The organism is Chitinophaga ginsengisegetis (genome assembly GCF_900168065.1).
Lineage (GTDB): Bacteria > Bacteroidota > Bacteroidia > Chitinophagales > Chitinophagaceae > Chitinophaga > Chitinophaga ginsengisegetis.
Genome location: NZ_FUZZ01000001.1, coordinates 2450651 through 2565993, shown reverse-complemented (window position 1 = coordinate 2565993; position 115343 = coordinate 2450651). Strand labels below are relative to the sequence as shown.

Genomic DNA, 115343 nt, shown 5'->3' with positions numbered 1-115343 from the left:
CAGCTGGAAATTTGATTATCATATTTTTGATGAATACATAGAGATGTGTATGGCGTTGGGTATTGATAAAGCAATCACCCTGTATACCGCTATCCCGTGGGCCAACCGGTTCCGCTATATGGACGAGGCCACCGGTAATTACCAGTATGCTTACTGGGCGCCGGAATCGGCAGCATATAAAACGCACTGGCATATTTTTCTCAACGATCTGCAAACGCATCTGCAACAAAAAGGATGGTTTGATAAAACATACCTGGGCATCAACGAGAATGAAATGAAGCAGACATTGGCGGCCATTAAGGTGATTAAAGAACATCCGGCGAAATGGCGTATCACCTATGCGGGAAACTGGCACAAGGAGCTGGATACGCTGCTGGATGATTATTCTTTCCTGTATGGCAATGAACCTGCTGCTGCTGAATTGAAGCAACGCGCCGCAAGAGGCGCTTCCTCTACCTTTTATGTTTGCTGCAATCCTGCCAAGCCCAATAATTTTGTTTTCTCGCCTCCTTCAGAAGGACGATGGATCAGCTGGTATTCTGCCGCTGTTGGATACGACGGTTTTTTACGATGGGCATACGACGCATGGGCGGAAGATCCGGTAAGGGATGCACGTTTCGGTTCGTGGCCTGCCGGCGATTGTTTTCTCGTGTACCCGGGAGGTAACAGCTCTGTACGTTTCGAAAAATTAAGGGAAGGCATCGCCGATTTTGAGAAGATCCGCATTTTAAAAACACAGGCGCTGGCATCAAAAGATAAAGCGGTAAAAGCCCTGTGGCAAACATTTGAGCAACATCTGCAACGCTTTGCTGCGGAAAAGGATTTTAATGAAGATAAGATCATCGAAGATATTGATAAAGGAAGAAGCCTGGTAGATGCATTAAGCGATAGGCTGGGCAGGTAAAATGTTATCTGAAAAAAACGGAATAATGAATATCAGGATATTGTTATTGCTGCTTGCAGGTAATATTGTTGGCAAATGTATAGGTCAGCCTGCCACTGGTAAAGTGGCCTGTTCTGAACACAGCGACTACCTGCTTACCCATGTGCTTACGCCCGCCGGCCCGGTTCCCCCGGTGTTTGATCCAAACGGGGTATATCCGTACACCAGTTATGCTGAAACATCCAACAGACCGGTGTTGAAGAAATATCGCTTTGTGACGTTGGAAAATGACCTGCTGAAAGTAACGGTATGTCCGGATCTGGGAGGTAAAGTAGTTTCTATGGTTCATAAGCAATCAGGAAAAGAAGTGTTGTATGTGCCGGATGTAATCCGGCAAACGAGGATCCTGCCCCGGTTTTATTTTGTGGCCGGTGGCATTGAAGTGAGTTTCCCAATTTCACATTCGCCTTCACAGAATGAATCTGTACTTTACAGGATCGACAGTGCGCCGGGCAGGACCTATGTTACCTGTGGCGAAAGGGAGCTGCGTTTTGGTATGCAATGGTCTGTTGAATATTCCCTGGGACCTGCGGATAATTTTTTAACCGAGCGGGTTAAATTTTATAACCCCGGCGCCAACGCCTATCCCTGGATGAGCTGGTCCAATGCAGCACTGCCTTCCGCTGCCGACACGAAATATAATTTCCCTGAAGGCCGGGTATTGTTGCATGCTTCGCATATTGATACCATTGACTGGGCCAGCCAGGGACCGCGGGTGGAAGCCGATATCCGGGAAATGACCGGCTATTTCTGGAAAACAAAAAATGCGAATGCCTTCGGCGCCTATACTCCTTCACTTGGCACAGGGTTATATCATATTGCCGATAATGCGGTTGCGCCGGGCATTAAGCTGTGGAGCTATGGTGATGGAGCCGACAGCACATGGGCAATGTTGAGCACCGCACGGCGCGCGCCATATATTGAATTGCAGGGTGGCCCCATAGCAGATCAATCCATCAAGCTGGAACTGCAGCCGAAAGAAATGCGCTGCCATGTGGAATACTGGATACCTGCGAACCGGGAACTGGATATTCATTCCCTGCAAACGCCCGCTATTAAGCTAAGGCCGGTAAAGGACATCCCTTTATTTGACTGGGCCAGGAACTCGGACGTGCAGGTTTGGAATGAGCTGGCGAAAGCCTGTGCTGCTAAAACAGCATTGCCTTTGCCTCCGCCTGTTGACCAATATACATGGGCGCCTTCAGGTATGGAAAACATGGACACTCCGTTTGAATACGCCATCAGTAAAACAAATGGAGAAGACAAGGAGATGTGGGAATTTTATTATGCTGCCTGGGAGGCGGGCAGGGGAAGAAGCAAAGAGGCGATACAAATGCTTGCTGCCAACAGGATGGGGCTTGCAAAAGTGCTGCTGGCGAGGCTATTGAAATTAGATGGGAATCTTAAAGGCGCCTGGAAAGCAATGGAAGCGATCAGTGAAAAATGGGTACAGTTGCATCCGCAGGTGGTGGTGGAAAGAGATAAGCTGCTGCGCGCTATGGGACCACAAACGATAGCTGAGCGGGAGCACTGGTTATCGGCAGTTGATGCATTGGCCGATGAATGGGTTATTGAAAGAAGGGTGCAACTGCTGATCGACAAAAAACAGGTGCAGCAGGCGAAAGACTTACTGCTCTCCACACATTTTCAGAAAGTACATCAAACCTATACCCGTACCGGTTTATGGATGCAGATATGTGAACAGCAGGGGATTCCTGCAATTCCGGTACCAGCGCAGCTGGGAGAGGACCAACTGGCAAGATTCGGCGCTTATAGGGAATATGAATAGTGCCAGGTTGTTCATCATTAGCACTATTCATGGTTTTTTTCTAAATTTGGCCAAACGCGAAAGGTTGGGCAATCAGCATGATCATATCAATATAGCCAGTGATAGGAAAATCCCGGAAGAAGATGTAAGGCAATTCTCCATTTTCTATGATAAATATAGCGCTGCAGTATATAATACCGCTATGGTGTTTACCAAAGGGGATCAGTCGTTATGTGAAGATATTGTGCAGCTTGTTTTTATGCGTATGTGGGAGAACCGTACCCAACCGGGAACGCTTGAAAAACCGGAACATTATCTGTATATACTTGCGCGGAATATTATTTTCGACACCTTTAAAGCGCGTGCGCGTCAGCTGCATCACCAGCTGCAATTGGGCGAATTGCTTCACGACGGCCCGGATTCGCCTATTAAGATTTTAGCAGCCAAAGAATATTCGGGGATTTTGAAGCAAGCGGTTGAAACCCTTACCCCGCAACAGCGTATTATATTTCAACTGGCAAAAGAATCGGGCATTCCCCATGCCGATATCGCAGAGCAAATGGGGATTAGTATCCAGACTGTTCGCACCCACCTGAAACTGGCTACCCGTGCGGTTCGTCACTATGTAATGGCCCATATAGAAGACCCCGAGATAATAATGATTTTGTTGGTGTTACTGATGCAATAATCGTCAACCCAGAATTTTTTTCAAATTCGGCTACCCACTTTTTGTGTGGCTGTCGTCTTTATACTGTACCGCTTTAAAAGCTGTTTATGGATGAGATTTATTTCCAATCCTTACTGGATAAATACCGGAAGAATGAAATTTCCGCCGGCGAGTTGTCTGAACTTACAGCAGCTGTAAATACGGGTGTTTACGATGAAACCGTGAAAGCCTCTGTGCAGGCTTCGCTTGAATCAGGGGAGCAGCAGTGGGATAAAACCCGGCAACAGGTTGTGTTCGGGGAAATACTCCGGCAAATTGAAGCAGAGGCTCCTGTAAGAAGAATCATGCCTGAAAAGCGGAGATGGCTGGCTGCTGCCGCCGCCGTGCTTGTTATACTGACTATTGGCTGGTATACCGTTAACAGGTTGAAAACGGGGCAGGTCCGGGATAACCAGGTAGCTGTACAGGACGTTGCAGCGGGACGGCCTGGTGCGGTGCTTATGCTGGCAAACGGCAGTAAAATAGTGCTGGATACTGCAGGTAACGGAACAGTGGCCTCCCAGGCAGGAGTTGACATCGTATTGAATAACGGGGCGCTGGCCTATGAACATGGTGCACTTGATGAAGCAGGTGCAGAAGCGCTGAATACGGTGCTTACGCCAAGAGGAAGACAGTTCTCCATTGTTTTACCGGACGGTTCAAAGGTTTGGATTAACGCGGAGTCCTCACTTCGTTTTCCCGTTCAATTTTCGGGAAAGGAGCGCCAGGTGCAGCTAACAGGGGAGGCTTATTTTGAGGTGGCGGAGAATGCATCCCAACCTTTTAAGGTATTGGTTAATAATAAAACCGAAGTGTTGGTGCTGGGTACTTCTTTTAATATAAACGCATATGCCGGTCAGCCACGGGCAAAAGCCACGCTTATAACAGGTAAGGTAAATATCCGCAGCGGGAAGGCAGCTGCTGTCCTGGTACCCGGGCAGGAAGCCAGTATAGCCGGCGATATTACCGTTGTTGATAATGCAGATATCAATAAGGCTATTGCCTGGAAAAACGGCGCCTTTGATTTCAATAATACTACCATAGAGGAATTGGCTGCACAGCTGGAGCGCTGGTATGATATAGAGGTAACTTATGATCAGCATATTTCGCAGATCCCATTTGGCGGCAAAATAAGCCGGAAGGTCAGCCTGAAAACACTGGTCAGGCTAATGGATGGTACGGGACTTGATTTCCGCCTGGCAGAAGGCCGTAAACTAATAATAACAGAAAGAAAATAACACTTCAGGAAGAAGTATATGTAAGAAAAAACAAGTGCCAACCAAAAGAAAAAACCGGAAGTGATTGGAGCCACTTCCGGTATAAGGTTTAGTCATTAAAGAGCGTGCGGCTCAATTTATCAACCAAACACCTGCAAATTATGCAAAAAACTGCTTATCAGCTAAGCATTTCCGGCGCGTGCCATATGGCGGCGGTCCGGAAAAAAAAGATTATCAACCAAACGTTGCTGGTAATGAAATTAACCATCCTCCTTTTAACAGGAGCTCTTCTACAGGTATCTGCATCCGGGCTGGCCCAATCGGTTACTTTTTCCGCAAAAAAAGCACCGTTGATAAAGGCTTTAAATGCACTGGAACAACAGACGGGCTATTACACTTTTTTTAAAAGCCGCGAAATTCAGCGGCTGATGGAATCCCGTAGTATCACCATTGCGGCGAAGAATATGCCTCTTAAGCAATTCCTGGACGAGTTGCTTAAAGAAACTCCTTTCACCTATGAGCTGGATGATAATACGATTGCATTACAGATGAAAGCTCAGGCGCCATTACCGGAAAAGAAGGAGGTGAGCGCCCCCGCAGCTTCACTTTCCGGACAGGTAACAGATCTTGACGGGAACCCGCTTCCGGGGGCAACAGTGATGGTAGTGAAAACAACGATTGCTACTTCCACCGACGGACAAGGCCGTTTCCAGCTGAATGGTTTACCGGATAATGCCAGCATTGTTATTTCATCTATCGGTTATATGCCAATGGGGCTTCGCCTGCTGGACAATAACACTATTGCCACCGATCCGATACGCCTTATAACAGGCAACGGGCAACCTGATCAAACCGAAGGCAATGCCCAAAGCAATTTCCGTATGCTGTCTTCCGGTATGGTAAATGTGCGCCTGGCCCGGCTGATCAAAGGCATTGAAGGAGTAGTGGTAACCGGGCTTTTCCAGCGCTCGGGCAATAATTTTACCGGGGCATCGAAAACAATTTCCGGTGCGGAATTGAAAAAGGTGAGCGCCAATAATGTATTTGCAGCGGTGTCGGCACTTGATCCTTCTCTCAGGATTGTACCCAACAATGTTGCCGGCGGCAATATTAACCAGCTTCCTGAAATCCAGATGCGCGGGCAAAATTCATTTCCCAATCTCACCGGTGAGCTGTCTGCCAATCCTAATGCACCGTTATTTATCCTTGATGGATTTGAAGTAACGCTCCAGCGTATCGTGGACCTGGACATGAACCTGATCAACAGTATCACTTTGCTGAAAGATGCGTCTGCCACTGCCATCTATGGTTCCCGCGGAGCAAACGGGGTAATGGTGGTTACTACTGTTACACCAAAACCTGGCAGGATCCAGGTAACATTCAACAATGATTTCAGGTTTACCTCGCCGGACCTGTCTGTATATCATCTTTTAGATGCTGAAGAAAAACTTGATTTCGAACAACGGGCGGGAGTATATACTTCTACAAGTTCGCAGGCACAGCACAAACTCAACGTGTTGCGTAATGAAAGATATAAAGCCATGAAAAGCGGGGTGAATACCGACTGGCTCAGGATCCCGGTTCAGGATGGCATTAGCAACCGTAGTTCATTATACCTGCAGGGCGGCGACCAATCGATCCGGTATGGGTTACAGTTTTCTGCTGACTTGCAATCAGGCGTAATGAAAGGACAGGACCGGAAAAATTATTCCGGGCAGTTTGATCTTAACTACGTAGTCAATAAACTACAGTTTAAAAACTCTGTCCGCATCTTCCAGAATAAGTCAAATGAATCTCCTTACGGCAACTTCAGTGAATATGTAACAATGAATCCGTATTGGGCCCCTTACGATGAGAAAGGAAAACCAAAGCAAATGCTGGAGAATCTGTGGATAAATAACACCTACTACAGGCAAGCGAATCCCGCGTATGATGCGGGTCTTCATTCTGTGAACAGCAACCAGTACTTTGGTATTTCCAATAACTTCCAGATGCGTTATACGCCGGTACCATTCCTGTACATGGAAACAAGCCTGAGTATTAATAAACAGAATGCCTCGGGAGACCAGTTTTATTCCGCCCAGGATTCCCGTTTTGCAGAGATAACGGACCTCAGCAGAAAGGGAAGTTATACCGTAAGAAATGAAAATAGTTTTAACTATGAGAGCCTGACAACCGCTAACCTCAATATCTCACGGGGACCTCACCAGTTGTTTTCAATGCTTGGGTTTAATGTTTCCAGCAGTAATAGCAACTATTACTCCGTTGTGACGGAAGGCTTTCCTTTTGACAAGCTGGATAACCTGCTGTTTGCGGCACAATATGAAACAAACGGACGACCAACCGGTGATGAGAGCACCATCAGGAGAGTGGGTGTGGTATACAGTGGAAGTTATAGTTATGACAACCGTTTCCTGGCCGATGTTTCCGCCCGCCGGGACGGATCATCACAATATGGAACTGAAAAGAAATTTGGAACATTCTGGTCGGCAGGTATTGGCTGGAATATCCATAATGAAGCATTTTTCAATAAAAGCAGCCTGGTGAACAGGCTTAAACTGAGAGCCAGTTACGGTTCTACGGGTTCACTCAATATTCCGGCTTACAGCGCCCAATCCCGGTATAACTTTGGTGTAAATACCAGCTATTTCGGAGAACTGGGAGCGGTCCTCATCGGGCTGGGCAACGAGTTCCTGAGCTGGCAGAATGTGTATAAGGCGAATGTTGGTATGGATGCGGTATTATTAAGAGAGAAACTGGATCTCCGGCTGGACTTGTATCGTGAGAATACCAAAAATTCGCTGACACAGATCACCCTTGCGCCATCCACAGGCTTTAGCAGTTTTGCGGAGAACTTAGGCCAGATCCAGAATACAGGGCTCGAATTCTCTGTACGCTATAAAATCCTGGAGAAGCCCGCTAAGGGGCTCTTATGGTCAGTGAACGTAAATGGATTCACCAATAAAAATATTCTGAAAGAGTTATCCAATAAATTGAAGGCTTCCAATAATAAACTCAATGTGGCTAATAGTGATCAGGTCATTCCCAATATACAGTTTGAAGAAGGAGAATCTATTAACACCATTTATGCGGTTCGTTCGCTGGGTGTAGACCCGGCAACCGGTTCGGAAGTCTATCTTACAAAAGACGGAAAAAGAACTTTCACCTGGGATGCAGCAGATAAAGTACCGGTGGGCATTAACCAGCCTAAATGGAATGGTAATTTTGGCACCAACTTTATGCTGAAGGGCTTTGAGGTCAACCTGATCTTCAATTACCAATGTGGTGGCCAGCTCTATAATCAGACACTGATAGACCGTGTTGAATCAGTGAATCCCGCGTTTAACGTAGACCGGAGGGCATATGATCTCGGCTGGTCCGGCCCGGGAGATGTAAGCCCATATACACGTATCGGTGTTTCCACCCAACCTACCCGCCTGACCTCCCGTTTTGTTCAAAACGATAACAACCTGACACTTAGTTCGGCTTCCTTCGGATATAACTTTTACAGGAGTCCGCTTATAAAGAAACTTGGCATGCGGAGCTTACAGGTAACAGCCATCACCAATGACTTTTTCCGTGCAAGCAGTATTCAGATAGAACGTGGTACCAGCAATCCATTTGCCCGTACTTATTCCCTTTCACTCAGAGCCGGCTTTTAAAATTATGAATATGAAAAAGAGTTTGACTATAATAATATGCCTGGTCGCATCTTTGGTGTTCAGCAGCTGTAAAAAATTCCTGGATGTAAAGCCTAAATCCGTTATTTCGGAAGATCAGCTGTTCGCTTCTGAAATTGGTTTCCAACAGGCGCTTACCGGTGTATATTCCCAGCTGGCCAGCCGGGCATTATATGGCGATAACCTGTCAATGGGATTTGTGTCAGCACTGGCGCAAAACTACGCAGTGTCCGGAGCCGGCGCGCCATTTGTTCAAACACGGGCATTGAACTTTGCATCTGCAGAGGTAATTGGATATACCAATAATATCTGGGATACGGCATATGCTGCCATCGCCGGTGTAAACAAGATCATTGCCAGCACTGAAAAAAGAAAAGATGTTCTCTCTGCCACCAGCTATGCGCTTATACGGGGAGAGGCGCTTGCGCTCAGGGCATTCCTTCACTTTGAAGTATTGCGAATGTTTGGTCCTGAGTATACCACAGGCGCAGCGATGAAGGCTATCCCCTATAAAACCACCGTTGACCAATACGCAAAAATACCTTCTGTTACGTCGGAAGTAGTGACATTGGCGCTCGCAGATCTTAGCGAGGCGGCAGATCTGATGAAAGATGCTGATCCTGTTTTAACGGGTTCACAGAACAGGCGTATCAGGATGAATTATTTTGCTGTAAAGGCCCTGGAGGCAAGGATCCGCATTTACGCAGGAGACAAACAGGGCGCTTTCCAGGCAGCAGCTGTGGTAGTGAATTCCGGTAAATTCCCGTTTGTAACCCCTTATGCCGCTTCATCCGCCGCAGGTTACCGGGATCGTCTTTATATTGATGAAGAAATATTTTGTATCCGTGTGCGTGATATAAAGAACTGGGCGGAACGGCAATATTTCCGCTTTAACGGAAGCGCCAACCAGAAGCTGACAAGAAGTGCCGGCAACTTTAGCACACTTTATGAAACTGCAGCAGGCGGCGCCACTGATTTCAGATTTCTTTACCGTATTGAACAGGACGGAGGCGTCCCCTTTCCTTCTAAATTCTGGCAGACATATCAGTTTAATACACTGGATTCAAACAGACTGGATCAGCATGTACCAGCCATCCGTTTATCTGAAATGTACTATATCATGGCGGAAGCGGCTGTAACACCGGAAGAAGGCGCCGGTTATCTGAATATAGTGCGGAAAAACAGGGCGCTGCCTGAGCTTCAGACAGGTACCATTACCCAGCAAATACTGGAGAAAGAAATCACTAAAGAGTATCAGAAGGAGTTTTACGCGGAAGGGCAGTTATTCTTTTACTATAAACGAAAAAAAATAACCAAAATGCTGTTTATGACCGCTGAGATTCCGCTTAGTAAGTATGTGCTTCCTATACCTGAGTCTGAACTGGAATTTAATCCTAACTACAACTGATAAATCCTGTTTTATGAAGTACCTGTTATTTCTCAACATATTGTTTCTGATGGCAGCCTGTAAAAAGGAGAATATATCAACCTATAAAGGTCCCGACGGGATTACATTTTATGTAGATGAGTATGAACCAGACAGCCTCAGTTATTCCTTTGCGTATTCCCCGGTTCCCAAAAACAGGGATACCGTTTTTCTTAAAATGCGTGTGGTAGGCGCGGCAGCCGACTATCCCCGGGTTATTTCCGTAACAGCAGGCGCGGGGTCAACAGCCAGGCAGGGTAAAGACTACGAGCTACCGGAAATTACGTTGCCGGCCGGCGCTTTAACTGTGCTGTATCCTGTGGTGCTGTTGAATTCACCGGAGATGACTACCACCACTTTCCGGCTTGTTGCCCAGGTTGCCCCGGGTAAGGATTTTCAGGTAGGCGCCACAGGGCGTGAGACCGGCGGAACAACCAGCCTCGAAAAAATTATCATTGACGTGAGTAACAAGATCATTAAACCTTCTTATTGGGACGAGGTAGAGAGTGCATTCGGAGCATTCAGTGAGCGTAAGTTCAGGTTTATGGTGCAAGTTACCGGTCTTTCTGATTTTTCTTCCGATGCAATCGGCGTGGATGGTTATTACAATTTGCCGGTTAAATTACGAAATGCGCTTGCCGAATATGAAGCCGTCAATGGGCCATTGATAGATGAATCCGGCAACGTGGTCACCTTTTAGTTCAACTCAAAATTAAATTCATGCGTAAATATATATTCAGAGCATTCCTCGCAATATTGGCGCTGGCCTGGGCTTCCTGTCAAAAGGATAATCAGCGGTTTGTTTATGATAAACTAAATACAGTTTCCATCAAAACAGCTGATTCGTCATTTGTGATAACACAACTGGATACACTTAGTATTCAAACACAACTGACAGAGTCTATACCTTCAGGGGATAGTTACACTTATGAGTGGAAGGCCTATATGGTAGGAGAAAATGCCGTGATATTATCTGATAAGAAAGACCTGAAAGTGGCAGTTAACCTGTCACCAGGCTCATATGACCTGATATATACCGTAACAAGTGTGAAGACGGGTATATCTTCTTTTATGTTGTATCCGCTTACTGTAAACGGAGCATTTTATGAGGGGTGGCTGGTGGCTGCAAACCAGGATGGGAAGGCCCGGTTATCTTTTATCCGGGCAAACGATTCCGTGTTTTTTTCTCCGGCGGAAGATGTGAACAAGACTACTTACCCTGGAAAGGCCCTGGGGGTCAATGCCGGTATTACCAGTAGCTATGCAAATCTTGCGCTGGTGATGTTTTATACAGACCAGGGTGTTTACAGGTTCAATGCCGACAATTTTATTCAGAATGGTACTACAGCAGATATTTTTCCGGAGCCGAAGCAATTTTCTGCTTCATGCGCGTATGCCATGAGTAAAATACCTTACGATCAGTATATTGTCGCTGACGGAGGACTGTATGCCGGCATCGGACCTTTGTTTTATCCCCAGGATGTGTTGAAGCCTTATTCTGAAAGATTAACAGGTGATTATACCCTTTTCCCGGTGGTGATAAACTCCGCCACTGCTGTCACCTTATTTTATGATAATAAGTACAGGCGATTTATGTCTGTTCCGCTGGGCGACAGAATGTTGAGTCCTGTATCTGCGAGTCCGGGCGCTGTTTTCAATATGGCTGATGTTGGAAAGAAGATGATTGGCTGGGACTATGGAACGCAGTCTGTAATTTCATCTGATGAAATCTACTTTGTTATGCAGGATGATGCCGGTATCCGCTACCTGTACTCGCTTAAAGGGGCAACCCCGGAATTAAGCCAGCAGATCGGCAATAGTCCGGACATAGAGAAAGCCTCCGCTTTTGCTGCTTCCGGGGTTGTAAAGCATCTTTATTATGCTGCAGGTAATAAAATTTATCTCTATGATATACTGGCGAATTCTTCGAAAATGGTATACACGTTTCCCGATGGCGTAAAAATAAAAGACCTGAAAATGTTGTCCATCACCAGTAAAAGAATTGTGGTGGCTACTAACACAGGAACTGTGGGGGAAGTATATTATTTCGACCTGGATAATCTGGGAGATATTATCAATCACACCTATGTTAAGAAATTCACCGGGTTTGGTGAGATTATAAATCTCAGCTACAGATCAGCTAACTGAGATAGGCAATAATTTTTTTCATTTTCTATTATTAACTAAAAGTATGAACAGCAATAGACTATTTTTTTTCCTCGGTTTTATATTATTTTCCCTGACCGCGTCCGGACAGCAGGTGAAAAATGCAAAATATACCTTAACCGGTAATATTGAAGGCCTGGTGAGTAAGGCCGGATATGCTAAAGGGAAGAACTTTACAGCAGGGTATGTTTACCTTTCAGGAATAGTGCGTAACGGTGCCTACACAACGGATTCCGCCAAACTAACTGATGGCCGTTTTATATTCACGGGAAATGTTGATGAACCTTCCATGGCCTATATTTTCTGTAAGCCCGGAGAACGTAATTCCCCTGTTGTCCTGATGATGTTTCTTGAAAATTCAAATATCTCTGTTACCGGCAAATACAGTCCGGATGAAAATTCAGTAAAGGATCCGCAAATAAAAGGATCTGCAGTACAGGATGAATATGCCGGGTTATTTGAAAATGCGAACAACATTTCAGGAAGAACTGAAATAAGGAGGCAGTATGAAGTAGCCATGAAAAAAAATGATACCGCGAAACTTGCCGCCCTCGGAAAGGAAGGAACAGCAGCGATGGAAAAGTATACTGATTATATGAGAGAATACACAAGTACGCATCCTGCCAGTTTTGTTAATCTGTACCTTTTAAGTGATTACATACCCCGTGAAGAAAGCGGGCTGACGGAACTGGAGAATGAATTGAAGAAGTTCGATAAACAACTTCAATCATCTTTCCTGGCAAAAAATATTATCAGTGCAATAGCTGATCAAAGAAAGCGGTTACAAATTGGACCCGGTATACAGGCAATTGATTTTAGTCAACCTGGTGTTGATGGCAAGATCGTTAAACTGTCCGATTATGCCGGCAAATATGTGCTGTTGGATTTCTGGGCGTCCTGGTGTGGCCCTTGCCGTGCTGAAAATCCCAATGTGCTCAAAGCCTACAACACTTTTAATAAAAAAGGCCTTGAAATATTATCCGTATCATTGGATGAAAACCGGGCAGCATGGTTGAAAGCGGTGAAGGCAGACAAGTTACCCTGGTTACAGGTTTCCGATTTGAAGGGCTGGAAAAATGAAGCCGGTAGCAAATATATGATCCAGTCAATTCCCGAAAATTTTCTGATTGATCCAAACGGGAAAATTGTGGCTAAAGGCTTACGCGGGGAACAATTGCATAAAGAATTAGAAAAGATATTTCATAGAGGCGACATCACTTCCAGGTAATAGCTTAAAAAAAGAGAACGTCCATTTGGACGTTCTCTTTTTTCTTAAAACAAAGTTATTGTTTCACTACTTTCATCGTCTTGCTTTGAGGGCCCTGACTAATATTGATATAATAAATACCTGGTTGCAGGTTTTGACCAACCTGGTAATAGGCACCGGTATTTATCTTTGCAGAATAAATGATGTTGCCGGTGTTATTAACAATAATAAGCAGCGCCGGTGCTTTCGAGGAAGAAGTCATTTTTACATTAAACACGCCACCGGAAGGATTCGGATATACTTCCGTTGTAAAATCCAGTTTGCCATGGTTGTTTAATTTGTTATCCATCACGGAGATGCTGTTTTGATTTTCCGTTATACTTTCCAGGGAATCTGCAGCTGTCAATGTCCGCACTTCGATGGCAGCTATTGAGCCGCTATAAGGATCATACAACCCTGTTTTAGGATAAAACATTACCGTTATCAGACCCGTGCTGTTTGCTGTTGCCCTGATGGTCCGTATAACAGCGGTATTCAACCTGTTGCCTGCGGCCTGGTAGATATTAAAGTCTGTAAGGCTGTCAAGGCCGTTGCTGGCTTTTACACTGAATATCCTTTTGTTTTTTTCCGTCTCCTGTGCTTCAACGAAATGCATCCGGATATTATACGTGGTGTTAGGAGTGAGTCCACGCAGGTAATAACGCATCTGGGAGACATTGCTTTTGAACACGCGTATATACTCGTATACCTGTGGTGGAGCGGGGTCGGTTACATATGACACATTTACGGGGGAAGTCACTCTTTGTACCCAGGTATAGCCTGCATGCCATAGCTTATCGGTACCGGTGGGTCCTTCCGGAACATATTGCGCAAAGGTGGTATTTGCATACGGGCCGGGAGGCGTAAGCGTAGTGCCCGCGTTGATACCATAAACGGCCGATTTATTTGTCTTTAAAACTTCTATACAATAGTCATCCACCCATACTGTGCCGGGTCCAACTTTGGATACCCAGTAAGTAAGCCCTGTTGCACTGTCAGGCACATTGATGGTATCTCTTATCTGGGCCCAGTTCTCCCGGTATGCGGTCACATTGTCTATCTGTTTTGAATAAACGGTATCCGTAGGAGCGCCCAGGCTATCTACAAACCCAATACCATATCCTGACCACCAGGGATAACCACTGGCGTCTTTTTCTACTTTAACCCATTGACTAAATACGATAACGCTGCCGCCTCTCACTGGTATGGAATCTTGTATGTTCAAAGAGGTGTTTGCTGTAGTGAAACCCATTGTGGTGGCTTTGTCGCCGGAATGGCCTTTCCCGCTAACGGTGTATGCAGCGCCTACTGTAGCAATGCGGTCTTTATAAGCTATCCAGTTAATAAGGCCACTTTCAAAACCATAATTGGGTATTCCTCCACATGAATCAAACGGCACCACTGTTACCGGCAAGGCAGCAGAAACGCCTGAGCTGTCCCGGGTATTGACGTTAATGGTAGCGGCGCCTTGTTTAATAGCGGTGATAAGGCCGGTACTGTCGACGGTAGCTACTGTTACATTGGAACTACTCCAGCTTACTTTTTTAATGGTGGTATTAGCAGGCAGGAAGTTAACTTTTACCCGTAGTGTATCCTTCTCCCCGATAATGGCGGTAGATGGTTGCAACGTAAGACCGGTAGCCAGCACATTGGCTACATGAATATTGGCCTGTGCAGCAATAAGCGGGTTATCGACCGAGGTGGCAGTTACTATTACATCGCCTTGTTTGATACCACTGATAGTGCCATTGCTGCTTACTTTGGCGATGGTTGTATCTGAGGATGTCCATACTACTCCTTTATTGCTGGCTTTGGCCGGGTTGATGGTGGCATTCAGCTGGAGGGTTGATCCTGCAAATACATTAGCCGAAGTGCTATCGAGCGTTAAGGATGTAACAGGTATGTAGATCACCGTATAGGTTTTGGCAGCCGTAAAACTGCTTTCCGCAGAGGTAGCGGTGATGGTAACCGTGCCGGCAGCTTTTCCTGTTACCACGCCATTCAGGTCTACAGTAGCGATGGCGTCATTGGAAGATTTGTACACCAGGTTGCGGTTGGTAGCATTTGCCGGTGTAGTGGTCAGTTTCAGCGTATCCGTATAGCTTACATAAAGATTGCTGCTGTCTGAACTGATGCTGATTCCCTGGAGTGGGATGATAGATACCTCAAGGGCGGCTATAGATGCGCTGTAAGGATCGCCGGTGCCCGTTTTAGGAATGAACATCACAGTGATTACACCTGCGTTGTCAGCTTTTGCCTGCAGGGTGCGCGTGATCACTGTATTCAGTTTATTGCCTGCAGCCTGGTAAATGTTGAAGTTGATGAGGCTGTCGCCGCTGGTTTTCACATTAAACACCCGGTTGGCTTTGTCGGTATTGCTGGGCTCAACAAAGTGCAGTCGCAGCGAGTAGTTGGCATTTGGAATCAGGTTGCGGAAGAAATAACGCAGCTGGCTCGCACTAATTTTACCGATGCGCATATACTCATATACCTGGCTGGGAGCAGGTGCTGTTACCTGGCTCAGGTCCATCGTTGCCGCGTTACGAACGCTCCAGGTATATCCTGCATGCCATAGTTTATCGGTTCCGGTAGGCCCTTCGGGTATATACTGGCCGACCGCCGTATTCTGGAGTGGCGTTGCCGGACTTCCCGTGGTGGCTGTTGTACCTGCATTAATGGCTGTTACAATGGTATTTACGACCAACTGCACGGTTTTAGTGGCGCCTCCGTCTGCGGTGGAAATGGTGAGAGTGGTAGTGCCCAGTTTTAAGCCGGTAACCACGCCGTTGGCATCCACTTTTGCGATAGTACTATCCGCCACGGACCAGTTCAGGGTTTTATTGGTGGTATTAGCGGGTGTAATAGCAGCAGTGATCTGCTTAGGTGTATTCATGGTACCATACGCCACACTGTCTATCGTGATACCGGTGGATATAGTGGGAGGAACGACGACAATCTGTCTTGTATCTGTTTTTCCTCCATCGACTGATGTAACGGTAATAATAACGGTACCTGCATTAATGCCGGTCACCTTCCCGACCAGATCCACTTTGGCGACGGCGGTATCAGAGGAGCTCCAGGTAACAGCCGGATTGGTGGGATACGTAGGCGTGAGCTTTGTGTTCAGCTTCACAGAGAATCCTTTTACAATAGTGTCTGATGCGGGGTTGACTATTTCTACCGACTGAACAGGGCCGGCTACCGGGGAGCCGAAAAAGATGCCATTCCCGCTGATGGCAAGAAACATTCTTCCCTTATTGTCTGCTGTAATATTCTGCACTACGCCTGGTACCCGGTCCAGGATGGTGGTCCAGGTACGGCCGGTATCATCTGAGCGGAAGGCGCCGTAGGTGATGCCATTGATGGGAAGGACCTGGGCGGTGGCGTACAAAGCCAGGTGCGCATTGGCGGTGGTGTCAGACATGGCGGCAGCGATCCACTTGGGTTTGAAATTTTCACCACCCACCTTACTGAATGTTTTACCGGTGTCTGAGGTATGATAAAGAGCGGCGTATTGAGGATAGGCGTCATCGTAAAATGCGATCCATACATCTCCTGTTTTCCCCGGCGTTGCTTCAATGTTGGAGGTAGTGGCATAAGAAGAGCCATTGGGATTGCTGCCTGCGTTTGCAGTAAGACCTGTGGCGGTTGTTTTCTGGAATGATTTCCCGCCATTGGCGCTTACATAAAAGGAACCACGGTCCCATATATAGAAATAATCGCCGTTCACCTTATCCGCTACGAGATGGTTTTGCCCGGGATACAGGTTGAACTGCGGGCCCGCGGGTAAGATGCCCGAAGAAGTACCGGTGGATTTTGTCCAGGTGGTGCCCAGGTCTTCTGACCAGTAAACATTACCGGGAGCATTCGCATCTATTTGGGTAAGCCAGAGGATGTTTCTGCGGTTAGCGGATACGGCTACACGCCCACGTAAGCCAGGCGATTTTGGAAAAAGCGTATAGGTATCGCCACCATCGGTGGAGTAACCCGCGCGCGATTTATCGATTTCCGAAGCCGCCGGGCCGTCGCAGCCTACCCGAACAATAAAATCAGGGTCGGTATACTGGAAAGCAACACCCTGCATATTAAACGCGGAGTAGATGCCGTAGTGCAGCGCGGTGCCGGAAACGGCGCCCTGGTTCAGCGGCTCCGTAAGGGAACGGTGATGGGCGCCTCCCACATCTGCAGTAGCGGTGAGCAACAGGTTCTTGCCACTGGGAGGAGCTGACATAGGACCTGTTATCACGATTTCTTCCAGGCCCACCACGCGGATCTTCCAGTTGGAAATGGGGTCAAAGATATTATCGGTGCAGAGCACGTCCAGCATATCATTGATCCATATCCTGTTCGGGTAAAAAGGGTCCCAGGTAAAAGCAGCAGCATTATGCCCTGGCGAATTGTAATATAACCCGTCATTCGCCGAGTGCGGCGCTTCAGAATTATCGCGGGTAATTTTTCCCTGTGTATAGGAGCCGGGGGCGCCACCCTGCCTTGAAATATAATAAGGATCTTTTTGCCAGCTGCCACGGGTGCTTACAACAATATCATTTGAATTGGCGGGGTTCACTGCAACTTTGGAGAAGTATCTGTCGCTGTTAATAGGATCAGGATCTAAAGTTACAGGAGAGACGTCCTGCCAGCTGCCGTTCTTATACTTGTAGACGCCTTTTTTTTGATTCTCTGTTCCGGCAGATACGTACAGGGTTCCATCTGCGTGAATCGTGGCCCGGGCAGAAAACTGGGGGCTGTTACTCATCAGTGTGAAAGAAGCACCACCGTCATCAGATATGAGTATACCTGTGGACTTGCCGATGTAAATGCGCTTGCTAACATTCTGGCCGTTTATGGAAACCGTACCGGAACTTTTGTCGAAAAGAATAAAAGAGCAGACACCTGTTGCTGTGACGGCGCTTACCTGCGACCAGCTGGCGCCGGCATTCTCCGTTTTCCAGGCGCCATTCTGGTCTGTAACCACCCATACATTGTTACTATTGGAAGGGTCTACCTGAATACGATCCCCGTAATTCTGCGTACTGTTGGGATGTACAACGATGGGAACATTGAGGTCGGTCCAGGAGTCACCCCTGTCGGTACTCTTCATGATAGTACCCAGTGAGCTTGAACCTTTGCCAGGCGAAGGACCGGCGCCGTTTTCCACGGTCGCATAAAGAATATTGCCGGTGGCATCGCTGGGATCTACCCCGATGCTGCCGCAACGCTGGTTAACTTCCCAGTTCCAGTAGTTGACGGGTATTTTTTTAAATAGCATTAAATGCTCCCACTTCTGCAGGGTTTTATTCCATCGGTATGGAGTGCCTACATCGGTGGTGATGAAATAAAGATCAGGTACCATCGGGTGCGCCACAAAAGAGGGCAACGAGCCGGACCCGCCTATCCGGACCTGGTTCCAGGTATACGTTTGCGCGCGTATGGCCTGCGAGCCGGTTAAGTAAAAAATTGTTAGCAGTAAAGTGTAGAAAATCTTTCGCATGTTCATAGTGGAATTATTAAAGGATTGTTTAGAATATCCTATTTGGTTACTTGTCCTTAGGTCGGAATATGATGTGGCACAGCATGCTGTTCATCCCTGGCAAAAAATCCGGTAACAGTGCGCCGACGTCCAGGTGAAGTTTATCTGAACTTCATTAAAGCCTACGGTAGAGATTATCTGGTTGATAATGTTTAAAGCGACATTATGCGCTGACTACGGATATTTTCTTTGCCTGCTCTTTTAATTAAATGAACCAGGTTTTCATAAATGGTCTACTGTGGCCGTTTTGAAGAGAATCGTGCGTTCTCAATGGAATTACTATGTCCCAGGTACTGCTTTAGTGCATGTATTAAAATTGAAGGATGAAAGAATAGTAATTGGTTGATAAATAGGTAATACGTTTGTGAAAGACAGACTACGTAGCCGGAACGAAAAAATATTTTTGGAATGGGGAATTCCTGCGCGATCTGCGCAAAACAGGGGAGGGAAGGGGGCTATACGCCTGTTTTAATAATACCCCCGGCATGCTATAAAAAACGGCGGCGTTAAATGAGTTGGTGTTGCTCATTTAACGCCGCCGGTATGGAGGAAGTGGATTATTTTTTTGCGGCTACCCGCCAGATAGTATTGGAGGCATCATCCGATACCAGTAATGCGCCATCTTTAGCCATAGTAACACAAACAGGGCGGCCATGAACCTCACTTTTAACTTCATTTGCGATAAACCCGGTCAGGAAATCTTCTGCTTTACCGGCAGGTTTACCATCTTTGAACGGCACATAGATCACTTTGTAACCAGAGAGATAATCGCGGTTCCATGAGCCATGTTGACCAATAAATGCGCCGTTGCGGTATTTTTCGGGAAATGCAGTGCCTTTATAAAAGTGCAGTCCAAGTGATGCCGAATGCGCCATCAGGGCAAAGTCCGGCACCAGCGCACTTTTTACCAGTTCGGGCGCCTGGCCTTTAAGACCTGGATCTTCATGCTGACCAAAATAGGAATAAGGCCATCCGTAAAATGCGCCATCTTTTACGCTGGTAAAGTAATCAGGTACGAGGTCGTTACCCAGCTGATCGCGTTCGTTTACTACCGTCCACAGGGTATGTGTGCCCGGTGCCCAGTCCATACCAACCGGGTTGCGTAACCCACTCGCATATACTCTGACGCCGGTGCCATCCGGATTTACTTCCAGGATGTTAGCCCTGTTTTTTTCATTTTCCATTCCGTGTTCTGCGGCATTGGTGCCGGAACCTACGGAGACATACAGTTTGGTGCCGTCTTCACTCCGGATCACATTGCGCGCCCAATGGTTATTATAACCACCTGCGGGAAGATCTAAAATTTTCTTTCCTTCTGCTTTCATTTCCGTCATGCCGGCAGTGTATGGATATTGTACCAGTGCATCGGTGTTGGCCACATAAAATTTGTCGTTCAGGATCAGCATGCCCATTGGCTGGTTGAGCTTTTCCAGGAAAACATGCCGCTCATCTGGCACTCCGTCCTGGTTGGTATCACGGAACATGGTGATCCTGTTGGCAGTAATGCTGTTATTTTCTGATTTGGATTTGCCACTGACTGAATTGATCACTTCCTGGCTAAACCGTTTGATGGCATGTGCTTCGGAAACAAAGATGTCGCCGTTGGGCGCCACGTAAATCCATCTGGGATTTTTCAGGCCGTCGGCAAATTTGTTGACTACAAATCCTTCCGGGGCAATTGGTTTGCTGTCATCTTTCCAGCCGATAACGTGACTGAAATTGGTGACCGACGGAGTAGCCCCGGGGGCAGGCAGTGAGTCAGGGGGAGTGTTGTTAATGATTTCCAGTGAATCAGCTGCTTTATGCAGCGTTTTGGGCTTGCCACCATTGCATCCATTCAGAACAGTGATCAACGCCATAAAACCGGCAGACAGTAATAGTCTTTCCATACTTAGTATCATTTATATTGTCATAGGGCGATTAACGCCGGGATGTACGCCTTGTTCGAACAGCGCATTTAATATTCTTTTTTATTGATTACCCGGGGTTCAGGTTAAATGGAGGCCATATATAGAAACTTACGCCTGGCCTTCGAAAAAAAATGCTGACAGATCCACCCTCGTATTATTCCGGCTTTATTGTATGCTGAGGACCTCCGGATTTAATCCGGGTTAAATATAGGATTCTTCTCTGGAAAATTTCTGCTTAAATTGCAGATAATCATAGTCCCCGCAATGGACGGGACCAGATATACCTCGCCCAATGGGAACTCAAATTCGCTGAAGTGCTCATTTCATTATACGACTTATGCCAACCACTTAGGCTCGCATACAGTGGCTTAAGTGGTTGGCATAAGTCGTAGTATCCTGTTATTTTACTTCAATTCCTTTTTGTAACCGGCAAGTTTCTTCTCCGATTCTTTAATGGTATCTTCCATAATGAAACCAGCGAATTTACCTTCCTTCAGGAATTGTCTGGCAGTTGCAATGGCTTTCTCCTGGTATTGCACAGCGCTTTTGTAATCATTCATATTTGCATATGCGCCTGCCATCTCCTCGTAGACCATAGATGCCGGCATCTGTGGCACTTGCAGCTGTGCATTCAGCAACTCTAAAGCATATTCATAAGTTGACTTCTTCCATCCCTTTTGCCTTGCAATTACTGCCGCTGTAGAACCTACATATCCGGGTTTAGTAGCTTGCCAGGGTCTTACAAAGGCCATTGCCGAATCTTCACTGACATGTTCAAGTAAGGTTTGGAACTTAAAGAACCCGAATGTTCCGGCAAAGGGAGGCATGGTGCCAATACCCGAATCCAGCAGCTCAATGGCTTTGCTGTATTGCTTATCAGCAATGGCTTTTTCATAGTCCTTCATTAGGTTTTGAAAGGGAGCCGTCGCAGCATCTGACTGTTCATTTCTTTCCTGTATCTTCTTCCTGGCAGCGGCTACATCGTAATTTCCCGACATTACCACATTTACTACGGAATCCAGTTCGACCGGATGACCTATCCACATAATAATGCCATCCTTCACCATAAATGTGCAGGGAATACCACCTTGTCCGGCAGCCTTCATCCATTCATTTCCCATAAACTGGTCTTTGCTGTCAGTGATAACATTGAAGTCCATTTTGTTGCCGATACCCTTCACAAATTTGCTGACTTTGGGAAGCGAAGATTCATAAGGTTTGTCACCGGTTTTTTCCCAGATATTCACAGCGATTACGGTAGCTTCTTTTTTGTGTTCCCGTGCAAATTCAGAAAGATGTGGCATAGATGCAATGCAGGGGCCGCACCAGGTTGCCCAGAATTCGAAAAGATAAAGATGGCCCTTTTTGTACTCCTTAACAGGTGTGCCTTTTAACCATTTCCCGTAACGAAGCTCCGGTGCTTTGTCGCCCACAAATAATTTAGCTTTTTCCTGTCCCAATGAAACAATTGTGAAACAAAGGATAGAAAGAAAAGTCAGACACGCAGTCCTCGAAATCTTCAGATTGTAACTCATTTTTTTGTTAGTTTTTGAAATTTTAAATGCAAAGTATTGTCCTTTAGAAGCCATTAGGCTTCTATGAAAAAGTTAATTATGACAGTAAGGGCTCTTAGAAGTTCGGTATAGTCAGTACCACTTTAGGATCGTCCGGTTGAATGATCAACGCTTTCCCGTTGTTATCGGCAGCCTTTCTGATCATGGGTAATCCATTGCGGAAATAGTCATATCCGGCATGTCCTTCAAATGCAAGCTCCATACGTCTTTCTTTGAGAATAGCAGCAAGCAGGTCCTGATCGGCGATGCTGGTGATGTCCGATTCGGGCAGTCCTGCACGGGTGTGGATGGTGCTGAGATCGGCCCTGGCCATTGTGTAATTCTTCATTTTAGCATACGCTTCCGCCCTGTTCAGGTACAATTCGCCGGTGCGCAAAAAGATGTTCGGAGCGCGGGTGATGAGCTGGTTTAGCAATACCAGTAATTTGGTGGTTTCCGTCAGTCCCGTTGCGGCATTAACCCTGAAAAAACTACTGCGTATATCCTGTGCAACAAGTAACTGCTTAAGATCCGAAGAAGGCATAAATATTCCACCCATGCCATAAAGCGGATCATAGTTGTAGAGAATGCCGATCCGGGTATTGCCTGTCATGTTGTCAAAAGCAAAGATGATTTCTTTATTGGAGGCGAATTTAGCGCGGCCAATAGATCCATCCTGGTCATCGGCAAACAGGTTTTTATAGTCGTTTCCCTGCAGCAATGCTAATTTCCCGTTGTTTTGAGTCAATGCACTGTCTGCATAGGTTACGGCTGCCTGGTTATAAGTAGCATCCGGATTGATCATGCTGCCGCCCATATACAGGTACACCCTTGATAACAATGCCCATGCAGCCTCTTTGCTGGCAAAGCTGTTTGTTTTTACCACGGGGGTTTTCATCAATTGCGCCGCTATTTTTAATTCTTCTGTGATATAATCGTACACTTCCTTCACAGTAGATGGTGCTGGAATTTCCTTTGTATCACTTGTCTTTTTTAACGCAACACCGGAACTGTTAGCAGCATTCTGATAGTAAGGCTTGCCGTATAATCTGATCAGGTTAAAATAAGCAAGTGCCCTCAGGAAATGATTTTCGCCTTTTGCATATAATACATTATTCCGGTCTGCTTCGGATGAGGAGGCGAGATTTGCTTTCTCGAAATCAGCGATTCCCTCCAATGTGGTATTAATGCTTACAATTAACTGGTAGGAGCCGCGATAGAAGTCATTGCTGAAACCGAGCGTAGGGCTGTTACTGTTTTGATAGAAGAAGCCGTCCGTCGTTTTTTCTGCAGGGCCGAAGATGCGCAAGGTTACATTGTTGCCACGGCTTTCGGACAAGTTTACCAATGGTTCGTCGTAAGACGGCGTGGAATTATCGCGTAGCAAGGAATAATTGCCTACTGTAGCTTCTACAATCCCGGCAACAGACGACAGCTCTCCGTCTTTATCAATTTTAATCAATGGGCTGATCTCATCGATCTTTTTATCGCATGCCGTCGCAAGGAGAGATATAAAAAATATAATGGCGTAATTTTTCATTTTAATACTTTTTAACTTTCAACTAAAATGTAACCTGTAGTCCAAATACATATCGCCGTGGGATACTTAACGGGCCGCCCGCATTGCCAAAGTCCTGTGCCTGTCCTACAGAAGGGCCTTCGGGACCGGAGGCCACGATATATTTATTGTAGATGGTGTACAGGTTATCGGCACTTACATACGCGGTAAAGTTGGATAATTTCAAGCGGTTGGTCAGCGACTGTGGCAGATCATAACTTAACCGGATATTGCGCAGGGAGGCATTACTGGCATCGCGCATATATTTGCTTGATCCGAAATAGTCAGTAGTTGCCTGGTAATAAAGTTCCGGCTCGGTAGCATTGGTTTGTCCGGGTGTTGTCCAGGGAATTTGGCTTTTAGTATAGGCCAGCTGGTTAAACCGGTCTACATGTGCTACCTGTGAAGACGCCGCATAGTTATCGATGATCGTATATTTCAATGCAAAAGTTATCAACACACTCAGTGAAAAGTTTTTGTAGGTAAAGGTGTTGGTAAGACCACCATAGAACCTCGGCTGGAAAGAACCAATTGTTTGAAACTGCCTGCTGTCTGAAGCTGCGTCTACTTCAGCAATTGTATTTACATATTCCACGCCGATTCTATTACCCTTCGCATCGAAGATCTGCTTTTCAAATCTCGGTTTTCCTGACTGAGGATCCACACCGGCATACTTAACAGCTTTTAATGCATTGATATCATCTCCTTTAAAAAGATAATAACTGTTCTGCGGGTAATATCCCTGTCTTAATGAATCATTGGCCACACTAACAATCTGATTCCTATTAAAGCTGATGTTGAAGGAGGTACTCCAGGAGAAATTTTTTCTGTTTAAATTTTGAGAATTCATCACCAGTTCTATTCCCTTGTTTTCTACTGTAGCTGCATTCTGCCATTGTGTTGGGAAACCAGACAAAGCCGGCAATAACACCTTCTGCAACAGGTCCTGGGAGCGGCGTTTGTAAACGTCTACTGTAGCCGTTAAACGTTTGAAGAATTCCATGTCAACACCTGCACTCCATGATTTGGTTACTTCCCATCTGATATCCGGATTACCTAATACTGAAATGGTGGCTGCTCCGGCTCCGCTGTATGTGTATCTTGGATCGTACAATGTTCTTGTGAGAAAGTTGTCGCCAAGTTGCGAGCCACTGGTGCCATAGTTGGCCCGTAGTTTTAAATAACTGATCCATTTTACATTTTGCAGGAATTTTTCCTCGCTGGCAACCCATGCACCACCTCCGGAATAGAAAGTACCATAGCGGTTATCACGGCCAAAGCTGCTGGATGCGTCCCTGCGTACAGAAGCACTTAAACTGTATTTACCTTCGTAAGTATATCCGGCTTCACCAAACAAAGAATAAATGGCTTTTACATCCTTTCCACCCTCAATATTACCCGCTTTGGTAGTGGGAATACCGAAGATCGATAAATCCGCCGAACCACCTATTTCCCGGGCAAGAGAGATAACCGGGTAACCGGCACGCACATGATTTACATTTACCAGCATGTCTTCAACGGTGGTTTGTCCGAATTCCATACCCGCCAGGGCACGGAACACATGGTCGCCCGTTTTTTTATTAAAGGTTAATTGGTTTGAGGTGAGGTAAGACATCAGGTTGCCGGTGGTGGTACCCAAAAATCCCTGAGGGGCAAAATAGGAACTGCCTCCGTTGTAAGTTCTCACATCTGTGTACCGGGTGTTTTTAGTATAGTTAAGATTGCCAGAGTTGGTACTGGAGATACTTAGCCAGTCGGTAATTTTATAGTCCAATTTAGCGGACCCGAAAAACAGCTGTGATTGGAGTTTTGAAAAATTATACTGCCTGTTGAACAGGGGATTGTCGATGATCTTCTGTGTCCCGCCCATTTTAAAGTTAAGCGCCTGGGTAACCGACCCATCTGCAGCATAAGGATTTGCCCACGGGATAAGGGTTTGAATGCCATCAACGGTGTAACCCTGGTCCTGACGACCATCATTCATAATGCCATTAATGGAAACAGTGGCTGTAAGCCTGTCTGTTAAACGGCTTTCAAGGTTCAGCCTGAATGTTTTCCGGATTAAACTATTGAGGATACCGGTAGCCTGCTCGTTGTAGTACGAGCCACCCATATAGTATTTAGTACGGTCGTTTCCTCCGCTGGCAGACAAGTTTACTTCTGTAGTATTGCTGGTAACGAAAGCGTATTTAGTCCAGTCGTAGGAATTATTCACCTGTTCCAGTGTAGGCAGGCGATAGTCCAGATAATTGTCCAGGGTAGGGAACATGGGAGAGAGGCTGGCATTATTCTGTTTATAATCTTCGGTGTAAAAGCGTTTTTGCAGATCATAGAGTTCTGCACCGTTCAGAAATTTCATGCGCCCGCGATTAGGCTGATTAATTCCGTATTTCACTTCGGCGTTAATGCGTGGTTTTGCATTACTTCCTCTTTTGGTGGTGACTACCAGTACTCCGGCTGCTGCTCTTGATCCATAGATGGCAGTAGCGGCTGCGTCTTTCAGTACAATGATGTCCTGGATTTCCTGTGGTGTAACCAGTTCTTTCAGATTTTGATTCGGCATAATTACTCCGTCCAGTACAATGAGTGGGCCGTAGTTGAGTGCGGGTACCACAAATTCATTGACCTGATCTACACCAACTCCCGCCACACTACTCTGGCCCCTTACAAATATTTGTCCCCCGCTGCTGGTGGGGTCGGCGGCATTCTGTTCAGAAATATACAGACCCGCTGCTCTTCCTTTTAGTAAAGATGCGGGATCAGACGATGTAATGCCCCTTCTGATTTCGTCGCCTGATATTTTCTGTATAGACCCGGTCAATTCTCCGGGCTTTTTAGCCATGTAACCGGTGGAAATGACTACTTCTTTTTGTTCGATCGCTTCCTGCTGGAGCGTGAAGGCAAGTTCCAATGGTTTATCTGTTACAATCAGTTTTCTGCTGATCGTGGAATACCCGATACTGGATATTTCCAGTGTATAAGTACCTGGCGGTACATTCGGCAACACAAATATTCCATCTTCATTGGTAGTTGTGCCTATCGTTGATGGCTTTAATTTTACTGATACACCTGGTAGCATTTTACCATCGGACCCCGCAATAATCCCTTTTATGATCACCGGGGTATTGGCCGCATTATTCTCCTGCAACGACGGATCAGTGCGGGGAGTCACTGGCGCCTTAATTGAAAGTGTGATGGTGGTGTTCCTTAAACTGTACTTTAATGGTTGCTCCTGAAAGAGCAGGTCGAGAAACTTTAATAATGGTAAGTCTTTGACCGTAATTGTCACTGGTTTGGCGATAGACAGCAGTTTCTCATCAAAGAAGAAAACATACCCGGTTTGTTTTTCAGCAAGTGCCAATACCGTCGATAGGTCTTTGTCTTTAACAGACATAGACACGTTACCCTGTGCTGCTATCTTTGCACTAACATGCAGTGTGGCAACAAGCATTAAAATAAATGTAATCCTCATAACTCGCAATGTTTGGTAGAGACAACGAGGCCCGGAGCTGCGGGTCCGCATGCTTTTCGCATTTTTTTGCATAATTTTGGTTGGTTTGGTAAATAACAGGATCTGTCCAGACTTGACTTTTGCCAAATTATAGCCGGGTATGTTGACGCATACCGGCTTTTTGTTTTTTGAAACGATTGGTTTTTGATTGTTAATTATATACTACTATTGTTTTTCCCTCCATTTTAAATTTAATATTCACATCCTGGAGTACTTCCAGTACTTGTATTAAGCTGAGGTCGCGTTTGATTTTCCCTCTGAATATCCGTGATGGAATTTGTCCCTCATAACGCACATCTACATCGTACCAGCGGCTCAGCTCATTCATGACGGATTGCAGGTTAGACCGGTCAAAGTTAAATAGCCCATACCTCCAGGCCATTACCTGGTCAATGTTAGCATCGTTCACTACCTTAATCTCTGCTTTTCCGGCCGCTGCCTGTTGACCTGGTTTGAGTAATACAGGAGAACTGGCCGGGGTGGACATTGATACGGCGCCTTCCAGCAAAGTGGTTTTAATGATGTTTTCCTCCGGATAAGCGTTTACATTAAAATGAGTACCCAGTACTTTTACCTCCGCCCTACCATTTACACTTACTTTAAATGGTTTTTCCTCACTCTTCGCCACCTCGAAATAGACTTCCCCGCTCATTTCTACCCGGCGCTCCTGCCCCAGGAAAGCAGTTGGGTACCGGATAGAGCTGGCTGCGTTTAACCAAACCGTGGTACCGTCCGGGAGAATGACTTTAAATTGCCCGCCACGGGGAGTACGCAACGTATTATATGTTACTGCATTCTTACCCGACGAAGCCGCATATACAAGCTGTCCACCCTGTTGCCGTATTGACGAGCCGCCTTGTTGTATGGTGCGGTTACCCGCACTATCCAGTTGCACCACGGAGCCATCGTTCAGGGTAAGGGTAGCACGCTCGTAGCCCGGCGTTACCTTTTCTATTTTTGCGACGCCTGTAATTTCCTGCTGATGCTTTAACTGGAAATAGCCGCCAATACCCAGAAGAAGCAATACCGCTGCTGCCGCGGCCCAATACCAACGTTGCCTTACGGGCTTCATCTGTACCGGTTTATTAAGAATAGCGGCCAACACGTGGGCTCCACTGGGCGTCTGAACCGTGGTTCCCTGCAGTGCTTCCCATCGTTGGCGCATAACCGATTCCAGCAGCACATCGTCCGATTCCATCACTAACGCCATTAACTTCTGGCGGTCGGCATCAGTGGCCGTACCGTCGAAATAACGATTAAACAATTCAGTCAACTGCTCATTCATGTGGAATAAATTAACGGGTATATATAAATGACACCTGGCTTTTCAAAAAGTATATGGGGAATCTTATTTTTTTTCAAAAAAGATAGAAAGTAGAAGAGTCAGGGCAAGACCCAGTGAAGAACGATCTTTTACGTACTGTGTAATCAGGCCGATGGCCTGCTGCATATATTTTTTAACTGTCGGCAATGCAATTCCCAGTGCTACTGCTATTTCTGCCTGCTTCATTTTCCCGATCCGGTTCATGGTCCATACCTGGCGACAATGTTCCGGCAACTGTGTAATCGCCTCGTCTATGAGGGAAAGATGCCATTCCCTGTTTTCTTCCGTTTCGGCGGTGGGGACTTGCCTGGCAAAATCGTCTAACAACGCATTGCGGCGCGCCAGGTTGCGCATGACATTGAGGGCATGGTGACGGGTCATCACCCAGAGGTAAGGACTGAATCGCTCTACATATTGCAAGGTTTCCCGCCCCTGCCAGATCTTCATAAAAATATCCTGTAAAATACTTTCGGTTTCCGGAGCGGATTGGATGATGCGATTGACGTATGTGTAAAGTAACGGGTAATATTGGTCGAATATGATAGCATATGCCTGCTCATCGCCTTCTGCTATCCTCGACAATAGTTCTTTTTCGTTATATGTTTGATTGGCTGACACCCGTTAAATGAAACACAATCTAGGAAAATTTCTGAAAATCCGCCAATATATGTTGGTCCACTAATTTGAATGCAACAATATAACCCATGCCATTTTTTATTGATTTTTTTACCAGTAACTATAAATAAGGCTTCACCTGCAAATTGTTACTGCTATTACAATTGCAGGAGCTTCTTTATGATTCACAATCCACTAAACCGGACATCAACTGTACAAAACCGGACAGGTTGAAAAATACCGGCAACTTTAATTCATTGGTTTTTATAATATTAAAAACTGGTATTTTATTAGCGATGGGAGTATTCAAACCTATCTCCATGTTTAAAAATTATTTTAAACTCGCCTGGCGTAACCTTATCCACAATAAATTATACAGTCTGCTGAATATATTGGGCCTGGCCACGGGGATGGCAGTAGCATTGATCATTGGTTTGTGGATCTGGTATCAGTATTCTTATGACAGGTTCCTTCCTGATAGTCAGCAGATCTACAAAGCCGGCTTAAAAGGTACCGCGAGTAATGGAGAGGTATATGCTTACCTCGTTTCACCTATGCCATTGGCTGAAGCATTGAGAAGAGACGTTCCAGGTATCAGGCATGTGGTCATGACGGACTGGATAAAACCGCATGGGCTGGTTGCGGGGGAGAGGAAGATATATCTGCCGGGAATAATAGCTGAAAATGATTTTCTGAAAATATTTCAATATCCTTTGTTAAAAGGCCGTAAAGAGCAGGTGTTAAATGATCCTTATTCGATTGTATTGACGGAGTCGACTGCAAAATCGTTATTTGGAAATGAAGATCCGCTGAATAAGATTGTTCGTATCGATAATCAGAACGATCTGAAAGTGACAGGTGTGTTAAAAGATATTCCGGACAATTCTACTTTGAAATTTAACTACGTTATTCCTTACGAATACCTTATTCAGAACAGCAATACCAAAGATTACCTTAGCATGTGGGGCCAGATTACAGCCAATGTGTATGTGTCATTACAGCCCGGAGTTTCCTACGCGCAGGTTGAACCGGAACTAAAGAAGATCATAGCCAGGTATAACCCCGAAGAATATAAGCATTCGCGTACTGAAGTAATCATGCAGGGGATGAAAGACTGGCACCTTTATACTGAATTTAAAAATGGGGTGGCTACCGGTGGGATGATCAGCTATGTGAGAGTATTTAGTATTACCGGGATACTTGTGTTGCTGATTGCCTGTATCAATTTTATGAATCTTTCTACAGCGCGATCTGAAAAAAGAGCAAAGGAAGTAGGCGTGAGAAAAGTCATGGGCTCCCAGCGATATGAACTGATTTTACAGTTTCTGACAGAATCTTTTGTTATCACTTTTTCCGCATTTATCCTGGCGTTGCTATTGGTACAAACTGCATTACCTTCATTTAATACACTAACACAGGCAACTATCCGCATTCCCTATACGAATGGAATATTCTGGATCGTTATGATCAGTTATTTGCTGCTCACAGGGCTACTGGCGGGCAGCCGCCCAGCTTTTTATCTTTCTTCTTTCAGACCTGTCAGGATATTAAAAGCAGATCGTGGCGCGGTCCGTTCAAGAAAAATGCTGGTATTAATACAATTTTCCTGTTCTATAACACTCATCATCAGCACCATCATTATTTATCAGCAGATAAAATATGCACAGGAACGTCCCGTAGGTTATGATCAGCAGCGGTTGATGATGACAGATGCCAGCAGTGATCTGAAAAAAAATTATCCGGCTTTAAAAAATGATCTGCTGCAGAGTGGTGTGGTAACAGCTGTAACTATGTCTTCAGAAACAGTCATTGCACTCAGGAACTTCAGCAGTATCGAAAACTGGCCTGGAAAAACGCCTGTGGAGGAAGTGGGCGCAGCAGTTGTGTTTGTTGCGGATAATAATTATTTCAGAACGATGGATATAGATCTGGCGGCGGGCAGGGACTTTACCGGTAATACCAGTGCCGATTCGCTGAATGTAATTGTGAACGAAGCTGCTATTAAACGGATGAATCTGAAAGACCCGATAGGACAGGTTATTGCTTATAATGGCCGTCATAACCTAAAGATCATAGGTGTTGCTAAGGATGCTATTATGGAATCTCCTTTTTCGTCGCCTACTCCCACCGTCTTTATGTATAGTCCTGGCGGAGCAAGATTTATTACCTACCGGTTGTCTCCAAAGGTGAGTACATCAAAAGCGATTGACAGGATTGCCCGGATCTTTGGACAGTATAATACAGCTTACCCCTATGTCTACAATTTTGTTGATGAAGCTTATGCAAAGAAATTTGAACTGGAAATGCTGATCGGTAAATTAACCGGTCTGTTCTCTCTGCTGGCAATTTTTATTTCCTGTCTTGGTTTGTTTGGACTGGCTTCCTATATGGCAGAACAGCGAACTAAAGAGATTGGCATACGGAAAGTATTGGGAGCATCTATCATGCAGTTATGGGCATTATTATCCCGTGAATTTATTGTACTTGTGATGATCAGTTGTTTGATCGCCTCTCCGCCGGCCTTCTATTTTCTTAATAACTGGCTGGATAAATATGTATATCGCATCAGCATAGGCCCACTGGTTTTTATCCTGGCGGCCATCATCACTGTCGGTATCACAGTGCTTACTGTGAGTTTCCACGCAGTAAGAGCCGCTATGGTCAACCCGGTGCGAAGTCTGAGAGCTGAATAGCTTTAAGATAGACGGGTTTCAAACCTTTCCGGGGATGACGTCAGGTTCAATCTCAAACTATACGAAAAAGCCTTCAGATTGAATAGTCTGAAGGCTTTTGATTATTTGCTAAATTGAGCAATTTATTTCGCGGGGTGAGACGTCCCTTAATTTTAAAGAATGCCCTAACATAAGCGGAATGATCCTGAAGAGACTATTCTGCTATTGAGAAATATAAGAGGTTATTTTCGTGTATTCACCGGGTTCGGCCTGGCTTCACCGCCACCAGGCAGGTTCACAAAATAAGGAGTTCCATATCCATTCCCTGGACGAAAAAAATCCGTAGAGATGATCTGGGCGCCGCTTTCAAAAGCTGCGTTGGCCCTGGTATGATCATTTGTCTTCGCCTCATATGTTTCGATATCAGAGCGGGTCCTGACCATGTATCCCTTTTGCACTGCCTGCTGTATTTCTTCCTGGCGTACAATGGCGTTGTCCAGCAGTAAAAAGGCTGCATAGGTATCCTGTGGAAGCGACTGCATGAACATCACCCTGCCTTCGAGGTTAGGCCTGTTTTTAGTGTAGTCGGATACCAGGTTCATACCGGCCGTGGAAGGTAACAACAGGAAGATAAATTTCCCTCTGGCAGCTTTTACAGTAGGCCAGTTTTGGGCCAGTGTAGCTTCGCGTAACGTTGGATATTTTCCATGTATGTCATCCGGCGTGATCAGCTTATCTCTACCGAGTTGGGAAACGATTTCCCGATCCAGTGCGTCAAAGGCTTTCTCATCAAAAGGCAACACCTGTGCGGAGTTGGGGAATAAAGGAATCCCCTTGTCTTTGGCTTCTATCATCACATAAATTGGAAAATGTCCGGGATGGGCATCAGACCAGGAGCGCATAGCAGCCAGGGCACCTTTGAAGGTGGTATAGTGTGTGCGGAAATCAATATCGGCCATGTGTAATACTTTGAAGCCCGGTTTATCCAGGTCTGTTGTATCGAATGGCGCCAGGTGCGTAATACCTTTCTTCCGCAGCTCACGATAAACGGCAGGGTCGTTAAAGCGGTTGCCCGTAGGGTCGTTATATACATCAATTTCCAGGCTCCGTACACCGGCATCCAGCTGCACGTCAAACGGAGGATGGTTGTAATGCAGTCCTTCGCTCATTTTTACAGTATTGGGGTGAAACTCCTGGAAAGCTGCGAATTGTTCTTTCGGCATACTTTTCATATAGGTTTGCCCCAATTTTTCAAAAATAGGATCAATATAAGCCAGCACGGCAGAATCCACGGGCCGGGCATAACTGTTGTGCGTACCCAGTACCTGTACCTGGTTTATTTTAAGGGTGTCCAGCTGTGAAGATTGTGCGCCACAAATGGTTGTTGCGCAGGCCATCAGCATTGTTCCCAACGCCCTGGTAATAGTTGTCTGCATCGTCAATTGTTTTTTTAGTTAGAAAATTTTAACACTCACGCCTGCCTGTCCGCGGATGGAGTACCATTCTGCCTGTTCCACCCGGTCAAACGTGCCATGGTAATAGCGCACCGGCGCATTGGTAATATTGTTTAACTCAAGGAATGTCCTGATTTTGGGCGTGATGGAATAAGAAGCGGAAAAATCGACCGTGAAATTCTCAGCATACCAACGGTAGTGGTCGGGGCCTGCAGCCTGACGGATTACGTCGAGGTATTTGCCTTTATAATTGCCTGCAATCCTGGCCATGAATTTATTGTACTCGTATAACAGTGATACGTTGAAAATATGTTTGGCCTGCTTAGGAATTGCGCTCTTGTCTTCTATCTTCTGATTATTCACAAAACGTGGAATTTTCACCTGTGAATTGGTATAAGTATAGTTGGCATCTACTCCAAATCCTTTCCAGAAACCCGGTAAGCTGGTAAATCTTTTCGCAAGGCCGGCCTCAAATCCTGCCAGCCAGGCGCCCTGCAGGTTATCCGGCTCACTTACGGCATATGGCACACCTCCGATTGTTTCGGACCACTGGTTGGTATAAACGAGGTCGGTGAGTTTTTTATAGAAAGCGCCAATGGTAGCCATGCCTATGCCACCGAAATAATGTTCGGCCATGAGGTCGAAGTTATTGGCAAACGTAGGTTTCAGACTGGCGTTGCCTCTGCTGATAACTTTGTTTGCATCATCCTGTGTGGTGCCGGGATTCAGGTTGTTGAAATCTGCACGGACGAAGCTGCGGGTATAGGCCAGCCGGACAATGTCTTTATCAGTCACATTATATTTCAGGTGCAGCATGGGCAGGAAAGCGTTGTAGCTGTTGTCCTGCGTGAGAGAGGTCACCTGCTTGCCGCCGGCGTTGGAGGTGACTTTGCTACCGTTGAAGGTTACCTGGTTATACTCATTGCGAATGCCACCTGTGATCGTCAGTTTGTCCAACACTTTATATTCTCCCATCACGTAGAGCGCATATACTTTTTCCACACCTGTGAAGTACTTGGTGGCACCGGATGCGTTGGTGGCAGAATCTACCTGGAAAGGATACAGGCCGTGCTGGCTGACACCTTCCGGTGTCACCAGCGATTTCAACTGGTTCAGGGCCATCTGATCAATGATCACATTGTTGTATGGAGATCCGATTTCAGACAGGAAGCCGCCGTTATAGGGGAATGGTTCAGTACCCAGGCTGGTCATAGTGGGTGACGGTTTCTGGATGCCCGCTACATATACATTGTAGGGAGATTGCACCACTTTGTCTTTATGAATAAACTTACCTCCAAACTTCAGTGTCAGACGCTCCGTAGGTGTGTATTTCAGATGAAAGCTGAAACGTTTGTTCTCTTCCCAGTTGGTGCTGCGCAGCATAATCACCTGGGAGAGTTTCATGGCGTTGGCGCTGATAGGGGTAGTGGACGATATATGTGGCAGTACTGCATCTATCACATCGCCTTTTCCGTCGGGAGCAGCCATGGACAGGTATTTTTTTCCGTCGGTAGCCAGACCGTCGTAAGTGACAGCCTGTTGGAAGGTGGCCATGGGATAATAACCGGGATCTTTAAACCGAAACTTTGACTTATCAGCACTAACTGCCCAGTCGAGGCTTAGTTTGCCGGAGAAAACAGATTGTCCGCTTAATTCGCCCGAATAAAGGTCTGTAAAGTAATTGGATGCCCTGTCGGTAATCGTTGCATTTTTGGTGTTGAAATAAAAGTATGTTTCCCGTACATTCTGTCCATCGAGAAACGCGCTATAAATACTTTTAAACTGTATCTTATGCCTGTCATTGAATTTATATTCCAGACCAGCGTTTAGCCCGGTTGTTTTGCGGTGTGCGATATAATCCCTCAGCTGAAGATCTGTAATGGAATAGGACTGGCGAACATTGGGATTGGAAAAATCGTAGGTCATGTTATAACGATCCTGAGCCGATGTACGGTCCCAGATCACAGCGGAAACAACAAACCCCAGTTTGCCTTTCAGCAGCCGGTCGCCGTATACAATGGAAGCATTGTAAGAACCTTTGCGGGCCTGGTCACCATATCCGCCGGCGGCATTGATCCGCAACATTTTCGACAACGGAGCTGCTTTGGTAATGAAATTAACGGAACCACCAATGGCATCGCCTTCCATATCCGGGGTGATGGCTTTAGACAATTGCACATATTCAATCAGTTCCGAAGGAAAAATATCCATTTGTATGCGACGGTCTGTATAGTCCAGGCTGGCAGTAGGCAGGCGGTTGCCGTTGAGCAGCGTAGCGCTCCATTGGATGGGAGTGCCGCGCACCGACACATATCTTCCTTCTCCCTGGTCCCTTTCGATGGAAACACCCTGCATACGCTGCACTGCCTCTGCGGCATTACGGTCGGGCAGTTTGCCGATGGCATCGGCAGCCAACACCTCCATAATTCCTGTTGCATTTTTTTTGATGCTGATGGCCCGTATCTGAGAGCCGGCGGAAGCGCCTTTCACCACTACTTCTCCGAGCACATCGTTGGAAGGCTCCATCAGGATAGCTCCCAATTGGTTTAATCCGGGTTTGACATCTATTTCTACCGTTTTAACGGCAAATCCTATATAGTTGATTTTAAGCGTCACCTTCCCGGTCTTTCGGAGTGTGATATTAAATATCCCGGAGAGGTCTGTTTGTGTTCCGGTGCCATCGATGACGATGGTAGCGGAGGGTAAGGGACCCTCTTTGGATAGAATGCTCCCCCTGATTTGTTGTGCCGTACAGAAAACAGGCAGGAGTAAAATCATTAGTAAAAGTCGGCTGCTCATGGGCAAAAAAGATTTTCCGCAAAGTTGAACCGGCTGCCGGCCGAAGTCGTCCTTGTAGATAAATCCGTACGACTTTGTAGATCGACGAAAATGAAACGGGGTGTTATTTATTAATAATCAATATCTTATGAAATGTTACCTTATTGTTAAGCCATTTATGTAAGGGAACTTTTGACTGCACCTGCTGGCATTGTTATCATCATATTTTTACTTTTCATATAGGCGGAAGGGGTATTTCCGGTTACTTTCTTGAAGTATTGGTTAAAAGAAGATTTGGAATGAAACCCGGCTTCAAATGCCAGGGATAGGATATTGGGCGTGTCTTTGCGTTGCCGGTGCTCATCAATTAGTTTGATCACTTCCCGGATCCTGTATTCGTTGATGAATTGATAAAAGGACTGGCCAATATATTGGTTGAGGGTTTCTGAAAGATGATGGCGGGATATTTCCATGGCTGCCGCGAGTTTGTCCAGCGTGAGTTCGGGATCTTTATATACTGTCTTTTCATACATCCACTGTTTTAGCTGGCAGGCAATGGCGGCCTGTTGTTCCTCAGGCAACAGTGATTTCCGGGGTTGCTGCGGAATGCCAGCTGCTGTTTCTTTGTCCGCCGTTTCCGCCGCGCTGGCCACAGCCGGGTCTGTTTCAGGTGACGTATAATCTAACAGCGGCAATGGAGTTTCAGTATCCATCAAAAATAAAATCCTTACCCTGCCAATGGCCAGGCAGATACTCAGCAGGGATATATAAGTAAATATCCTCCCCCACAGGTGCTGGTCGATATTGAACCGGGAAGCGGGCGGTAAATGGTTATTTAACACCAGTGCCAGCATCAACACTGTGATAAGTATAAACACAGTCGCTATAAACCGGACCAGCCATATTTCCGATTGCCAAAAGGAAGGGATACGACGGGCTTCCCGCAGAGACAAAGCTCCATATAAAGGAAAAGAGATCATCGCCGTATACCCTACTACCTGGTTATAATAAATGATCGCCGCTGGAGTATTACCGTTATGTACAATAATGTAACCCGCAATCGTAAAATATACCACGGCTCCCGCCATTGCAGGCAGAAAATGATAGTAGTTTTTTTGTCCCGCCTGTAGATGCCTGCCGGAAAGGTGTTTAGCATATATCCACAACAACGGCGAATACATCAGTGTGATAAAAGTATAGAACTGCTTATGGATTTCGGCATTAGGAAAAAGTGTATGTAGTGCGAAGCCACTACCCAAATGAACAAACACTAATATCAAAAACCAGCTTAATATATTATCCGAAGATCTTTTTTTATGGTCTATGATGAATATACTGAATACGACCACCGCCTGGAAAGCTCCCAGTAAAATAATATACTTCATGACACCCGTTTATATGATAACTTTCAGGTGTGAAGCTACATAACTACTGTTAAGAAATTATTACCTGTGGCATACCGTAAGGTTGGAATGGAAAGACTCATCTGTTTTGAAATGGAACAGATCGTAGGTAAAGTCTGAAACCTATGCATTTTAAAAAGCCCAAAGCGTGGGTTAACGTTATTTAATTTTACCAAGTGTTTGGGCGATTAGGGAAATATGCTCTTTTATTTTTACTATCTGAAGGTGCGCTGCTTTCTCTTGTCCGCCTATACCCAGCAGGGGCACATAACCGAAGCATTCATCATATCCCGGTTCACCTAATTTTGCTTTAGCGGCCACGTAGTTCTTATCATCTAAATTATCCCTTAAAAAGCCCTCGTCGGCTAAATCCATATCAAAAAACCACTCCATATCGTCCCCACTTTCGATAATGGAATCGTAGCCGTTTTTGAAGTAAACAGCCCGTATTGCATCCCCTGTCCATGTCAGGAAATCCCCAAGACCGGTAACAGCAAAAACAATTTCGTTGTTCATATTATTGTAGGCTTCATCAAAAAGCTGTTGAAATTCTGAAGGATCAACCATTTTGAGATAGCCGTTCATATATGTTCCAAATCCATAAGCATTCCAGAAATCCATAAGTTGAATGGGCAGTTTGCCCCTAAACTTATCCAATACATCTACTGCTGGCTTCTGTACGGTTGAATAATCCGGATATTTTTCAAAAAATGTATCAAACATAGTTCATACTTTTTTTTAGTCAAGTAAACTCTTGTAACAGTTTTTTAAAGGAGGGCAATCCAACATCTCTTTTCTACAAAGGGCTTTTAAAAAGCCTTTAACGCTTTTCCCTGAATTTGTCGGGATGCTGCACAAAGGTTTCCATAGCCGTATTTTATTTATAAGAGTATATAAATAAATGTAGCAAAAAGTTCTGTCAATAAAAACCAACAAGTAGCAATTATCAAAGTCAAATCTTCCTGGCCTCATTATAAAAGCGACCTTTGGGGCCCGCCCCCATGTTGCAGAAAGAAAAGAAATACTGTTTGAAATTCCTATTTATTCCTATTATTGTCTAAGTTATTTTTATTGGTCCGACACGTTATATTCAAACTATCTCTTCATCTAAAGGGAGCATTTGCCAATGAGCATCAATTACATACAGGACAATTTGGAGGGTGTGCCTCCTGATCATCTATGGTTTGACAAAGCTGCCTTTAAGGAGTTATTCACAAAACACTATCCCCCTCTTTGTATCCACTGCAAATTGAAATATGGCTTTGATATTCACCTGGCAGAGGAGCTGGTTCATACCGGCTTTATCAAACTTTGGGAAACACGCCAAACGCTTGTTCCTGGCATATCTCCAATATCTTATCTGTATAAAATTATTCACAATCTTAGTTTAAATACTATAAGACACGAAAAAATAAAGCAACAGCATACGGCCTATTTATTGAAAACAACGGCCGAAGATATTTCGGAAACGGGCCTTAATAGTATTGATTTAAAACAGCTGAGTTCTGCTATCGACGCTGCTATTGCAGAACTGCCGGAACAGATGCGTATCATATTTGAACTCAGAAAATTTGAAGGACTGAAATATACAGAAATAGCCGACCGGTTAAATATATCTGTAAAAACAGTGGATACTCAGATCTATAGGGCTATGATAAAATTGAAGGAGAAACTATCGAAGTTTCTCACTATTCTCATTGTATTGACTTTCAATATTTTATTAAAAAAGTAAGAATATTTTTTTTCGTTGTAGGGAAGAATTCATCATTAGGTGTATATATAATATAGCGCACATGGAAGACAACAATCAATATGACGAGCTTTTGGTCAGGTACTTGTTTAATGAGGAAACAGCAGAGGAGAGAGTATTTGTTGAAAACTGGCTCAATGCCAGTGAGGAGCACCAGCGCTACTTTAATCATTTGAAAAAAGTCTGGCAACTAACAGAGATAAAGCAGGACCTGACATATCTGACGGACGAAGCGACCCTGGAGGAGAAATGGAATCGACTGGAGCAAGATCTGCCAGGGGCAGACGTCCGGAAATTATCCAGGCCGGTCAACATGCTGGTTGCAGTAGCTGTTGCGGCATCCGTGCTGTTGGTGATTGGTTTGAGCTGGATGTTTTTTAGTAACAAAAAACAGGATCTACCTGTTGTACAACATACCGGAGGAAAGGCGGATAGCCTGATGTTGGTAATGCGGCATGAAGTAAATACAACAGGTAAAGAGAAAAGAATTCAGTTGGCAGATGGCTCCCTGATCGTTTTGGCAAGCAGCAGTGCAGTCACTTATCGTGAACCATTTACCGACAGGCGGGATATAACACTGACCGGTAAAGCGTATTTCAAGGTCGCTCCTGACAAGGCAAAACCTTTTACTGTTATCAGTGGTGATATATCCATCACTGCATTGGGAACTGAATTTACTGTTACTTCCTTTGCCAATTCAACAAATGTGATCGTTCGTTTATATAAGGGAAAAGTGGTTGTGAAGAGAGTAGATAAATCGAATCGTAAAATGAACGAAGACGTATACCTGTTACCTGGCCAATCGTTTGTGTATGGCAGTCGAACAACTAGTGTGAAGACGTTTAAATTAAACAATCATGCTGTTCCGGAGCAAATCATCAACGATGAGTTATCTGACGATAAACCTTCGCTACCCGGCAATACAGAAGGTTCCTGGTATCAGTTCAATAATCAATTGCTGCCGGAAGTATTTGATCACCTGTCGCAAATGTTCAATGTACCAATAGTCTATAAGAAGAAGGATATTCAAAACATATATTTTACAGCCAAATACAACAGAACAGATTCTTTAGAGAGTATTTTAAAAGAAATAGCCATCCTTCATAATTTAACGATTACTAAGAAGGACAGTGCTTTTATCATAAGTAAGTAAACTGATAACACGTTATAAATTGCATCCTGCAGGATGAACCTTCAGTCATACTGATACAGACTTTTACTTTTATAAAAAAGAATTCCACATGAAATTTGAACTGCTTAAACTCAGGGCTGTTCTACCAGCTCTTCTATTGCTCATACAAATCCTTTCGCCATCCGATACAAAGGCGCAGGAAGCCACCACTATAGTAAAAGGGATTGTGCATGGTAGCGATAATGAACCGCTGGTTGGTGCATCGGTGATTATCCGCAACAACAAAACAAACTTTACATCCGGAACCAAAAGCGATACAGCCGGCGTATTTACCTTTTCCAGTGTGCCTGCCGGTGGTCCATATAGCTTTGTGGTAACAATGGTAGGTTATGAATCGCAAAAATTATCGGGTTATACGCTTAAAGGAGGCGCTACTTTTTCTTTGGTGATTGACATGAAACCATCTGCTACAGGCCTGGGAGAAGTGGTGGTTACCGGGGTGTTCGACAAACGGAAAAAGATGGAAGCCTCAGTAGCTATCAGCACTATTTCTGCCGCCCAGGCCTCCAAAATGTCACTGGTAAGCGCAGCCGACATCCTTAAAAATGTGCCCGGTGTGTATGTTAACTCTTCCCTGGGAGAAGTTCGTAATACCGTTTATTCCCGTGGCGTATCAGTGGGTTCCAATGATGGCGCTTCTGGTTATTATTATGTGAGTATGCAGGAAGATGGATTACCGGTAACAAACGTTACGTGCAGTAATTATGGGCCCGATTACTTCCTTCGTGCTGATGCCACAGTAGGACGGTTAGAAGCCGTTCGCGGTGGAACTGCATCTATCCTGGGCGCTAATGCACCGGGTGGTATCTTCAATTACATCACAAAAGAAGGAGGTGAGAAAACACAGGGAGAAGTTGTAGCCAAATATGGCCTGGAAGGAAACGGGAAAAACAGTTTCTATCGTACAGATGTTAATATCGGCGGGCCTTTGGGAAAAGATTGGTATTGGAATGCCGGTGGGTTTTACCGGTATGCTGAAGGGGCCAGATACCCCGGGTACCCGATGAATAATGGTGGACAATTCCGCGGCAACCTGGTGAAAAAATACAAATCAGGCTCACTGAAGTTTTATGCCAAATACTTAAATGATCACAACGGCTGGTTTGAATTTACGCCAACGCTTGGTTTTACGGATCCTAAGCCGGCACCCGGTTTTTCAGGCAATTCCAATGTGCTGATGCCTTCCATTCAGCAAAATTTCAACATCAACAAAACAGGCCAGGATGGTATTTACAATAACAAAGATCTGATTCATTCGACAGATAAATCTGCCGGGTTTAACTGGGAACAACGGTTTGGTAATGGCTGGTCGTTTAATAACGCCATGCGCTACTCTGATAAAAGCACTACCTGGAATACCAACGGATCTGTTTATCCAATACAACTGACTGATCAGGCGATCTATACCCGTATGAATACGATAGGACAACCGGGTACTTATCACATCCGCGACATAAAGAGCGGCCGGGATCTGGCCACTGTAGCAACGTTGGACGGTCGTAGTTTTACCGTTACCAACAGTGATTTGCCGGGTAGCCAGGTAGTTCCTAATTCATTATTCTACGAACCGCTGCTGTTTGTCAGCAATAAAGCAAAGGAATATCTCGACCAGTTTTCTTTCACCAGGAAGTTAGAGAATATGAGCTTCACTTTGGGCGGATTTTTTGGTACTACCCAACTGGACAGGCTTAACGGGCGCATAGGCTTTGCGCTGGCTACGGTAGAAGAACATCCGCAGGTAGTAGGTATTACACGTACTAATCCTGACGGCACCACCGCATTGGTCACAAATGCAAACGGTGTTATGACCGTTAACAGGGTCGGCCAAACAATTAACCATGCCACTCAAAATCAACTGGCTTTTTTCTTCGGCCATAACTGGCAAATTACACCGGCATTAAACTTCGATTGGGGAGTGCGTTACGAAACAGTACGGGTGAAAGGATACAACAGCCCTTCTGTGGCTAACCAGGATACTGCGGGCGGACTGGATAAAAATCCACTCACCTTATACGACAATGCCTACGCCACCACTCCGGCTACCTTCAACTTTAACGAGAGTTTAAACACTTTTTCTTATTCGGCAGGTCTGAATTATAAGATTAATAGTCACTTTTCTGTTTACGGGCGTTTTTCGCAGGGTAATAAAGCGCCTGATTTTGATCTGTATATTAATGCTACTACCGATTTCCTGGTGAAAACATTAGACCCGCAGGCACAGAAAGTGAGTCAATTTGAATTGGGGCTGAAAGCAAAAACCGGTAACCTGAATTTATTTGTAACACCTTTTTACAGCGTGCTGAGCCACGTCCCTAACCTGCAAACATTTCAAAATGCTGACCAGACTAATTATAATCCGGCACCGGTTTATAATAAATACAGGACTTATGGGGTAGAAGTAGAGGCCGACTATAGCTTTGCAAAACATTTCAATATTCATGGCGTACTTACTTTGCAAAGATCAAAAGCTTTAGACTTCAAAACATGGTTGGCAAATAACCCCGGACCACAGGATGATTCTTTGGTGACTACTTTTTCCGGTAATGAAACAGATAACATTGCCAGGAGTATGATCAACATTACTCCGTCGTATAACCTGGATAAATTTTACGCGCAGCTTACCTGGTCATTTATGGGCAAGCGGCAGGCAAATGTGGCCAATGCTTTCTTGTTGCCGTCATTCAGTCAGTTCAATTTTAGCGCTGGTTATGATATATCCAAAAGCTTCCGGTTAGGGTTTATCGTCAATAATATTTTCAACACTTATGGTGTAATGAGTTGGAGCCGGCCCGGTTCATTCAACGAGGCGCTTGACAGGCAAGGATTCACCAAACAAATGTATCAGGACGCTGTTAAGAATAACCGCCCTTACTCCACCGTTGCTATTGCGCCAAGAGCATATTTCATGACTGCAACATTTAAATTTTAATTTTTAATCGTTACAAATGCACGAATACGCTCATTCGTGCATTTGTAATATTCATTCATTCTAATTTTATTATTGTGCACAGGACACTAATATTTTTTGTGTTTATTTTTCTCTTTGTCAAAGGAAATGCACAACGGGTAAATAGCGATACCCTCTATAGAAATTTTATTAGCCCGCCCAATGAAGCAAAGCCCCGCGTGTGGTGGCACTGGATGAATGGAAATATTACTAAAGACGGCATCAGGAAAGACCTGGAATGGATGCACCGGGTGGGCATTGGCGGTTTTCATCAGTTTGAGGTGGAACTGGGTCGTTCGGATAAGTCGCAGATAGTTGATAAGCCACTGGTATATATGACACCCGAATGGTTGGATGCTTTCAGATTTGCTGCTAAAATGGCCGATTCCCTGAAGTTGGAAATGGCTATTGCCGCTTCGCCAGGATTTAGCGAAACGGGTGGTCCCTGGGTAAAGCCGGAAGATGGAATGAAGAAAATTGTGTGGACAGAAACCCGTGTAAAAGGTGGCGCCTCAAATATTAAACTAGCCGCAGCACCGGGAATTACAGGGCCTTTCCAGGATATGCCCGTTCAACCTTACGGGGAACGAAAGGTGGATATTTCAAAGGATATTTTATTTTACAGAGATGTGGCCCTACTGGCGTACAAAGTGCCGCAGGCCGACAGATCGTTGGCCGACTTAGGCGCAGTGGTAACGTCTGGCAGTAATAATTTTACCTTATCTCAACTTACTGATGGTGATTTACATACAAGCGTTCTTTTACCAAAAGATACGGTGAAAGGATATGCATGGATACAATTTGCCTTTCCTCAACCACAAACTATTAAAGCGATAAGCATGGTTGGCGGCGGCAATCCCGGCATGTATGGTAAGGGCGCAGACCCGGCAGATGGCCGTGCGTTGGAAGCAAGTAACGATGGCGTGAATTATCGGTTCATCACCTATATCCCACCAGGCGCCATTTTACAGCAAACCATCCCGGTGCCGGCAACAACGGCAAAATATTTTCGTATCACGGTTAAAAATCCCCCCGTCCCTTTTAACAGGGCGGCCACCATGGGACTCGCCGATAAGAGCAAAAAAAATGTAGCCGGAACTGAGATCGCGGAAATCGTGCTGTATACTGCTGACCGGATAAACAGGTTTGAAGAAAAATCGGCCTTTGCACCGGCAGGCAATTTATTAGATACCAAAACAACTGCTGCCAGTAAAGATGTGGTGAATGCAAACGAGGTGATTGATATCACAGATAAGCTACAGGCCGACGGATCCATCAATTGGACCGTGCCGGAAGGAGGAGAGTGGAGAATAATCCGTTTTGGGTATTCGCTGCTTGGTACGATCAATCATCCTGCTTCTTACCCTGCAACAGGACTGGAAGTGGATAAGCTGGACCCGGTGGCGGTGAAAAATTACTTCACCAACTATTTAGACCGGTATAAAGATGCCACCGGTAGCCTGATGGGAAACAATGGCCCTTTGCAATATCTTATCACAGATAGTTGGGAAGCGGGTGCACAAAACTGGACGGCTGATTTTCCCGCTGAATTTCAAAAACGCCGCGGTTACAGCATTATTCCCTGGTTGCCTGTAATAACAGGGGCAATCATTAAAAGCGCTGATGCCAGTGAGGCTTTTCTGTTTGATTTCAGGAAAACACTGGAAGAAATGGTGGCAGCATATCATTACGATGCACTGACCAATATCCTGGCACAATACGGTATCAGGCGCTATTCCGAATCGCATGAAGATGGTCGCGCATTTATTGGAGATGGTATGGAGGTGAAAAGAACGGCAGCCATCCCTATGTCTGCATTATGGACACCCAGTCCTGTTATTAATGAAAACGATCAGACAAGATATACGATTGATATCCGGGAATCTGCATCAGTAGCGCACCTGTACGGACAAAATCTCGTAGCTGCAGAGTCCTTAACCGCCCTGGGGATGGGCGGATCCGCATGGGCGTATTATCCCGGAAATTTAAAATCAAGCGCGGATCTGGAGCTGGCAAGTGGTGTAAATCGTTTTGTGATCCATTGTTCACCCCACCAGCCGTTAGATAACAAAATTCCCGGTCTTGGCCTCGGACCTTTTGGCCAATGGTATACACGCCATGAAACATGGGCGGAACAGGCAAAAGCATGGAACGACTATCTGGCCCGCAGCAGCTATTTATTACAACAGGGCAGGTTTGCAGCTGATATTGTTTATTACTATGGAGAAGACAATAATATCACCAACCTGTTTGGTAGAAAACCACCTGCCATTCCTGAAGGATATGATTATGATTTCATAAATACTGATGCGCTTATCCATTTGTTGTCGGTAAAAGACGGCAAATTAGTTACGCCAGGCGGTATGAGTTATAGTGTACTGGTGCTGGACAGCAGCGCCGTTAAAATGACTTTGCCTGCCTTGCGTAAACTAAGGGAACTGGTAAGATCCGGTGCTACTGTTACCGGTGTAAAACCATTGACCCCGCTAAGCTTGACAGACGACCCCAATGAATTTAATCAATTAGTAAATGAAATATGGGCTTCCTCAAATCCTAAAGTCACCACAGCCAAACCATTGAGGGAAGTTCTTTTTGCTTCAAATATGCTACCTGACTTTGAGTACGCCAAACCACATGATAGTACGCAATTACTATATGTGCATCGCAAGCTGCCGGGTGGCGATATCTACTGGGTAAATAACCGGAGCGACCGGAATGAAGCCATGAAAGCTGTTTTCCGGGTTAGTGGAAAAACGCCACAGATCTGGCATCCGGAGACAGGGAGCATGGAACCCGCTTCTTACAAAATAGAAAATAACCGCACAACAGTGTCTTTAAAGCTGACACCGAATGATGCCGTGTTTGTAGTATTCCTTTCGCCAGCCACCAGGAAGGCAAATGACCTTCCTGCCAAAACAGAAAAAGAAATCACAACAGTAGAAGGTTCCTGGAGGGTGATGTTCCAGCCCAACCGGGAAGCGCCGGCCAGCGCCACTTTCGACCGGCTCACCTCTTATACGGAAAACAGCGATGCCGGTATCAGGTACTTTTCCGGTACCGCTACCTATACAAAGCATATTAATCTTCGTAAGAGCCTTATCGTGAAAGGTGCGCAATTGTGGTTAGACCTGGGCGATGTAAGAAACCTTGCCGAAGTAGTGATAAATGGAAAGCCACTGGGTATTGTGTGGAAGCAACCCTTTCGTGTAAACGTTACCGGTGTTTTGAAAGCAGGAGATAATAAGCTGGAGATAAAAGTCACCAATCTTTGGGTAAACCGCTTGATTGGGGATGCGCAACCGGGTGTTACCAATAAGCTTACTTATACAACGTTACCTTTTTACAATGCCGATTCACCCTTGCAGTTATCGGGTTTATTGGGACCGGTAAAAATAATCTCAGTTGAATAAATCTTTATAATACTTTAATCATAACGAGAGTTAATCCGGCTGCTATTCCTGGCAGCCGGTTTCTTTTTACAGAACTGAACCGGCGCCTGCTTCGCCGCTCTTGGGCTTCGCTACCCGATTCCGATATAGGAGCAGTAAGAATAGGATCCCATTTATATATATTTTCCTTACTTTTACGTTGTCTGTAATTGCTCCACCATGACAGCTACTCCCATGCTTACTGATGATGCCTTGCTTAGAATGATGAAAAGTGATGATGCGGAAGCATTTACTTTTATCTACCGTCGCTACTGGGAACCGCTGTTTATTACTGCTGTAAAAGCCCTTCGTGGAAAACAGGAAGCAGAAGATATCGTCCAGGAAGTTTTTCTTTCTCTCTGGAACCGCCGGCAAGAAATTAATATTGAGAGCTCACTGGCTGCATACCTGCAAACCAGTGTTCGCTATAAGGTTATACATTATATAGAAAAGAATATTACCCGACGCGATTATCTCGCCTTACTTATTGACGCCACTGTTAATTCGTTGCCTCCCACTGCTGATCAACAACTACGTTTAAAAGAAGTACAGGAAACTATCCGGGATGCAGTAGCAAAAATGCCTCCCAAAATGCGGGAAGTCTATCACCTCAGCCGGCATGTACATCTGACCCATAGAGAAATCGCAGAAAAATTGGGCATCTCCACGGAAACAGTCAAAAAGCATATCCAGCATGCGCTGCATCTTATTAAAACAGCCCTGGATTACAACACCGGAACAGCAGCCGTTCTCATCTTTTATCTGCTGGTTTAAAAAAAAAATAAATTTTTTTTGCCCCCTGTACCCTGTTGGGCGGACTATATACCGAACCAACTCACGTTATGATGGATGCAAACCAGGCAAAAGCTCTACTGGAAAGGTATCGGGCGGGTAAATGTTCCCCTGAAGAACAGCTGCTGGTAGAGCAATGGTACGATCAAATGGTCGAAACCGGGGAATGGCATTGGAGTGAAGATGAAAAACAGGCTGTAGCAGCCAGGATGGAAGCCCATTTACTGAGCCAGATAATGCCAAAACAATCAACACCGGTTATTCAGGGTCATTTCCTGCGAAGGGCACTATGGTGGGCAGCCGCTTCCTTTTTATTGCTCCTGGGCGCAGGTATCTATTTCCTATCCACTAAAAACGGATACAAACCCAGGATCGCATCAGTTAGCTCCCAGATGGCGAATGATATTCTTCCTGCCAAACAACAGGTCGTACTCACTCTGGCAGACGGCTCCACCAGGGTATTGGACAGCGTTTCAAACGGCGCAGTGGCCAATACGGAGGCCATTAAAAAAGATAATTCTATTTCCTATCTGAAAAGTAATACGACGGAGTCCACCATCAACGCCATACAAACAGGTCGAGGCAGAACATTTTCTTTACAGTTGCCTGATGGCAGTAATGTCTGGGTGGATGCACTTTCCTCTATTCGGTTTCCTACAGCATTTTCGGGGACAGAAAGACTGGTGGAGATAACAGGTCAGGCCTACTTTGAAGTGGTCCGGAATCCAAACCAGCCGTTTAAAGTAAAAAGTGGAGGTCAGGTTATTGAAGTACTGGGTACAAACTTCAATGTAAACTCCTATGATACCAGGCTCGTACAAACAACGTTGCTCGAAGGAAGCGTAAGGGTGAAAGCCGGAAATGGAAAAGGGGTGTTGATCAAGCCCGGCGAACAGGTGGTTAACCATTCCGGTGAGGCCTTGACAGTAGACCATTCCGTAAATATCGACGAAGTAATGGCCTGGAAAAATGGGCGCTTTCAGTTTAGCGAAAGCAGTATTGAGGAAATCATGAACCAGCTTTCACATTGGTATGATATAGATGTGGTGTATAAGGACAAGATCAGGGAAACATTTGTGGCTGATATCAACAGGGACCTGCCACTATCAAAGTTGCTCACGTTATTGGAAATGACTAAACAAGTTAAATTTTCTATTGAAGGAAACAAGATAACAGTTATGAAATATTAGTTCCACCTACCATGTAAAAAGGCCAGAAATGCTGGGAACATTTGCTGGCCTATTTGGAATAATAAACAAGACTTTTCGACGGTATCATTTATTAACAACCAAACATTGCAAAGCTATGCATTTAAATGGAATTCCACGTTCTGTTAGCTGGGAGAACGTATTGACCCGGAAAGTAAAAAGGGTTATGAAACTAACAACCATTTTCTTAATTGTAACATGTCTTCAGGTGTCGGCATCCACAAATGCCCAATCAATTACCATGTCGGTAAAAAACAAACCGCTTGAAAAAGTATTGAGCGAGCTTAGAAAACAAAGTGGATTCCGCTTTATCTACGGAAAAGAACTGATAAGCAAAGCTCAGCCGGTGACTATTATGGCCAAAGATGAGCCATTTACAGAAGTCCTGGACCGTATATTCCGGGACCAGCAGCTGAATTACAAGATCGCCGATAATTATATCGTTATCAGCGCCAGGCCGCAACCGTTGCCGCAAAAGGACAAGGCTTCCGAAGCGCCCGATCCTGGCAATGTATCTGGTAAGATAACGGATGAGGAAGGCCATCCTCTGGAAGGCGCCACGGTACAATTAAAAGGAACCAGGAATGGAACCAGTACAAACGCAAAAGGTGAATTTGTGATAAAAGCGAATCCCGGCGATGTACTGATTATTTCCTACCTGGGATTCCAGACGAAAGAAATTGTAGTAGACGCTCAATCTACCGTGAAGGTCAGCATGGTAGCAGCCATTCAAACCAATAACGAAGTGGTGGTAATAGGATACGGCACCACCAGGAAAGCCGATCTCACGGGAGCAGTATCCACAGTTAAAGTGTCGGATATGGCGAAAATGCCGGTGGCCAGGCTGGATCAGGCTTTACAGGGACAAGTGCCCGGAGCACAGATCCTCCAGAACAACGGGGCTCCAGGCAGCCCGATCTCCTTCTTTATACGGGGCGCCGGTACCATCGGTAATACAGACCCGCTGTTTGTTGTAGATGGAGTACCCACCAAAATAAATATTAACACGCTCAACATGGCAGACGTTGAGTCTATCTCTGTTTTAAAAGACGCCTCGGCGGCTGCAATGTATGGATCCCGCGCGGCGAATGGCGTGGTGCTGATCGTAACCAAATCCGGCAAAACCGGTAAAACCAAAATTGACTTCGATGCTTACTATGGTCTTCAACAGGCATGGAAGAAACTGGATTTGCTGAACGCTACCCAGTGGGCAACCGTCAGAAATGCTGCATTAAAAAATGATAACCTGCCTCCTGATTGGGGAAATGTTGATACGCTGGGAGCAGGCACAAATTGGCAAAATGCCGTGTTCCGCACCGCGCCTATCCAGAGTTACAACCTGTCTGCTTCCGGTGGAAATGACAAGACTTCCTATTTTCTCTCTGCGGGTAATTTTCAGCAGAAGGGTATCGTACGGTACTCCGGCTATGAGCGGAATACGTTACGGGCCAACGTTAGTTCAACTCCGGGAGCCAGGTTGCGATTGGGCAACAATTTTACTTTTTCAGATATAAAATCTGATGTTGTTCCTACTGAAGTTGCAGGGGTGTTAAAAAATGCAATCCTGGCATTACCCATTATACCAGTATACCGGGGTAACAGGTATGCCGGTCCTTCAACCCCCAAAGAAGGTACAGGTGCGAACCCATTGGCGCAGGCTGCAAATGCAAACAGTACGGATGTATTAAGACGATTGACCAACAGCATGTTTGCCGAATATGAACTGCTGAAACACCTCAAGTTGAAATCCAGCCTGGGCCTGGATGTAGTTACACAGGAGCAAAAATCGTTTAGTCCAACCTTTGCCTACGATAACTATATTAACACTGTATCAGGTTTATCCCAGTATAATTCCAATTCAATGGACTGGGTATGGGAGAATACAGCGACTTATAAAAACAGCTTCAAAAACAAACACTTCCTTACCGTATTACTGGGAACTTCTGCCGAAAATTTTAAGAAGAACTATACTTACATCACCAAAACCGGATTTCCTGGAAATGATCCAAACCTTCAATATCCCGATAATGGTTCTATTGTACAGGCCAGTGGCGTACAGGGAAATACAGAGGAATGGTCCCTGCTTTCTTATTTTGGCCGGTTAGATTATAATTTCCGCGATAAATACATTTTTTCTGCCAATGTAAGGGTAGATGGTTCCTCTCGTTTTGGCGCCGCTAACCGCTATGGTACATTCCCTTCCTTTGCGGCAGGCTGGAATATCAGGGAGGAAAAGTTTATGCAGAATGCTCATTTTATTGATCATCTTAAACTTCGGGCCAGCTGGGGACAACTGGGTAACCAGGAAATAGGATTGTATTCATTTACCAGTACCTTGTCACCATACTATACTACGTTTGGTCAAACGCCTGCTGCCGCACCAGGGTATGCTCCTGCCAGTCCTCCCAATCCGGCAGTCAAATGGGAAACTACTACCCAAACAGATATAGGGCTGGAGCTCTCTGTTTTAGATTCCCGCCTGGCATTTGAAGTGGACTACTATACCAAGAAAACAAATGATATGTTGCTGACGTTGCCAACACCACTTTCGTCAGGTTATCCGAACACTTCATTTACCAATGCCGGCAGTGTAAAAAATACGGGTGTTGAATTTTCAGCGACCTATAGAAAATCAACGGGCGATTTCAATTACTCTGTCAGCGCCAACTTCTCTGCATACAAAAATGAAGTGATTAGCTTAGGGCCCCTGAATCAACCGGTAGTGAATAATTTATTCTTCGATTTTGCCACCAGCAGCAATGTGGGGTATCCCATGTACCAGTTTTATGGTTATGAAGCAGAAGGATTATTTCAAAGCCAGGATGAAATTACCAAACACGCTACCCAAACAGGGGCTAAGCCTGGAGATGTCAAATTCAGGGATATCAATAATGATGGCGTCATAGATGCTAAGGACCGTACATTTATTGGGAATCCTTTTCCCAAATTTACCTATGGACTTAATGCCAACTTCTCTTATAGGAATTTCGATTGCTTTATTCAGCTACAGGGCGCACAAGGGAACAAGGTATACAACGCCGCCAGATTTTGGGGGATGAATATAGGCGAAACAGTTAACTACAGCACGGATGTATTGAAGAGCTGGAACGGAGAAGGCAGCAGTAACGAAATTCCACGTTTAACCACCCAGGATCCCAATAACAATAAAAGAGCAAGCACCAGGTTTGTGGAAGACGGATCTTATATGCGCATAAAGAATGTACAGATCGGATATACGATGCCGGAAAAAATATTGAATAAGATTAAACTTCGGTCGTTGCGGGTATATATGGGTGCAAATAATTTGTTGACGTTTACGAAATATAGCGGTTTTGATCCTGAAGTGGGCCAGGCATTCACTTCTACGACCAATGCAGCCGGGACTACTCCCAACCTGGGATCCAGCAACTTTGTGAGAGGTAGCCTCGGATTTGACCAGGTGAGCTTCCCGCAGGCGCGCACGTTCACTTTTGGACTACAGTTAGGTATTCAGTAATGTCAACATCTTTCTTAAATCATTTGATCATGAAACAGCGGTTAATAAACTATAAAACGCTCGTGAAATATATTGCATGTTTCCTTATTCTTTTTGTTTTAGCGACTTCCTGTAAAAAGGATTTCCTGGAAAAGAAGCCGGGCTATCTCAGTTCAGAAGGATTTTATCAGACAGATCAACAGGCAGAACAGGCGATGAATGCGGCCTATTATCCCTTGCTGTCATTCTGGACCAATAAAGTCAGTTTTGAATCAGACGTGCTGTCTGATGATGCGGTGAAAGGACAGGGAAGCGATCTGGCAGCACTTAACAGTTTTGATATCTTAAATATAGATGCAGCTTCAGATCCTATTAAGAATAACTGGGCAGACAACTATACCGGGATTTACAGGTGTAACCTGGTGTTGGATAATGTTCAACCAGATTCCGATACTAAAAAACGAGTGCTGGGGGAAGCCCATTTTCTAAGGGCTTTCTTTTACTATCGCCTGGTTATCCGTTATGGCGGCGTATCCCTCTCCAAAACAACACTCGGTGGAGATATTAAATTACCACGTTCAACGGCCGATGAAACGTATCAATTCATTATCGATGAGCTATCGCAGGCAGAGAGTTTATTACCTTACCCTGCCGATGTTACCAGCGTGAATGTTGGACGGGCTAATCGCGGCGCTGCATCTAGCCTGAAGGGAATTACTTACCTGCAATGGGGAAAGTACCAGGATGCCTATAATGTGCTGAAAGCAGTAGTTAGCAATGCCGGCGGAAAATTTAACTATGGTCTTACGCCAAATTTCCTGGATTTGTTTAAAGTAGCTTCTAACAATAATAAAGAATCTGTGTTTGAGGCGCAAACCCGTGAGGGAGCAGACTTCGATCAAAGCAATGGGTTTAATTTCTGGGTTCGTCCCCGTAATGGTTCCACCATATTCGGATTAGGCTTCTGCTTACCGACCAAAAGCCTGTTCGATGAATTTGAGTCCGGCGATCCCCGCAGGGCAGCAAGTATCTTCGCCCCTGGCGATATTATTTCAGATGAACCTATTCCTGGTTCTTCTGGCGATAATGTGAATAAACATCCTTTCCAGGCTGCCTGGGCTCCCGAAACAGGTTATGGCTGCGCTAAGTATGTAAAGGGAATATTTGTAGGGAATAACGCCGAAAAAACCGGGCAAAATAAACGTTTGATCCGGTATGCGGAAGTATTGCTGGCTTTTGCGGAAGCTGCCTATAAAACAACCGGGCATGACAACGAGGCGTGGGATGCTATCAGCCAGGTGCGGACGAGGGCTTTCGGATATAACAAGCCATCGCCCCATACGCAACTTTTTGATGCCATTGTTCACGAACGCAGGGTAGAGCTTGCGCTGGAAGGCAAAAGATATTTCGATCTTTTGAGATGGGGACTGGCAGACAGATATTTAGGTGCATTGGGCTATCGGTCTGAAACGAAAGGATTGTATCCCGTTCCCATTGCAGAACTGGATGCTAACCCCAATAGCCGGCAGAATGCGGGATTTTAGTGGAGCACTTATTTAAGAAAGATTAAACTGGTTTTATGATTGTTAGAAAGACGGCAATGATATCAGGTGTCTTTTCTTCCTTATGTTTATTTACACAGGCGCAGACTTTTGATCAGTATTTTACTGTCGGGATAAGCAATGAGGGAAAGCATAAAGGAATGCCATATGTGGCTGCCGGCGACCGTTCCTATATCATCGGCAACCAGGATGGTAATTTCCCGGATATGGGCGGGCATGTGAAAGGGGAGATGGGTGGACTCTGGGCGCATCCCATTAAAATGATGGATGGTTTTTGGGTGAAGATAAAAGATATCCATTCCGGAGAAAGTGCCTGGCTGAAGGATGCCGATGAATTCATTAACTATCCACACGGAAATAAACTCGTTTATGGGAAGCCGCTCGTCAACACCTCGGTGACACGGTTTCAGTTTTGCCCTGATGGGAAACCCGGTATTATTGTCGAATACACCCTGAAAAACCACGCTGCCGAAGCGAGGAGTATTACGCTGGAATTCGCCGCTAAAACAGATGTCAGCCCGGTTTGGTTCTCAAAGGAAACAGGCGTTAATGATGCCAGCGATGTAGTGGAATGGAACGCTGTACAATCTACTTTTACTGCCAGGGATGAACAACATCCCTGGCATATAAAGTGGGGGGCGTCGCAACCGGCTGTTGAGCATCTTGTGGGAGACAAGGTTTTCCTGCCGGAACAAACCATTGGAAATGGAGCAGCGGCTTCCTTAACCTACAAAATAGCGCTGCCGGCCAATGGAGCGGCCACCATAGTTTTCGTGGTGGCAGGCTCCAACCGCAACGGGAAGGAAGCGGACGCCGTATACCAGGATCTTCAGAAGCACCATGCGTTGTTGTTGAAAAAAAAGAATACCAGTTACCGGGTATTGTTGGAGCGTGCGAAAATCACTGTTCCCGATAAGTCGCTACAGCAGGCGTACGACTGGACTAAAATAAATACGGCGTGGCTTACCCGTACCGTACCCGGCATTGGAACTGGGCTTGGCGCCGGGTTGATGGAATACCCATGGTGGTTCGGTTGCGACAATACTTATGCGGTACAGGGATTGTTAGCAACGGGGAATATAGAGCTGGCAAAACAAACCTTGCATTTGCTGTTTGAACAATCGCAAAAGGTAAACGGGAATGGCAGGATTGCTCATGAGATTTCCACAAATGGTACTGTTACCAATAAAGGCAATACGCAGGAGACGGCGCATTTTATCATGTGTGTAGGCCGCTTATACGAGTATACCGGCGATACTTCTTTTATCAGGGAAGTATATCCATACATCCGGCAAGGCATTGACTGGCTCCTGGGAGAAAAAGACCAGAATCATAATTTATTCCCCGAAGGGTACGGGATAATGGAGATACGTGGCCTGAATGCAGAACTCATTGATGTAGCGGTGTACACCCAGCAAGCCCTGGAAGCAGCTACTATGTTGGCTTCTGCCATGAACGATACTGGCGCCAAGGCACGATATGATAGCTTGTCGGTATTGCTGAAGGATAAAATAAATAAAGAATACTGGAGTAATGAGCAAAGCCTCTACTGCGATTTTTATGGCACCACCGCAGATGCCATTTCTGCCTGTAAAGGAGCCATAGAACAAGTACAACTGGGTGAGCGGAGCGATACAGGAACAGCCAGGATGGTGACGTATTATCAGCAATTAAAAGACGCGGTGGAAAAAATGCCGGCGGCTAGCCAGGGATGGGTGCTGAATAAAAACTGGGTAATCAATACGCCAATGGAAACAGGGATTGCCCCCCGCGAGAGGGCGTTGCATTCTCTTGATGTTATCCGCAAAGAAAATTGCGGTCCTTATGGCCCCTATTTATCGGCAGCCATCGACCGGCGTCATATGATGACCATCGCTACCGGCGTACAGGCGGTAGCGGAGTGCCGCTATGGGCGTATTGATGAAGCCATGTGGTATGTAGGAAAAATTGTGGAAACGTTTGGCCAAACCTTGCCCGGATCTATTTCTGAAATGATGCCCGACTATGGCTGTTTCACCCAGGCATGGACCAACTACGGAATGACAGTGCCGCTGGTAAAATATGTATTTGGAGTACAACCCGATGCCATTCATAAAAGGATCTTATTGGCGCCTCAATTTCCTTCGAATTGGAAGGAAGGCAAGATAGAACACCTGCCGGTGGGAGATAATGTATTTTCTCTTTCGGTGGAAAAAGCCGCCAATACCGTTAAATATACGGTTATACAACAAAAAAAGCAGTGGGGCATTGTATTCAGTACGGAGTACGAAAAAGGAAGCCAATATTATCTCAATGGAAAACTACTGGATGGGAAACCGTTATTGATACCTATGAATGGCGGGAAGAATGAACTCATTATTAAAGATTAAATGTATGGAGAAAAAGTTCGTCAGTAAACGGAGCAAGCATCTTTGCAGGGTTGCACATATGGTTTGTTTTTTCCTCCTGTGTAAGGAAGTTACCGCGCAGGATAAATGGAAAGCAGAAGCGCAGAAAATTGATCCATCCGCCTACTATGGCATCACGGCGGCCAACGGCATGATTGGTATCGTATCTTCTCCCGAGCCGTTTAAGGTAAAAGACGTCGTATTGGCCGGGGCTTTTGATCTATATGGGCGCGGGCGCGTCAGCAATTTCCTGAAGAGCTTCAACCTGTTGAATATGTACCTGGAGGTAGATGGCAAAAGAGTAGATGCAAAATCGGTTACAAATTTTCAACAGTCGCTCGACATGCGGTATGCAGGATTCACCACTTCTTTTGACGTCACTGATAAAGCTTTTGTGAAAACAACTTACTATGCTTTACGTCATTTACCCTTTACCGTGCTGATGGATGTGGAGGTAACGGCGAAAAAGGATATTACCATCACAGGCGCCAGCCTGATGGAGGCGCCGGATGCACTGCGCGATGTTCAGAATTATTATAATGAAATTGACAGGCCCCATACCTCCATATCACTCCTGACTTCATCTGCCAGGAGTCCTACGGGTAAGTTGCTGATGTGTGCTTCCAATACTTTCCTGTTTGCGGAACCGCATGGCCGGGAGCCTAAGGTGATCCACGAAATGTGGGATAACAATATGCATGGAATGAAGTTTAGCCGTACGGTTAAAGCCGGGGAAACCTACCGTTATTCCCTTGCCGGTTCCTCCATTACTTCTGCCCAGCACAACGATCCATTAAACGAAGCGGAGCGTATGACTTTATACGCAAAGCTGGAAGGTCGCGACCGGCTTATCAGTTTCCACAATAAGGCCTGGGACGAATTATGGAAAAGCGATATTGTGATTGACGGAGATGCACAGGCACAGCAGGATGTGCATAGCATGATGTATCATTTGTATGCATTTATCAGGGAAGGTACCGGATATTCCTTGTCACCTATGGGGTTATCTGGTTTGGGATACAACGGCCACGTTTTCTGGGATGCCGATTTGTGGATGTTCCCCGCCTTGTTGGTACTTCATCCGGAGTTAGCCAGGAACATGGTGGAGTATCGCTACGAAAGGCTGGAAGCAGCCAGGCGCAATGCATTTGCACATGGATTGAGAGGCGCCATGTTCCCATGGGAAAGTGCCGAAAGCGGTGAGGAAGAAACGCCGGTATGGGCATTGAGCGGGCCTTTTGAACATCATATTACTGCCGATGTAGCTCTGGCAGCCTGGAACTACTATCAGGTAACACAGGATCGGAAATGGTTAAAAGAAAAAGGTTGGCTTATCCTTTCTGCTACTGCCGATTTCTGGTCAAGCAGGGTGGAACGCAACGGACCTGGAAAATATGAAATCAAAAACGTAGTAGCCGCAGATGAGTGGGCAGAGAATGTAGATAATAATGCATTTACCAATGCCGCTGCAAAAGCTAACCTGTACGCTGCTATTGAAGCGGCAAAGATATTGGGGGAAACACCCGGCGCCGATTGGAAAAATGTAGCTGATAATATCCCCATTTTAAAACTCGGCAATGGTGTTACAAAAGAGCATGCCACTTATAATGGCGAAGGGATTAAACAGGCGGATGTAAATCTGTTGGCATACCCGCTGAAAGAAATTACCGATGCCGGACAAATAAAGAAGGACCTGGATTACTACTCCACACGCGTACCGAATGAAGGGACGCCTGCTATGACACAGGCCATCTTCTCCCTGTTGTATGCCAGGCTGGGAAATGCAGAAAAGGCAGCTCGTTTCTTTAAAGACGCATATGAACCCAATCTGAATCCACCATTCCGGGTTATTGCAGAAACCAAGGGCGGTACCAATCCTTACTTTGCAACAGGTGCGGGCGGTATTTTGCAATGTGTGATGATGGGCTTCGGTGGACTGGATATAACGCCCGGAGGGATTAAGCAAGTACCGTCAGTATTACCCAAAAATTGGAAAAGCCTCACGATGACTGGCATTGGTGTGGAAAAGAAAACTTATAAGGTGAGTAATAAGTAGTACTGGTAGATGAATCTAGACTGTTCGTAAAAGGACGTCTCAATTTTGTATTGAGGCGTCTTTGTGCTTTTGTGGAAGATATCGTGGAGCAACGAACGCACTCAGACGCGGTGGGATTTTCAGAAATAAAAACTATCTCAAAAAAACTAAATATTTCGATCATTTTACAAAATCACTACGAAGCAATCTTTCGTAGATTCATTCTATGAAGAGAAAAATGCATGCTAAAAGAAAGTTTGTTCGGAATAAAATTGGAGGCTTACTGGCAACAGTTTGACCGAATGAAGTCTTCGCTGGAATCAAATATCGAAGTAGTCCATAAAAGAATCGAAAGTTAAGGTGTGGAAGTGGTGAATTGTTTGCCTTAATAGAGATGGAGATTAATGCCGCAGCCGATCACGGTATTAACGTTTTCATTTTCGATTGGTACTGGTATGACGGTCTGCCTTTCCTGGAAGGCCATTTAAATGACGGGTATCTTAAAGCGCGTAATAATGACCGGGTGAAGTTCTACCTGATGTGGGCCAATCACGATGTGAACCTGGCCTGGGATAAAAGGAATGCGGACGACGCATTCAACGGTAAGAACAATGACCTGATCTGGCGTGGAGATATTGACCGGAGGGAGTTTGAAAAAATAGCCTTGCGTTGGATTCGAAAGTATTTTAGCCATCCGTCTTATTACAAAATAGATGGGAAACCGGTGCTGATGATCTATGATCTGAAAAAACTGGTGCAGGGGTTGGGAGGTATTGAACAGGCAAAAGATGCGATTGATATGCTGGAAAGAAAAACAAAACAGGCTGGTTTCCCTGGAGTACATCTGAATGTGATGAGTTGGATGCTCAACAACAAATTTTTGCAGCAGGTGCGAGGTGTATCCCGCCCAAAGGATTTACAGGCTTTTCTGGACGGACTTAATTGCGGCAGTGCGTCTACTTACTGCTATCTCCATCATAATGAATATAGTGAGAAGGATGGATTTCCTTCCGCGCCCATTCAAACTCTCTTTGCTTCCATGGAGAAGTACTGGAATTCTATTATAAAAGAATTCCCTGGCGTATTGTATACCCCGAATATATCAATGGGATGGGATGCAAGTCCGCGTTGCATGCAAACGGATAAGTTCGAATATAGACGTTATCCGTGGACACCGGTGTTTACAGGAAATACACCAACAGAATTTCAGCGGCAACTGACGAAAGCCAAAGAGTTTCTTGATATCTACAAACCACGGGAGAAAATTGTCGTGATCAATTCCTGGAATGAATGGACAGAAGGGAGTTACCTGTTGCCAGAGAAAAAGTATGGCGATGCTTATCTGAAAGCGATAAAAGCTGTGTTTGGAAATAACTAGTGTACGAATAGTTCCGGTTTGTTGACCCCAATTCTGTACGTACCGGTGAGTGCGTAAATCTTTCAGGGCAGGTAATTAATCAATATGGAGGCTTTATTAGGAGTTATTTTTCATTTCATTGGCGGTTTTGCCTCCGGGAGTTTTTATGCGCCCTATAGAAAGGTAAAGGGATGGCAATGGGAGAGCTACTGGATCACCGGAGGGCTTTTCTCCTGGTTGATAGTGCCACCTGTTGCGGAAGCCGTTACTATCCCGGGATTTATAGATATTATTAAAAGTACGCCCTGGGAAACGATCAGGGCTACACTGATCTTTGGATTGCTGTGGGGGATAGGGGGGCTTACGTACGGACTGGGTATAAGATACCTGGGTATGTCGTTGGGAAATTCAATAGTGTTGGGATTTTGTTCTGCCTTTGGAGCATTGGTGCCTGCCATTTACTATAACTTCTATCCCGCGGAGGGTAAATCTACTTTTACCGAATTGCTTACAACGTCCTGGGGCAGAGTAATACTGGCCGGGATCGCAGTTTGCCTTCTTGCCATTTATGTATGTGGCCGCGCAGGAGTATTGAAGGAAAGAGAGCTTACCAAATTGCAACAGAGTGCGTCCGTTGCTGAATTTAATCTAACGAAGGGATTGATTGTAACGATCGTAGCCGGTATTCTCAGTGCCTGTTTCAATTTCGGCATTGAAGCGGGGAAACCGATGACAGAGGTGGCGGTGGCCGCAGGTTGTAATCCCCTGTATCAAAACAATGTGATATATGTTACGCTGCTGTGGGGAGGACTTTTAGTTAACCTGATATGGTGCGTATTGTTAAATGTGCGCAATAAATCCTTTAAAGACTACACCAATGCCAAAACACCGCTGCTGAAAAATTACCTGTTCTCCGCATTGGCCGGCATCACCTGGTATTGCCAGTTCTTCTTTTACGGCATGGGAGAAAGTAAGCTCGGAAATGGCGTCAGCAGCTGGATTGTTCATATGGCATTTATTATCCTCATTGCAAACATGTGGGGGGTACTCATGAACGAATAGAAAGGCGTAGGCAAGAAGGCGAAGCTACATGTACAAGTTGGTATTCTGTTGATTATCGCCTCAGTTGTGTTGGTATGGCAACTCTTTGAAATAGTTAGCCGTCATTCGTATACAGGTGATCCCATCATAAATAAAACACCAGGCTGAATGCCCGGGTGACGGCTACAGGCAATCAAACCAATTTGTCCGGGCATCTTTTTCGGTTTGGTCAAAATTTGATTAAATTTGTTACTCAGATAGTATCATGTCCGGGTTAAATGAATTAAATGACAACCAACTTTATCAGCGTTTAGCTGATGATGATCAGCGCGCGTTCGAATTGCTTTATGAAAGATACTGGAAACAAATGGTGTATAAAGCATTTTGTAAACTAGATTCTTCTAAAGATGCTGAGGAACTCGTTCAGGACACCTTTATTGATATCTGGAAAAGCAGGAAGCGAATTGTGCTTAAACATAGTTTCCATACCTTTATTGCTGCTATTGTGAGATATAAGATCATTGCCAAAATAGCAGCCAGAAACAAGTCTCCTAGAGATTTCGTGGACATTTCCCAAATACAGGTTACCGAAGATAGCACTGAGCGGTTGTTATATCTACGTGACCTGAATGCTGAGATAGAATTGGCTGTAAAGGCATTGCCGGAGAAATGCCAGATGGTTTTTCGCATGAGCCGGGAAGAAGGGAAATCCGATAAACAGATAGCTGCCGAGCTTTATATTTCCCAGAAAACAGTGGAAGCGCACCTTCATAAGGCGCTTAAAATTTTACGGAGAGCTTTAGGAAAGCTCCATTTCCTACTACTTCTTGTTTACCTCATATGCATAATTAAAAAATAATTTTCGCCGGAGTAAGGGCAAACCCCAAATTTGATACACTATGTAAGAAAAGTATAGAATGGAGCGCCTTACAATTGAGCAGATAAATGAGCTTGCCGAAAAATGGTTGAACAAAACAATAACAGCCGAGGAAGAAGCACAACTGTATCAATGGTATGATACAGATGGTGAGCAACCATTAAGCTGGACTGGTGAAGACGAATCGGAAGAAATGCTCAGAAGCCGCTTATATAAAGCGATAAAAGAAAGAACAACACGCTCACGGACCTTAAGAATATGGGTCTCTTCTGCTGCGGCTGCCATCCTGGTTATGGCTATCTCCTCTATATATTTTTTGAACAATAGACAAGCTTCCACAACCGGACAGGCCAAATACGAAAAACGTCAAAGCACTGCCCCCACACTTACTTTATCTAATGGAAAAAGAATAATACTAAGCGATTCAGGCTCAGAAACTTTTACGGAGGCCTCGGGCATAACCATAACTAAATCATCTGGAGGCGGGCTGATATACCACATCTCCGAAACAAATGAACAGGCAGATAAGATAGGATATAATACCATCGAAACCCCCAAAGGTTGCCAGTATCAAATCGTATTGCCAGACCAAACCAAAGTCTGGTTAAATGCGTCATCGTCGCTAACCTATCCAATAAAATTTGAACGGGACAAAAGAGCAGTTAAACTTATTGGAGAGGGCTATTTTGAAGTTGCACACAATAAAAAGGCTCCATTCAAGGTAACATCATCTTCACATGTAGTGGAAGTATTGGGCACGCATTTTAATATAAACGCTTATGCTGATGAACCAAATGCCAAGGTTACTCTGCTTGAAGGCAGTGTACTTGTTGAAAACTACAATAAGTTAAAGCACTTCCTTTCACCGGGGCAGCAGGCTGTTATTACAGAGAAAAGCATGAATGTGAACAACGTGGATACTGAATTGGCAGTAGCATGGAAGGGTGGCAATTTCTTCTTTGATGACACGCCTATTTTTGAAATTATGAGACAGATTTCCAGGTGGTATAATGTAGAAGAAGTTGTGTACAAGGGCGATCTATCAGCCCTCAGGCTAGGAGGTTCCATATCCAGGACAAAAAGCCTGGAAGAGGTGCTTAAGTTGCTGGAAGTAACAGAGCTTGTGCACTTTACAATTAATGGAAAGAGGATTATCGTGACAAAATAAAAACCTTTACGGGAATGCAAATGAAAAATAGTTGGAGGGGGATCTCCCCGATCCAATGGGCTTCTTATGTCAATTGAGCTAACATTTTATTCAACCAACCGGCAAGTGTGATTAAGACTTTATACTCAATCATCGCTTACCAAAAAAATCTAATCAAATGTATAAACTTTGCACTGGAATTGTGTATTGGGTAAATCGTAATGCCTTAACTTCTCGGCTAACCAAAAAAAGGATTATACGATTCAACCCCATATTCCTTACTTTATTTATCACTCTACTACAGGTTAGTTATGTGTCTACGGCACAAAATGTGTCATTATCCAAAAAGAATGCTACTCTTCAGGAAATTTTCAGGGAGATTAAAAAGCAAACGGGTTATGACTTCCTTTATAGCAATTTGGAATTGAGAAAAGCAACGCGCGTAAGTATAAATGCCAGGAATCAACCTGTTAGCAAGGTGCTGGAAGAATGTTTCAAAGGGCAGCCCTTTGCTTTCTCAATCAGTAATAAAAGTATCGTCATTGTTCCTGCAAAGCCTGTAGGTGCTGAAACAGTAGTAGTTAAATCAACGGTAGTGGTTAAATCATTAGATGTTAAAGGCCGGGTTCTGGACGAACGCGGACAGCCGCTTCAAGGTGCAGGCATTAAAGTGAAAAATGGTAACCAGGCTACCCTAACAAATTCCAGTGGTGAATTTATACTTTTAGGTGTTAACGAAAATTCCGTTCTGGTTATTTCTTATCTGGGTTACGTAACACGTGAAGTAACTGCCCTACCTGATTTAGGAAACATACAGCTCGAAATCAGCAATTCAGGTTTGAACGAAATCACAGTTATTGGATATGGCACTACAAGCAAACGCCTGAATACCGGATCGATCAATTCAGTGAGCGCAGAGGAAGTTGGAAAGCAACCTGTAAACAGTCCGCTATTGGCTTTGCAGGGAAATGTAGCAGGGATGTATGTTACCCAATCGAATGGTTTGCCAGGAGGAGCGGTCAATATCAGCATACGCGGGCAAAATTCAATTGGGGCAGGCAATAATCCATTGTATATAATTGACGGGGTTCCTTTTAATGCCCAGCCTATTGAGCAACAATCAGGAGGGAGCTATTCGCTTGGTGCCAATGGCAGTACCAGTCCTTTTTCCAGCATCAACCCGGCAGATATTGAAAAAATCAGCGTACTTAAAGATGCTGATGCGACCGCAATTTATGGATCAAGGGCTGCGAATGGCGTAGTACTGATAACAACCAAAAAAGGAAAGGCTGGAAAAACCAGCGTCATCTTAGATGTTTACACGGGCATTGGTCAACCCGCAAGTAAAATGAAAACGTTGAGTACGGAACAATACCTGAAGCTGCGGAGGGAGGCCTTTGCCAACGATAATGTGGTTCCCAATCAATCTAATGCTCCCGACCTGACGACCTGGGGTACACAAACCCGGGATTTCCAGAAGCTATTAATCGGGAATACAGCACATATTACTGAGGCTACAGCTTCGATATCGGGGGGGAGCAACCACACCACCTTTTTTGTCAGTGGAACCTACCGCAAAGAAGGCAGCGTATTCCCTGGGAACAAAGGATACCAGCGTGGTTCCGCCTTACTCAATGCCAGCCATGCTTCGAGCAATAATAAATTTACAGCTTCAGCCTCTGTATCCCTTTCAAAAGACCTTAATACACTTGCACCGAGCGATATAACACCTTCTGCTCTGACTTTACCGCCGAATTACCCGCTTTATAATTCAGATGGCAGCTTATTTTGGGATAACAACTTTAGCAATCCAATTGCATCGGTTAGTAATCCTTATGAGACAAAAGCCAATAATATCCTAGCAAACATGGCTTTAGGCTATCAGTTGGCTTCCGGCTTATTGTTTAAAACCACATTTGGCTATAATAAATTGCAGAGTGATCAGCGCTTCGCTTACTTGCAAAGTAATTCAGGACCAAATAGTTTTGGTACTGTAGCGGTTCTGGCATCAAATTTCACAGAAGGGCTTATTGTGGAGCCTCAGCTGAATTATGAAAAAGGCTTTGGCAGAGGTAAGCTACAGGTACTGGTAGGTGGAACCTATCAGAAATCTATTTCCAAAACACCCTACTCTACGGGCCTGACAGGTTTTTCATCAGAGAAGCTGATCTATAATCTTGCCTCAGCCACTACCACTTATTGGCTGTCCAATTCGTCGTCAGAATACAGATATGCCTCTGTTTTCGGAAGGGTCAACTATCAGCTCGCCGAAAAATACATACTGAACATCAGTGGTCGCAGAGACGGTTCATCACGTTTTGGGCCCAATAACAAATTTGGAAACTTTGGCGCGGTTGGTGCGGCATGGATATTTTCCGAAGAAAGCTTTGTAAAAGAATCAATGTCATGGATCAGTTTCGGGAAATTACGTGCCAGCTACGGTACAGTAGGGAATGACCAGATTGCTGACTACGGTTATTTGTCAACTTACAGGAACAACAATTATAAATATGGCGGTGCAGTAGCAATATCTCCGGCAAGGATTGCCAATCCTGACTACAGTTGGGAGAGTACCCGGAAAATAGAGATGGCAATAGAGTTGGGCTTTGCCAGGAACCGCGTTCTGTTTTCTGCCGCAGCCTTCAGAAACAGAACCAGCAATATGCTGGTGAATAACCCATTAAGCGTACAGACAGGGTTTTCTTCTTACCAGGCCAACCTTCCAGCCTTAGTGCAAAATACCGGTCTGGAATTCGAACTGAATTCCAGGAATATTGAAAAGAAAAATCTGAGCTGGAAAAGCACATTTAATCTGACTATACCACGCAATAAACTGATTAGTTTTCCTGGCATAGAAAATTCGACTTACGCAAACACCTATGTGGTTGGCCAGCCACTTAGTATTTTGAATTTGTATCGGGTTAAAGATATTGTTGATGGAATTGTTCAAATAGAAGATGTCAATGGTGATGGAGTGATCAGTAGCGGTATTGCAGCCAACGGCCTTGGTGACTATGTTAATGTTGGACAACTGGCTCCGAAAATGTACGGTGGTTTTACCAATAATTTCAGCTACAAAAACTGGCAACTGGATGTATTTTTACAGTTTACGGTACAAAAAGGCTACAGTAACCGATATGCATCCACGGATCCACCGGGCAGTTTCAGTAATCAGGATGCCGATATTCTGAATGTAGGCTTAAGGCCAACAGCTAGTTTTGGTACACCAGCTTATAATAGTTATCTCCTTTATACTTATTCCGACAGGGTTATCAGCAACGCTTCCTATATCCGTGTAAAGAATATTTCGTTGTCTTACCGTTTCCCGGCAAAATGGACCGGGCGTATGAATATCAACAATGTCAATTTATACCTGCGGGGCCAGAATCTATTCACTATTACCAGTTATCAGGGACTGGATCCGGAAACCCAGCAACCATATGGAATTGTGGTACCGCCGCTCAAAATGTTTACTGTAGGTATTCAGTGTTCACTTTAACTTGTAAAATCATGTTAGCTAAAATCATACTTGCGCATTTTAATAATAGGCAGAGATTTTTAATCTCTCCATTTTTTCTGCTGCCTTTACTGTTTTGGATGGCTGGCTGCAAAAAACTCATCGAAATCCCGGCCCCGGAAAACCAGCTTACCACACCAGAGGTATTTACAGATTCAGCTTCTGTAAATTCAGCGGTATCCGGCCTATACAGTTATATGTACAATTGGAGAAATGTAGAGGGCAGTCCCTATAAGAGTTTTATCACCACACTGTCTTCCCTTACAGCGGACGAAACTTATTATTTCAGCGGAAACCGGTATCCTCAGTTTGAGCAGAATGCCATTCCTGTAGCAGACACCAGGAATTTGCAGCTATGGGCTGATTCGTATACGGCAATTTATATGGCCAATAATATATTGGAGAACATCAACATGCTCGACAAATCTTCTCAGGGTTACCGTAATCAAATTACAGGAGAGGCAAAGTTCATGCGGGCATTGTGCAACTTTTACCTGACCGATATGTTTGGCGACGTCCCCATTATTTTAACAACCGAGGTATCGAAGACGGCTCTATTGCCTAAATCCCCTCAGGCCAATGTTTATAACCAGATCGTTGCCGACCTGAAATCTGCCCAGGAACTGCTTTATGAAGATTATATAGGAACCGGAGCCAGGAGCCGCGTGAACAAATTTGCAGCCATCGCCCTGTTGTCGCGGGTATATCTATACATGAATAAATACCCTGAAGCTGAAGCTGCCGCAAGTCTCGTGATTGGTAAAAACGCGTTCTACAGACTGGAGACAATAGACAGGGTGTTTTTACGCAGCAGTTCAGAAGCAATATTTCAGTTCAATGCCGATCAGAACAATGCAACTTATGTGGCCCGCGATTTTTTGCCTGCAGCAGGAACTGGTATGCCTAATTTTGTAGTCAGGGACAATCTGCTCTCAGCTTTCGAACTAAATGACCTCAGAAAGTCTAACTGGATTGGCAAAGTTGCCTATGGAGGTAAGGATTATTACTATCCGAATAAATATAAACAGACCGGAGTTATTCCGCCTGCGGCCGCAAGCAAAGAGGACGATCTGGTCCTCAGATTAACCGAACAATACCTGATCCGTGCCGAGGCACGTGCACAGCAGGAAAATATCGTTGGAGCAAAAGAGGACCTGAACAAGATTAGGTTTCGTGCCAATCTTCCGGATGTTAATTTAGTCAGCAAAGCGCAAATGCTGGCCTATATTGCTCATGAACGCCAGGTGGAGTTGTTTTGTGAATGGGGGCATCGCTGGTTTGATCTAAAAAGAACAAATAAAGCAACAGAGGTCCTGGCACCACTTAAGCCAACCTGGAAGGCAACTGCAGTACTCTTCCCTGTTCCGCAACAAGCTATCAACAGCAATAAAAATTTAGTACAGAACCAAGGATACAATTAAATAAGAAAACGTGAAAAAAATCATCAATACACTATTACTGATTTTCACTTTAGCAGGTGTTTCAATTGGCCAAACGCAAAAAACCAATTATATCGTGAAAGGTCATATAAAGGGATTAAAAGATAGCTGGGTTTTTCAATTTGCGAAAGGTCGTGACTCAGTGTTCTCCAGGTCTGGTGAATTTACATTCAAAGGCCTGATCACTGAACCTACAGCCGCTTTTATTTATATACCAGCTGCCCATACCCATCTTGAATATTATTTAGATGAAAATGCAGTTGTAGAAATAAATTCGGATCTGGATAGTCTTGAAACCACCAGGATTAAAGGGGGAGTAACTCAAAACGAGTTTAATAAATATCGTGAATATCTGGGAAAACTCCCCATTTCCGACCGCGATGAACATCGCATAAATGCCATCGAAAAACAATTTATAAAAGACTACAATGGGAGTTTTGTCAGTCTAAACATGATCAACCAAATGTCTTATAATTCAGATTTGGAAATTTCAGATCCACAGCTGCTAAAAGACCTGTTTGATCAACTGACACCGAAGGTAAGAGCCTCTAAATCAGGTAAAAGAATCTTGAATAGTTTAGAGGTTGGAATTAGAACAAATATTGGCCAAATGGCACTGGATTTTTCGCAGCCAGATTCATTGGGTAAGCCAGTGAGCATGTCGTCATTCAGAGGAAAATATGTTTTCCTTGACTTCTGGGCTTCCTGGTGTGGTCCCTGCCGGGCGGAAAACCCCAACGTACTAAAGGCCTACGAAAAATTCAAAGACAGAAATTTCACGGTGCTTAGTGTCTCTATTGATACCAACCGGGAAGCCTGGCTAAAGGCAGTTCAAGAGGATCATCTGCCCTGGGTACAGGTATGCGATTTAAAAGAAAGTAATGTAGCCTCAAAAATTTATGCAGTTACCGGTATACCTACAAATTTCCTGATTGACCCTCAGGGAAAAATCATAGGCAGGAGTCTAAGGGGCGAAGACCTTATTAAGAAGCTGGCAGAAGTTATACCTGAATAAGGTTCAGGTTTGATCCGACGAAAGATAAATTTTTGGGCAGCTGGAGGTGGATCATCCAGCTGCTTTTCTTTTGCCAGATGTAACGTTTTTTCAAAAGTTTGTGCCGGTGTCCTGCCAAAGCAATAATCTATGGTACTTTCTGAATCATAGAAAAACATCTATTGGCACTGTACATCACTATTGGTAGGGAGGCTGTAAATATAATTGCATCTTAGTAAGTGATAGTTAACCTTAATAAGGTAGCAAAAAAAAGAGGAGAGGATTAACCGGTACCCGACTAAACACCCGACTTAAAATAGAAAACCCGCGACCAGCGCGGGTTTCTTCGAGATTTTGCGGACCGGACGGGACTCGAACCCGCGACCTCCGCCGTGACAGGGCGGCATTCTAACCAACTGAACTACCGATCCTTCCTACAGGCAAGCTTTTCAGCCATTCTGTATTCCCCATTTGGGGCTGCAAATATATAAATAATAAATTCATTTCTCCAAATTTTTATACTCCAGTAATGCCAGTCGTCCGTAATGATCGGAGATCCGGGTGGTTTCCGGTAAGCGGTATTGTGTACAAAGTTTCAGTACAATGTCAGTGGCAGTGGCCAGCGATATTTTATGTCCTGTAGAAACAAATACCGGGTTGGTAGCCGTTTGTGTTCGCAGGGCGTTGCCGATATGTTCACTGCTTTCTATTAGTGGTGCAATGCTGCCTCTTTCTTCCCCGAGGTCGTGATATTCGCCGCATAGCCATGTTTTGCCGCAGCCGATTACGGGTTTGTTAACCGTTACTCCAAAGTGGCAGGCCATTCCAAAACGGCGCTGATGGGCCAGTCCCTGGCCATCGCAAACAATGAGGTCCGGGAGCAGCGGGAGTTTTTCCCAGGCTTTCAGGAGGGGAGGCATCTCCCGGAAGGAGAATAATCCGGGGATATAGGGAAAGGTAACTTCCATGCAATGGGTGGCTACGGCCACTACCTGCAGGGTGGTATAATCCAGCAGTACAATGCTGCCTGCAATCAGGTTGGAATCTTTGTCGTATTCCACATCGGTGCCGGCAATAATTTTAATGGTATCCGGCAATTCATCTGTGGTGATTACCTGCCGGCGTAATTCTTCCTGTATGGCGATAGCTGCATCTTCGGTGAGCATAGGTAACTTTTAAAACAGGTAGAAAGATACCGTTTTTGAGGTAAGATGTACGCTTATAAATATTCTTTCCCGTTTGAAAAAGTAAATTTATATTTGATTGACGCCAATCAGTCCACATTAAATTATCAATCAAAATACAGTAACAATTTAATTTTCAGTTCACGATGAAAAGTACAGGAGCAATGTCACGTCTTCCTGTAAGGTCTTGCTAAATCGATTTTTAAAAAGAAAAGAAGCCTGGAATTCCTAACGTTAATATCCACGTAATATTAGACAATTACTTTTGTAGGGACTGTTATATTCAACTTATGTCTGCGCTTAAGAAAATATCTTTCCATCATACATCCGGAAGCTCCGGCCAGGCTGAATTTGAGGCGGCTGTAGCGGCCTATTGGGATAAGTTACTCGGCATCGCCGTGGCGAAAACCAATCCGCACGACGCCTTTGATATTGTGCAGGATGTACTGCTTTCACTATGGGTGAAATGGGAAGATGTGCCCAAAGATGAAACGCTGGAGTTTTACCTGCTCCATGCCCTGAAACTGCGCATCTTTAAGTACTATCGCACTAATGGCCGTTACCAGGCACACCTGAAAAAACTGGAAGTATTATTAAACGACACACTGGAATCACCGGATGCAATAAACTCCGATGAACTGCACGGACTGAAAGAAACCATTATTTCTGAAGCGCTGGAAATCCTCTCTCCCAGTCAGCGCCAGCTATTTATCCTTCGCGTAAACCATCACTATTCTTACCAGAAAATTGCGCAGCAACTAGGTATAGATGCAGGATCCGCGCGCGTTTTATACAGCCGTGCCCTTAAACAGGTAAAGGCACATATTAAAGCAAATCCGGCTTTGTCTGCCAGCCTTATTTCCTCTTTTTTGTTGTTTACAATTCCTTAACCTTAGATGGAGTTAACATTTTTTGTGTTGCGGGTATTCATTAACAGATGGCAACACAAAAATATCCGAGGGCTGAAGCCCTGTTGAAAAAGTTTCATGAAGGAAAATGTACGCGGGAAGAACTGGCGCTACTGGACAACTGGTATGACGGTTTAAACAGCGAAGCAGATTTGTCTGCCCTGGAATCAAACCTTTACCGGCAGCAGTTCCTGGCTAATTTTCACAGCATGCTCCCGGCAGCTCCGGTAGCCTGGTGGAAGAAACGTTCCATTCAATGGGCCGCTGCAGCCAGCATATTATTGCTGGCCGGCGCAGGATTTATGTGGCAGCGTTATTCACAACAACCGCCCGCCCGCCTGGCTTATAATAAGTCATTCCAGGTTACCAACGAAACCAGCGATATTAAACTGGTAGTACTGCCGGATAGCTCCCGTATCTGGCTGAATACAGCGGCCTCCCTTAAATGGAAGGAAGACTATAATAAGCAAAGCCGTAACGTACAACTCACCGGGGAAGGCTTTTTTGAAGTACAAGGCAACCGGAACAAACCATTCGTGATCCACACCAGGGATCTCGCTATCCAGGTACTGGGTACGCAGTTTAACGTGGAAGCCTATGCCGGCGAAGGATTAACCCGTGTATCACTGGTACAGGGTAAAGTAAAAGTATGCTCGGGAAAAGACAGTACCGTACTAAAGCCCGGCTACGCCGCCGCCTATAATAATGAAGATAAAGCACTGAATATTTCCGCTACAGAAGCCGGCAAAGTAGCCGCCTGGAAAGAAGGCGGCTTCAGCGCTACTGATCTGCCTTTCAAAGATGCCGTTATGCGATTGTGCACACGCAACGGTTATCAGGTGAAATGGGAGAACACACAAGGCATCGAAAAAAATGTATCTGTACTCTTCAAAAAAGACAGCTTCGTAAAAATGCTGGGAAATCTATGTTACATCAGCCGTAAACAATTCCGTATTTCCGACAAACAGGTGATCATCTATTAAATAACACGTGAACGCTCCTGAAAATTTCAACACATGAAAATGACATTTACTTCCGCTGATCAGCATACCCGCAGCAGCGGGCGGGCTGTATCCCGCATCAAACGATTCCTGCTAATGGGATGTGCCCTGTTGCCAGCTACCTTCGGATACGCCAGGCAAAACGGGTTGAGCGAAAAAGTGAAACTGGATATTTCCCGTGCCTCCCTCTCCCAGGTGCTGAGCGCACTGGGACACCAGAGCAGCTTTACATTTAACTATGTAAAACAGGACTTCGACAAAATTATTGTCAGGGATTTCAAGCCGGATAATATTACGCTGAACGAAGCCCTTAACATGCTCCGTAGTAAATCAGGTATTGAGTACAGCGTGAGCGACAAAGCCATCCTGCTCCGGAAAGCAGAGAAAGATCCGGAAGTACAAACTACCCAGGCAGTTGCCCGCAAAATCACTGGTCGTGTTACCACTGAAAATAAAGAACCTATTCCCGGCGTATCTGTTTGGGTAAAAGGCACTAAAACAAGAACCGTTACAGATGCCGATGGCAAATTTGAAATCACCCTGGAAAGTGATAAAGCCATACTCAGCTTCAGCTATGTAGGCTACGAAACCGTGGAAATGCCTGCCGGTAGCTCAGATACGGTAAACCTTACACTGAAAACCAGCAACAACGCACTGAATGAAGTGGTGGTACTTGGTTACGGCACCGCAAAAAAAGGTGACCTCTCCGCTGCCGTAGCAGTAGTACCAGACATGAAGCAGATCAAGGAACGCCCGGTACTGGATGTGGCCAATATGTTACAAGGTAAAGTACCCGGTATCACGGTGGTAAGCAATGGTGGCCATACCAGCAATGCCAACAGTGTAGTAATCCGTGGCGTAGGTTCCCTGAATGATAATGTACTGTATGTGGTAGATGGTGTACCTGGTGCGCCTTATAACCCTGCTGATGTGGAATCCATCACAGTATTGAAAGATGCTGCTTCTGCGGCTATTTACGGTGCTTTCTCGGGTTCGGCAGGGGTTATCCTCATCACTACCCGCCAGGCTGCAAAAGGACTACCCAGCGTACAGTATACCGGCTTTGTAGGCGCCAAGCAACCCTGGCGCACCTTGCAGTCACTCACTGCAGAACAGCAGGGTAAAGTATCCGACCTCGCGCAAACCAATGCAGGACTGACTCCGCTGGAAGGATGGAATCCTGCGAAAAACCCGGATGGCCTGGTAACGCGCACCAACTGGATGGATGAAATTTTCCGCACCGGTTTGATACAACGTCACAATATCAGCGTAAACGCCGGAACAGATAAATTTTCCACCCTCTTCCAGGCACGTTATGAGAAAGAAGAAGGTACGCTGATCAATACCTATAATAAAAATATTTCCCTGAGATTTAATGCAAATTACCAGTTTAGTAAGAACGTTAAACTGCGCCAGGATCTCTTCTGGAATAACAATGATAACAGGGATGCAGAAACCGCCAGCGGTTACAGCGGCGTTATCCTTTCTGCCCTGTACATGCCGCGCTCCGCTACCCCGTACTACAGCGATGGTACCTTTGGTGGCGTAGGTCCAAGAGGTTCCCAGTATAACGGGATTTACGGAGACGTGATCAACCCGGTAGCCACCCTGCTCAGAAACCAACCCTATAACAAACGGAATGACCTGCAGTCGGCAACGGAGTTAACGGTGTCTGATATTATCCCTGGTCTTACTTACCTGTCCCGTTTTTCTTACCGTCAGCAAAATGCACTGTGGAAAAACTTTGAGCCTAGAAGAACAGAGCCCGGAAAACCAAATGATCAGAATACTTTAACCTATTCTACAGATAAAGGATACAAGTGGATCTGGGAAAATACCCTTAATTACAATAAGATCATCAACCGGCATAACATTGGTGTGATGGCATCTATGACAGGGCAGGAAGAATCCAACCGCAATTTTTCTGCCGCTGCCAAAGGATTTGAAAACGAATCCGACTGGGCGCAGTTCTTTACCAATGCCACCATCTTTGATCAGAATCAACCAGCTGACGATGAATGGAAAGACAGAACAGTTTCCTATGTAGGAAGATTATCCTATAGCTGGGCAGACCGTTACTTTGTAACCGCCAGTTACCGTAATGATGTTGCCGGCAGGTTAGCGGAAGGTTATCGCTCCAAAGGTTTTCCGGGTGTAACTGCCGCATGGAAAATCAGCTCAGAGTCGTTCATGGATAATGTAAAATGGATGGATCTGCTCAAAATCAGGGGAAGCTGGGGAAGGATTGGTAACCTGGGTTCCATCGGACATTATTATGGTTATGCTAAACTCGCTCCGGATTATACTTTCCAGGTGGGCGACGGTGCGCCAAGATCCAACTCACTCGCTAATGGAAGTGCATTTAACCGGTCCCTGTCCTGGGAAACTTCCCAGCAGTCAGATATCGGTATCGACATCAGCGTCCTGAAACAACGACTGAATATCACCGCCGATTATTTTGATAAACTTACCTATGACCTGATCCAGCTGCAATCCAACTGGCCCAATACTTTCGGTATAGGTGCACCGTATATTAATAAAGGAGAAATCAGCAATAAAGGTTTTGAAGTAGCTGTAACCTGGAACGATCATATCGGTATGGTAGGATATAACCTGGGGGCTAATATCGCTACATTAAAAAACAGGGTGAAATCCATAGATGAAGATCCGGCTGCTACGTGGGTACATACTGATGCCTTCAGAGGAGTGCTCACCCCTTTCCGCTCTAAAGTAGGAGAACCATTTTATTCTTACTGGTTGATAAAAACGGCCGGTATCTTCCAATCAGATGATGAAGCAAAAGCTTATCAGAAAGATGGTAAAATGATTCAGCCTAATGCAAAAGCCGGCGACCTGAAATTTGTGGATCAGAATGGAGATGGCGCTATCAACGACGGTGACCGCGTATACATGGGCAACGCATTTCCAAAACTCACTTACGGATTCACCGCCAGCTTCACCTGGAAAAATTTTGATCTGAGCCTGTTTATGCAGGGAGTAGGCGGCGTAAAGCTGTTCAATGCTTTCAAGATGACTACCTTAAGCGGCTCTGAACAAGGATACAACCGTTGGGATAAAATCCTCGATGCCTGGTCCTCTGAAAATAAAGGCTCCAACATCCCCCGTATCTCTGCTAATGATCCCAACAAAAATTTCCAGACCAACTCCGACTGGTATCTTGAAAATGGTAACTACCTGAGATTAAAGAACCTGCTGATCGGCTACACCTTTAAGAAAATGAGCTGGAACCAGGGCCTTCGCGTATACTTTAGCGGCGATAACCTGCTCACCTTTACCAAATACACCGGTATGGACCCGGAAGTAGGTGGTGTTGGTCTTGATGGCGGCCAGTTCCCGGTATCACGCGTGTTTTCCCTGGGTGCAAATATTAAATTCTGATCAAATCAAACGCTTTTATGAAAACAACATTCAAACATATATTTCTCGCGGGGTCGCTGATGTTGGGTGCAAGTGCCTGTAACAAATGGGTAGACACAAAACCCAACGGCGCACCTACTACTGCTTATTTCTGGCAGAGTGATAACGATCTCCGGAAGGCTACCAACGACATGTACGTAGCCATGCGTTATGAATCTACCTGGGGACGTGACCTCTTCTGGGTACAGGACGCCAGCGACGACCTGATTGTAGGAAGGGCGAAGGCCGATGGGGAGAATATCAAGAACTTTATTCCAAGCGGCCGTGAAGGGTATCTGAAAAACGGATGGTCCGATCTGTATAAAATGATCAACCGCGCCAACCAGGTGATCCAGAATGTACCCACTTCAAAAAATACCACAGAAGCCGCACGCAACCAGGCTTTGGGCGAAGCGTATTTCATGCGCGGATTTGCACATTTCTGGGTGGCTTATCTCTGGGGACATAAAGACCAGGGCGTTCCTTTCGACGGACCGGAAAATCCTGAATTTGGAAAACGTATCCCTCCTCAGTTGCCATCTGTAACGGATAACTATGCGCAAATTATCAGTGATATGGAAAAGGCAGCCTCCCTGCTGCCCCTCTTTGAAACATATAGCACCTCCGACCAGGGACGCGCACACAGAGCTGCAGCCTGGGGGTATATGGTGAAAGTATACGCTTACTGGGCACAGTACGACGCTTCCAAATGGGCGCTGATCCCCGCACTCGCCGATAAGATCAGGGATGAAGGACACCGTGCCCTTATCAAAGGAAAAGAAACCAGCCAGCAGAATTACCGCGCCGTTTTCAGCATTGCCAATAACTGGAGTTCAGAATATATGTGGTCTGTTACCTCCGGTGTACAGGGCGGTTCCGAATTTCCGGGCGTAGTACTGGAAAATACCGGTTGGGCTATCTTCAACGGCTGGGGCTATTTTCAGCCAACGGAAGAACTGTATGAAGAATACGAAGCGAATGACCCAAGACGTGAAGTGACTATCCTGAAATTTGGGGATAAGTTCACCTTCTTTGGCCTGGTGCGTTCTTACTACTCTACCAACAGCCTTTCTGGTTTCCAGATGAATAAGTATATGGAGCCATACTCCTATGGTAAAGATGGCGTTATTACTACCAACACCAATATCAATCAGAGCCCCGATTATCCAACTACTGCACTCAATTTGCCATTGATGCGCTATGCGGAAATCCTGCTATTTAAAGCAGAAGCGCTGATCAAACTGGGCCGGAGTGGCGAAGCCGCTGCACCGCTGAACGAAGTACGCAGCCGCGTAGGACTGGCAGCTATTGCAAATCCTACAATGGAAAATCTCAAGCATGAACGCCGGGTAGAGCTGGCCTGCGAATGGACCGACAGGCTGCAGGATCTCAAGAGATGGGGTGATTATGCAAAGATCAATGCGCCTTTGCATGGCCGTATCCACAGCGATAAGGTAAACCCGTTGTCTTCTTACGAAATAAAACAGGTATGGCCGGCACGTAATTTTGATCCGGCCAAACATATGGCATGGCCCATGAATCCTGATGTAATAGCGCAGAGTAACGGCGTATACAAGCAGGTGCCGGGCTGGAGAAACTAACAGGTAATAGCGAACAATGATACAGGCGGATGGTAAGAGTGAGGATATTTATATATCTTCACTCTTACCATTCGCCTCTTTTGTTTCACTCCTTATGCTCATTGTACTATGCCACGGAATTATTTGTTTACCACCATCGTCTTCTTTACTGCTCTTATGACCGGCTGTGCAGAACATGGTCCTGCACAAACGAGCCAGGCAGCCACCGATTCCATACCGGTTACCAGCCGGCCATTGTTCAGGGATTTTATGGGCATCAACGGGCATCTTACTTTCAAGCCCGATTTATATAAGCAGGTTTGCCGGCTGGTGCGCAGTTATCATAACATCAGCTGGGATGTGAAAGCGCCCGGCGATGCCATTACCATACCTAACACCATCAATAATATTAACTGGAAACGGGACGCCTACGGTCCGTGGAAAGCCGCCGGGTTTGAAACAGATATCTGTATGCAGTTCCTGGGAGTAGGATTGGGCAGTCCGGATTACAAACAATTGTGGGCTGGTAAGGAGCAATGGGCATATGATTACGGGAAAGCGATGGCCACTTATTATGGGCCATCCGGGGCGGAGAAATTATGTACCTCCCTGGAAATTGACAATGAGCCGGGCACCCGGTTTGATCCCGCGCTTTTTAAAACCCTGTTCACAAAAATGGCGGAAGGGGTACGTGCCGGCGATCCGGCGATGAAGATCGTTACGCCGGCAGTGGCGGTGAAAGCAGATCCTTATTCGCAGGGATTGAATGATTTGTATATAGATAAAAAAATACTTCCCCTCTATGATGTGATCAATGTGCATACTTATCCTACCATAGAAAAATCTGCTGATAGTGAAAACAGCTGGAACCGGAGCTACCCGGAAGATAATTCCCTGCAGTATCTCAAAGTAATTGAAGACGCTATTGCATGGCGCAACCAGCATGCAAAAGAGAAGGAAGTGTGGGTAACCGAATTTGGATATGATGCGTGTACGCCGGAGGCTATGAAGCACCGGAAAGACTGGGCGCTGAAATTGAACTGGCAGGGCGCCAGTGATCTGCAACAGGCGCAGTACCTGGTGCGGTCATTCCTGGTGTTTGCCACGCTTGATATCCGGCGCGCTTACCTGTATTATTATAACGATGAAGATGAAGCCTCTTTTCACGCCGCTTCCGGGCTTACGCGGAATTTTGTTCCGAAAATGTCGTTCTGGGCAGTGAAGCAGTTGTACCAGACGTTGGGCGATTATCGTTTCCGGCGTGTGGTAAAAAAAGAAACGGATTCCCTGTATGTGTTTGAATTTATAAAGGGAGATGATCCGAATTTGCTGGTGTGGGTGGCCTGGTCGCCTACCGGCGCCAGAACCCATCAGCAGAAAGGCTATCAACCGCACGTAATAAATGCGGTACTTGATAACCCACCGTCGTGGCCGGTTAGCACTGCTGCCATGACCACGGCCGATGAACCTGCAAAGCAAGTGAAGTGGGAGAAAGCGGGGGATACGGCTATACGTTTGGAGGTAGGGGAGAGCCCTGTGTACATCATGTTTCAAACGGGCCAATAAAAAGGTTTTTTTATATTAGCCGGATGAATGAACAGCAAACCCGCCCACCTGTGAAACGACCATTTGTTTTATCCGGTGGTGGCGCCAGGGGATATGCCCACCTGGGCGTTTTAAAAGCATTTTCCGAACAGGATATTTACCCGGAAGCAATTTCTGCTACCAGTGCGGGTTCTATCGCTGCTGCTTTTATTTGTGATGGATACAGTACCGATGAGGTGAGGGAAATATTCCGGGTGCATAAGCTCGGGTTGTCGATGCACTGGCGGAACTGGCGAGCCGGTTTCCTGTCTCTCAAAAAAGTAGCAGAAGTACTGAAGCAAACACTCAGGCATCAGACATTTGAAGAACTGGATACTCCTTTATACGTAACAGCCACTGATTTTTTAACAGGCAATCAGCGTATTTTCAGTGAAGGCCCGCTGATCCCGGCCATCCTGGCGGCATCTTCTGTGCCGTTGTTATTTCCGCCCGTGGAAATAAACGGGGTGCAGTATGTGGATGGCGGTCTTTCCGGCAACCTGCCCATAGAGCCGCTGCTGGCGGAATACCGCGATATCATTGGGGTGCATGTAAATCCGCTTACACCTTATAACCCGGCAGAAGGCTTCCTGGCCAATGTGGAAAGAACCCTGCACCTGGCTATCCGTGAGCCGGTGCTGAAGAATAAGTTGTTGTGCAGTTATTTTATTGAGCCGGAAGATCTGGGCAAATTCGGCATGTTTGATTTCAAGCGGCTGGAAGCCATTTATACATCCGGTCTGGAATACACCCGCCGCCGGTTACAGGAACAGCCGGTGATGCTACAAGGATAAACAGCCGGTATTATTGATGCGATCTGTTAATTTGTAGTACATTTAAACAAAATATCACACCTGTTTTATGGGAATTGGGAATTTACATATCGATATTGAAAAAGTGAGTTATAAAACGATGGCAGATGAAGTGGAGATGAAGCTGCTGGAGTATCTCAAAAAGCAATCCTTCAAACCCGGGGATGCATTGCCAAAGGAAATGGAGCTGACCGAAGCCCTGGGCGTGAGCCGCAACGTATTGCGCGAAGCCCTCAGCCGTTTGAGGATGCTGGGTATGATTGAAACAAAAAAGCGGCGGGGCATGGTGCTGTCCAGCCCCGATATTTTGGGGTCGCTGGAACGGGTGATGGACCCGCTTATCATTGACGATGCCACACTGCAGGATATTTTTGAATTGCGGCTTACGCTGGAAATGGGACTGGCAGACATCTTATATATCCGCAAAACAAAAAAGGATATTGAAGAACTGGAGAAGATCGCCCTCAGCCAGAAAACAACTCCCACCAAACAAAATTTCCGGATCAAACATGAAGTAGAGTTTCATGGCAAAATTTACCAGATGACCGGTAACCGCACTATGCAACGATTTCAGACGATGTTGCTTCCTATTTTCGGCCACCTGGTAAATGAAGAAAAAGTACCGATTGTAGGCAAAGTGTCGCATATCGACCTGGTAAACCTGCTGAAGAATGGTACCCGGGAACAGTTCCGCGAAGGCATGCGGAAACATCTCGAACATCATTTCAAGAAGTTGAAAAAGTAAGCACGATAAGTTACAGCATACCACTGCCTTGCTTTCAAAGTGGCCACAGCATTTACTTTCATACATTATTCCATACACGTCCTTTTCTTTTTTTTGAGAAATGTTTTGCGGTATGGATTTTTTTAGGCAATTTTAATATGTAGTACATAAGTATTTAAGAATATTAGTACAAGTTTAATTGTCTAAACAAATTCCCGTATGAAAATTGCTCTCAACAAACTGATGGGGGTACTCCTTGCCATTGCCATCAGTACAATAGCTGTAGCTCAACCAAAGAAAATCACCGGCAGGATCATCTCTTCGGAAGATCAGCAGCCACTACCTGGTGTTAGTATTGTCATCAAAGGAAAGAAAACAGCTGCCATTACCAATGCTGAAGGCTATTTCAGCATAGAAGCCGCACCCGAAGATGTGTTGCGCATTTCCTATATCGGGTTTACGCCGCAGGAAATTGCCGCAGGAAACCGCAGCACGGTAAACATCTCCCTGGTATCTGCTACTTCCAAAATGGATGAAATAATAGTAGTGGGATATGGTACGCAAAAGAAAAGCAGTCTAACGGCATCGGTAGCACGACTGGACAAACGTATCCTCGAATCCGGTATACGCGCCAACCCCGCACAGGCGCTGGCGGGCACTATTGCCGGGGTGAGAGTGTCTACCAACTCCGGTAAGCCCGGCGCTATCCCCAACATCATTCTCCGCGGAGGTACCAACTTCGACGGCTCCGGCAGCCCGCTCATCATCATCGACGGACAATTCCGCCCCTCTTTAAGCGATATCAACCCGGAAGATATTGCCAGCATGGAAGTACTGAAAGATGCATCCGCCACCGCCATCTATGGCGCCCGCGCCAGCAACGGCGTAATCATGATCACCACCAAAAGAGGAAAATCAGGGACATCTGAAATAAACCTGAAAGTAAAAACAGGCTTTAACTATTTAAATTCTCCCTATACCCTGCTCACCCCGGAAGAATATTTATACTGGGGCAGAAAAGCATTGGTAGAAACCTATAAGGTAAACGGTAACCAAAGCCTGCTCAACGCTTCCGGCCCACGTGGCACCGGTAACGTTTACAAAGATGCTGCAGGAAATATCATTGACGGCAACTATGATCTCAATGCCCTATTCAGTCCCATGCGCCTTACCGATCAGAACAGGGAACTGCTCTCCGCCAACGATGGCTGGAAAGTGATGAAAGACGCTATTCCCACCAATGCCGCCGGTCAGTATGATCCCAACGGTACCTATGCAGACCTTATTTACAAAGGCTTTAGTTATGGAGACAATGCCTTCAATAAAAAATCACTCACACAGGATTATAATATCAGTATGACCGGGGGCAACGAAAAAGGCGCTTACTATGCTAACCTCGGTTATTATAATGAAGATGGTATTGCGCGCAAGTCGTTTTACAAACGACTGAATTTTACACTCAACGGTGACTATAAAATAAGAACCTGGCTGAAGTCGGAAAGCAACGTATCCTTTTCCCGCGCCAACTCCAGGGATCAGGCGCAAACCAGCGATGTGAATTACTGGGGACGTTTACTGATGGCCGCACCCACCATGCGTGGTAATAACTCCAACGGAGAACCGCTCCTGGGAAGGAATGCCGGCGATGGTAACCCCGCCGTGAACATGGACAAATATTCCCGGAAAAACCAGGCGGACAAGTTTACCCTCGCGCAGTCTTTTAAAGTAGACCTCTATAAAGATCTATACTTCAGAGTGGGCGCTATTCTCATGTACGACGAAAGCTTTAACGAATCATTCAATAAAGATTTCCGTACCGGCGTAATGAGTAAAACAGATCCTAATGCGGGGTGGGACCGCACCCGCAGCAGCAATGCTGCCTTCGACCGCACGGTTCGTCAAACCTATAATGCTACTCTGAACTACACCAAAATTATCCACGATGATCATAGCATCGATGCGATGATCGGTGGTGAATTTTTTGATGCTTATAACTATGGATTATCTGCCAACGGAAAACTGGCGCCTACGGATGATTTTCCCACACTGGGGTTAACTTCCAGCGACGCCAACACCCGCGGACAAAATTCGTATCACCTGCGGGAACGCATCCTGTCAGGCTTTGGCCGTATTAACTATGACTGGAAAGGAAGATACCTCGCCACGTTTACCGCCAGGAGAGACGGTTATTCCAGGCTGATAGGCGATAACCAGTATGGTCTGTTTCCCGGTGCTTCCGTAGGCTGGCTGTTGCACAAAGAAAACTTTATGGTGAACACCAGTAAGTGGTTATCCTTCCTAAAACTCCGCGGCAGCTGGGGAAAGAACGGTAACATTGGTGAAGTGGGAAAGCGCGCTGATAACACCATCGACGTATACTCGCTGCAGGGCGGATATCCGGCTACTACCCGCTATGAAAGCATAATCGGTTTTTCACTGGGTGGTATCCCCAACCCCGGCTTACGATGGGAGAAAACAAACACCATCGAAGGCGCCGTGGAATATGGCTTATTCAATAACCGCCTGAACGGAAGCATTGCCTATTACAACAGGAATACAACTGATAAAATTGCAAGCGTAAGTTTGCCCGGATCTGCAGGTGTAAACAGTATCCTCACCAACAACGGATCCATGCGGAACAGGGGATTTGAAGCAGACCTGAATTATAAAGTACTGCAGTCGGGCAACTGGAATGTTAGCGTGGGCGCCAATGTAGCGTGGAATAAAAATACGGTGTTGAAACTGCCGTTTAACGGAAATGAAAAGAACCGTCAGAACGGGGCGCAAATCTACGATCCTGCCAGCGGCAGAGTGATATGGGCAGGCGGTTTGCAGGAGGGACAGGAACCCGGCGAAGTATTCGGCTACTTAACGGATGGCATCATCAGAACCACCGCTGATTTAGCAGCCTATAATAAAATTGATCTCGCTGCTGGCCAGGTGCAGCTCAACAACGCTGCAGGGCGGCCTGTAGCCAGTCAGCAGCTGATAGATAAAAATGGCCTCACCGGTTTCTGGGCCACCAGCCTCGGTGATATGAAATGGAAAGACCTTGATAGAAACGACACCATCGATTTCAGGGACCGCGTATCATTAGGCCGCACTATCCCACGATGGACCGGCGGATTCAATGTAGCCGCCGGCTGGAAAGGCTTACAGTTGTTTGCCCGTCTTGATTACGCCATCGGTTTTATACAGATGGACGTAAAACAGATGTGGGCGCTGGGTAGCATGCAGGGCGAATTCAACGGCACCGACCTGGTGAAAGACACCTGGACACCGGAAAATCCCAACGCAAAGTATCCTATCTATGTAAACCAGGATCAGCAGCTGAAAAAGAACTACGACCGGCACAGCGATATGTTCTGGAAAAACTCCAGCTATCTCGCTTTCAGGGAAGTAACGCTGAGTTATACAGTGCCGAAGAAGATACTCAATAATGCAAACATTGCCGGCTTAACGGTGATGGTAACCGGGCAAAACCTCGGATACATCAGCAATAAAATGCTGGCGCTGCCGGAACGTACCGGGCAACAGGATGGGGTATATACAATTCCTACTTCACTGGTGTTTTCCGCTAACCTCACTTTCTAACGTATCAAATCAGCACTCATGAAAACAACATATATTTTCCTGCTGGCACTGATATTAATTGCTGCCAGCTCCTGTAAAAAAACATTGCAATTATCGCCGGAAGATTCTTTCGGAGATGCTAACTTCTGGAAGAACGAAGCACAGATCACCAATTACATGGTAGGATTGCATAACGAGTTCCGCAACGACCAGTTCCAGTTTTTCCGGCTGGGTGAAATGCGCGGTGGTGGATTAACTACAGAAGAGGCATTTACCTTGTCGTTGCAGGAAAGTCCCGTTATTGAACAACGGCTGGAAGAGAATGTTTCCGGCGTGAATAACTGGGCCGGATTTTACTCACCTATCTTACAAATAAATCTCTTTATACAAAAAGTAGAAGCAGCAGGTTTTTTGGGAGATGATAAAAAGAAGTATCTGCTTGGCCAGGCATATGCCATGAGGGCCTATTACTATTTTCACCTGTTACGTACCTACGGTGGTGTGCCGCTGCGGTTAACCCCTGATGTAGCCAACGGTATAACAGACCCGGTATTGCTGCGCATGCCGCGGGCTACGGAAGCAGAAGTGCTTGCATCGGTGAAGTCGGATGTGGATAAGGCGGTTGGCAGTTTTGGCACAGCCACTGCAAAGGGCAAAGGACAATGGTCGCCGGCGGCGGCATTAATGCTGAAAGGTGAAATATATTTATGGTCCGCCAAAGTGTATAGTAACACGGCGGATCTGGCTACCGCAAAAACGGCGCTCAACGCCGTAACAGGTACCAGTTTGTTGCCAAAGTTCAGCGACGTGTTTGCTTATGCTAATAAGAAAAACAGCGAAATTATTTTTGCGATTTCTTTTATGGTAAATGAAGCCGAAATGTCTACGGTGTCGTTGTTTACCTACGACCTGCCCGGTATAGCGCAGGACTGGTACGCGGATTCACTCGCCTCTGCGCCAAAGCTCACCGATCCGCTGAACATCGGACAGGTAAATTCAAAACAGATCATTCAACGTTACCGTTATAGCTTCAGATTATTCCAGAGCTATGATAACCTGGACCAGCGCAAAGCAGCTACCTTCTATGATCTTTATAAAGTAGATAAAACCAGTGGCGCCCCGGTGGTGAAAGTAAGGAATACCGTATTGCGTAAATTCCTGGGCACTTTTGATGCGGTAACGCAAAAGCGCTATTTCTCCGACGACTGGCCCGTTTACCGCGAGGCAGATCGCTTGCTGATGCTCGCGGAAATAGTGAATGCAGAAGGAGGTGATCCGTCGCCTTACATCAAAGCCGTGCGCGACCGTGCTTTTGGCGGTCCGGGGATAGATCCTGCTCCTTTTGTAAATTCGTCTAAAGATGCCAATGAACTCGCCATCTTCACAGAACGCTGCAAAGAATTTGTACATGAAGGCAAACGCTGGTATGATCTGCGGAGGATGAAATACGGCAATGAGCCGCTGGTATTTATCAATGCAGGTCATCCTTTTGGAGTGCTGAATAAAGCCACGCAGGCATATAAAATATTATGGCCAATCGACGCCAATGTATGGACCACCGATTTACTGGTTAATCAAACACCTGGTTACGCTACTTCAAAACCCGAATAACCCAATATAAAAGTATCATTTCATGAAGCATGAACATATCGAAGGACTGATTGCTGCCGCATTTACTCCCTTTCACGGGGATGGTTCCCTGAACCTGGAGCTGATACCTGCTTTAACAGATAAGCTGGTAAAAGATGGTTTAAAAGGAATATTTGTTTGCGGCAGTAATGGCGAAGGTCCTAACATGACCACCGAAGAAAGAATGCTGGTAGCGGAAGCATTTGTAAAAGCAGCCAGGAAGCGTTTGCTGATCATTGTGCACGTTGGTCACAGCAGCATTGCCGAATCCCGGAAACTGGCTGCGCATGCCGCGTCCATCGGTGCGGATGCATTTTCCTCGGTAGCGGCATTTTATTTTAAACCCACTTCCGTACAGGTGCTGGCGGATTGTATGGCAGATATTGCCTCCGCCGCGCCCACGCTGCCGTTTTACTATTATCATATTCCTACACTTACCGGTGTAGGCATGGATATGATGGAGTTCCTGGAAATAGCCGGCAGCAGGATCCCCAACCTGGCAGGGATCAAATATACTTCGTCCACCATCCATGAATATCAGTCTTGTTTTAATTACCAGAACGGCCGCTTCGATGTGCTGTTCGGGTTCGATGAGTTGTTGCTGCCCGCGCTGGCGGTAGGCGCAAGAGGTGCTATCGGAAGTACGTATACTTTTGCAGCGCCGCTATATCTGCAAACAAAAGCGTATTTTGAAAAGGGCGATATAAAGGCCGCACAGCAACAGCATTTATTCATGGTGGAGGTGATCAGGATCTTTGCAAAATACCCGCCTATACCTGCTCAAAAAGCCATTATGAAGATGCTGGGCTGGGACCTGGGTCCGTGCAGGCTGCCATTAACCACGTTTACGCCTGCGCAATACGATAAATTGTACCAGGAGCTGGAAGCTATCTCATTTTTTCAGAAAGTACAACCTTCATGAAACGGATACTTTATTCAATATTTATGATAATGACGGTGAACACAATCAACGCCCAGGAAAAGAATGTGGATAAAGTGCAGTGGTCGGTGGCAGCGATGCTGCCGCCTGCATCCGGGCAATCTGTACAACCCGGTGTAGCCGGGCCGGTAGCAGGCATCAGCAATAATGTAATGATCGTTGCCGGCGGTGCTAATTTCCCGGCTGCCATGCCCTGGAATGGCGGTGTGAAAAATTATAAACAGGACATTTATATTTTCCGGAAAGATGAAAAAGGCAACGTACTACCCGGCATTGTAAGCCGGCAAACATTGCCGCAACCACTGGCCTATAGCGCCAGTGTGAGCACATCAACAGGACTTATTTACGCCGGTGGTGAAAACGATCACGGTCCCACGGATAAGGTGACGCAATTAACCTGTGATGCTACCGGTCACATTGATTTTACAACGCTGCCATCGTTGCCGGTGGCGCTCACCAATTTATCAGGCGCATATTATCAGCATACGCTGTATGTAGCCGGTGGCGAATCGGTGAACGGGCCATCCGCTAAATTCTTTTCGCTGGATCTGTCCACGCAGGGCGCTGCCTGGCAAACGCTGGCAGATATACCGGTGGCCGTTTCCCACGCAGTGGTGGCCATACAGGATGGCGGCGTGTACCTGATCGGTGGCCGGCGAAAAAACAGCAACGGCATCAGCGATATTTTTAATACCACCTACCACTATGATTTGCATACAAAAGTATGGACGCTCAAAGATCCACTGCCTTACCCCGTTTCCGCAGGAACTGGACTGGCCGTGGGGGATCATGAAATCCTGTTTTGCAGCGGCGACAAAGGAGAGGTGTTCAGCAAGGTAGAAGTACTGAATGCCGCCATCATCACGGCCACTGACAGTATCAAAAAAGAAACGCTGACAAACGAAAAGAAGGCATTGCTAAACGCGCATCCGGGGTTTACAAAAGAAGTATGGTTGTATAACACCACCACCGGCCGGTGGAAAGCAATAAATGCTTTAACGATGGAAGGCCCTGTTACCACCACCGCATTTTTGTGGAACGGGGTTATCATGATTCCTTCGGGAGAAATAAAAGCAGGGGTGCGTACGCCGGTAATAATTTCAGGCACATTATTTTTCAACTGATCTGTGTATCATGTCCAATAAAGGAAGTTATCGCTGGGTAGTAGTAGGATTGCTATGGGTAGTAGCATTGCTGAATTACATGGACAGGCAGATGCTGTCGACCATGAAACCCGCCATGCAGGTGGATATATCGGCATTACAATCGGCTGCCAATTTCGGCTACCTGATGGCCATTTTTCTGTGGATCTATGGATTTATGAGTCCGTTGTCGGGCATCATTGCGGATAGGCTCAACCGGAAGTGGCTCATTGTGGGAAGCCTGTTTGTATGGTCCGGAGTAACGTTTGCAATGGGGTATGCCACGACTTTTCAGCAGCTGTATTGGTTACGCGCTGCGATGGGCGTAAGCGAGGCATTGTATATACCGGCGGGACTGTCGCTCATTGCGGATTTCCATTCCTCTGCCACCCGGTCACTGGCCGTGGGTATTCATATGACCGGGCTTTACATGGGGCAGGCGCTTGGTGGCTTTGGCGCTACTATCGCGGCCAGGTTCTCCTGGCATGCTACCTTTCATACGTTTGGCATCATTGGCATTGTATACTCGCTGATACTGATTGTATGTTTGCGGGAAGCCGTGAAAGATGCTCCCGGTGCGGTGAAGGAGCGGCCGCCTTTCGGGAAAGGGTTAGGTTTACTGATGACGAATATTTCTTTCTGGATCCTCCTGTTTTATTTTGCTATTCCGAGTTTCCCCGGCTGGGGAATAAAAAACTGGCTGCCGACTTTATTTTCTGAAAGTTTACAGATAGATATGTCGGCCGCAGGCCCTTTATCTACCATTACTATCGCGGCCTCCTCTTTCCTCGGCGTGATTTTCGGAGGCATATTATCTGATAAATGGGTACAGCGGAATAACAGGGGGAGAATTTATACCAGTGCCATTGGCTTATCGCTTACTATCCCGGCATTGCTGCTGATAGGACTGGGGCATAGCCTGGTGCATGTAATGGGCGCGGCCATCCTGTTTGGTGTTGGCTTTGGTATGTTTGATGGCAACAACATGCCTATCCTCTGCCAGTTTGTGCCATCGGGTTCACGGGCTACCGCCTACGGGATCCTGAATATGTCCGGCGTATTTGCGGGCGCTATTATCACCGATCTGTTGGGACGCTCCACGGATGCGGGCAACCTCGGACAAAGCTTTGCTATGCTGGCAGGGATTGTACTGGTAGCGATTATCATTCAACTATGCTTTTTACGTCCGCAAACAAATGATATTGACCTGATAAATAAATAATGATGATTAAAAAGATAATGGCAGTGCTGCTGATAATGTGCTTCGGCACTGCGTATGCACAACAAAAAGAAGTACCTGTTTTTATTTCGGGAACCGACGGTTACAAAACATTCCGTATCCCCGCAATTATTGCGTTGCCCGATGGCGATTTGCTGGCCTTTGCAGAAGGCCGGGTAAACGGTATGGATGATTTCGGGGATATTGATATGGTGATGAAACGCAGCAAGGATAAAGGCAAAACCTGGTCGCCCATGCAGGTAGTGGCCGGCGCCGATAACCTGCAGCTCTCCAACCCCGCGCCGGTGGTAGACCTTACCGATCCGGCCTATCCACAGGGAAGGATCTTTCTTTTTTACAACACCGGTACACACCGGGAAGGGGATATCATTAAAGGCAAAGGGATAAAACATTGCTATTACATTACCTCTGCGGATGGTGGCCGTACCTGGGCCGCGCCGGTAGATATTACGCTGCAGGTGCACCGGCCGAAACAACCGGATATTGACCCGGCGTTTAATTTTGCGGAAGACTGGCGCTATTACGCCAACACTCCTGGCCATGTGATGCAGTTTCCCGAAGGTATTTTTAAAGGAAGAATTTTTATTGCTGCCAATCATACCGCGGGTAAAGCATTGCCCGGCGCGCGGCATTATGTGGCGCATGGGTACTACACCGATGATCATGGTAAAACATTCCACTTAGGCAACAGTATTAATTTGCCCGGCAGCAATGAATCGATAGCGGCTCCGCTCTCCGGCAACAAGCTGATGATGAACAGCCGTAACCAGGCAAAAGATGTGAAGGTGCGGATCGTGTCTGTCAGCAGTGATGGCGGCGCCACCTGGGATACTACCTATTTCGATCACCAGCTGGTAGACGCCGTATGCCAGGGCAGCATTCTGAATATAGGTACTTCCAAAGGAAAAAATATACTCGCCTTTTGCAACGCTGCCGATTCGCTGGAAAGGGATAACCTCACACTCCGCATCAGCTTTGATGATGGCCGCACCTGGAAAAAAAGCTATGTAATATATAAAGGCGATGGCTCAAAGAAAGCCGGTTATGGCTATGCCGCTTACTCCGATATTGTGCAGCTGGCCCGGAAGAAAATAGGCGTGCTGTATGAAAAGGATCACTATTCTTCCATTGTATTTACGGTGGTAAACTGGAAATAAACCGGTATTGCGGAGGTTGTCGCAAACAGGATGCTATTTTGTCGTATTTAGCCATGCCGGGAATAAAATAGAGGTGCTATGTTTGCATTAACAATAACGATTAACATTTAAATCTTAAAAACATGCAAACAGCCAATAGCACAAAGATCACCGTAAGCGCCACTATTAACGCACCTGTTGCAAAAGTATGGGAGTTATGGAATGCGCCTGAGCATATTGTTAAATGGAACACCGCTTCCGACGACTGGCATAGCCCAAAATCTGTAAACGACCTTCGTCCGGGCGGTAAGTTTGAAACACGCATGGAAGCCAAAGATGGCAGCTTCGGTTTTGATTTCGGCGGCGTATACAACGACGTGATAGAACATGAACTCATTACCTACACTATGGGCGATGGCAGAACAGTAAAAGTGACTTTTTCTGCAACAGGTAACACTACTGCTGTTACAGAAACTTTTGACGCAGAGGATACCCACAGCATTGAAATGCAACAAGGCGGCTGGCAGGCTATCCTGGATAATTTTAAGAAATATACAGAAGCGTTGGCGTAATAGTCTTCCTGGATAAAAACCGCTCCTGTTCTGCAGTAATATATTGCCGCATGGATCTATGGATTCATGCGGTATTTTTATGAGACACTACCTGTTTACCGGTATATTTAAATGACTATTTGCAGGTATTGCTAAAGTGCCGCGGTATGCCGTCTTTTGGGGTACAATTCTTCCCGTGATTATCATGTTACAGGGATATTAAAAAAGGAGCTTGTTATGAACCGGAAATCACTGCTGATCAGTTGCATATTATACTTTGCATCGGCTTCTATTACGGCATCTGCGCAGAAAGGGGTGGAATATGTTCTTCCTGCTGCCTCCTTCGATGAGGCAGCTACCAGCAAGTTACTGGAGCCAGGTACCGCTACCATCCGGGGCAATGCTTCTCTGAAAAAGAAAGGCAAAGTAAATTTTGCTGCAAAAGGCCATAATATCATCCTGTTTCCGGTAACCCCTTATTTTACTGAGTTTGTTGAGCTGAAGAAAAAGTACAACAGCCGGAAGAAACAGGCTACCATGACTAATGATGCCTTCACTTATCGCATAGAAGGCCGTTACCTGGATGACCAGGGCAATTTTGAATTCACTGAATTAAAACCGGGCAGGTATTATCTCGTTACCTGGATTGAGTATGAGCGGAAGAAGAATATGGTTCTCCGCACGGGCACCCGTACCTTTTACAACGTGTATAGCGGCAATGAAGTTGGGTCTGAACCTATTTATAATGCCTATTCCTACCACTATAAAGCAGAAGATGAAGTAGCAGGGTTTGTGGAAGTAAATAAAGAAGGAGAAGTAGTGAATACTGTTATCAGCAATTAAACAAAGCCATGAAAAAGATATTCTTATTTGCTATTCTTTTGATGGCATTGCAAACACAAGCACAAACCATCAAAATTCCGGATGCCAACTTCAAAGCGGCACTCATCAACCAGGGATTTGACACCAATAACGACGGGGAGATACAGGTGGCCGAAGCCCAGAAGGTGACCAGGCTGTATGTAAATGGCGCCGGTATTACCAATCTCACCGGTATCAAAAGTTTTACCAGGCTGGAGGAATTCGGTTTTTATGATAACCAGATCAAAACGCTGGATCTCGAAGGAATGAGCAGTCTGAGAAGTATTTACGGTGGTAATAATAACATGCAATACGCACGTGTGAAAGGCCTCACTAACCTGGAAACCATGTACCTCCACGATAACAAGATCAAAGCGCTTGATCTCACCGGGCTTAATAAGCTAAATGACCTGAAAATGTACAGGAACGCTTTGTTTAAAGTGAACTTCAGTCATCTGCCAAACCTGGAGAATGTGGAACTGCAGTACAATAGCCTGGTGGACTTTGTTGCAGAAGGATCGGGGGTGAAGAAACTAAACCTTAGCAATAATAATATTACTTCCATCGATCTTACTTCCATGAAAAAACTGGAAAGTGTGAACCTCGATGACAATATGTTTTTGTCGACCCTGAAAATCCGTGGATTACGGTCTCTCAGATCATTGTATTGTAGCCCCAATTTAATAAAGAACTTAAATATGAGTGGTACGGTGAGCCTGCGGGAATTCAGCTGGTAAATCTGTTATAGTTTATATGAGGGGGATGTTATATTTTCACGTAAGATCTATTGTCCGCATCATTTAAACTTTTGGCACATGGGACTTACTTTCCTGCAGATTTTACTGGGAATGACGGCTGTCTCCACTGCATTAATGGGAGGACTTTTTTACGCCTATTCCTGTTCTGTAAACCCGGGGCTTGGCCGCTTATCTGATATGGGTTATCTGTCTGCCATGCAATCTATCAACCGGGCTATTCTCAATCCTGCATTTTTCTCTTCTTTCCTGGGTTCCCTGGCTTTGTTGCCTGTTTGTACGTGGGTGTATTTCAGTTATTCCGTGTCGCCGGGAAGCTGGTGTGTATTGGGTGCTACGGTTGTTTATTTTACAGGTGTTTTTGGCGTGACGATGGTTGGCAATGTTCCGCTCAATAATGCGTTGGATAAGGCGGATCTTGCGGCTGCTTCTGCGGGGCAGCTGGCGCAGCACCGGGCGGCGTTTGAGGAAAGGTGGAACCGGTTGAATACGGTGCGGACGGTAGCGGCTGTTGCTACCGTGGCGCTGATGGTGGCGGGATGTATTGGGTTTAAATGAGGATATATTTTTAATGTACACCAGTTTCCCATGCACATAATAATAAAACAAGCCTCCCCCAAAGTAAGCCACCACATCCCGGATATCGCCGGTATAGTCGGCAGAAAACCGTGGCATTACCCATTCAAAAACCACCGACATATATAGCGCAATGAACAGCAGGTAAGAGAGGGGATAGGTGTAATGTTTGTCGCGGATAATACAGTTACGCGTAAAAGTAAGCGCAACATGCGCCATAGCAGGTACTGCAATAAAGTCGGTGAGGTACCCGTTGACCAGCGGAACCGGCTGTTGTATATACCTGAAGAAGTGGATGATGCCCCATAGTCCGCAGTAGATAAGGAACAACGGATCCAATAAACCTCTCATCTTACAATACAAACATGATGGCGCCTCCGAGCAGCAGCGTCACAAGTAATGCCATTACGGCAAACAGGTAAAATGCACTGTCTTTCAGCAATTTTACGGATGTGGTATCTGTTGGCTTAACCGGGAAAACGCTGCCTCTTAGTCTTTGCAGTAAGGGTTTATCTTCCTCCTGCTGATCATACGATTCGTTATTCATATCGCCTGTATTTAGAACAAATGTACTAATTATTATTATTTTTAGAACAATTGTTCTAAATTTGGATATGGATACGCGGACAAATATTCTCAAAACGGCGCTGGAACTTTATAACAGCCAGGGTGTAAATACAATTACCAGCAGGCATATTGCGGCGAAAATGGGGATCAGCCCGGGTAATCTTCATTATCATTTCAGGCAGACAGATGAAATCATAAAAACACTTTATGAACACCTGGCTGCTGATTTTGATGTACTGGTGTCTGAACTGGAGTCAATTCATCCTGTAAGCCTGGATACGCTCCGGGATTTCGCTGTCCGCTCGCTGGAACTGGCATATAAATACCGGTTTATATTTTTACATTTTGTGGAGATAAGTCTGCGTGTGCCGGCTATCAGGAAAGACTATTATGCGCTCACACAACGCCGGGAAAAGGAATTCTTTGCTATTTTCAGGCAGTTAAAAAAAGAAGGGATTTTCCGGACTGATCTGCCGGAAAGTATCTGGGAAGCGTTGGTGACGCAGATATTTATTATGGGCGACTTCTGGCTGTCAAATAATGAATTAACCGGGAGGTTGAAAGGAAGCAATGCTATAAAACATTACAGCGAAATTTTTTCCGGTATGTTTTATCCTTATCTCACCCCAGCGGCGCAGGCGCGTATGGCGGAGTAAATCTGTTCTCCGCTATGTTATTCTTTCAAAAATGCTATAATCATCGTTGTTACCAAAGCAGGTATTTTGCTTTGCTTGCCGGGCGCACAAATTTCCCCGATATAATCGCCGTGGCCGCCCGGCAGGATAGCCAGTTGTGCGTGTGGTAAAGTGCGCGCCAGTAACAGCGCATGTTCTGGCAGGATCGGCTCTGCATAGCCGTTTATCACCAGCGCCGGCGCCTGGATACCTTTTATTTTTTCCGTGCTGATATCTTTAAAATTCTCCATCCTCGCCACATCCCGGTGAAACATCGCTTCAAGTCCTTTGGGATCGGGATTGGCCTCTAAGTATGCTTCCTTTAGTTGCGGCGGCATTTTGTCCATAGTCGCATTTTTGAATCCATCAAAGAAACCGGGAGGCGTGCCATCGCGCCTGTAAAGTGTAGAGGCCAGTACCAGTTTATTTACCAGCTCCGGATGCCGTATGGCGATTTGCAGCGTAGTGGTGCCTCCGTTGCTGAAGCCCATAAAGTTGGCTTTGGCAATATGCAGCTGCCCGAGAAGCGCGGCCACATCATCCGCATCCTGTTCAAAGCTCAATGGCCGGTCGATATCAGGAGTATGACCATGCGCCTGTAGCTCTACGGCAATCACCTGCTGTGTTTTTGCCAGCTCCGGGAGAATAACGCCGTAGTTGGACTTAATGGTGGAACCTCCGCCGTGAAGCAGTACCAGCGGGGCGCCGCTGCCATGGATCTCATAATACATCTTTAAGCCATTCACTGTTGCATAATGGCCTGTTTGTTTTTGCTGTGCGTTCATCTGCAAATGTGTTACGAATAGCAAAAGTATAATAATAATGTAGGTGCGTTGCATACGATATTTATATTTTGATAGGGTAAACCTACATCAAAACGGAGGATACGGATGGGGGCAAAAACGCCAATTTTCATGGAGATTCCGACAGTAGAGCCAGTACGTGTGCCAGCGTTGCCGCGCATGCGCCTGGTGATGAATATGGCTTTTTTCACAACTTGGCTTATATTAGAGTTGTTTATTTGTATTAACCTACTATTCTTATGACACCAGAAGAGTACAAACAAAGATTCCGCGAAGATGATGCCGTTGGATGGCTTTCAATAGATAGCGCCCTGGAAACGGTTTATGGTAAAACAGAACCACGTCATTATGGCCCGCTCTGCGGCATCCATTTTATGGCCGGAGGTACTGATCCGATAGACGGCGCCAGCATCTACGATTCCAACAAATCTGAATACCACAGGCATATCATCAGTTATGGCATGTCGGAACTTTACTACGATCATGAAAAGGCCGGTGGAGAGTTCAGTAAATGGGGTTTTGAATTTACCTTCAGATTGAAACCATTTGCGGAAGATAAAGATGATCCGCTGTGGACAGTTCATGTAATGAACAATCTTGCGCGATATGTATTTAACAGTGGGAAATGGTTTGAGGAGAATCATTTTATACCTGCCAAAGGTCCCATCCGGCTTGATACCCAGACGGAAATAACCGCTTTTGTACTGGCGCTTGACCCCGAACTGGGCAGGATAGAAACGCCACATGGCGAAGTGTCTTTCCTGCAATTGGTGGGAATAACAAACGCTGAACTGGAAAGGTTAATGCGGAATCCCACCACCACTGAGGTGGCTACGCTGATTAATGAATTACGAAAAGATAATCCCCTGTTGATAACTGATCTGAACAGGAAATCTTAACGATATGCTGGAGTTGTTGTCTCTTCAAAAATAAAAATACAATGCTGGAAAATTTCAATAATGGCCGATAATGAGACAAAGCGACTTTCACGACTGGCTGCAATTTTAACCCAATTGCAAACGAAACGGCTTTTGACAGCACCGGAACTGGCCGGCAAATTTTCGGTCAGCAACAGAACCATTTACCGGGATATTAAAGCGCTGGAACAGGCTGGCGTGCCAATTCTGACAGAAGAAGGAAGAGGTTATACCTTAATGGAAGGGTATAGAATTCCACCGGTAATGTTTACGGAAAACCAGGCCAACGCCTTAATTCTGGCAGAACAATTAGTGCTGAAAAACAAAGACGCTTCTTTTGTTAAGGATTATTCAGAAGCTATTGAAAAAATCAAAGCTGTATTAAGACATAATGTAAAAGATAAAGCCAACCTCCTGGCCGAACGCACACAATTTGACCAGAATATTAACCGGGAAAGAAACAGCAACAACTTATCTGATCTGCAGTTTGCCCTTACAAATTTTTATGTGACAAAAATTGAATATGCCAATGAAGCCAACAAAGTTACCAGCAGATTGATTGAACCTTTTGCTTTACTAAGCACACAGGAAAACTGGTTATTGGTGGCATGGTGCCGCTTACGCAGTGAATTCCGGTATTTCCGGCTGGACAGGATTAAAAGACTGGAAATCCTTGCCGAAAAGTTTACCCCTCATAAAATGACCTTGCAGGAATACTTCGACAAATATTATTAACTCCTTCCTACCCTTGACATAGGGCTGTCATTACCTCCTTATAATTTTGCTGAAACATTAAATTAGTAAAAATGAATCTGCAAAATTTAGTTACAAATTATGCCGGCTATAATTTGTCGGTAAACCAACAATTCGTGAATTGGTTGTCCAGAAAATCAGATGAACAATTGCACCAGGAGGCGCCGTCGAGTTTTTCCAGTATTCTCAAAACCTTGAATCATATTTGGGGGATGGAGGAATATTGGTATAGTATTATTTGCCAGAAACCAGACTTTGTAAATCGTTATGGTATAGAGGATCTGAAAAGGGAAGAAGTTTTTCAGGGACTGGTGAACAGGTCGCAAATACTGGCAGAGGACATAAAATCATTTTCGGAGCGTGATCTGGTGGAAAAAATAAAAGTGGTAAGTCCGTGGTTTGAAGCCAATCAATCCCGCTATGAATACATACAGCATTTTGTGAATCATGGTACTTATCACAGGGGGCAAATAGTAACTATTGGTAGGAATATCGGAATAACTGATGCCCCAGGAACAGATTATCTCTTTTTCAATTTAATGAAGGAGCAGGAATAAAGCAGTCCGGCATTTTGCTGAATGGCCCCTGCAATGGAAATTTGCAGGGGCTCTTTGCTTTAAGCACTTTTAATTAACTTGCTTTCTCATGCCGGACAACAGGAAGGTCAATAGTTTATTTAACTGATAGCATCTGTTTATGCGTTTTCTTACTTTAATATTGCTTTTATTCGCTGGTAGTGTATCTGCGCAGTTTACCAATGCTGACCAATTTGTCCGTTCCAGGGAGGGGAAAAATGTGTGGGAGAAAAGTACCATGTTCTGGCGTTGTATGAAGGCCATGAAAGCGGATCCCACAAATAAAGAAGCCGTTCAGATCTGCAATTGCCAGGTAGACCAGATTGATGGATATTTTCCCATGAAACTGATAAAAGAATATGAATATTTATATCCCAATTTATCATTGGCTAAACTTATAGAAGCAGATACTGTACTGCAGGCACGCATCGACCAATGTTACAAAGATGTTTCGCAAACCAACCTTTTTTTCTCACCCGCTCAGATTATGTCCTACCGCGATTCTATGGCCGCTTATATTCGCCGGAATAAAAAGGAGGAACTGGATGAGAGCAGGGTAAATTCCTATTGCGATTGTGCCGTATCTGTAATGGCTAAACGAAAAATAAATGCGCAAACCATTAACGATATGAATGATCCCAATTCCATGCTGTTTAATGAAATAGCTTACCGTTGTGGCGGGTATCCCTATAAAAGAGTATCAACTACCACCGCCTGGAAAGCCACCGACAGTTTGGATGTAACCAGTAATAAAAGGATCGATTCTATAGATGTAATTACCGTAAGCGCTATGACGAAGCTGAAAGTAAAAATAGGACCGCTGGTAAACGTATGGATGCTCGATTGCGGCGCCACGGATATGCTGGTGTCGGACACGATGATCAATAAATTGCTTCAATTGAAACTGGTTTCCGGAAATGATTTCCTGGGGCGGCAAACATACACTCTTGCCAATGGAAAGGAGATTTTATGTGATGTGTATAGAATCAACAATGTTCAGGTAGGGAAGTTCACCGTTAATAACCTCGTAATTGGCGCTTCCAAAGAAACAGATACCTTTTTGCTGGGTAAAACTTTTCTTAATAAGTTCCGGCGCTGGTCTATTGATAACCAGCGTAACCAATTGATTTTGGAGAGATGATTTTCCCATGTTAAAGCAAATAATTGATTTAATAGTTAAATTACATGATAACCAGTAAAAAACAGATTATGACTGTGGATGAAATTTATTCAAGCATAGGACAAGGTATTTCCAACGCCATCGAAGAAAGTAACTGGACAAATGCCAAACTGGATATAGAAGTTGTCGGAAACGGCGTTGTGGGTTACACCGGTGATTACCGGGTTGATAATACAACCGTTAATCTGTCTGTTAGAAAAATCCCCAGGGATATTAGAAATTGGCTGAAGGAATTACACAGTATTACTACTGAGGGAGGGAAAAATAAATGGAACAGGGCCATTTTCAGATTGGAGCCTGATGGTAAGTTCAGTATAGAATTTATCTGGGATCAGCAGTTACATGACCAGGTTGAAGAATTAAACTAATAACAAAGCCAATATTTAAAACCCTATCATATCCATTTGTTTTTTGTAGTTCCCCGGAGACATCCCGGTGATTTTTTTAAAAATTTTAGAGAAGTAAAACACATTTTCAAAACCCGTTTGTGTGGCAATTTCCGAAAAGGTCATCTGTGTCGTTACAATGAGGTATTGGGCCCTTTCAATTCTTTTTTCGTGTATATACTTTACCGGCCTTTCCCCGGTGTGTTGATGGAAAAGACGCGAAAAATAATCTGTATGCAGGTTTGCTCTTTTCGCCAGGGAGGTTACTGATAAATCGCGACTCAGGTTTAATTGAATATAACTGATAGCATTTAAAATTTTAACCGGCACATGACCTCCGTCTTTATATTTAAATATCTCCTGTGTCAAAAAACGGGAAACCAGTTGTAAGAGAATGCCGTGTGTTTCCGTAAATGTTGACATGCTTTGCAGGTTATTAAGATCCTGATACTCTTTATAGAAGACGTTTTTTTCATATATCCTCGGATTGTCGGAACGATTGATGCCCCTGCCTGGGTTTATTTCCAGCAAACGTGCAAAATTCAGTATATCAATATCAGTCGCTTTTACCTTAAAAATGGACCTGTTATTTTCGAACAGGGAAATACCATCCGACGATTCCTCAAAAAACTGGACGAAATACTGACTAAGGTGGCTGGGGCAAACCAGGTTACACAATGTAAAGCTTGGTATGATGTACAGAAAACCGGGCTCAAGTTTGATTTTAGCTGAAACGTCCCAGATCTCTCCTTCTCCGCCGTCAATATAATATAGCCTGAAGTATGGGCTGATTACGTTTTTGTAATTCCACCTGGAGTCAAGCTTTACATGATCAACGTTCAATAACGTGAATGTATGTTTTAGCGCTCTTTTAATCATGTTGTATAATTAATTAGCAATACCAGTTGAAATGCCCCCGTATGGAAGGCTGCTTCCACTTTTCAGATATTACGTTTTTTTAAACATTACGATTCCGATACAGCAATAATACACAAATAGTCGGTTTTGTATAAAGAAAAGTCCTATTACGCCAAATGTTTGATGAGTATTTCGGAGTAAGTTTGATTTATCAATTATAAGCGGCGGATTATTCATCAATCAACCGGTAACCCGGAACTTATATTAGAGCTAATAAAATAAATTCCATGAAAAGAAGAACGCTGATAAAAGGCATAGCCACAGGCTTGTCTTCTCTATATCTATCTGATCTTTACGCACACAGTTTGCTGGCATCTCAGCCAATTCCACGCATGGCACCAGGTCCATTTCTACCTACCTGGGACTCACTCAGGCAATACCAGGTTCCGGACTGGTTTCGGGATGCAAAGTTTGGAATCTGGGCCCATTGGGGGCCGCAATGCCAGCCGGAACGCGGCGACTGGTACGCCCGCGGCATGTACCAGGAAGGCAGCGACCAGTATAAATATCACCTGGAAAAATATGGACACCCTTCAAAATTTGGTTTTAAGGATGTCATAAACGAATGGAAGGCAGAGAACTGGAACCCGGAAGAACTGGTTACTTTATACAAAAAAGCCGGCGCCAAATATTTTATGGCGATGGCCAATCACCACGATAATTTTGATCTGTTCCCCAGCAAATACCACAACTGGAATTCTACCAAGCTAGGACCCAAAAAAGATATCATTGGCGGCTGGGCAAAAGCGGCCAAAGAACAGGATCTGCCCTTTGGCGTTACTGTTCATGCCTCCCATGCCTGGACCTGGTATGAGGTGGCCCAGCGCTCAGACAAGAGCGGCCCCTATGCAGGAGTTCCTTATGATGGCAAACTGACTAAAGCCGATGGCAGCAATAAATGGTGGAATGGTTATGATCCGCAGCAGTTGTATGCTCAAAATCATGCATTGAGTAAGGATAGTCTTAATGATGGCAGCATGGGCGGCTATTGGGATTGGGGTAACGGCGCAAGTATACCTGATAAAGCTTACTGTGACAGTTTTTTAAACCGGACCATTGAACTTATCAATAAATATGGCCCCGAACTGGTTTATTTTGATGACAATGTGCTGCCGCTTTTACAGGTAAGCGATGCGGGCCTCAAAATAGCTGCTCATTTCTATAACACCAGTGTGAAGAAACATGGAAAATTACAAGCTGCTCTATTTGGAAAAATGTTGAATGAGCAGCAACGTAAATGCATGATCTGGGATATTGAGCGTGGCCAAAGTAACCAGATAGAACCCCTGCCCTGGCAAACGGATACCTGTATCGGTGGCTGGCATTACGACCGCCGCCTGTTTGATAACAAAGGCTATAAGAGCGCCAAAACAGTGGTACATACCCTGGCTGACGTGGTAAGTAAAAATGGTAATCTCTTACTGAATGTTCCTGTACGCGGTGATGGTAGTATCGACAGTGAAGAACGCGCGGTAGTAGAACAGGTGGCGGACTGGATGAAGATCAACAGCGAAGCAATTTATAGTACACGTCCCTGGAAAACATTTGGAGAAGGCCCGGCGATACAGTCTGTTGTGGCTTTGAGCGCACAGGGTTTTAATGAAGGGAAAGGCAAGCCATTTGAAGCAGGAGATATTCGTTTTACTACAAAAGGCAAAACACTTTACGCAATAGTGCTCGGATGGCCGTCAGATAAAGTTACTTTAATTAAATCTTTGGCCCCGGATAATCAGGCGGGAAATGTAAGCCACGTAAGCATGCTGGGAAATGACCGGTTGAACTTTGAGCAAACATCCGAAGGGTTGAAGGTGCAGTTACCTGACCAGCCACCGCGGAAAGAAGCATTTGTGTTGAAAATTGAAGGAGCGATCGTATAAATGTTTTTTTGTTTGATCAGTCAATGTAAATTTTAGATTTTAATATGGCAAAGGCCCGTACACTTTTCCCGTTTATATTGATTACAAGCCTGTTCTTTTTATGGGGTTTTGCACATAATCTTGATCCTATACTTATACCACATTTGCAGAAATCATTTACACTTACCACTGTACAGGCTACGCTGGTTGATTCTGCAGTGTTTATCGCGTATTTTCTCATGGCTTTGCCCGCTGGGTTCATCATGAAAAAATACGGGTATAAAGCAGGGATTATAACGGGACTGCTGGTTTTCGCACTGGGTTCGTATTTATTTATCCCGGCTGCCAATACCCAGCAGTATACCTTTTTCCTGATAGCCTTGTTTATCATTGCCTGCGGACTCACGATCCTGGAAACGGCGGCTAATCCTTATGCCTCCTCGCTTGGCGATCCTGAATCCTCTACCCAGCGGCTTAACCTTGCACAATCATTTAATGGCCTGGCGGCCACACTTGCGCCCGTGATCGGCGCACGCGTTATACTTACAAAAGGCTATACTGCAGCACAATTAAGTACAATGACGGAAGAAGGCCGGAAGCTGGCCCTTGCTGCTGAAGCTGCCACCGTGAAGATGCCTTATTTTATTCTCGGCAGCGTGCTGGTGTTAATAGCTGTGGTTTTTGCGTTTACCCGTTTGCCGGCCATTCAAACAAATGAAGGACATGTAGCCAGTAAGAATATTTTTCACGCTTTTAAACACCGTCATTTAACCTGGAGCGTTATTGCACAATTCTTTTATGTAGGCGCCCAGGTGTGCGTGTTTAGTTTGTTTATCCTTTATGCACCAAAGGCTGCCGGTATATCGGAAGTAAAAGCCGCTGATTATTTAGGGTTATGCGGACTGGCATTTTTAATTGGAAGATTTATAGGCACCTATCTGATGCAATACTATAGTTCGGCCAGGTTGCTTGCTGCGTATGCAGTCATCAATATTTTACTTTGCATCATCGCCATCTGGGGATATGGTATGATCACTATCTATACGGTTGTTGGTATTTGCTTTTTTATGTCCATTATGTTTCCTACTATTTTTGCGCTTGGCATAAAAGATTTACGCGGTGATACTGAATTTGGAAGTAGTTTAATTATTATGTCCATTGTTGGGGGCGCCGTTTTGCCAAGAGTATTCGGTTACATAAGCGATGTAACAGGTAATATTCAATATGGTTACGCAGTACCATTGATCTGTTTCGCGGTAGTGGCCTTTTTTGGAATAAAAGGTCACCGCGTAATAGTGAAGCCTGAAAATTTACCTGTTTCAGCTATTCTTTGAAAATAAGAGATTTTTATATGGAGGAACTCACACTGCCCAAAGTAATTTTTGGCACCAGCGGGTTGGGAAATTTATATGTTGCGCTACCGGATGAAGTGAAGCGGTCTATTGTTAATGAAAGCATCAAATATTCCCCCAGGCCGGCTGTATTTGATTCCGCCGGTAAATATGGCGCCGGGCTGGCGCTGGAGTCCCTGGGACGATCCCTGAAGGAATTAAATATCAATCCCAAGGATGTACTGATCAGCAATAAGCTGGGTTGGCTGCGTACTGAATTAAAAACAGCCGAACCCACTTTTGAACCCGGAATATGGAAAAACCTGGAGTATGATGCCGTTCAGAAAATAAGTTACGATGGTATCCTGGAATGCTATGAGCAGGGGAATAAACTGCTCGGTAACTATCATGCGCAGCTGGTATCTGTACATGATCCCGACGAATACCTCGCCGCATCAGACGATGAGGAGGATAAAAAAAGGCGCTACCAGGATATTCTGGATGCTTACCGGGCATTAAATGAATTAAAACAGGCCGGCAAAGTTAAAGCGATCGGCGTGGGCGCAAAGGATTGGCGCATCATAAGAAAAATAACGGAGGACGTAAAACTGGACTGGGTAATGATTGCCAATAGTATGACTATTCACAGTCATCCCACGCCGCTGGTGAATTTTATGCAACAACTTTCGCATCAGGGTGTTGCAGTTATAAATTCTTCTGTTTTTAACGGAGGCTTTTTAACAGGATCGGCTTATTATAATTATCAATTGACAGATCCTGAAAAAGATAAAAATTTATATCACTGGCGGCAACAGTTTTATCAATTGTGCGAGGATTATAAAATAAGACCGGTAGAGGCATGCGTAATTTTTGGCCTGAATGCACCCGGAGTTACAAGCATTGCTTTAAATACCACCCAGGTAGAAAGGGTGGTACAAAATGTTGCATTGCCCAACTCAATAATCCCCGAAGGATTTTGGAAGAAGATGAAAGAACGCGGACTGATTGATCAGTTCTATGCTTCCAGCTATTTGTAAAAGTTAATTGAATTTATGAAAAGATACTGTTTAGCCCTCGATTTAAAGGATAATCCGGAGCTGATAGCAGAATACGAGTATTGGCACAGGGCAGAAAATGGTTGGCCGGAAGTACGGAAAAGCATTCTTGATGCAGGGATTGTGGAAATGCAGATCTATAGAACCGGCAATCGCTTAATGATGATCATGGAAACCAATGACCAGTATGATGAAACAGCAAAAAATGCTTCGGATGCAGCCAATCCAAAAGTACAGGAATGGGAACAGTTAATGTGGAAGTTCCAGCAACCGTTGCCCTGGGCGAAAGAGGGAGAGAAATGGCTGTTGATGGAACAGATATTTCAACTTTAAAAAATAAAATATAAGGCACCTGGCGTTTTAATGCTTCAACAAAAGAAAAATCGTTACAGCAAATTTGTCATTTGATTTGGACATGTTATCCCAATCATTTTATTATCTTAGTTCTTGATTTTACGGGATTGTAGACCGGACAACGCAAATTTTTATATGTCAAATCAGATGCAATGCGTTACCTTTTTTGGATTATTTTGCTGTTACAATCTCTTTCTGTTTTAGCACAAAGCGAACATTATAATTTTTCCAAGCTCAATACGTATACCGGTTTGTCACATAACCAGGTAAATACTGTGCTAAAGGACCCTGATGGGTTTTTATGGTTTGGTACTACGTATGGACTTAATCGTTATGACGGATATTTCTGTAAAGTATTTCGTAAAGATCACAATGACAGTACTTCCATAAAGGACAACAATATCTTGTCACTTTATGAACTTCCTGATAGGAAAATGTGGGTATCTACAATGGGTGGCCCCTGTATTTATAATCCGGATACGGAAAAATTCAATGGCAGCTCTGATGACTATTTACATGCTATCGGTTTGCCGCCTGGTACTATTGCCAATATAGTAAAAGGAAATAATAACAGGTACTGGTTCCTGTATGAGGATAAGGGTTTGTTCCTGTATTCCGCTGACAACAAAATAGTAAAGCCATTCAAACCGAAAGCAACACAAACTTCCGAAAAGATTACTTCCATTAGTGAAACAAACGACGGAAAGTTATGGCTGGTATATCAATCAGGTTTTTTACAGGAGTATGATATAAAGCTGGACAAAATAATTTCTTCCACCACTGCTTTCCAAAAACGTAATAAAGATGATAACCCCTATAAGCTGTTTATAGATAGCGATAATGATCTCTGGCTTTGGCGTTATAACTTCGGTGTTTTTCTTTTTCACCCGGAAGATAACACCATCACGCAGTTTGATAAGAATTCGTATCCGGCGAGATTGAATTCAGAACTGGTAAGCCAGGTGGTTCAGGATGGCAATGGTTTGATCTGGGTAGGAACCGATCATGGAGGAGTAACGTTGATCGACAAAAAGAACCGGCTCAATACCAGTTACCTGCTGAACAACCCCAATGATCCCAAAAGCATCAGCCAGAATACCATTACCACGATGTACAGGGATGATCAGGGGATTATCTGGCTGGGAACCTACAAGCAGGGCGTGAATTATTATAACGGCAACATCGTTCAGTTTTCGTATTACCATCACCAGGAATTAAATGCAAAAAGCCTGCAGTTCGACGATGTAAACCGTTTTGTTGAAGATAAGATGGGTAATGTCTGGATTGGAACCAATGGTGGAGGATTGATCTATTTTGACAGGAAAAATAATACTTTCAAACAATATCTGTACGATCCAAAAAATGAAAACAGCCTGAGCAACAACGTAATTGTGAGCCTGTGCATGGATCATGAAGATGTTCTCTGGATTGGAACCTACCTCGGTGGCCTCAATCGCTTCGATGGTAAGAAGTTCACCCGGTACAGGCATAATGAGAATGATTCCTCCAGTTTGACCGACGACAAAGTTTGGGAAATTTTTGAAGACAGGAACCGGAATTTATGGATCGGTACTTTAGGTGGTGGTTTGGATCGTTTCGACAGAAGGACTAACCAGTTTAACCACTATAAAACCACGCAGGGAGTATTACTGTCCAATTATGTTTCTGCTATTATGGAGGACAGAAAAGGAAATTTATGGATCGGTACAGGTTACGGCATTGCTGTTATTGAAAAGAATAAACCCGCTGCTGTCTTCTACCTGGATACAAATGCAGGGAATAGCTTAAGCGATAATGGTGTTATCTGTCTTTTGGAAGACAGTAAGGGACGGATATGGGTAGGAACCAGGGAAGGTTTGAATTTGTTTGATGAACAGAAAAAGGAGTTTCGGACATTCACAGCATCAAACGGCCTTCCCGATAATATGATCCTGAATATTCTTGAAGATGACCATCAGACCCTGTGGATTTCTACGCCCAGTGGGTTATGTAACGCCATTCCCCGCCAGGATAATAAGCATCTTGATTTTTCTGTTATCAGTTATGATGCAACAAACAACCTGCAGAACCGCGAGTTTAACGATAACGCGGCATTAAAGCTGAGGAGCGGCGAATTAATCTTTGGTGGGCCATCGGGGTTTAATATTATCAATCCGGCTGCTATCGGTAATTCTGTTTATCACCCTAAAATTGTTTTCACCGGTTTTCAGATATTAAATAAAAATGTTGAACCCGGAGAACTGGTTAATAACCGCGTGTTGCTCAAACGCTCCTTATCCCAGCTGCAAAGTATTGACCTGAAGTATAAAGAAAATGTTTTTTCTATCGACTTTGCTGCGCTCGATTTTTCTCATAACGCATATGATAAATATGCATATATGTTGGAAGGGTTTAATGAAGACTGGTTGTATGCAGATGGTCATCAGCGGAGAGCCACTTATACCAATCTCAATCCCGGTCATTATGTTTTCAAAGTAAAAGTGTTGAACAGGGCCGGTTTGTGGAGTGAGGTGAAAACGCTGCAGATCAATATTGAACCCCCGTTCTGGAGAACCCCTGTTGCATACATTATATATCTGTTGATTGCTACGGGATTGTTCCTGCTTATCCGGCGCATTACATTAGACAGGATACATATGCGCTTTGAAGTTCGCCAGCAGCGCAGGGAAGCAGAAAGGGCGCATGCACTGGAACAGTTAAAAACAAAATTCTTTACCAATGTAAGCCACGAATTCCGTACGCCGCTGAGTCTTATCATCGCGCCATTGGATAAGATCATTAAAAATACGGCAGATGAAGAGCAGGTAAAACAACTAAACCTGGTACAGCGTAACGCAAAACGCCTGTTAAGCCTTGTTAACCAGCTACTCGATTTCAGGAAAATGGAGGTACAGGAAGTAAAACTGCATCCTTCCATAGGCGATATCGTCCGGTTTTGCAGGGAAACCAGTTACTCTTTTACTGATATTGCAGAAAAAAAGAAGATAGGATTTTCATTCTCATCTGACATTGATAGCCTCGAAATTTATTTTGACAAAGACAAAATTGAAAAGATTTTATTCAACCTGTTGTCCAACGCTTTTAAATATACGCATGATGGTGGGATGGTGAGCGTTAACTTAGTGTATAGGCAGCCGGCAGATAATGATTCCGATGGAACGTTTGCTATTGAAATAAAAGATTCAGGTATCGGCATCCCGGCCGATCAGCATGAAAAGATTTTTGAACGGTTTTTTCAGACAGATGTTCCGGAGAGCATGGTAAACCAGGGAACCGGTATAGGGTTGGCTATCACAAAGGAGTTTGTAAGATTACACAACGGGATCATCACCGTAAAAAGCGAACCGGATCAGGGTACCTGTTTTACAGTATTGCTTCCTGCAAAGAAAGTGTATGTTTCTTCCGGCCGGACCTCAACTACGCCCACATTCCCAGAGGAAACGGAGCAAATAATAGTGGAAGAAAAAAAGAAAGGGGATAAGAAGAAGACAATAATCGTAGTGGAAGACAATGAAGACCTGCGCTTTTATTTAAAAGATAACCTGAAAGGGCAGTACCATATTGAAGAAGCCGCAAACGGGAAGGAGGGCTGGGAGAAAATAAAGCTGTTAAATCCTGATCTTGTGGTAAGCGACATCATGATGCCTCTAATGGACGGCGTTGAACTTGCCCGGAAAATTAAAACCGAAACACTCACGGCTCATATTCCTGTCATTTTGCTTACCGCTATGGGAAGCGAAGAAAAACAGCTGGAGGGATTGAAAGCCGGCGTGAACGATTATATTACCAAACCCTTCACCTTTGAGATCCTGGCTTCGCGGATCAATAATTTGCTGGCACAACAAAAATTATTGCAAAAGAGGTTCCAAAAGCAGATTGAAGTCAACCCCGGGGAGGTGACCATCACCCCTGTAGACGAAAAATTCCTTAAACAGGCATTGGACATTATCGAAAAACAAATAGACAATCCGGAATTTTCCGTAGATGAGTTCAGTAAAGAGATGTACATGAGCAGGGTTACCCTGTACAGAAAGATACAATCGTTAACCGGTAAGTCGCCGTTAGATTTTATCCGTTCAATCCGTTTGAAAAGGGCTATCCAGTTATTAGACAAAAGCGGCATGTCTATTTCAGAAGTTGCCTACCAGGTAGGATTCAATGACCCCAAAATATTCCGTAAACTTTTCAAAGAAGAATTCAAAACCACCCCTTCAGAGTACCTGGCAAATCTTAAAAATAAAGGCCTTTAATAACCTGCCTCCCGAAATCCTACCAGTGATATTCAGGCATTTGTAACATTTGAACCCCTTGGTTGAATCATTCGACGCCCCGGTTTCTGGTGCCATAGCAATAGTTTTACGGCATCTAATCCACGTATATGAAATTACGATTGCTGCTGCTTAGCCTGCTGACTTTTACGTTATTTAATAATTTATTGGCGGCGCCACCTGCTTACATTAAACTTCCGGATGGGGTTATAGTTTTTACAGACTCCCTGCTTACAGGCGCTACAAATGCTGTTAAACTTGAAGTTGTTTCGGATGATATTATAAGAGTGATCGCTGCTCCCGGAAAAGAAATAGTAGCCGGTAACAGCCTGATAACCGTTTATCGTAAACAACCAGGGCTTACCTGGGATATCAGTACTTCCAAAGAAACACTGACGCTCAAAACAAAGAAATTGATTGTCACCGTCGACCGGGGCACAGGGGCCGTTACTTTCACGGATCTGGCAGGCAAAAAGATCCTGGCTGAGAAACAACTGTTCGGGCGGGATTTTCAATCCGCCATATTCGACGGCAAACGGTATTACACGATTAGCCAAACATTTCAGACGGCTGCCGGAGACGCATGGTATGGGCTCGGGCAACATCAGGACGGGATTATGAACTACCGTGGCCAACAGGTTACCTTCTTCCAGAACAATACAGAAGTGGCCGTTCCTTTTATGATCTCCAATAAAAACTACGGTATTCTGTGGGACAACTATTCCCTCACCAGGGCCGGCGATATCAGGCCACTTCATCCACTTTCTTCCATGCAGCTTTTTTCAAAGAAAGGCGAAGCCGGCTGGCTTACTGCCTCTTATTCCAATAATGCGCATAAACCGCAGGAAATAAGTACCGAAAGAGCCGAGACCAATATTAATATGGAGTTCCTGGGAGATTCAAAAGTCCTCTTGCCACGGGAATTTACACCTGCCTCCGGCATGGTGACCTGGGAAGGAAGTCTTTCCAGTTATCTCTCCGGTCTTCATCAGTTCCGTTTCACTTATGGCGGCTCCGTGAAAGTATGGCTGGATGGAAAACTTGTTTTGGATCGCTGGAGAAAAGCATGGAACCCCGCATCGGCACTGGTTTCCTGGAACTTCAAAAAAGCGGAAAAAGTACCTGTCAGAATTGAGTGGATACCTGAAGGCGGCGAATCCTATTTTTCTTTGAAATGGCAGGAGCCATTGAGCGAGGAGCAGCAAAACAGTTTTGGTTTCTGTTCCGAAGCCGGCAAACAGGTTGACTACTATTTCGTGTATGGCAATAATATGGATGAAGTGATTTCGGGTTACCGGTCGCTTACAGGTAAGGCGCCTATTGTTCCGAAATGGGCATTAGGCTTCTGGCAAAGCCGGGAGAGATACAAAACACAGGAGGAGTTACTGAACGCAGTTGCTGAATTCCGCAAAAGAAAGATTCCCATTGACAACATTGTGCTGGACTGGAGTTATTGGAGAGAAGCCGAATGGGGCAGCCAGGAGTTCGATGAAAAACGCTTTCCTTCTCCCGATAGCATGATTGATTTGCTGCATAAAAAGTACAACACTCAAATCATGATATCAGTATGGCCGAAATTTTATGATGGCATATCAGCTTACCATGAATTTGATAAGAAAGGATGGCTTTATAAAAGAAACATCGCTGATCAACAAAAAGACTGGATAGGCAAAGGATATGTTTCTACTTTTTATGATGCTTTCAACAACGCGGCCCGGAAAGGCTTCTGGGAGCTGATCAACGAAAAAATATATAGTAAAGGAATTGACGCATGGTGGATGGACGCCAGTGAACCGGACATTGTTTCCAATGTAAATCCCGAAAAGAGAAAGCTGCAAATGACACCCACCGCTTTGGGTAGCGCAGCAGAATTTCTGAATGCTTATCCCCTGCAAAATGCAAAAGGAATTTATGAAGGGCAACGTTCAACGGATCCGGATAAAAGGGTCTTTTTGCTGACACGTTCCGGCTTTGCAGGTTCGCAGCGCTATGCTGCCGCGATATGGAGCGGTGACATTGGCTCTACCTGGAATGATATGAAAGCACAAATAGCTGCAGGCGCTAATTTCTCTATGTCCGGACTTCCTTACTGGACGATGGATATTGGTGGTTTTGTGGTACCCCGCAAATTTGAAAACCCGGACGCAGCGGGACTGGAGGAGTGGAGGGAACTGATGACCCGGTGGTCGCAGTTTGGCGCTTTTGTTCCTTTGTTCCGGTCTCACGGGCAATTCCCTTACCGCGAAGTATTCAATACTGCTCCTGAAGGTCATCCTGCTTATGAAAGTTTCCTCTATTACGATAAGCTGCGTTACCGTTTACTGCCATACATCTATTCGCTGGCCGGGTGGACTTACCACAATGACTACACTATTATGCGGGGACTTGCGATGGACTTTGCAACAGATACCGCCGTATTGAATATTACCGATCAATATATGTTTGGTCCTTCGTTGCTAATAAATCCCGTATATGAATACCGGCAAACGAAACGCGCCCTGTATCTACCCAGGAGTGCAGGATGGTATGACCTCTATTCCGGGAAGTGGTATGCAGGCGGTCAGAAAATTACTGCCGACGCGCCATACGAACGGATGCCTTTATTTGTAAAAGCCGGATCCATCGTTCCCTTCGGACCCGGGTTACAATACACCACAGAAAAACAGGCCGATACCCTGACGTTGAACATCTACACCGGTGCAGACGCGTCTTTCAACCTGTATGAAGATGAAGGGGCCAATTACAATTATGAAAAAGGCGCCTTTTCCATTATCCCGGTAAAATATACCCAGGCAACAGGAACTGTTACTGTCGGAGACCGGAAGGGATCATTCAATGGCATGTTACAGAAAAGAACTATCCGTATCAATATTATTGCGCCCAATGAACCCAGGCGTCTGGATCTTGATGCAAAATGTGATAAGGAAGTAGTTTATGAAGGAAGAAAAATAGATATAAAAAAGTAGTCAGTTAAATCCACAATTATGAAATCAGCCAAACTTTTTTACTTGCGAGTATTGCTGCTGTGGGGCGCGCTTTGGGTCTTCGCCCCGGGCAAAAATGCCTATGCCCAAACTTCAAAGGTGAATGGAACGATCACCAGTCAAAGTACTTCCGTTCCGGTCCCTGCAGCATCAGTAACCGTTAAAAGCACCCGTGTCTCCACCATTGCGGATGATGCAGGAAAATTTACTATTGAGGCATCAATTGGTGATGTAATAGTAATTACATCCGTTGGTTTTGTTGAAAAAGAGGTAAAAGTTACCTCGCGCGAATTGAAAGTTCAGTTGCAGGACGCCGAAAGCCAGCTGGAAAATGTAGTGGTAATTGGTTATGGCGTACAGAAGAAAAAACTGGTTACAGGCGCTAACATACAGGTAAAAGGCGCCGACATCCAGAAACAGAATACTACCAGTGCCATGCAGGCTTTGCAGGGACAGGCGCCCGGTGTGCAAATCACTTCCTATTCGGGACAGCCAGGTTCAGGAATGAATGTTATCATTCGTGGTAAAGGTACTGTTGGTAACTTTGCTCCTTTATACATTGTGGATGGTGTTCAGACAGGTGACATCGCCTACCTGAACCCGGCGGACATAGAATCCATCGACATCCTGAAAGACGCTGCATCTGCTGCTATTTATGGTTCCCAGGCCGCCAACGGCGTTATCCTCGTTACCACAAGAACAGGAAAAGCCAACCAAAAACCACAGGTCACCCTGGATGTTTTTTATGGCGCCCAGCAGCTTGCCCGCAAAGCAAAACTGTTGAATGCAAAAGATTATGCTACCATTATAAATGAAGCCGCTGTTAACTCCGGTAAGGCGCCTTATTTCAGCAATGAGGTAGTCAACAACCTGCCGGTAAACACAGACTGGCTTGACCAGATGTTTAAAAAGAATGTACCGACTCAAAACTATGTATTGGGTGTACAGGGTGGCGGACCGGCTTCCACCTATTCCTTATCCCTGGGATATACCAGCCAGGGCGGCATCGTGGGCGGATCTGATATCTCTTACCTTGACCGCTACACGTTCAGAATAAATTCTGAACATAACTTATACCAGAATATCGTTAAGCTGGGAGAGCATCTTACGTTCAACTATCAAAACAACCACGGAATTGCTGTAGATGGTCAGTATAATAATACACTACGTTCTGCTTTTACTACCAGCCCGTTCCTGCCAATGTATGATACAGATGGCAGTTATTTCAGCAGTGATAAAAAAGGCTGGTATCCGGGAAAACCTGATCAGGCATGGAATAATACAGAAGCCAATCCGTATGCAGTGATGGACTATAACACGCGCAACCGGAACAGCAGCCAGGGCTTATTTGGCGATGTGTATTTACAGGTGGAACCTGTTAAAGGTTTAAAATTCCGCTCCAGCCTCGGTCTAAATTATTTCGCTAACCAAAGTCATGGTTATACACCGGTTTATCATCTTTCTATTTATTCCTTGAATGATACCGCTAAGGTGAGTCAATCAATGGGCAATGGACGGACTATCCAGTTCGACAATTTAATCAGCTATGATTTTGATGTTGCGGCTGATCACCATTTCGGCGTAATGGCGGGTAGTTCTTCGCTGAAAACACAAACTGTTGGTATGAATGGTTCCAACTGGGATCTGCGTGTTGCCGACATGCAACATGCCTACCTTTCTGTTGCTCAGAATGTGACCAGGGGCGCTCCTTATATGAGTCTTGGCGGCGGTCCGTCCGAAAATGCGTTGATGTCTTACTTCGGACGGTTGCAATACAACTTCCGGGAAAAATACCTGGTTAATGTAACATTCAGGGGTGATGGATCTTCCAAATTCGCTCCGGATCATCGCTGGGGATATTTCCCTTCCGTGTCTGCAGGATGGGTAACTTCTATGGAGAACTTTATGGAGGGCGTACAATGGTTGAATTTCCTTAAACTTCGCGGCAGCTGGGGCCAGGTTGGCAATCAGAACGTAGCGGCGTACCAGTTTGTATCTCCCATCAGCTTCAGTAATGCAGGTTATATATTCGGACCGGTAGAAGGAGCCAATACGCAGGGCGCTTATCCAAGCCGTATTGCCAATCCGGATGTAAAATGGGAAACATCCGAGCAAACCAATATCGGTTTTGACGCTACCATATTACAGCGCCTGAATGTGACATTTGATTATTATGTCAAAAAAACAAAGGATTGGTTAATTACAGTGCCTATTCTGGCTACTGCCGGAGCAGATGCACTGCTGATTAATGGGGGTGATGTGAAAAACACCGGCGTTGAACTGGCGCTGAATTACCGTAACAGCATCGGTAAAAACTTCCATTATTCAGTTGGTGTAAACGGCGCCTATAATAAAAACAGGATAGGAAATATTCCTACAAACGATCATGTGCTTCATGGCAATACCAATGTGCTGTATGCCAATGCCGGTGAATTTTACCGGGCAGCAAACGGTGAACCGGTAGGTTATTTCTGGGGATTTAAAACCGCAGGCGTTTTCCAGTCGGATGATGAGGTAGCGGCTTATAAAGGCAAAACAGGAACTCCGATTCAGCCCACCGCTAAGCCCGGAGATGTTCGTTATATCGATTTGAACAACGATGGTGTTATTGATGCCAATGACAAAACCAATATCGGTGATCCCAATCCTGATTTTACCTATGGTTTTAATATATCGCTCGATTACAAAGGGTTTGATCTCCTGGTACAGGCCTCCGGTGTAACAGGTAATCAGCTTGTTCAGTCGTACAGAGGACCGGGCGGCTTTGGTAACTATACTTCAGAAATACTGGACCGCTGGCATGGCCCGGGAACTTCCAACAGAATTCCCAGGGTAACAGAAGACGGTGCTAACTGGGCACAGTTCTCTGATCTGTACGTTTATAAAGGAGATTATCTGCGTATCAACACTATTACCCTTGGTTATGATTTTTCAAACCTGATCAAAAAAAATTACCTGGGCAAAGTAAGATTATATGCTTCCGTGCTGAATGCTTTCCTGTTTACCAAATACAATGGTATGGATCCTGAAGTTGGTTATAACGAGGGCTTTTCATCGGGAGTGGACTTAGGATATTATCCCAGGCCCAGAACATTTATGGTTGGAGCAAACATCCGGTTTTAAATTAAAAATGAATTGGCGATGAAAAACTTGAAATTTTATATACTGGCTTCTGCATTGTTGACATTGATTGCCTGTAACAAGGACTTTCTGGATTCAGAAGATGTAACGGCTGCCACAGAGCAGAATTTTTACAAAACACAAAATGATGCCTGGAAGGCATTGGTAGGCGTATATGATGGATTACAGCGTGTTTGGTCAGGTGGCGTTGCTTTTCCTGTTGCATCGGAAATCATGTCTGACGATGCATTTGGAGCCACCGGCAATGCTGACGGCTTCGGCTTTCAGATGATGGACGAGTTTGACAAACTCCGTTCGCCCTCAGATCAAAATATGTTTGGAGATAGCTGGGCGCTTTACTACAAGGCTATCTATCGCGCCAATATGCTTTTGTCGCACCTCGACGGAGTAGATTGGAAAGGAGATAACAATTTGCGTAAGACATATGAAGCGGAAACAAGGTTCATACGCGCCTATTGTTATTTTGATATGGTGCGGTTATGGGGAAATGTCCCATTGATCACCGTACCTACTACCGATAATGTGCCACAGGCCAGCGCAGACAGCGTTTATAAACTCATTACCGACGACCTGATATTTGCAGCTTCCAATCTTCCTGCTACCGGTTATGGTGCACAAAGCCCCTCTACCCGTGGACGGGTAACCAAATGGGCTGCCGAATCACTGATTGGTCGTGTGTTCCTTTGCTATACCGGTTATTACAATAAGCCCGACCTGGTAGGAACTGTTTCAAAAGCCCAGGCACTTGCTTACCTCGAGGATGTTATCAGTAATGGAGGATTTGGGTTGGTTGACAAATTTGCCAATTTATGGCCTGCTGCCTCTCTCAATAATTATGTAGGAGAAGATAATAAGGAAACGGTGTTTGCCATCAAGTACACTTATACCAGCGATTGGAATGGAAATGTGGATGGTAACCAGTGGATGGTGATGTTCGGTATTCGCGTTCAAAGTATTTATCCGTATGGAATGGGCTGGGGCGGCGCCACCGTGAATCCAAAACTTTGGAAAGCTTTCCCTGCCGGCGACAGCCGGAGAAATGCCTCTATCATTTCAATAGTGGACGAGGGGCTTGATTTTCAGAACATAAAGGATCAACGGGAGTATACCGGCTACTGCATTAAAAAATATACCCCCATGGCTGATGAGGCAGGAAGAAGTCTTGCAGAAAAAATGGGCGGCGCGAGCTTCATGATCAGCCAGTACCAGGATTATGTATCTATCCGTTACGCTGATGTTTTGTTAATGGCGGCTGAATTGGGCGCCGGCGGCGCGCAGGGTTACTTTGATGATGTGCGCAGAAGGGCGCTGGGAACCAGCTTTGTGCAGGTTCCGGTGAGCCAGGCAAATATTATAAATG

General features: G+C 45.2%; 73 protein-coding genes and 1 tRNA gene (2 of these 74 running past the window's edge). 58 read left to right on the top strand and 16 right to left on the bottom strand.

Annotation, left to right across the window (positions count from 1 at the left end):
* The 9 genes from B5Z18_RS10105 to B5Z18_RS10065 all read left to right on the top strand — a co-directional run.
* A protein-coding gene (locus B5Z18_RS10105) for a DUF4091 domain-containing protein (RefSeq protein WP_079469234.1) crosses the window boundary here: on the top strand, positions 1–904 show its 3' end. Its footprint begins 908 nt before the window's first position; 904 of the gene's 1812 nt are visible here — the last part of the coding sequence; its start codon lies off the left edge, out of view; its stop codon occupies positions 902–904.
* Positions 905–929: 25 nt separating this feature from the next.
* Positions 930–2732, top strand: coding sequence for a DUF5107 domain-containing protein (locus tag B5Z18_RS10100; RefSeq protein ID WP_079469233.1), 1803 nt, complete (start codon positions 930–932; stop codon positions 2730–2732).
* A 64-nt stretch (positions 2733–2796) separates the two neighbouring features.
* Positions 2797–3399, top strand: coding sequence for an RNA polymerase sigma factor (locus B5Z18_RS10095; RefSeq protein WP_159454257.1), 603 nt, complete (start codon positions 2797–2799; stop codon positions 3397–3399).
* A gap of 86 nt (positions 3400–3485) precedes the next feature.
* Positions 3486–4655, top strand: a complete 1170-nt coding sequence (locus B5Z18_RS10090) for a FecR family protein (RefSeq protein ID WP_079469231.1) — start codon at positions 3486–3488, stop codon at positions 4653–4655.
* Positions 4656–4795: 140 nt separating this feature from the next.
* Positions 4796–8296 (top strand): SusC/RagA family TonB-linked outer membrane protein, encoded by a 3501-nt coding sequence (locus B5Z18_RS10085; RefSeq protein ID WP_079469230.1) that lies wholly within the window; start codon positions 4796–4798, stop codon positions 8294–8296.
* A 10-nt stretch (positions 8297–8306) separates the two neighbouring features.
* Positions 8307–9722, top strand: a complete 1416-nt coding sequence (locus B5Z18_RS10080; RefSeq protein ID WP_159454256.1) for a RagB/SusD family nutrient uptake outer membrane protein — start codon at positions 8307–8309, stop codon at positions 9720–9722.
* Positions 9723–9735: 13 nt separating this feature from the next.
* Positions 9736–10440 (top strand): DUF4843 domain-containing protein, encoded by a 705-nt coding sequence (locus tag B5Z18_RS10075; protein WP_159454255.1) that lies wholly within the window; start codon positions 9736–9738, stop codon positions 10438–10440.
* 20 nt (positions 10441–10460) lie between these two features.
* Positions 10461–11888, top strand: coding sequence for a PKD-like family lipoprotein (locus B5Z18_RS10070; RefSeq protein WP_079469227.1), 1428 nt, complete (start codon positions 10461–10463; stop codon positions 11886–11888).
* 43 nt (positions 11889–11931) lie between these two features.
* Positions 11932–13134: a TlpA disulfide reductase family protein gene (locus B5Z18_RS10065; RefSeq protein ID WP_079469226.1), complete on the top strand. Its 1203-nt coding sequence runs from the start codon at positions 11932–11934 to the stop codon at positions 13132–13134.
* Positions 13135–13189: 55 nt separating this feature from the next.
* Here the strand turns inward: B5Z18_RS10065 and B5Z18_RS10060 are convergent, their stop codons facing one another.
* From B5Z18_RS10060 to B5Z18_RS10030, 7 genes are all read right to left on the bottom strand, one after another.
* Entirely contained in the window at positions 13190–18643 is a 5454-nt protein-coding gene (locus tag B5Z18_RS10060; RefSeq protein WP_159454254.1) for an Ig-like domain-containing protein, read from the bottom strand.
* A 596-nt stretch (positions 18644–19239) separates the two neighbouring features.
* Positions 19240–20571 (bottom strand): PQQ-dependent sugar dehydrogenase, encoded by a 1332-nt coding sequence (locus tag B5Z18_RS10055; protein WP_079469224.1) that lies wholly within the window; start codon positions 20569–20571, stop codon positions 19240–19242.
* A 425-nt stretch (positions 20572–20996) separates the two neighbouring features.
* A complete protein-coding gene (locus tag B5Z18_RS10050) occupies positions 20997–22127 on the bottom strand; it encodes a TlpA family protein disulfide reductase (RefSeq protein WP_159454253.1) in 1131 nt (376 codons plus the stop codon).
* A gap of 94 nt (positions 22128–22221) precedes the next feature.
* Complete coding sequence (locus B5Z18_RS10045; protein WP_079469222.1) at positions 22222–23685, bottom strand: RagB/SusD family nutrient uptake outer membrane protein; 1464 nt, start codon at positions 23683–23685, stop codon at positions 22222–22224.
* A 22-nt stretch (positions 23686–23707) separates the two neighbouring features.
* Positions 23708–27175: a SusC/RagA family TonB-linked outer membrane protein gene (locus B5Z18_RS10040; RefSeq protein ID WP_159454252.1), complete on the bottom strand. Its 3468-nt coding sequence runs from the start codon at positions 27173–27175 to the stop codon at positions 23708–23710.
* A 190-nt stretch (positions 27176–27365) separates the two neighbouring features.
* Positions 27366–28499, bottom strand: coding sequence for a FecR family protein (locus B5Z18_RS10035; RefSeq protein ID WP_079469220.1), 1134 nt, complete (start codon positions 28497–28499; stop codon positions 27366–27368).
* A gap of 63 nt (positions 28500–28562) precedes the next feature.
* Positions 28563–29156 (bottom strand): RNA polymerase sigma factor, encoded by a 594-nt coding sequence (locus B5Z18_RS10030; RefSeq protein ID WP_079469219.1) that lies wholly within the window; start codon positions 29154–29156, stop codon positions 28563–28565.
* 293 nt (positions 29157–29449) lie between these two features.
* On the opposite strand from B5Z18_RS10030, the gene B5Z18_RS10025 reads away from it, so the two are divergent.
* Positions 29450–31846, top strand: a complete 2397-nt coding sequence (locus tag B5Z18_RS10025; RefSeq protein ID WP_235015898.1) for an ABC transporter permease — start codon at positions 29450–29452, stop codon at positions 31844–31846.
* A gap of 221 nt (positions 31847–32067) precedes the next feature.
* Here B5Z18_RS10025 and B5Z18_RS10020 read toward each other — a convergent pair whose 3' ends face one another.
* The 4 genes from B5Z18_RS10020 to B5Z18_RS10005 form a co-directional block, all read right to left on the bottom strand.
* On the bottom strand, positions 32068–33261 hold the full coding sequence (locus tag B5Z18_RS10020; protein WP_079469217.1) for a Ca2+-dependent phosphoinositide-specific phospholipase C: 1194 nt from the start codon (positions 33259–33261) through the stop codon (positions 32068–32070).
* 18 nt (positions 33262–33279) lie between these two features.
* Entirely contained in the window at positions 33280–36078 is a 2799-nt protein-coding gene (locus B5Z18_RS10015; protein WP_079469216.1) for a TonB-dependent receptor, read from the bottom strand.
* Positions 36079–36233: 155 nt separating this feature from the next.
* The gene (locus tag B5Z18_RS10010) at positions 36234–37442 is read right to left on the bottom strand and encodes a helix-turn-helix domain-containing protein (RefSeq protein WP_079469215.1); all 1209 of its coding nucleotides are present in this window, start codon (positions 37440–37442) and stop codon (positions 36234–36236) included.
* A 177-nt stretch (positions 37443–37619) separates the two neighbouring features.
* On the bottom strand, positions 37620–38183 hold the full coding sequence (locus B5Z18_RS10005) for a T6SS immunity protein Tdi1 domain-containing protein (RefSeq protein ID WP_079469214.1): 564 nt from the start codon (positions 38181–38183) through the stop codon (positions 37620–37622).
* Between the two features lie 403 nt (positions 38184–38586).
* Between B5Z18_RS10005 and B5Z18_RS10000 the strand changes: the two genes are divergently transcribed.
* The 17 genes from B5Z18_RS10000 to B5Z18_RS09920 all read left to right on the top strand — a co-directional run bounded on the left by B5Z18_RS10000 (position 38587) and on the right by B5Z18_RS09920 (position 68629).
* Positions 38587–39192 (top strand): RNA polymerase sigma-70 factor, encoded by a 606-nt coding sequence (locus B5Z18_RS10000; protein WP_079469213.1) that lies wholly within the window; start codon positions 38587–38589, stop codon positions 39190–39192.
* Positions 39193–39253: 61 nt separating this feature from the next.
* The gene (locus B5Z18_RS09995) at positions 39254–40363 is read left to right on the top strand and encodes a FecR family protein (protein ID WP_079469212.1); all 1110 of its coding nucleotides are present in this window, start codon (positions 39254–39256) and stop codon (positions 40361–40363) included.
* Between the two features lie 88 nt (positions 40364–40451).
* Positions 40452–43331: a TonB-dependent receptor gene (locus tag B5Z18_RS09990; RefSeq protein WP_079469211.1), complete on the top strand. Its 2880-nt coding sequence runs from the start codon at positions 40452–40454 to the stop codon at positions 43329–43331.
* 74 nt (positions 43332–43405) lie between these two features.
* Positions 43406–46759: a glycosyl hydrolase gene (locus tag B5Z18_RS09985; protein WP_235015897.1), complete on the top strand. Its 3354-nt coding sequence runs from the start codon at positions 43406–43408 to the stop codon at positions 46757–46759.
* A 198-nt stretch (positions 46760–46957) separates the two neighbouring features.
* Positions 46958–47551: an RNA polymerase sigma factor gene (locus tag B5Z18_RS09980; RefSeq protein ID WP_079469209.1), complete on the top strand. Its 594-nt coding sequence runs from the start codon at positions 46958–46960 to the stop codon at positions 47549–47551.
* A gap of 68 nt (positions 47552–47619) precedes the next feature.
* Entirely contained in the window at positions 47620–48759 is a 1140-nt protein-coding gene (locus B5Z18_RS09975; protein ID WP_079469208.1) for a FecR family protein, read from the top strand.
* 226 nt (positions 48760–48985) lie between these two features.
* Positions 48986–52273 (top strand): TonB-dependent receptor, encoded by a 3288-nt coding sequence (locus tag B5Z18_RS09970; protein WP_159454251.1) that lies wholly within the window; start codon positions 48986–48988, stop codon positions 52271–52273.
* 29 nt (positions 52274–52302) lie between these two features.
* Complete coding sequence (locus B5Z18_RS09965) at positions 52303–53796, top strand: RagB/SusD family nutrient uptake outer membrane protein (RefSeq protein ID WP_159454250.1); 1494 nt, start codon at positions 52303–52305, stop codon at positions 53794–53796.
* A gap of 35 nt (positions 53797–53831) precedes the next feature.
* Positions 53832–56183 carry an amylo-alpha-1,6-glucosidase gene (locus B5Z18_RS09960; protein WP_143313538.1) on the top strand — a complete coding sequence of 784 codons (2352 nt, stop codon included), beginning with the start codon at positions 53832–53834 and terminating at the stop codon, positions 56181–56183.
* Positions 56184–56187: 4 nt separating this feature from the next.
* Positions 56188–58257, top strand: a complete 2070-nt coding sequence (locus tag B5Z18_RS09955; RefSeq protein ID WP_235015896.1) for a kojibiose hydrolase — start codon at positions 56188–56190, stop codon at positions 58255–58257.
* A 373-nt stretch (positions 58258–58630) separates the two neighbouring features.
* On the top strand, positions 58631–59614 hold the full coding sequence (locus B5Z18_RS09950) for a glycoside hydrolase family 99-like domain-containing protein (protein WP_079469203.1): 984 nt from the start codon (positions 58631–58633) through the stop codon (positions 59612–59614).
* 84 nt (positions 59615–59698) lie between these two features.
* Positions 59699–60655, top strand: a complete 957-nt coding sequence (rhaT, locus tag B5Z18_RS09945) for an L-rhamnose/proton symporter RhaT (RefSeq protein ID WP_235015895.1) — start codon at positions 59699–59701, stop codon at positions 60653–60655.
* A 244-nt stretch (positions 60656–60899) separates the two neighbouring features.
* Positions 60900–61493: an RNA polymerase sigma-70 factor gene (locus B5Z18_RS09940; protein ID WP_079469202.1), complete on the top strand. Its 594-nt coding sequence runs from the start codon at positions 60900–60902 to the stop codon at positions 61491–61493.
* A 58-nt stretch (positions 61494–61551) separates the two neighbouring features.
* A complete protein-coding gene (locus tag B5Z18_RS09935; RefSeq protein WP_079469201.1) occupies positions 61552–62679 on the top strand; it encodes a FecR family protein in 1128 nt (375 codons plus the stop codon).
* A gap of 310 nt (positions 62680–62989) precedes the next feature.
* Positions 62990–66157 carry a SusC/RagA family TonB-linked outer membrane protein gene (locus B5Z18_RS09930; RefSeq protein ID WP_159454249.1) on the top strand — a complete coding sequence of 1056 codons (3168 nt, stop codon included), beginning with the start codon at positions 62990–62992 and terminating at the stop codon, positions 66155–66157.
* Between the two features lie 11 nt (positions 66158–66168).
* Positions 66169–67596, top strand: coding sequence for a RagB/SusD family nutrient uptake outer membrane protein (locus B5Z18_RS09925; RefSeq protein ID WP_079469199.1), 1428 nt, complete (start codon positions 66169–66171; stop codon positions 67594–67596).
* Between the two features lie 10 nt (positions 67597–67606).
* Positions 67607–68629: a TlpA disulfide reductase family protein gene (locus B5Z18_RS09920; RefSeq protein WP_079469198.1), complete on the top strand. Its 1023-nt coding sequence runs from the start codon at positions 67607–67609 to the stop codon at positions 68627–68629.
* 336 nt (positions 68630–68965) lie between these two features.
* Here the strand turns inward: B5Z18_RS09920 and B5Z18_RS09915 are convergent.
* Both B5Z18_RS09915 and nfi read right to left on the bottom strand, forming a co-directional pair.
* A tRNA-Asp gene (locus B5Z18_RS09915) sits at positions 68966–69039 on the bottom strand.
* Between the two features lie 69 nt (positions 69040–69108).
* A complete protein-coding gene (gene nfi / locus B5Z18_RS09910; protein ID WP_079469197.1) occupies positions 69109–69774 on the bottom strand; it encodes a deoxyribonuclease V in 666 nt (221 codons plus the stop codon).
* A gap of 308 nt (positions 69775–70082) precedes the next feature.
* Here nfi and B5Z18_RS09905 point away from each other — a divergent pair, with 308 nt between their 5' ends.
* The 17 genes from B5Z18_RS09905 (at position 70083) to B5Z18_RS09825 (ending at position 92203) form a co-directional block, all read left to right on the top strand.
* A complete protein-coding gene (locus B5Z18_RS09905; RefSeq protein WP_079469196.1) occupies positions 70083–70682 on the top strand; it encodes an RNA polymerase sigma factor in 600 nt (199 codons plus the stop codon).
* A gap of 47 nt (positions 70683–70729) precedes the next feature.
* Positions 70730–71683 (top strand): FecR family protein, encoded by a 954-nt coding sequence (locus B5Z18_RS09900; protein WP_079469195.1) that lies wholly within the window; start codon positions 70730–70732, stop codon positions 71681–71683.
* Positions 71684–71716: 33 nt separating this feature from the next.
* The gene (locus tag B5Z18_RS09895) at positions 71717–75100 is read left to right on the top strand and encodes a SusC/RagA family TonB-linked outer membrane protein (protein WP_235015894.1); all 3384 of its coding nucleotides are present in this window, start codon (positions 71717–71719) and stop codon (positions 75098–75100) included.
* A 17-nt stretch (positions 75101–75117) separates the two neighbouring features.
* Positions 75118–76719, top strand: coding sequence for a RagB/SusD family nutrient uptake outer membrane protein (locus B5Z18_RS09890; protein WP_079469194.1), 1602 nt, complete (start codon positions 75118–75120; stop codon positions 76717–76719).
* A gap of 108 nt (positions 76720–76827) precedes the next feature.
* Positions 76828–78264, top strand: a complete 1437-nt coding sequence (locus B5Z18_RS09885) for a hypothetical protein (RefSeq protein WP_143313537.1) — start codon at positions 76828–76830, stop codon at positions 78262–78264.
* Positions 78265–78314: 50 nt separating this feature from the next.
* Complete coding sequence (locus tag B5Z18_RS09880) at positions 78315–79076, top strand: patatin-like phospholipase family protein (protein ID WP_159454248.1); 762 nt, start codon at positions 78315–78317, stop codon at positions 79074–79076.
* A 67-nt stretch (positions 79077–79143) separates the two neighbouring features.
* Positions 79144–79839 carry a FadR/GntR family transcriptional regulator gene (locus B5Z18_RS09875; protein WP_079469191.1) on the top strand — a complete coding sequence of 232 codons (696 nt, stop codon included), beginning with the start codon at positions 79144–79146 and terminating at the stop codon, positions 79837–79839.
* 198 nt (positions 79840–80037) lie between these two features.
* Positions 80038–83412: a SusC/RagA family TonB-linked outer membrane protein gene (locus B5Z18_RS09870; RefSeq protein ID WP_079469190.1), complete on the top strand. Its 3375-nt coding sequence runs from the start codon at positions 80038–80040 to the stop codon at positions 83410–83412.
* Between the two features lie 18 nt (positions 83413–83430).
* Positions 83431–85002 (top strand): RagB/SusD family nutrient uptake outer membrane protein, encoded by a 1572-nt coding sequence (locus B5Z18_RS09865; protein ID WP_079469189.1) that lies wholly within the window; start codon positions 83431–83433, stop codon positions 85000–85002.
* Between the two features lie 22 nt (positions 85003–85024).
* Complete coding sequence (locus B5Z18_RS09860) at positions 85025–85942, top strand: dihydrodipicolinate synthase family protein (protein WP_079469188.1); 918 nt, start codon at positions 85025–85027, stop codon at positions 85940–85942.
* A 29-nt stretch (positions 85943–85971) separates the two neighbouring features.
* A complete protein-coding gene (locus B5Z18_RS09855; RefSeq protein ID WP_159454247.1) occupies positions 85972–87084 on the top strand; it encodes a tRNA wybutosine-synthesizing protein 4 beta-propeller domain-containing protein in 1113 nt (370 codons plus the stop codon).
* Positions 87085–87094: 10 nt separating this feature from the next.
* A complete protein-coding gene (locus B5Z18_RS09850) occupies positions 87095–88324 on the top strand; it encodes an MFS transporter (RefSeq protein WP_079469186.1) in 1230 nt (409 codons plus the stop codon).
* Positions 88325–88326: 2 nt separating this feature from the next.
* Positions 88327–89499, top strand: coding sequence for a sialidase family protein (locus B5Z18_RS09845; RefSeq protein ID WP_079469185.1), 1173 nt, complete (start codon positions 88327–88329; stop codon positions 89497–89499).
* A 122-nt stretch (positions 89500–89621) separates the two neighbouring features.
* On the top strand, positions 89622–90050 hold the full coding sequence (locus tag B5Z18_RS09840) for an SRPBCC family protein (protein ID WP_079469184.1): 429 nt from the start codon (positions 89622–89624) through the stop codon (positions 90048–90050).
* 216 nt (positions 90051–90266) lie between these two features.
* Entirely contained in the window at positions 90267–90872 is a 606-nt protein-coding gene (locus B5Z18_RS09835; RefSeq protein WP_079469183.1) for a hypothetical protein, read from the top strand.
* Between the two features lie 8 nt (positions 90873–90880).
* Entirely contained in the window at positions 90881–91627 is a 747-nt protein-coding gene (locus B5Z18_RS09830; RefSeq protein ID WP_079469182.1) for a leucine-rich repeat domain-containing protein, read from the top strand.
* A 78-nt stretch (positions 91628–91705) separates the two neighbouring features.
* The gene (locus B5Z18_RS09825) at positions 91706–92203 is read left to right on the top strand and encodes an anthrone oxygenase family protein (RefSeq protein ID WP_079469181.1); all 498 of its coding nucleotides are present in this window, start codon (positions 91706–91708) and stop codon (positions 92201–92203) included.
* A 370-nt stretch (positions 92204–92573) separates the two neighbouring features.
* Here B5Z18_RS09825 and B5Z18_RS09820 read toward each other — a convergent pair whose 3' ends face one another.
* A complete protein-coding gene (locus B5Z18_RS09820) occupies positions 92574–92768 on the bottom strand; it encodes a hypothetical protein (protein ID WP_079469180.1) in 195 nt (64 codons plus the stop codon).
* 67 nt (positions 92769–92835) lie between these two features.
* Between B5Z18_RS09820 and B5Z18_RS09815 the strand changes: the two genes are divergently transcribed.
* A complete protein-coding gene (locus tag B5Z18_RS09815; protein WP_079469179.1) occupies positions 92836–93444 on the top strand; it encodes a TetR/AcrR family transcriptional regulator in 609 nt (202 codons plus the stop codon).
* Positions 93445–93461: 17 nt separating this feature from the next.
* Here the strand turns inward: B5Z18_RS09815 and B5Z18_RS09810 are convergent, their stop codons facing one another.
* On the bottom strand, positions 93462–94247 hold the full coding sequence (locus tag B5Z18_RS09810; RefSeq protein WP_235015893.1) for an alpha/beta fold hydrolase: 786 nt from the start codon (positions 94245–94247) through the stop codon (positions 93462–93464).
* 257 nt (positions 94248–94504) lie between these two features.
* On the opposite strand from B5Z18_RS09810, the gene B5Z18_RS09805 reads away from it, so the two are divergent.
* From B5Z18_RS09805 to B5Z18_RS09785, 5 genes are all read left to right on the top strand, one after another.
* Entirely contained in the window at positions 94505–95164 is a 660-nt protein-coding gene (locus B5Z18_RS09805) for a suppressor of fused domain protein (RefSeq protein WP_079469177.1), read from the top strand.
* 60 nt (positions 95165–95224) lie between these two features.
* Positions 95225–95917 (top strand): helix-turn-helix transcriptional regulator, encoded by a 693-nt coding sequence (locus tag B5Z18_RS09800; protein WP_079469176.1) that lies wholly within the window; start codon positions 95225–95227, stop codon positions 95915–95917.
* 71 nt (positions 95918–95988) lie between these two features.
* Positions 95989–96492, top strand: a complete 504-nt coding sequence (locus B5Z18_RS09795; RefSeq protein ID WP_079469175.1) for a DinB family protein — start codon at positions 95989–95991, stop codon at positions 96490–96492.
* Between the two features lie 139 nt (positions 96493–96631).
* A complete protein-coding gene (locus B5Z18_RS09790; protein WP_079469174.1) occupies positions 96632–97651 on the top strand; it encodes a retropepsin-like aspartic protease in 1020 nt (339 codons plus the stop codon).
* A gap of 44 nt (positions 97652–97695) precedes the next feature.
* Complete coding sequence (locus B5Z18_RS09785; protein ID WP_079469173.1) at positions 97696–98058, top strand: hypothetical protein; 363 nt, start codon at positions 97696–97698, stop codon at positions 98056–98058.
* Between the two features lie 15 nt (positions 98059–98073).
* Here the strand turns inward: B5Z18_RS09785 and B5Z18_RS09780 are convergent, their stop codons facing one another.
* Entirely contained in the window at positions 98074–98955 is an 882-nt protein-coding gene (locus B5Z18_RS09780; RefSeq protein ID WP_079469172.1) for a helix-turn-helix domain-containing protein, read from the bottom strand.
* A gap of 266 nt (positions 98956–99221) precedes the next feature.
* Here B5Z18_RS09780 and B5Z18_RS09775 point away from each other — a divergent pair, with 266 nt between their 5' ends.
* The 8 genes from B5Z18_RS09775 to B5Z18_RS09740 all read left to right on the top strand — a co-directional run.
* Entirely contained in the window at positions 99222–100871 is a 1650-nt protein-coding gene (locus B5Z18_RS09775) for an alpha-L-fucosidase (RefSeq protein ID WP_079469171.1), read from the top strand.
* A 44-nt stretch (positions 100872–100915) separates the two neighbouring features.
* A complete protein-coding gene (gene fucP, locus B5Z18_RS09770) occupies positions 100916–102184 on the top strand; it encodes an L-fucose:H+ symporter permease (RefSeq protein WP_079469170.1) in 1269 nt (422 codons plus the stop codon).
* 17 nt (positions 102185–102201) lie between these two features.
* Complete coding sequence (locus B5Z18_RS09765) at positions 102202–103218, top strand: aldo/keto reductase (RefSeq protein ID WP_079469169.1); 1017 nt, start codon at positions 102202–102204, stop codon at positions 103216–103218.
* A gap of 15 nt (positions 103219–103233) precedes the next feature.
* Positions 103234–103569 (top strand): L-rhamnose mutarotase, encoded by a 336-nt coding sequence (locus B5Z18_RS09760; RefSeq protein WP_079469168.1) that lies wholly within the window; start codon positions 103234–103236, stop codon positions 103567–103569.
* A gap of 173 nt (positions 103570–103742) precedes the next feature.
* Positions 103743–107840 (top strand): two-component regulator propeller domain-containing protein, encoded by a 4098-nt coding sequence (locus tag B5Z18_RS09755; RefSeq protein WP_079469167.1) that lies wholly within the window; start codon positions 103743–103745, stop codon positions 107838–107840.
* A 128-nt stretch (positions 107841–107968) separates the two neighbouring features.
* Positions 107969–110824 (top strand): TIM-barrel domain-containing protein, encoded by a 2856-nt coding sequence (locus B5Z18_RS09750; protein ID WP_079469166.1) that lies wholly within the window; start codon positions 107969–107971, stop codon positions 110822–110824.
* Between the two features lie 42 nt (positions 110825–110866).
* The gene (locus tag B5Z18_RS09745; RefSeq protein ID WP_235015892.1) at positions 110867–113965 is read left to right on the top strand and encodes a SusC/RagA family TonB-linked outer membrane protein; all 3099 of its coding nucleotides are present in this window, start codon (positions 110867–110869) and stop codon (positions 113963–113965) included.
* Positions 113966–113983: 18 nt separating this feature from the next.
* Positions 113984–115343, top strand: partial view of a RagB/SusD family nutrient uptake outer membrane protein gene (locus B5Z18_RS09740; protein WP_079469164.1) — the 5' portion only. The gene runs 233 nt beyond the window's last position; the window shows 1360 of its 1593 coding nt (coding positions 1–1360); it begins with the start codon at positions 113984–113986; the stop codon falls past the right edge of the window.

Bases quoted from the DNA above. Each gene is read 5' to 3' on its own strand.
- B5Z18_RS10100 (WP_079469233.1), top strand. From the start codon at position 930: ATGAATATCAGGATATTGTTATTGCTGCTTGCAGGTAATATTGTTGGC.
- B5Z18_RS10090 (WP_079469231.1), top strand. From the start codon at position 3,486: ATGGATGAGATTTATTTCCAATCCTTACTGGATAAATACCGGAAGAAT.
- B5Z18_RS10085 (WP_079469230.1), top strand. From the start codon at position 4,796: ATGCAAAAAACTGCTTATCAGCTAAGCATTTCCGGCGCGTGCCATATG.
- B5Z18_RS10080 (WP_159454256.1), top strand. From the start codon at position 8,307: ATGAAAAAGAGTTTGACTATAATAATATGCCTGGTCGCATCTTTGGTG.
- B5Z18_RS10075 (WP_159454255.1), top strand. From the start codon at position 9,736: ATGAAGTACCTGTTATTTCTCAACATATTGTTTCTGATGGCAGCCTGT.
- B5Z18_RS10070 (WP_079469227.1), top strand. From the start codon at position 10,461: ATGCGTAAATATATATTCAGAGCATTCCTCGCAATATTGGCGCTGGCC.
- B5Z18_RS10065 (WP_079469226.1), top strand. From the start codon at position 11,932: ATGAACAGCAATAGACTATTTTTTTTCCTCGGTTTTATATTATTTTCC.
- B5Z18_RS10060 (WP_159454254.1), bottom strand. From the start codon at position 18,643: ATGCGAAAGATTTTCTACACTTTACTGCTAACAATTTTTTACTTAACC.
- B5Z18_RS10055 (WP_079469224.1), bottom strand. From the start codon at position 20,571: ATGGAAAGACTATTACTGTCTGCCGGTTTTATGGCGTTGATCACTGTT.
- B5Z18_RS10050 (WP_159454253.1), bottom strand. From the start codon at position 22,127: ATGAGTTACAATCTGAAGATTTCGAGGACTGCGTGTCTGACTTTTCTT.
- B5Z18_RS10045 (WP_079469222.1), bottom strand. From the start codon at position 23,685: ATGAAAAATTACGCCATTATATTTTTTATATCTCTCCTTGCGACGGCA.
- B5Z18_RS10040 (WP_159454252.1), bottom strand. From the start codon at position 27,175: ATGAGGATTACATTTATTTTAATGCTTGTTGCCACACTGCATGTTAGT.
- B5Z18_RS10035 (WP_079469220.1), bottom strand. From the start codon at position 28,499: ATGAATGAGCAGTTGACTGAATTGTTTAATCGTTATTTCGACGGTACG.
- B5Z18_RS10025 (WP_235015898.1), top strand. From the start codon at position 29,450: ATGGGAGTATTCAAACCTATCTCCATGTTTAAAAATTATTTTAAACTC.
- B5Z18_RS10020 (WP_079469217.1), bottom strand. From the start codon at position 33,261: ATGCAGACAACTATTACCAGGGCGTTGGGAACAATGCTGATGGCCTGC.
- B5Z18_RS10015 (WP_079469216.1), bottom strand. From the start codon at position 36,078: ATGAGCAGCCGACTTTTACTAATGATTTTACTCCTGCCTGTTTTCTGT.
- B5Z18_RS10010 (WP_079469215.1), bottom strand. From the start codon at position 37,442: ATGAAGTATATTATTTTACTGGGAGCTTTCCAGGCGGTGGTCGTATTC.
- B5Z18_RS10005 (WP_079469214.1), bottom strand. From the start codon at position 38,183: ATGTTTGATACATTTTTTGAAAAATATCCGGATTATTCAACCGTACAG.
- B5Z18_RS10000 (WP_079469213.1), top strand. From the start codon at position 38,587: ATGAGCATCAATTACATACAGGACAATTTGGAGGGTGTGCCTCCTGAT.
- B5Z18_RS09995 (WP_079469212.1), top strand. From the start codon at position 39,254: ATGGAAGACAACAATCAATATGACGAGCTTTTGGTCAGGTACTTGTTT.
- B5Z18_RS09990 (WP_079469211.1), top strand. From the start codon at position 40,452: ATGAAATTTGAACTGCTTAAACTCAGGGCTGTTCTACCAGCTCTTCTA.
- B5Z18_RS09980 (WP_079469209.1), top strand. From the start codon at position 46,958: ATGACAGCTACTCCCATGCTTACTGATGATGCCTTGCTTAGAATGATG.
- B5Z18_RS09975 (WP_079469208.1), top strand. From the start codon at position 47,620: ATGATGGATGCAAACCAGGCAAAAGCTCTACTGGAAAGGTATCGGGCG.
- B5Z18_RS09965 (WP_159454250.1), top strand. From the start codon at position 52,303: ATGAAACAGCGGTTAATAAACTATAAAACGCTCGTGAAATATATTGCA.
- B5Z18_RS09960 (WP_143313538.1), top strand. From the start codon at position 53,832: ATGATTGTTAGAAAGACGGCAATGATATCAGGTGTCTTTTCTTCCTTA.
- B5Z18_RS09955 (WP_235015896.1), top strand. From the start codon at position 56,188: ATGGAGAAAAAGTTCGTCAGTAAACGGAGCAAGCATCTTTGCAGGGTT.
- B5Z18_RS09950 (WP_079469203.1), top strand. From the start codon at position 58,631: ATGGAGATTAATGCCGCAGCCGATCACGGTATTAACGTTTTCATTTTC.
- rhaT (WP_235015895.1), top strand. From the start codon at position 59,699: ATGGAGGCTTTATTAGGAGTTATTTTTCATTTCATTGGCGGTTTTGCC.
- B5Z18_RS09940 (WP_079469202.1), top strand. From the start codon at position 60,900: ATGTCCGGGTTAAATGAATTAAATGACAACCAACTTTATCAGCGTTTA.
- B5Z18_RS09935 (WP_079469201.1), top strand. From the start codon at position 61,552: ATGGAGCGCCTTACAATTGAGCAGATAAATGAGCTTGCCGAAAAATGG.
- B5Z18_RS09925 (WP_079469199.1), top strand. From the start codon at position 66,169: ATGTTAGCTAAAATCATACTTGCGCATTTTAATAATAGGCAGAGATTT.
- nfi (WP_079469197.1), bottom strand. From the start codon at position 69,774: ATGCTCACCGAAGATGCAGCTATCGCCATACAGGAAGAATTACGCCGG.
- B5Z18_RS09905 (WP_079469196.1), top strand. From the start codon at position 70,083: ATGTCTGCGCTTAAGAAAATATCTTTCCATCATACATCCGGAAGCTCC.
- B5Z18_RS09900 (WP_079469195.1), top strand. From the start codon at position 70,730: ATGGCAACACAAAAATATCCGAGGGCTGAAGCCCTGTTGAAAAAGTTT.
- B5Z18_RS09895 (WP_235015894.1), top strand. From the start codon at position 71,717: ATGAAAATGACATTTACTTCCGCTGATCAGCATACCCGCAGCAGCGGG.
- B5Z18_RS09890 (WP_079469194.1), top strand. From the start codon at position 75,118: ATGAAAACAACATTCAAACATATATTTCTCGCGGGGTCGCTGATGTTG.
- B5Z18_RS09885 (WP_143313537.1), top strand. From the start codon at position 76,828: ATGCCACGGAATTATTTGTTTACCACCATCGTCTTCTTTACTGCTCTT.
- B5Z18_RS09875 (WP_079469191.1), top strand. From the start codon at position 79,144: ATGGGAATTGGGAATTTACATATCGATATTGAAAAAGTGAGTTATAAA.
- B5Z18_RS09870 (WP_079469190.1), top strand. From the start codon at position 80,038: ATGAAAATTGCTCTCAACAAACTGATGGGGGTACTCCTTGCCATTGCC.
- B5Z18_RS09865 (WP_079469189.1), top strand. From the start codon at position 83,431: ATGAAAACAACATATATTTTCCTGCTGGCACTGATATTAATTGCTGCC.
- B5Z18_RS09860 (WP_079469188.1), top strand. From the start codon at position 85,025: ATGAAGCATGAACATATCGAAGGACTGATTGCTGCCGCATTTACTCCC.
- B5Z18_RS09855 (WP_159454247.1), top strand. From the start codon at position 85,972: ATGACGGTGAACACAATCAACGCCCAGGAAAAGAATGTGGATAAAGTG.
- B5Z18_RS09850 (WP_079469186.1), top strand. From the start codon at position 87,095: ATGTCCAATAAAGGAAGTTATCGCTGGGTAGTAGTAGGATTGCTATGG.
- B5Z18_RS09845 (WP_079469185.1), top strand. From the start codon at position 88,327: ATGATTAAAAAGATAATGGCAGTGCTGCTGATAATGTGCTTCGGCACT.
- B5Z18_RS09840 (WP_079469184.1), top strand. From the start codon at position 89,622: ATGCAAACAGCCAATAGCACAAAGATCACCGTAAGCGCCACTATTAAC.
- B5Z18_RS09835 (WP_079469183.1), top strand. From the start codon at position 90,267: ATGAACCGGAAATCACTGCTGATCAGTTGCATATTATACTTTGCATCG.
- B5Z18_RS09830 (WP_079469182.1), top strand. From the start codon at position 90,881: ATGAAAAAGATATTCTTATTTGCTATTCTTTTGATGGCATTGCAAACA.
- B5Z18_RS09825 (WP_079469181.1), top strand. From the start codon at position 91,706: ATGGGACTTACTTTCCTGCAGATTTTACTGGGAATGACGGCTGTCTCC.
- B5Z18_RS09820 (WP_079469180.1), bottom strand. From the start codon at position 92,768: ATGAATAACGAATCGTATGATCAGCAGGAGGAAGATAAACCCTTACTG.
- B5Z18_RS09815 (WP_079469179.1), top strand. From the start codon at position 92,836: ATGGATACGCGGACAAATATTCTCAAAACGGCGCTGGAACTTTATAAC.
- B5Z18_RS09810 (WP_235015893.1), bottom strand. From the start codon at position 94,247: ATGAACGCACAGCAAAAACAAACAGGCCATTATGCAACAGTGAATGGC.
- B5Z18_RS09805 (WP_079469177.1), top strand. From the start codon at position 94,505: ATGACACCAGAAGAGTACAAACAAAGATTCCGCGAAGATGATGCCGTT.
- B5Z18_RS09800 (WP_079469176.1), top strand. From the start codon at position 95,225: ATGGCCGATAATGAGACAAAGCGACTTTCACGACTGGCTGCAATTTTA.
- B5Z18_RS09795 (WP_079469175.1), top strand. From the start codon at position 95,989: ATGAATCTGCAAAATTTAGTTACAAATTATGCCGGCTATAATTTGTCG.
- B5Z18_RS09790 (WP_079469174.1), top strand. From the start codon at position 96,632: ATGCGTTTTCTTACTTTAATATTGCTTTTATTCGCTGGTAGTGTATCT.
- B5Z18_RS09785 (WP_079469173.1), top strand. From the start codon at position 97,696: ATGATAACCAGTAAAAAACAGATTATGACTGTGGATGAAATTTATTCA.
- B5Z18_RS09780 (WP_079469172.1), bottom strand. From the start codon at position 98,955: ATGATTAAAAGAGCGCTAAAACATACATTCACGTTATTGAACGTTGAT.
- B5Z18_RS09775 (WP_079469171.1), top strand. From the start codon at position 99,222: ATGAAAAGAAGAACGCTGATAAAAGGCATAGCCACAGGCTTGTCTTCT.
- fucP (WP_079469170.1), top strand. From the start codon at position 100,916: ATGGCAAAGGCCCGTACACTTTTCCCGTTTATATTGATTACAAGCCTG.
- B5Z18_RS09765 (WP_079469169.1), top strand. From the start codon at position 102,202: ATGGAGGAACTCACACTGCCCAAAGTAATTTTTGGCACCAGCGGGTTG.
- B5Z18_RS09760 (WP_079469168.1), top strand. From the start codon at position 103,234: ATGAAAAGATACTGTTTAGCCCTCGATTTAAAGGATAATCCGGAGCTG.
- B5Z18_RS09755 (WP_079469167.1), top strand. From the start codon at position 103,743: ATGCGTTACCTTTTTTGGATTATTTTGCTGTTACAATCTCTTTCTGTT.
- B5Z18_RS09750 (WP_079469166.1), top strand. From the start codon at position 107,969: ATGAAATTACGATTGCTGCTGCTTAGCCTGCTGACTTTTACGTTATTT.